97 protein-coding genes, 4 tRNA genes and 3 rRNA genes (2 of these 104 running past the window's edge) are annotated in these 114,910 nt (G+C 62.3%); 50 read left to right on the top strand and 54 right to left on the bottom strand.

The window, feature by feature from the left end; genetic code table 11:
• From P8Q88_RS01405 to P8Q88_RS01390, 4 genes are all read left to right on the top strand, one after another.
• A protein-coding gene (locus P8Q88_RS01405) for a serine hydrolase domain-containing protein (protein ID WP_278322040.1) crosses the window boundary here: on the top strand, positions 1-390 show its final stretch. 846 nt of this gene lie to the left of the window's left edge; the window shows 390 of its 1,236 coding nt (coding positions 847-1,236); the start codon falls outside the window, past its left edge; it ends in the stop codon at positions 388-390.
• 10 nt (positions 391-400) lie between these two features.
• Entirely contained in the window at positions 401-2,437 is a 2,037-nt protein-coding gene (locus P8Q88_RS01400; protein WP_278322039.1) for a 3-hydroxyacyl-CoA dehydrogenase NAD-binding domain-containing protein, read from the top strand.
• Between the two features lie 160 nt (positions 2,438-2,597).
• A complete protein-coding gene (locus P8Q88_RS01395) occupies positions 2,598-5,354 on the top strand; it encodes a TonB-dependent receptor (RefSeq protein WP_278322038.1) in 2,757 nt (918 codons plus the stop codon).
• 245 nt (positions 5,355-5,599) lie between these two features.
• Positions 5,600-8,581, top strand: coding sequence for a TonB-dependent receptor domain-containing protein (locus P8Q88_RS01390; protein WP_278322037.1), 2,982 nt, complete (start codon positions 5,600-5,602; stop codon positions 8,579-8,581).
• A gap of 88 nt (positions 8,582-8,669) precedes the next feature.
• Here the strand turns inward: P8Q88_RS01390 and P8Q88_RS01385 are convergent, their stop codons facing one another.
• Genes P8Q88_RS01385 through P8Q88_RS01370 form a run of 4 tightly spaced genes read right to left on the bottom strand, consistent with a single transcriptional unit; the run spans position 8,670 to position 12,949 of the window.
• Positions 8,670-10,076 (bottom strand): efflux transporter outer membrane subunit, encoded by a 1,407-nt coding sequence (locus P8Q88_RS01385; RefSeq protein ID WP_278322036.1) that lies wholly within the window; start codon positions 10,074-10,076, stop codon positions 8,670-8,672.
• The gene (locus P8Q88_RS01380) at positions 10,076-11,071 is read right to left on the bottom strand and encodes an efflux RND transporter periplasmic adaptor subunit (RefSeq protein ID WP_278322035.1); all 996 of its coding nucleotides are present in this window, start codon (positions 11,069-11,071) and stop codon (positions 10,076-10,078) included. Before P8Q88_RS01380 ends, P8Q88_RS01385 begins: the two co-directional genes overlap by 1 nt.
• A gap of 1 nt (position 11,072) precedes the next feature.
• Positions 11,073-11,801, bottom strand: coding sequence for an ABC transporter ATP-binding protein (locus tag P8Q88_RS01375; protein ID WP_278322034.1), 729 nt, complete (start codon positions 11,799-11,801; stop codon positions 11,073-11,075).
• Positions 11,802-11,812: 11 nt separating this feature from the next.
• A complete protein-coding gene (locus P8Q88_RS01370) occupies positions 11,813-12,949 on the bottom strand; it encodes an ABC transporter permease (protein WP_278322033.1) in 1,137 nt (378 codons plus the stop codon).
• A gap of 73 nt (positions 12,950-13,022) precedes the next feature.
• Between P8Q88_RS01370 and P8Q88_RS01365 the strand changes: the two genes are divergently transcribed.
• The gene (locus tag P8Q88_RS01365) at positions 13,023-13,658 is read left to right on the top strand and encodes a TetR/AcrR family transcriptional regulator (protein WP_278322032.1); all 636 of its coding nucleotides are present in this window, start codon (positions 13,023-13,025) and stop codon (positions 13,656-13,658) included.
• Here P8Q88_RS01365 and P8Q88_RS01360 read toward each other — a convergent pair.
• Both P8Q88_RS01360 and moaC read right to left on the bottom strand, forming a co-directional pair.
• The gene (locus tag P8Q88_RS01360) at positions 13,655-15,310 is read right to left on the bottom strand and encodes an acyl-CoA dehydrogenase family protein (RefSeq protein ID WP_278322031.1); all 1,656 of its coding nucleotides are present in this window, start codon (positions 15,308-15,310) and stop codon (positions 13,655-13,657) included. The two genes, P8Q88_RS01365 and P8Q88_RS01360, sit on opposite strands and share 4 nt — an antisense overlap.
• Entirely contained in the window at positions 15,300-15,797 is a 498-nt protein-coding gene (gene moaC, locus P8Q88_RS01355) for a cyclic pyranopterin monophosphate synthase MoaC (RefSeq protein ID WP_278322030.1), read from the bottom strand. Before moaC ends, P8Q88_RS01360 begins: the two co-directional genes overlap by 11 nt.
• 228 nt (positions 15,798-16,025) lie before the next feature.
• Between moaC and P8Q88_RS01350 the strand changes: the two genes are divergently transcribed.
• From P8Q88_RS01350 to P8Q88_RS01340, 3 genes are read left to right on the top strand one after another with little or no spacing between them, the layout of a single operon-like run.
• Positions 16,026-17,117 carry an efflux RND transporter periplasmic adaptor subunit gene (locus P8Q88_RS01350; RefSeq protein WP_278322029.1) on the top strand — a complete coding sequence of 364 codons (1,092 nt, stop codon included), beginning with the start codon at positions 16,026-16,028 and terminating at the stop codon, positions 17,115-17,117.
• A complete protein-coding gene (locus P8Q88_RS01345; RefSeq protein ID WP_278322028.1) occupies positions 17,107-20,211 on the top strand; it encodes an efflux RND transporter permease subunit in 3,105 nt (1,034 codons plus the stop codon). Before P8Q88_RS01350 ends, P8Q88_RS01345 begins: the two co-directional genes overlap by 11 nt.
• Positions 20,208-21,596 (top strand): efflux transporter outer membrane subunit, encoded by a 1,389-nt coding sequence (locus P8Q88_RS01340; protein ID WP_278322027.1) that lies wholly within the window; start codon positions 20,208-20,210, stop codon positions 21,594-21,596. Before P8Q88_RS01345 ends, P8Q88_RS01340 begins: the two co-directional genes overlap by 4 nt.
• 781 nt (positions 21,597-22,377) lie before the next feature.
• Here P8Q88_RS01340 and P8Q88_RS01335 read toward each other — a convergent pair.
• From P8Q88_RS01335 to P8Q88_RS01310, 6 genes are all read right to left on the bottom strand, one after another.
• Positions 22,378-22,454 (bottom strand) — tRNA-Met (locus P8Q88_RS01335).
• Positions 22,455-22,568: 114 nt separating this feature from the next.
• Positions 22,569-22,683 (bottom strand): 5S ribosomal RNA (gene rrf / locus P8Q88_RS01330).
• A 114-nt stretch (positions 22,684-22,797) separates the two neighbouring features.
• Positions 22,798-25,587: ribosomal RNA gene (locus P8Q88_RS01325) — 23S ribosomal RNA — on the bottom strand.
• A 271-nt stretch (positions 25,588-25,858) separates the two neighbouring features.
• Positions 25,859-25,934, bottom strand: a tRNA-Ala gene (locus P8Q88_RS01320).
• 19 nt (positions 25,935-25,953) lie between these two features.
• Positions 25,954-26,030 (bottom strand) — tRNA-Ile (locus P8Q88_RS01315).
• 194 nt (positions 26,031-26,224) lie between these two features.
• Positions 26,225-27,710 (bottom strand): 16S ribosomal RNA (locus P8Q88_RS01310).
• Together the 16S, 23S and 5S rRNA genes with 3 tRNA genes alongside form the textbook arrangement of a ribosomal RNA operon.
• 724 nt (positions 27,711-28,434) lie before the next feature.
• On the opposite strand from P8Q88_RS01310, the gene P8Q88_RS01305 reads away from it, so the two are divergent.
• The 4 genes from P8Q88_RS01305 (at position 28,435) to P8Q88_RS01290 (ending at position 33,662) form a co-directional block, all read left to right on the top strand.
• Positions 28,435-29,310: a glycosyltransferase family 2 protein gene (locus P8Q88_RS01305; RefSeq protein ID WP_278322026.1), complete on the top strand. Its 876-nt coding sequence runs from the start codon at positions 28,435-28,437 to the stop codon at positions 29,308-29,310.
• 58 nt (positions 29,311-29,368) lie between these two features.
• Complete coding sequence (locus P8Q88_RS01300) at positions 29,369-30,772, top strand: lipopolysaccharide biosynthesis protein (RefSeq protein ID WP_278322025.1); 1,404 nt, start codon at positions 29,369-29,371, stop codon at positions 30,770-30,772.
• Between the two features lie 74 nt (positions 30,773-30,846).
• A complete protein-coding gene (locus P8Q88_RS01295) occupies positions 30,847-31,791 on the top strand; it encodes a retroviral-like aspartic protease family protein (RefSeq protein WP_278322024.1) in 945 nt (314 codons plus the stop codon).
• Positions 31,792-31,847: 56 nt separating this feature from the next.
• A complete protein-coding gene (locus tag P8Q88_RS01290; RefSeq protein ID WP_278322023.1) occupies positions 31,848-33,662 on the top strand; it encodes an ABCB family ABC transporter ATP-binding protein/permease in 1,815 nt (604 codons plus the stop codon).
• Here the strand turns inward: P8Q88_RS01290 and P8Q88_RS01285 are convergent, their stop codons facing one another.
• Positions 33,663-36,497, bottom strand: coding sequence for a M16 family metallopeptidase (locus P8Q88_RS01285; RefSeq protein ID WP_278322022.1), 2,835 nt, complete (start codon positions 36,495-36,497; stop codon positions 33,663-33,665). It lies immediately after the preceding gene.
• Between the two features lie 222 nt (positions 36,498-36,719).
• On the opposite strand from P8Q88_RS01285, the gene P8Q88_RS01280 reads away from it, so the two are divergent.
• Positions 36,720-38,225 (top strand): SulP family inorganic anion transporter, encoded by a 1,506-nt coding sequence (locus P8Q88_RS01280; RefSeq protein ID WP_278322021.1) that lies wholly within the window; start codon positions 36,720-36,722, stop codon positions 38,223-38,225.
• A 4-nt stretch (positions 38,226-38,229) separates the two neighbouring features.
• On the opposite strand, the gene P8Q88_RS01275 is transcribed toward P8Q88_RS01280, so the two are convergent.
• The 6 genes from P8Q88_RS01275 to P8Q88_RS01250 all read right to left on the bottom strand — a co-directional run bounded on the left by P8Q88_RS01275 (position 38,230) and on the right by P8Q88_RS01250 (position 42,525).
• Positions 38,230-39,078 carry a glycosyltransferase family A protein gene (locus P8Q88_RS01275; protein WP_347568998.1) on the bottom strand — a complete coding sequence of 283 codons (849 nt, stop codon included), beginning with the start codon at positions 39,076-39,078 and terminating at the stop codon, positions 38,230-38,232.
• Positions 39,075-39,671 carry a class I SAM-dependent methyltransferase gene (locus P8Q88_RS01270; protein WP_278322020.1) on the bottom strand — a complete coding sequence of 199 codons (597 nt, stop codon included), beginning with the start codon at positions 39,669-39,671 and terminating at the stop codon, positions 39,075-39,077. Before P8Q88_RS01270 ends, P8Q88_RS01275 begins: the two co-directional genes overlap by 4 nt.
• Before the next feature lie 78 nt (positions 39,672-39,749).
• Positions 39,750-40,148, bottom strand: coding sequence for an ACT domain-containing protein (locus P8Q88_RS01265; RefSeq protein WP_278322019.1), 399 nt, complete (start codon positions 40,146-40,148; stop codon positions 39,750-39,752).
• Positions 40,148-41,446, bottom strand: a complete 1,299-nt coding sequence (gene hslU, locus P8Q88_RS01260) for an ATP-dependent protease ATPase subunit HslU (RefSeq protein ID WP_278322018.1) — start codon at positions 41,444-41,446, stop codon at positions 40,148-40,150. The genes P8Q88_RS01265 and hslU overlap by 1 nt, the downstream gene beginning before the upstream one ends.
• A gap of 8 nt (positions 41,447-41,454) precedes the next feature.
• A complete protein-coding gene (gene hslV, locus P8Q88_RS01255; protein ID WP_278322017.1) occupies positions 41,455-42,015 on the bottom strand; it encodes an ATP-dependent protease subunit HslV in 561 nt (186 codons plus the stop codon).
• Between the two features lie 48 nt (positions 42,016-42,063).
• Positions 42,064-42,525 (bottom strand): outer membrane protein assembly factor BamE, encoded by a 462-nt coding sequence (locus P8Q88_RS01250; RefSeq protein ID WP_278322016.1) that lies wholly within the window; start codon positions 42,523-42,525, stop codon positions 42,064-42,066.
• Between the two features lie 174 nt (positions 42,526-42,699).
• Between P8Q88_RS01250 and P8Q88_RS01245 the strand changes: the two genes are divergently transcribed.
• Positions 42,700-43,218 (top strand): ubiquinol-cytochrome C chaperone family protein, encoded by a 519-nt coding sequence (locus P8Q88_RS01245; RefSeq protein ID WP_278322015.1) that lies wholly within the window; start codon positions 42,700-42,702, stop codon positions 43,216-43,218.
• A complete protein-coding gene (locus P8Q88_RS01240) occupies positions 43,215-43,751 on the top strand; it encodes a YceD family protein (RefSeq protein WP_278322014.1) in 537 nt (178 codons plus the stop codon). Before P8Q88_RS01245 ends, P8Q88_RS01240 begins: the two co-directional genes overlap by 4 nt.
• A gap of 769 nt (positions 43,752-44,520) precedes the next feature.
• On the opposite strand, the gene ssb is transcribed toward P8Q88_RS01240, so the two are convergent.
• From ssb to P8Q88_RS01215, 5 genes are all read right to left on the bottom strand, one after another.
• The gene (gene ssb, locus P8Q88_RS01235; protein ID WP_278322013.1) at positions 44,521-45,063 is read right to left on the bottom strand and encodes a single-stranded DNA-binding protein; all 543 of its coding nucleotides are present in this window, start codon (positions 45,061-45,063) and stop codon (positions 44,521-44,523) included.
• Positions 45,064-45,162: 99 nt separating this feature from the next.
• Positions 45,163-47,037, bottom strand: coding sequence for a ferrous iron transporter B (gene feoB, locus P8Q88_RS01230; RefSeq protein ID WP_278322012.1), 1,875 nt, complete (start codon positions 47,035-47,037; stop codon positions 45,163-45,165).
• Complete coding sequence (locus P8Q88_RS01225; protein WP_278322011.1) at positions 47,034-47,273, bottom strand: FeoA family protein; 240 nt, start codon at positions 47,271-47,273, stop codon at positions 47,034-47,036. Before P8Q88_RS01225 ends, feoB begins: the two co-directional genes overlap by 4 nt.
• 55 nt (positions 47,274-47,328) lie before the next feature.
• Positions 47,329-48,006, bottom strand: coding sequence for a COQ9 family protein (locus P8Q88_RS01220; RefSeq protein WP_278322010.1), 678 nt, complete (start codon positions 48,004-48,006; stop codon positions 47,329-47,331).
• A gap of 1 nt (position 48,007) precedes the next feature.
• A complete protein-coding gene (locus P8Q88_RS01215) occupies positions 48,008-48,610 on the bottom strand; it encodes an ankyrin repeat domain-containing protein (RefSeq protein ID WP_278322009.1) in 603 nt (200 codons plus the stop codon).
• 98 nt (positions 48,611-48,708) lie between these two features.
• Here P8Q88_RS01215 and P8Q88_RS01210 point away from each other — a divergent pair, with 98 nt between their 5' ends.
• The 6 genes from P8Q88_RS01210 to P8Q88_RS01185 are packed head-to-tail and all read left to right on the top strand — an operon-like array spanning position 48,709 to position 52,580.
• The gene (locus P8Q88_RS01210) at positions 48,709-49,302 is read left to right on the top strand and encodes an SCO family protein (RefSeq protein ID WP_278322008.1); all 594 of its coding nucleotides are present in this window, start codon (positions 48,709-48,711) and stop codon (positions 49,300-49,302) included.
• Positions 49,290-49,754: a YcgN family cysteine cluster protein gene (locus tag P8Q88_RS01205; protein ID WP_278322007.1), complete on the top strand. Its 465-nt coding sequence runs from the start codon at positions 49,290-49,292 to the stop codon at positions 49,752-49,754. The genes P8Q88_RS01210 and P8Q88_RS01205 overlap by 13 nt, the downstream gene beginning before the upstream one ends.
• The gene (locus tag P8Q88_RS01200) at positions 49,751-50,473 is read left to right on the top strand and encodes a M48 family metallopeptidase (RefSeq protein ID WP_278322006.1); all 723 of its coding nucleotides are present in this window, start codon (positions 49,751-49,753) and stop codon (positions 50,471-50,473) included. Before P8Q88_RS01205 ends, P8Q88_RS01200 begins: the two co-directional genes overlap by 4 nt.
• 41 nt (positions 50,474-50,514) lie before the next feature.
• Positions 50,515-50,961 carry a hypothetical protein gene (locus P8Q88_RS01195; RefSeq protein WP_278322005.1) on the top strand — a complete coding sequence of 149 codons (447 nt, stop codon included), beginning with the start codon at positions 50,515-50,517 and terminating at the stop codon, positions 50,959-50,961.
• Complete coding sequence (gene ribD / locus P8Q88_RS01190; RefSeq protein ID WP_278322004.1) at positions 50,951-51,925, top strand: bifunctional diaminohydroxyphosphoribosylaminopyrimidine deaminase/5-amino-6-(5-phosphoribosylamino)uracil reductase RibD; 975 nt, start codon at positions 50,951-50,953, stop codon at positions 51,923-51,925. The genes P8Q88_RS01195 and ribD overlap by 11 nt, the downstream gene beginning before the upstream one ends.
• Before the next feature lie 19 nt (positions 51,926-51,944).
• Positions 51,945-52,580 (top strand): riboflavin synthase, encoded by a 636-nt coding sequence (locus P8Q88_RS01185; RefSeq protein WP_278322003.1) that lies wholly within the window; start codon positions 51,945-51,947, stop codon positions 52,578-52,580.
• Positions 52,581-52,619: 39 nt separating this feature from the next.
• Here P8Q88_RS01185 and P8Q88_RS01180 read toward each other — a convergent pair whose 3' ends face one another.
• The 4 genes from P8Q88_RS01180 to P8Q88_RS01165 form a co-directional block, all read right to left on the bottom strand.
• Entirely contained in the window at positions 52,620-53,333 is a 714-nt protein-coding gene (locus tag P8Q88_RS01180) for a hypothetical protein (RefSeq protein ID WP_278322002.1), read from the bottom strand.
• A gap of 208 nt (positions 53,334-53,541) precedes the next feature.
• Positions 53,542-54,081 carry a GNAT family N-acetyltransferase gene (locus tag P8Q88_RS01175; protein ID WP_278322001.1) on the bottom strand — a complete coding sequence of 180 codons (540 nt, stop codon included), beginning with the start codon at positions 54,079-54,081 and terminating at the stop codon, positions 53,542-53,544.
• Positions 54,082-54,087: 6 nt separating this feature from the next.
• Positions 54,088-55,269, bottom strand: a complete 1,182-nt coding sequence (locus P8Q88_RS01170) for an amino acid aminotransferase (RefSeq protein WP_278322000.1) — start codon at positions 55,267-55,269, stop codon at positions 54,088-54,090.
• Positions 55,270-55,387: 118 nt separating this feature from the next.
• Positions 55,388-56,182 (bottom strand): DUF1134 domain-containing protein, encoded by a 795-nt coding sequence (locus P8Q88_RS01165; RefSeq protein WP_278321999.1) that lies wholly within the window; start codon positions 56,180-56,182, stop codon positions 55,388-55,390.
• A 217-nt stretch (positions 56,183-56,399) separates the two neighbouring features.
• Between P8Q88_RS01165 and P8Q88_RS01160 the strand changes: the two genes are divergently transcribed.
• The 5 genes from P8Q88_RS01160 to P8Q88_RS01140 all read left to right on the top strand — a co-directional run bounded on the left by P8Q88_RS01160 (position 56,400) and on the right by P8Q88_RS01140 (position 61,864).
• Positions 56,400-56,491 (top strand) — tRNA-Ser (locus tag P8Q88_RS01160).
• Positions 56,492-56,640: 149 nt separating this feature from the next.
• Entirely contained in the window at positions 56,641-57,786 is a 1,146-nt protein-coding gene (locus P8Q88_RS01155; RefSeq protein ID WP_278321998.1) for a tyrosine-type recombinase/integrase, read from the top strand.
• A 389-nt stretch (positions 57,787-58,175) separates the two neighbouring features.
• On the top strand, positions 58,176-59,618 hold the full coding sequence (locus tag P8Q88_RS01150; RefSeq protein WP_222555099.1) for an SIR2 family protein: 1,443 nt from the start codon (positions 58,176-58,178) through the stop codon (positions 59,616-59,618).
• On the top strand, positions 59,618-60,091 hold the full coding sequence (locus tag P8Q88_RS01145) for a TIR domain-containing protein (RefSeq protein ID WP_261388803.1): 474 nt from the start codon (positions 59,618-59,620) through the stop codon (positions 60,089-60,091). The genes P8Q88_RS01150 and P8Q88_RS01145 overlap by 1 nt, the downstream gene beginning before the upstream one ends.
• Before the next feature lie 333 nt (positions 60,092-60,424).
• Positions 60,425-61,864, top strand: a complete 1,440-nt coding sequence (locus P8Q88_RS01140) for a hypothetical protein (protein WP_222555098.1) — start codon at positions 60,425-60,427, stop codon at positions 61,862-61,864.
• A gap of 556 nt (positions 61,865-62,420) precedes the next feature.
• Here the strand turns inward: P8Q88_RS01140 and P8Q88_RS01135 are convergent.
• The 5 genes from P8Q88_RS01135 to P8Q88_RS01115 form a co-directional block, all read right to left on the bottom strand.
• The gene (locus tag P8Q88_RS01135) at positions 62,421-63,344 is read right to left on the bottom strand and encodes a DUF1259 domain-containing protein (RefSeq protein WP_228135194.1); all 924 of its coding nucleotides are present in this window, start codon (positions 63,342-63,344) and stop codon (positions 62,421-62,423) included.
• Positions 63,345-63,369: 25 nt separating this feature from the next.
• Positions 63,370-64,767: a chromate efflux transporter gene (gene chrA / locus P8Q88_RS01130; RefSeq protein WP_222555097.1), complete on the bottom strand. Its 1,398-nt coding sequence runs from the start codon at positions 64,765-64,767 to the stop codon at positions 63,370-63,372.
• Between the two features lie 297 nt (positions 64,768-65,064).
• Positions 65,065-68,004, bottom strand: a complete 2,940-nt coding sequence (gene mobF / locus P8Q88_RS01125) for a MobF family relaxase (RefSeq protein ID WP_278321997.1) — start codon at positions 68,002-68,004, stop codon at positions 65,065-65,067.
• Positions 68,005-68,007: 3 nt separating this feature from the next.
• The gene (locus P8Q88_RS01120; RefSeq protein WP_278321996.1) at positions 68,008-68,313 is read right to left on the bottom strand and encodes a hypothetical protein; all 306 of its coding nucleotides are present in this window, start codon (positions 68,311-68,313) and stop codon (positions 68,008-68,010) included.
• Positions 68,314-68,770: 457 nt separating this feature from the next.
• Positions 68,771-69,124: a single-stranded DNA-binding protein gene (locus tag P8Q88_RS01115; protein ID WP_278321995.1), complete on the bottom strand. Its 354-nt coding sequence runs from the start codon at positions 69,122-69,124 to the stop codon at positions 68,771-68,773.
• A gap of 353 nt (positions 69,125-69,477) precedes the next feature.
• Here P8Q88_RS01115 and P8Q88_RS01110 point away from each other — a divergent pair, with 353 nt between their 5' ends.
• The 9 genes from P8Q88_RS01110 (at position 69,478) to galK (ending at position 82,216) form a co-directional block, all read left to right on the top strand.
• Entirely contained in the window at positions 69,478-72,240 is a 2,763-nt protein-coding gene (locus P8Q88_RS01110; RefSeq protein WP_278321994.1) for a class I SAM-dependent DNA methyltransferase, read from the top strand.
• 295 nt (positions 72,241-72,535) lie between these two features.
• On the top strand, positions 72,536-73,336 hold the full coding sequence (locus P8Q88_RS01105; protein WP_278321993.1) for a hypothetical protein: 801 nt from the start codon (positions 72,536-72,538) through the stop codon (positions 73,334-73,336).
• 77 nt (positions 73,337-73,413) lie between these two features.
• A complete protein-coding gene (locus P8Q88_RS01100) occupies positions 73,414-73,707 on the top strand; it encodes a type II toxin-antitoxin system RelB/DinJ family antitoxin (protein ID WP_278321992.1) in 294 nt (97 codons plus the stop codon).
• Positions 73,704-74,030 carry a type II toxin-antitoxin system YafQ family toxin gene (locus P8Q88_RS01095; RefSeq protein ID WP_278321991.1) on the top strand — a complete coding sequence of 109 codons (327 nt, stop codon included), beginning with the start codon at positions 73,704-73,706 and terminating at the stop codon, positions 74,028-74,030. Before P8Q88_RS01100 ends, P8Q88_RS01095 begins: the two co-directional genes overlap by 4 nt.
• Positions 74,027-76,090: a DEAD/DEAH box helicase gene (locus tag P8Q88_RS01090; RefSeq protein WP_278321990.1), complete on the top strand. Its 2,064-nt coding sequence runs from the start codon at positions 74,027-74,029 to the stop codon at positions 76,088-76,090. Before P8Q88_RS01095 ends, P8Q88_RS01090 begins: the two co-directional genes overlap by 4 nt.
• Positions 76,014-77,282 carry a GIY-YIG nuclease family protein gene (locus P8Q88_RS01085; RefSeq protein WP_278321989.1) on the top strand — a complete coding sequence of 423 codons (1,269 nt, stop codon included), beginning with the start codon at positions 76,014-76,016 and terminating at the stop codon, positions 77,280-77,282. The genes P8Q88_RS01090 and P8Q88_RS01085 overlap by 77 nt, the downstream gene beginning before the upstream one ends.
• Positions 77,283-77,316: 34 nt before the next feature.
• Positions 77,317-80,091: an alpha-galactosidase gene (locus tag P8Q88_RS01080; RefSeq protein ID WP_278321988.1), complete on the top strand. Its 2,775-nt coding sequence runs from the start codon at positions 77,317-77,319 to the stop codon at positions 80,089-80,091.
• A complete protein-coding gene (locus P8Q88_RS01075; protein ID WP_278321987.1) occupies positions 80,088-81,098 on the top strand; it encodes a UDP-glucose--hexose-1-phosphate uridylyltransferase in 1,011 nt (336 codons plus the stop codon). Before P8Q88_RS01080 ends, P8Q88_RS01075 begins: the two co-directional genes overlap by 4 nt.
• Positions 81,098-82,216, top strand: coding sequence for a galactokinase (gene galK / locus P8Q88_RS01070; RefSeq protein ID WP_278321986.1), 1,119 nt, complete (start codon positions 81,098-81,100; stop codon positions 82,214-82,216). The genes P8Q88_RS01075 and galK overlap by 1 nt, the downstream gene beginning before the upstream one ends.
• Positions 82,217-82,297: 81 nt before the next feature.
• On the opposite strand, the gene acs is transcribed toward galK, so the two are convergent.
• Positions 82,298-84,235 carry an acetate--CoA ligase gene (acs, locus tag P8Q88_RS01065; RefSeq protein ID WP_278321985.1) on the bottom strand — a complete coding sequence of 646 codons (1,938 nt, stop codon included), beginning with the start codon at positions 84,233-84,235 and terminating at the stop codon, positions 82,298-82,300.
• A 33-nt stretch (positions 84,236-84,268) separates the two neighbouring features.
• Entirely contained in the window at positions 84,269-86,176 is a 1,908-nt protein-coding gene (locus P8Q88_RS01060; protein ID WP_278321984.1) for a M1 family metallopeptidase, read from the bottom strand.
• Positions 86,177-86,371: 195 nt separating this feature from the next.
• On the opposite strand from P8Q88_RS01060, the gene P8Q88_RS01055 reads away from it, so the two are divergent.
• A complete protein-coding gene (locus P8Q88_RS01055) occupies positions 86,372-87,250 on the top strand; it encodes a glycoside hydrolase family 16 protein (RefSeq protein WP_278321983.1) in 879 nt (292 codons plus the stop codon).
• Here the strand turns inward: P8Q88_RS01055 and hemF are convergent, their stop codons facing one another.
• The gene (hemF, locus tag P8Q88_RS01050; RefSeq protein WP_278321982.1) at positions 87,251-88,105 is read right to left on the bottom strand and encodes an oxygen-dependent coproporphyrinogen oxidase; all 855 of its coding nucleotides are present in this window, start codon (positions 88,103-88,105) and stop codon (positions 87,251-87,253) included. It abuts the gene before it with no gap.
• A gap of 147 nt (positions 88,106-88,252) precedes the next feature.
• Here hemF and pdeM point away from each other — a divergent pair, with 147 nt between their 5' ends.
• The 5 genes from pdeM (at position 88,253) to P8Q88_RS01025 (ending at position 93,632) form a co-directional block, all read left to right on the top strand.
• On the top strand, positions 88,253-88,954 hold the full coding sequence (gene pdeM / locus P8Q88_RS01045; protein ID WP_278321981.1) for a ligase-associated DNA damage response endonuclease PdeM: 702 nt from the start codon (positions 88,253-88,255) through the stop codon (positions 88,952-88,954).
• Between the two features lie 111 nt (positions 88,955-89,065).
• Complete coding sequence (infC, locus tag P8Q88_RS01040; RefSeq protein WP_278321980.1) at positions 89,066-89,584, top strand: translation initiation factor IF-3; 519 nt, start codon at positions 89,066-89,068, stop codon at positions 89,582-89,584.
• A 120-nt stretch (positions 89,585-89,704) separates the two neighbouring features.
• Positions 89,705-91,120: an SLC13 family permease gene (locus P8Q88_RS01035; RefSeq protein ID WP_278321979.1), complete on the top strand. Its 1,416-nt coding sequence runs from the start codon at positions 89,705-89,707 to the stop codon at positions 91,118-91,120.
• Positions 91,121-91,419: 299 nt separating this feature from the next.
• A complete protein-coding gene (locus P8Q88_RS01030) occupies positions 91,420-92,733 on the top strand; it encodes a cystathionine gamma-synthase family protein (protein ID WP_278321978.1) in 1,314 nt (437 codons plus the stop codon).
• Positions 92,730-93,632: an ATP-grasp domain-containing protein gene (locus P8Q88_RS01025; protein ID WP_512700429.1), complete on the top strand. Its 903-nt coding sequence runs from the start codon at positions 92,730-92,732 to the stop codon at positions 93,630-93,632. Before P8Q88_RS01030 ends, P8Q88_RS01025 begins: the two co-directional genes overlap by 4 nt.
• Here P8Q88_RS01025 and P8Q88_RS01020 read toward each other — a convergent pair.
• Entirely contained in the window at positions 93,629-94,162 is a 534-nt protein-coding gene (locus tag P8Q88_RS01020; RefSeq protein ID WP_278321976.1) for a J domain-containing protein, read from the bottom strand. The two genes, P8Q88_RS01025 and P8Q88_RS01020, sit on opposite strands and share 4 nt — an antisense overlap.
• A 156-nt stretch (positions 94,163-94,318) precedes the next feature.
• On the opposite strand from P8Q88_RS01020, the gene P8Q88_RS01015 reads away from it, so the two are divergent.
• On the top strand, positions 94,319-94,468 hold the full coding sequence (locus tag P8Q88_RS01015) for a hypothetical protein (protein WP_278321975.1): 150 nt from the start codon (positions 94,319-94,321) through the stop codon (positions 94,466-94,468).
• Positions 94,469-94,537: 69 nt separating this feature from the next.
• Here P8Q88_RS01015 and pal read toward each other — a convergent pair whose 3' ends face one another.
• The 12 genes from pal to hisB form a co-directional block, all read right to left on the bottom strand.
• Positions 94,538-95,050 carry a peptidoglycan-associated lipoprotein Pal gene (pal, locus tag P8Q88_RS01010; protein ID WP_278321974.1) on the bottom strand — a complete coding sequence of 171 codons (513 nt, stop codon included), beginning with the start codon at positions 95,048-95,050 and terminating at the stop codon, positions 94,538-94,540.
• A 76-nt stretch (positions 95,051-95,126) separates the two neighbouring features.
• The gene (tolB, locus tag P8Q88_RS01005) at positions 95,127-96,509 is read right to left on the bottom strand and encodes a Tol-Pal system beta propeller repeat protein TolB (protein WP_278321973.1); all 1,383 of its coding nucleotides are present in this window, start codon (positions 96,507-96,509) and stop codon (positions 95,127-95,129) included.
• Positions 96,506-97,315, bottom strand: coding sequence for a cell envelope integrity protein TolA (tolA, locus tag P8Q88_RS01000; RefSeq protein ID WP_278322747.1), 810 nt, complete (start codon positions 97,313-97,315; stop codon positions 96,506-96,508). Before tolA ends, tolB begins: the two co-directional genes overlap by 4 nt.
• Before the next feature lie 9 nt (positions 97,316-97,324).
• Positions 97,325-97,807 carry an ExbD/TolR family protein gene (locus tag P8Q88_RS00995; RefSeq protein WP_278321972.1) on the bottom strand — a complete coding sequence of 161 codons (483 nt, stop codon included), beginning with the start codon at positions 97,805-97,807 and terminating at the stop codon, positions 97,325-97,327.
• Positions 97,808-98,506, bottom strand: coding sequence for a protein TolQ (gene tolQ, locus P8Q88_RS00990; protein ID WP_278321971.1), 699 nt, complete (start codon positions 98,504-98,506; stop codon positions 97,808-97,810).
• Positions 98,503-98,958, bottom strand: a complete 456-nt coding sequence (locus P8Q88_RS00985; protein ID WP_278321970.1) for a YbgC/FadM family acyl-CoA thioesterase — start codon at positions 98,956-98,958, stop codon at positions 98,503-98,505. Before P8Q88_RS00985 ends, tolQ begins: the two co-directional genes overlap by 4 nt.
• Before the next feature lie 69 nt (positions 98,959-99,027).
• Positions 99,028-99,408 carry a histidine triad nucleotide-binding protein gene (locus P8Q88_RS00980; RefSeq protein WP_278321969.1) on the bottom strand — a complete coding sequence of 127 codons (381 nt, stop codon included), beginning with the start codon at positions 99,406-99,408 and terminating at the stop codon, positions 99,028-99,030.
• On the bottom strand, positions 99,409-99,723 hold the full coding sequence (locus P8Q88_RS00975; protein WP_278321968.1) for a phosphoribosyl-ATP diphosphatase: 315 nt from the start codon (positions 99,721-99,723) through the stop codon (positions 99,409-99,411).
• Positions 99,724-99,742: 19 nt separating this feature from the next.
• A complete protein-coding gene (gene hisF / locus P8Q88_RS00970; RefSeq protein ID WP_278321967.1) occupies positions 99,743-100,516 on the bottom strand; it encodes an imidazole glycerol phosphate synthase subunit HisF in 774 nt (257 codons plus the stop codon).
• Positions 100,513-101,241: a 1-(5-phosphoribosyl)-5-[(5-phosphoribosylamino)methylideneamino]imidazole-4-carboxamide isomerase gene (gene hisA, locus P8Q88_RS00965; protein WP_278321966.1), complete on the bottom strand. Its 729-nt coding sequence runs from the start codon at positions 101,239-101,241 to the stop codon at positions 100,513-100,515. Before hisA ends, hisF begins: the two co-directional genes overlap by 4 nt.
• Positions 101,238-101,864 (bottom strand): imidazole glycerol phosphate synthase subunit HisH, encoded by a 627-nt coding sequence (gene hisH, locus P8Q88_RS00960; protein ID WP_278321965.1) that lies wholly within the window; start codon positions 101,862-101,864, stop codon positions 101,238-101,240. The genes hisA and hisH overlap by 4 nt, the downstream gene beginning before the upstream one ends.
• The gene (hisB, locus tag P8Q88_RS00955) at positions 101,857-102,450 is read right to left on the bottom strand and encodes an imidazoleglycerol-phosphate dehydratase HisB (protein ID WP_278321964.1); all 594 of its coding nucleotides are present in this window, start codon (positions 102,448-102,450) and stop codon (positions 101,857-101,859) included. The genes hisH and hisB overlap by 8 nt, the downstream gene beginning before the upstream one ends.
• Positions 102,451-102,564: 114 nt before the next feature.
• Between hisB and P8Q88_RS00950 the strand changes: the two genes are divergently transcribed.
• Genes P8Q88_RS00950 through gmk form a run of 3 tightly spaced genes read left to right on the top strand, consistent with a single transcriptional unit; the run spans position 102,565 to position 104,262 of the window.
• Entirely contained in the window at positions 102,565-103,068 is a 504-nt protein-coding gene (locus P8Q88_RS00950; protein WP_278321963.1) for an SspB family protein, read from the top strand.
• Between the two features lie 37 nt (positions 103,069-103,105).
• Positions 103,106-103,546, top strand: coding sequence for a hypothetical protein (locus P8Q88_RS00945; RefSeq protein ID WP_278321962.1), 441 nt, complete (start codon positions 103,106-103,108; stop codon positions 103,544-103,546).
• A gap of 53 nt (positions 103,547-103,599) precedes the next feature.
• Positions 103,600-104,262 (top strand): guanylate kinase, encoded by a 663-nt coding sequence (gmk, locus tag P8Q88_RS00940; protein WP_278321961.1) that lies wholly within the window; start codon positions 103,600-103,602, stop codon positions 104,260-104,262.
• Between the two features lie 27 nt (positions 104,263-104,289).
• Here the strand turns inward: gmk and P8Q88_RS00935 are convergent, their stop codons facing one another.
• The 5 genes from P8Q88_RS00935 to P8Q88_RS00915 all read right to left on the bottom strand — a co-directional run bounded on the left by P8Q88_RS00935 (position 104,290) and on the right by P8Q88_RS00915 (position 109,818).
• Positions 104,290-105,120, bottom strand: a complete 831-nt coding sequence (locus P8Q88_RS00935; protein ID WP_278321960.1) for a metal-dependent hydrolase — start codon at positions 105,118-105,120, stop codon at positions 104,290-104,292.
• 60 nt (positions 105,121-105,180) lie between these two features.
• On the bottom strand, positions 105,181-106,524 hold the full coding sequence (locus tag P8Q88_RS00930; protein WP_278321959.1) for a methyl-accepting chemotaxis protein: 1,344 nt from the start codon (positions 106,522-106,524) through the stop codon (positions 105,181-105,183).
• A 139-nt stretch (positions 106,525-106,663) separates the two neighbouring features.
• Complete coding sequence (locus P8Q88_RS00925; protein ID WP_278321958.1) at positions 106,664-107,470, bottom strand: SDR family NAD(P)-dependent oxidoreductase; 807 nt, start codon at positions 107,468-107,470, stop codon at positions 106,664-106,666.
• Positions 107,471-107,486: 16 nt separating this feature from the next.
• On the bottom strand, positions 107,487-108,626 hold the full coding sequence (locus tag P8Q88_RS00920) for an acyl-CoA dehydrogenase family protein (RefSeq protein WP_278321957.1): 1,140 nt from the start codon (positions 108,624-108,626) through the stop codon (positions 107,487-107,489).
• Positions 108,627-108,630: 4 nt separating this feature from the next.
• A complete protein-coding gene (locus tag P8Q88_RS00915) occupies positions 108,631-109,818 on the bottom strand; it encodes an acyl-CoA dehydrogenase family protein (protein WP_278321956.1) in 1,188 nt (395 codons plus the stop codon).
• A gap of 179 nt (positions 109,819-109,997) precedes the next feature.
• On the opposite strand from P8Q88_RS00915, the gene P8Q88_RS00910 reads away from it, so the two are divergent.
• The 5 genes from P8Q88_RS00910 to P8Q88_RS00890 form a co-directional block, all read left to right on the top strand.
• Positions 109,998-110,858 carry an SDR family NAD(P)-dependent oxidoreductase gene (locus tag P8Q88_RS00910; RefSeq protein WP_278322746.1) on the top strand — a complete coding sequence of 287 codons (861 nt, stop codon included), beginning with the start codon at positions 109,998-110,000 and terminating at the stop codon, positions 110,856-110,858.
• The gene (locus P8Q88_RS00905) at positions 110,858-112,327 is read left to right on the top strand and encodes an MFS transporter (RefSeq protein WP_278321955.1); all 1,470 of its coding nucleotides are present in this window, start codon (positions 110,858-110,860) and stop codon (positions 112,325-112,327) included. The genes P8Q88_RS00910 and P8Q88_RS00905 overlap by 1 nt, the downstream gene beginning before the upstream one ends.
• 81 nt (positions 112,328-112,408) lie before the next feature.
• On the top strand, positions 112,409-113,761 hold the full coding sequence (locus tag P8Q88_RS00900) for an acyl-CoA dehydrogenase family protein (RefSeq protein ID WP_278321954.1): 1,353 nt from the start codon (positions 112,409-112,411) through the stop codon (positions 113,759-113,761).
• On the top strand, positions 113,761-114,846 hold the full coding sequence (locus P8Q88_RS00895) for a Zn-dependent alcohol dehydrogenase (RefSeq protein ID WP_278321953.1): 1,086 nt from the start codon (positions 113,761-113,763) through the stop codon (positions 114,844-114,846). The genes P8Q88_RS00900 and P8Q88_RS00895 overlap by 1 nt, the downstream gene beginning before the upstream one ends.
• Positions 114,846-114,910 carry the start of a phosphotransferase family protein gene (locus P8Q88_RS00890; RefSeq protein WP_278321952.1) on the top strand. The gene runs 1,015 nt beyond the window's last position, so 65 of the gene's 1,080 nt are visible here — the first part of the coding sequence; it begins with the start codon at positions 114,846-114,848; its stop codon lies beyond the right edge, outside the window. The genes P8Q88_RS00895 and P8Q88_RS00890 overlap by 1 nt, the downstream gene beginning before the upstream one ends.

Genomic DNA, 114,910 nt, shown 5'->3' with positions numbered 1-114,910 from the left:
CACCGTTACGTGACCATGCTGCTGAACGGCGGCGCGCTCGACGGCGCGCGGATCGTTAGCCCCAAGACGCTGCGCCTCATGCGCACCAACCACCTGCCGAACAATGCCGACCTTACCGAGATGTCGAGCAGCCTGTTCTCCGAAGCCAACAATGCCGGGACCGGCTTCGGCCTCGGCTTTGCCATGGTGATAGATCCGGCGAAGACGCTCATGCCGTCGAGCCTTGGCGAGTTCTACTGGGGCGGCGCCTATTCGACTGCCTTCTTCGTCGATCCGGTGGAGGAAATCACCATGGTCTTCATGACGCAGGTCTACCCGTCTTCCACCTACCCCATCCGCAGACAGCTCAAGACGCTGATCTATTCCGCCCTCACCGAAACCTACGCCTGAGGAGACACGCATGACCTCCCCCATCCGCACCGAACGTCACGACAACGTCCTTGTCGTCATTTCCGACAACCCCCCGGTCAACGCGCTCGGCCAGGCGGTGCGCGCCGGATTGAAAGACGCCATCGAGGAAGCACTCTCCGACGATGCGATCGAGGCGGTCGTCATCCGCTGCGACGGGCGCACCTTCTTTGCCGGGGCGGACATTACCGAGTTCGGCAAGCCGCCGGTCGGCCCGAACCTGCCCGAAACGCTCGACGCCATGGAGGCGAGCGACAAGCCCGTGATCGCCGCAATCCATGGTACGGCGCTAGGTGGTGGCTGCGAGGTGGCGCTCGCCTGCCATTACCGCGTCGCCGTGCCGAGCGCGAAGCTGGGCCTGCCGGAAGTGAAGCTCGGCCTGATCCCGGGCGCCGCCGGAACGCAGCGCCTGCCGCGACTGGTCGGCACCGAAGCCGCCCTGCCCCTCGTGGTCGGCGGAAACCCGATCTCGGCGAAGAAAGCGCAAGGTATCGGGCTGGTCGATGAAATCGTCGGCGAGGACAGCCTCGAGGCCGATGCAATCGCCTTCGCGAGATCGAGAATCGGCCAGCCGGTCCCCCGCGCGTCGGAAGGCACCGCCAACGAGGACGGTGTACGCGACCCCGACCTGTTCGACCGCTTCCGCGCTTCGCAGGCCCGCCGTATCCGCGGCTTTGATGCGCCCAATGCGGCGATCGAGGCCGTCAAGGCGGCGGGCACGATGTCCTATGTCGAGGGCGTAAAGAAAGAGCGCGAGCTCTTCACCGAATTGATGTCGGGCACGCAGAGCGCGGCGATGCGCCATTATTTCTTCGCGGAACGCGCTGCCAACAAGATCGACGATGTGCCGAAGGACACGCCACTGATCCCGATCAAAAAGGTCGGCGTCATCGGAGCCGGTACAATGGGCGGCGGCATTTCGATGAACTTTCTCTCTGCCGGCATCCCGGTGACGATCCTCGAGATGAGCCAGGACGCGCTCGATCGCGGCACCGGAACGATGCGCAAAAATTACGAGAACACCGCCAAGAAGGGCCGCATGACCGCCGATCAGGTCGAACAGGCGATGGGCCTGCTGACGCCGACGCTTTCCTATGACGACCTTGCCGATTGCGACCTCGTGATCGAGGCGGTGTACGAGAGCATGGACGTCAAGAAGGAGGTGTTCGGCAAGCTCGACGAAGTGGTCAAGCAAGGCGCGATCCTCGCTTCCAATACCAGCTATCTCGACGTGAACGAAATCGCGGCAGCGACCCAGCGCCCGGGCTATGTGGTCGGGATGCACTTCTTCTCGCCTGCGAATATCATGAAGCTGCTGGAGGTCGTGCGCGGCGAGAAAACGCGTGACGATGTGCTGGCGACGGTGATGAAGCTGTCCAAGACGATCGGCAAGGTCGCAGCAGTATCGGGCGTGTGTCCGGGTTTTATCGGCAACCGAATGCTCTCGAAGCGGCAGGAACAGGCAAATGCGCTGATCATGGAGGGCGCGAAATACTGGGAGGTGGACGAGGTCTTGCTTGATTTCGGCTTTCCGATGGGCCCGTTCCAGATGGCCGACCTCGCCGGAATCGACATCGGCTGGCACCGCGACCCGAGCAAGGTGACGACCATTCGCGAGGCACTGTGCGCCGGGGGTCGCTTCGGCCAGAAGAATGGCAAGGGTTTCTACGATTACGACGAGGCGCGCCAGCGCACCCCGTCCGACGAAGTGCAGGCCATCATCGCCGATTTTGCGGCCACGGAAGGCAAGGAGCAACGCGAGATTTCTAAGGACGAAATTCGCGAGCGCCTGCTCTATCCCATGGTCAATGAGGGAGCGAAGATCCTGGAGGAGGGCATGGCCCAGCGCGCCAGCGATATCGATGTCGTTTGGATCAACGGGTATGGCTGGCCCCTCTACACCGGGGGGCCGATGTTCTGGGCTCAGACCATCGGCCTTGACACGGTAGTCGAGGGGCTGGAAAAGCACGACTTGCCGGTCAGCAACTATTTGCGCGAGCGCGCCGCCGGCTCCGGCAAATTCGACTAGCAACAAGGCAATCCTGCGACATTTTTGAAACGCTGGTACGCAAATCGGTCGATCGCCAACGTCGTTCGTCCGACTTTCGTTGACATCGCTGGCGAAGGAAGCTTTTCACCCACGAGAGAGTGGCGCGCCCCCGAATGCGCCATGAAGAGAGAGGAAACCTATGAAGAAGTTCGGTTTACGCCATCATTGTGCCTTCGGTGCGATTGCCGGCGCACTCGCCTGCATGCCTGCCGCAGCGCTGGCGCAGGATGTTGCAACCACCAGCACCGATGACGCCGATCTGGTCGACAATGCAGATGTCGAGGATGGCAATGTCATCATCGTGACTGCGCAGGGCCGCCAGCAGGTCCTGTCCGACGTGCCGGTCGCCGTTTCCGCCGTGTCTGCCGAAACGCTCGAGCGATCCGGCGTGGCCGACATTCGCGACCTCAACCAGGTTGCCCCCTCGCTGCTGGTTTCTTCGACGGGTAACGAAGCGAACGGTTCGGCGCGTATCCGCGGTATCGGTACCGTCGGCGACAACCCCGGCCTCGAAAGCTCGGTCGCTGTCTTCGTCGACGGCGTCTATCGTTCGCGTTCGGGCAACGCCCTGTCCGAACTCGGCCCGCTCGACCGTGTGGAAATCCTGCGCGGCCCGCAGGGCACGCTCGGCGGCCGCAATTCCTCGGCCGGCCTGATCAACATCTACACCGCCCCGCCCGAGTTCGAATTCTCCGGCTACGGCGCCTTCACCTACGGCAATTACGACGCGATCAAGGTCGAGGCCGGCATCAATGCGCCGCTCAGCGACACGATCGCTGCCCGCATCGACGGCGTATATTTCGAGCGTGACGGTTTCTACAATGATGTCGTCAACGATGTGCGCGTCAACGACCGCGATCGCTATCTCGTCCGCGCGCAGGCGCTGTTCGAGCCGCGCGACGGCCTCACGTTCCGCCTCGTCGGCGACTATAGCAAGAAGGACGAAGCATGCTGCGCCGCGACCTTCGTACAGCCGGAATTTGCGCCGCTGGCTCGCCTCGCTGACGATGTTCCGATAACGAATGCCAATGCGCCATTCGATCGACCGAATGGTACGCCGGGCCTCACCAGCACGGCCAATCCGATTGTAGGCGTTCTGCTTGGCCTCGGCCAAGATCCTCGTGCGTTCACTCAGTCGACGTTCGACCGCGACATCTATGTCACCCCCGGTCGCAGCTATGAAGGCGAGACCGAGGACTGGGGTATCTCCGGCGAACTCAACTGGGAGTTCGGCGACGTCACACTGACCTCGATCACCGGCTATCGCGAATATTCCAACTTCCAGGGTTCGGATACCGACTACACGCAGGCCGACCTGATCTACCGCGCACCGGGACCGAATGCTGGCGCGCGCGAGTTCAAGACCTTCACACAGGAACTGCGCCTGAACGGCACTGCGTTCAACGACCGGCTCGACTGGCTCGTGGGCGCATATTACGCCAACGAAAAGCTCGAAACGCGTGACAACCTGCGCTTCGGCGACGATTACGGCACGTTCGCCAACTGCCGCATCGCGATCGCCATCAATCCGGCGCTCGCGAATCCCGCTGCGGACAATTGCCTCGGTGCCAATGTCGCGGCGCTGGACGGCACACTTACCGGGGTGCCGGCTTTCGGTCCTGCGACACCGCTCATCCTTGCCGGCATCAACAATCTGGCTCAGGTCCGCGACCTCGGCAGCACGGGCGATGTGTACAACCAGACCAGCGAAAACTTCGCTGTCTTCACGCACAACATCTTCCACATCACCGATCGTCTCGATCTGACGCTAGGTCTTCGGTATACGAACGAAACCAAGGATTTCGACGCTTCTTTCGGCAACGACAATGTCATCTGTCCGCAGAACCGAGCGCTGCTGAGCGGTCTTCTCGCAACCCCGCTGGCGGGTCTTGCTGGTGGCCTGATCTCGCTCAGCTGTCAGGGCAACTCGACCAGCGAGCTCGACGGCGTAACGCTCAGCGATACGCGCGACGAGGACGAGCTGACCGGTACGGCGATCCTAAGCTACAAGCCGACCGATGACCTGCTGGTCTACGGCTCCTACTCGAAGGGCTACAAGGCCGGCGGCTTCAATCTCGACCGTTCGGCTCTTGCCGTGCCGGTGGCGTTCAACGTCAACACGCTCGACCCGGCTGCCTTGCAGTTCGACGCCGAAACTGTCGACGCCTACGAGATCGGCCTGAAGTATGCCGCGCGCAAGTGGGGCTTCAGCCTCGCTGCGTTCCGTCAGGAGTTCTCGAACTTCCAACTGAACACGTTCAACGGTTCGGCCTACCTGGTCCAGAACGTCAATGGCTGCGACAATGATCTCGGCGGCGGGGATCGTGACGGCGATGCCGCGACCGGCGCCTGTGCGGCGGACAATGTGGCGCCAGGCGTGGTCGCGCAGGGCGTGGAATTCGAAACCTCGCTCAGCCCGATCCGTGACTTGACCATGACCTTGGGTATCACCTATTCGGACACCAGCTACGAGGACAACCTCGTCGGTACCGACGATGGCGCCCCGCTGGATCCGGCCCTGCGCCTGCTTCCGGGCGACAATATGTCGAACGCGCCCGAGGTGACGGCAACCGCCTCGCTCAGCTGGACCCCGCCGATCGGTAATTCCGGCCTGTCGGGCCTGTTCTTCATCAATGCCCGCACGACCGGCGATTACAACACCGGTTCGGACCTGCTCTACGGCAAGGAACAGGACAGCTACACGCTGGTGAACGGCCGGATCGGGATCACCGGACCGGATCGGGCCTGGGGTGTAGAGGTCTGGGCGAACAATCTGTTCGACGTGGACTACACACAGGTTGCCTTCAACACGCCGTTCGTGGCTCCGCAGCAGACCTACTCGGCGTTCCTCGCCGAACCGCGGACTTACGGCATCACGGTTCGCGCCGGTTTCTGACCAAGCCGAACCGAAGACCTTTCAAGGCCCGGCATCACGCGATGCCGGGCCTTTTCCTTTGCCCTCATCGCAAAAGAGCAGAACGATGGTCGCCACTTATCTGCGACTTTTTTGAAACACAGGTACGGCAATTGAGTTCGACTTGTTAGAAAATTGCGCCTTAACCTTGGCTTCCGATTGATTCCGTAATTCACTTTCGAGTGGAGGGTACGTGCGAAACGCGCGGCCTGAGAGGGAGAGAGATCATGACGATTGGTTTGCGCCACAGGTGCGCCTTCGGTGCGCTTGCAATTTCTACTCTGACAGCAGCACCCGCTATCGCGCAACAGGCTCCTGAAACCGCCGGTGCCAATGAGGAGGACGACCGCATCGTCGTGACGGGCTCGTTCATTCGTGGCACACCTGAAGATGCCGCGCTGCCGGTGGACGTGTTCACTGCCGACGACCTCGCGGAGCAGGGCGTCGACAGCCCGCTCGAATTCATCAAGGAGCTGCCCTCGGTCGGCGCGACGCTCGGCGATACCAACCAGTTCTCCACTGACGCGCAGGGCTTCCAGGGTGTCGGTTCGCTCAACCTGCGCGGTCTCGGGGCCCAGCGCACGCTGGTACTGGTCAACGGCAAGCGTACGATCCAGTCGCCGGGGTCGGGCTTCGTGGATACGCAACTTATTCCGCTCTTCGCGCTCGAACGGATCGAACTGCTCAAGGACGGCGCTGCGGCGACCTATGGCTCCGATGCCATCGCTGGCGTGGCGAACTTCATCACCCGTTCGACCTTCACGGGCGTGGAAGTTCAGGCCGACTACAACCTGATCGACGGATCGGACGACAATTACAGTCTCAGCGGCCTCGTTGGCTTCGAGCTGGGTGACGATGCGAACCTAGTGTTCGGCGCCGGCTGGCAACATCGTTCGGAACTCGGCACGCTTGAGCGCGACTTTGTGAATGTGGGCTACCAGACCAACCCGTCGGCCTATTCGGCGCTGGCGACGCCCGGCCTGTTCGCAGTCACCTATCTCGATCTGGCAACGCTCACGCCGAGCACCAGCATCGCCCGCGACGTGGGCTGCGAGGAATTGGGCGGCACGATCGCAATCGGGCGATGCTATTTTACCTACGTGCCCTTCGACAACATCACCGAAGATGAAGATCGCTATCAGGTGTTCGGCCAATTCACAGTCGACCTTGCGGACAATGTCCGGTTCCAAGCCGATGCTATGTGGTCACGTAGCGATCTCGAATCGCTGAACTATTCACCTGCCTTCCCGCCGACGCAGGGTCCGCGCGGTTCGGGCTTCGTCAGCGCTTTCAGCACCTCGCCCGCGAACCCTGGCGTCGCCACCTTCCTCGACCAGGTCGGGCTTCCGCAAGGCACCGCCACCAACCCTGTGTTCGCTGTGACCAACGTGCTTTACCGCCCGTTCGGTTTCCTCGGCAATCCGCGTGACCCGGATCGCGGTGCGGGCACCGGCTTCGCCTCGAACGACGCATGGCGCATCAGCGGCGGCTTCGATTGGGACATCAACTCGACGCTGCGGCTGGAAGTCGACGGCACCTACTGGGAATCGCGCCGGACTTTCTTCGCGCCAGGCATCATCGGTTCGCGCCTGCAGGCCGCGCTTAACGGTTTCGGCGGCCCGGACTGTACCGGTACGACGCCGGGTGCCAACGGCTGCCAGTATTTCAATCCCTTCGTCAACGCCGGACCGGGTAATGGCACCTATAACATCGCCAATCCCTTTTACGTGCCGGGCGCGGAGAACAGCGCAGAACTGGTCGCCTGGCTGCAGGTGCCGAACGGCACGCGCGAATACGAACAGCAGGTCGTCCTCGACCTCGTCCTGTCGGGTGAGACCGGCATCGAGTTCAGCGGCGGTCCACTGGCATTCGCGGTCGGCGCACAGGTGCGCGACAATGAATTCAGCTCCCGCCCGCTGAACGACGAGTCCAACGTCGACATCAACCCCTGCTTCATCGAGGGCGATACGAGCTGCGTCGGCACCAGCACCGAAGGCGTCGGACCGTTCATCTTCCTCGGCGGTTCGCGTCCCGCGCGACTTTCGCAAAGCGTCTACGCTTTCTTCGGCGAGCTGAACGCGCCGATCACCGACCGTATCGAGCTGGCCGCTGCCATCCGTTTCGAGGATTACGGCGATCCGATCGGTTCGACCATCAATCCGAAGGGTTCGCTGCGGTTCGAGGCGACCGACTGGCTGACGCTGCGCGGTTCGGTCGGCACCACCTTCCGCGGTCCGCTGGCGTCCAACGTCTCGCCGAACTTCGTGACGGCGCTGGAAGGCTTCACCGCGGCGGGCGGCAACTACAAGTCGAAGGATATCTTCGGCAACCCGACCAACCTCGAACCGGAAACCGCCTTCACCTGGAACGTGGGTGCGATCTTCGATGCCCCCCTTGGCGGGGCCGATCTGACCTTCTCGGTCGACTATTGGTCGATCGATCTGGAGGATCGCATCACGACCACACCGGGCAATGCGATCGCCAGCCTCGTCGGCAACAACCAGACCACCGGAACCCTGCCGGTCGACTGTTCGAGCCCTTTGGTCAATCTGATCACCTTCTCCGGCAATCAGTGTATCCAGGGAACGACCACCGGCCTCGACATCAGCCGCGTTCGGACCGACTTCGTGAACGGCCCCGACGTGAAGGTATCTGGCCTCGACTTCGCGCTGAATGTCGGCATTCCGATCGGGGATACCGCCCGGTTCTCCTTCGGCGGCAACGCGGTGTACAATCTCGAATACAAGTTCGATGATTTCGTCGTGCAGGACGTGGTCGTGCTGGAAGCCTACGATGCGGTCGGCCTCGGCAACTACTTCCGCGATCCCAATACGGTGCCCGAATGGCGCGCCAATGCCTTCGCCAACCTGCGTTTCGGCGATTTCAATGCGCGTTACTCGCTGGTGCATATCGATGGCGTGACCGACGACCGCTGCGTCAATCCCGACGGTTCGCTGCGCAGCCCATGCTTCAGCACGGCGGACGGTGTGGGGACGGACTTCGGTGTGGAGAGCGGTTCCTATACCCAGCACGACATCGCTCTGACCTATGATCTTGCGATTGCGGGTGCCGATCTCCAGCTGCAGGCGGCGATCGAAAACTTCACCGATGCCGAACCGGCAGAGGCGCAGCTGCCGCTGAGCTTCAACCCGTTCATCGGTAATGCGATCGGTCGCAACTATCGCTTCGGCATTCGCGCCCGCTTCTAGACGCGCGAACCGAGCAACCGAAAGAAAAGGCCCGGAGCATCGCGCTCCGGGCCTTTTTCGTTAGCAAGCTGCCCGACAAACGAGCGGGTCAGGGAAGGTCGCCGCCACCCAGGGCCTGCCACAGGATCACGCGCGCACGATCGGCTCGCCCAGCCGCAGCCGCGGCCCGCTCGCCACTCGCATCGGCGGCCCTGCGCGCCTCGAGCACCGTCAGGAAATCGCTCAAACCGGCTTCATAGCGAGTGTTGGCCAGCCGCGCGGCGCGCTGCAGCTGATTGGCCTCTCGCGCCGCTGCGACGGCTTCGGCATCGGCGCTCGCAACCAGGCCGTAGCCCGCCTCCGCATCGCCAAGTCCCGTGAAAACGGCATTGCGATAAGCCTCGTATGCGGCCCTCTTTGCGGCTGCTGCCCCGGCGATTTCGGCCTCTATCCGCCCGAAATCGACAAGCGGCGCCGCAACTGCGGCCACCAGAGAGCCGACGATGGAATCGCTGTCGAAGAGATCGCCGGGACTGAAGGCAAGCAGACCGAGCGCGGCGGACAGGTCGAAGACCGGAAAGCGTCGCCTGGCCGTTGCCGCAAGCTCGGCATCCTCGGCGGCCAGATTTGCGGCGGCGACAAGGATATCCGGGCGATTGACGAGCAGGCTTGATGGCAATGCCGCGGGGACGGGGCTCGCTTCGCTGGGCGCAGGCCCCTGCAACAGGGCGGCGCGAACCTGCGAGGCCGGCTGTGCGGTCAGGGTCACCAGCCGCCCGACGAGCCTTACCCGCTCGCTTTCGAGAGCCGCAAGGCGGCTGCGCGAGGAGCTGGCCGCGCTTTCGGCACGCACGCGGTCGAAGCCCGGCGCGATCCCGGCGCGTTCCCGCACGCCGGCCAGCCGCGCGAGTTCCTCGGCAGAGGCGAGATCATCCTGCAATTCGGCCTCGCGGGCGGACAGCGTGCGCCAGTCGATGACGGTGGCGGCGATCTCGGCGATCAGCGCAATGCGGACGCCGCGCGCGGTGGCGCTGGCAGCATCGACCCTGGCAAGGGCCGCGCGTTGCTGCGCCCGCAAGCGCCCGAAGATATCGGGGTCCCAACCTGCGGTAAGATTCGCGGCGTAGGTGACCTGCTCGGTGTCGATCGAGATGCCGGGGGGCAGCGCGCCGCCGAACTGGGCAGGATTGATGCGCTGTCCGGTGACCGATGCATTGGCCCCGATCCGTGGCAATCGCTCTGCTCCCGCGCGGTCGGCCCCGGCCCTTGCCTGCTCTATCCGAGCCGCCGCTTCGGCCAGCGTTGGCGATCCCGCCAGGCCCTGCGCCGCGAGCGTATCGAAGGCAGGGTCCCGTAGCGGCAGGAGATCGGCAAGGTCCGCCGCTGTCGCGGTATCGGGCTCGTAAAGGAATTCGGCGGGCAGCACCGGGACCGGCGTCGCGATTTCGGGCGGAGGCCCGGCAACGCAGGCGGCCAGTGTAAGGGCGCTTGCCGCAGCGAGGAGGCTGCGAAGCATCACTGGTCTCGCTCTGCCGCCGAAGTGCGTGCGGGAATATAGGCGTCCACCTGCTGTCCGACCCTGAACAGGCCGTCGGCTTCCGGAAGCTCGTAGAGTATCTGGAGCACGCGCACGTCGACCCGTTCCTGTGCGGAATTGGTGAGCGACCGCTTGGGCACGACCAGCGGTTCGGCGCGCACGAAACTGGCGGTGACGCGCCGTTCGGCTGCGCCACGCGGGCTGACGATGGCGTTGGCCCCCATTGCGACGCGTGCGGCCTGTTCCTCATCGATGTCGATGCGAACATAGAGCGGCTGGGTCTGCCCCATCTCGATGAACGGCTGAGCATTGCCGCCCCCCATGGTCGAGACATACTCGCCCTTGCGGATATTCACCGCGAGGATTTCCCCGGCGATCGGAGCGCGGACGGTCAGACGGCCAAGCTCCGTGCGTGCGGTATTCGCGCGCGCTTCGGCCGCCTCCAGCCGCGCGCGCGCCAGTTGCAGGCGTTCATTCGCCGCGGCGGCTTCCCCTTCGGCCCGGATGACCTCGGCGCGGCTGACGGCTGCCGGATCGTCGACATTGCGGTAGAGCGAAAGCTGGCGCGAAGCCGTCGCGCGAGCGCTCTGTGCCTCGGCGATGGAGGCGCGGGCCTCTGCGATCGCGGCCTGCGCCTCGCGTAGGGCGGCGCGGGTGGCGCGATCGTCGACGGTGAACAGCGGCTGCCCCTCCCCGACGCGATCGCCCGGCTCCACGAACAGTCCGGTGACCAGGCCCGACAGGGCAGAGCCGATCTGCACCAGTTCGCTGGACGGTTCGACGATGCCCGCCCCCGCGACGCGCGCTTCCTCCGCCATGGCATCTGGCGCGCGCGGCGGCTCGCGTTCGGGCTCGGTCAGCTCGCGATCGGGCAAGCCCGAAAAGATAAAGAAGGCCGCGATCACCAATCCGACAACGGCCAGCAATGGCAGGATCCGGCGGGAGAAACTCGCGTTCCGAAGGTCGAATTTCATGTCAGTGTCCTTCCGGCATTTCGGCGCCGTCGTGAGTGATGCGACCGTCCTCGAGCACGAGGATACGGTCGGCGAGGTCGAAAACACGGTTGTCGTGGGTCACGATGATGCAGGCGCGATCTTCGGCGACCGCCACTTCGCGCAAGAGGTCCATGACCTTGCGCCCGGAGGCTGCATCGAGTGCGGCGGTCGGCTCGTCGCAGACCACAAGGCGCGGTTCGTGCACGAGTGCGCGGGCGATGGCGACGCGTTGCTGCTGCCCGCCCGAAAGCTGACTCGGCAACTTGTCGGCCTGGTCGCCGATATTGAGTTTCTCCAGCATCGCGACCGCCTTCTCGCGAGCCTCCAGCCGGTCCATGCCCTGCGCAATCAGGGGAACGGCGGCATTGTTGGCGGCATCGATCGAGGGGATCAGATTGTACTGCTGGAAGATGAAACCGATGTTGTTGAGGCGGAATTCGACCAGTTCGGTGTCGCTCAGGTCGTAAATGTCGGTGCCGAAGACCTTCACTTCGCCTTCGGTCGGCCAGAGAATGCCGCACATGATCGAGATCAGGGTTGTCTTGCCCGACCCGCTTTCCCCGACAACGTAAGTCAGTTCGCCGGCGCGGATATCGACGTCGATGCCGTGCAGGACGGTGATCGTCTGCTGGCCCGCCTTGAAGTCGCGCGTGACCCCGCGCGAACAGATCGCGGCCTGCGTTGCCTCGGTGCGTTTGTGCTGATCCATCGTTTCGGCCATCAGCGGAACACCGATGCCGGCTCTGTCTTGAGCACGTTGCGCAACGCCAGCCAGCCGGTCAACGCCAGGATGACGAACACTGCCGCCATGCTGATCAGCGGGATCTGCCAGGGAATGTAAAAGCCCTTGAATGTCGGGTTGCCAGAGAAGCCCCAGATGAACAGTACTGTGCCAAGCACGCCCAGCCCGTACCCGATCAGGCCCACCAGCCCTGCCTGCGCCGCGACCATGCGGCGGATCTTGCCGTTGGTAACGCCGATCGCCTTCAGCGCGCCGAACTGTTTGATGTTGTCGCGGATGAACAGGCTGAAGGTCAGCCCTACGATGGCAACGCCGACGATGAAGCCAAGCATCACCGTGATCCCGAAATTGAGCGGAATGCCGGTGTTCTGGATGATGAAGTCGACCCCGTCCTGCGCGAATTCGTCGCGAGTGCGGGCGCGCAAGCCGGTCTGCTGCTCGATCCGACGCGTGAGGTCCTGGGGCGAGATACCATGCTCCGCCCCGACGAGAACAAACGACAGGCGGTTACGCGTGCCCGGCACGTAACGCAGTGCCTGGCTGTATTTCGTATAGAGCGTCACCTGGCTGGTGAAGCTGGGGATCGCATCGGCGATGCCACGGATGATGGCGCGTTGGTCATTGAGCTCGAGTCGTTCGCCGATTGGCGACGTGCCATCCTCGAACATGCGGGTCACGCCGACGTCGTCGATGATGACGCTGTCAGGCTGTGACAGGACATCCGCGCTGCCCTCGACCATGCGCTTTGGCAAACCGATCAGCGTCGCATCGTCGACACCGATGACGGAGACCCCTTCCAGGTCGCCTTCGCCGGTCCTCACGCTCGCCCCCGCACGCAAATGCGGCACGGCCCATTCGACACCCTCGACACTGCGGACCTTGTCCAGTGCGGTCGAAGGCATCGGAAAATTGACGTCGGTCGTCCGGCTGACCGGGTCCATCACCCAGACATCCGCGCTCGACACATTGTACGTACCGCTCGCCCCACGCTCGATCAGATTGACGAAGATGGTCAGCTGCTGGGTGATGAGCAGAGTGGAAAAGGCGATGCCGAAGACCAGCCCGTAGAACTTCTGGGCATCCCCGGTGAGCATGCGGATTGCGATCCAGATCATGCGGCTGCTTGCCTTCCGATTGCGACTCGTCCATTACTGAACGCAGGCGTTCAACTGAACGGGGCCGTTCACTTTGTCAAGCGTTCCACACAGGAGAGGAGGCAGGCCGGTCGATACGGCCAAGCGTGACGCGATTGTCGCTGCCGCGACGCGCGCTTTCTTCGATCTGGGTTTTGCAGGGACCTCGATCGAGCAGGTGGCCGCCGATGCCGGCGTTTCCAAGGTCACTGTTTACAATCATTTCGGGGACAAGCGCGGCTTGTTCGTCGCCTCGGTCGAGACTCAGTGCGAGATGATGCGCGGCCATTTCTCGATCGGGGAGATGCCGCGCGGGACCTTGCGAGAGCGCCTGCTGGCCATCGGCGAGGCGATGGTAGCGTTCCTGTCGCGCGATGAAATGGTCCAGTTCGAACGGCGCATCGCGGCCGAAACCGAACATGAGCCAGAGATAGGAAAAGCGTTTCTGACTGCAGGCCCACATCGCATGAAGAAGGCGTTCAGCGCGCTTATTGCAGCGCTCAACGAAGCAGGCGAACTGAAGGTCGACGATCCCGAACTTGCCGCCGAGCAATTTGCCAGCATGTGCAAGGGCATGGGCGATCTCGACCGGCGCTTCGGTCAACCGATCGACGCCAGACGCAATCGCGAACGGATCGAGGGGGCCGTCGAAGTTTTCTGCCGGGCCTATGCGACCAGCGGCGACTGCTAACCGACCTGCGACCGCAACAACCCGCGCCCGATTACCTGCGCCTGGATTTCCGCCGCGCCCTCGAAAATGTTGAGGATGCGCGCATCGCACAGGACGCGGCTGATCTCGTATTCCATGGCATAGCCATTGCCGCCGTGAATCTGGACGGCATTGTCAGCCACGCTCCAGGCTACGCGAGCGGCGAGCAGCTTGGCCATGCCCGCCTCGATATCGCAGCGCTCCCCCCTGTCCTTGTGCCGCGCCGCAGAATAGGTGAGCTCGCGCGCAATCACGATCTCGGCCAGCATCAGCGCCAGTTTGTCGGACACGCGCGGGAACGATGCTATCGGCTTGCCGAACTGCTTGCGATCGAGCGCATATTGCAGTGCGAGGTCGAACGCATTCCAGGCAACCCCGACAGCACGGGCGGCCGTTTGGATGCGAGCGCCCTCGAAGGTCTGCATGAGCTGTTTGAAACCCTGGCCCTCGGCTCCGCCAAGCAGGCCATGCTCTGCCACCTTGAACCCATCGAAGCCGAGCGAGTATTCCTTCATCCCGCGATAGCCAAGCACCTCGATCTCTTCACCGGAAAGCCCATGATCGGGGAAGCGCACCACATCATCCCCGCGAGCCTTTTCGGCAATCAGCATGGAGAGGCCGCCATAGCCGGCATCTGCGGGGTCGGTGCGCGCCATGACCGTCATCAGGTCGGCCCGCGCGGCATGCGTGATCCACGTCTTCGCGCCGTGGATTTCCCAGCTGCCGTCGCTCTGTCGCACGGCTCTGGTGCGCACCGCGGCCAAATCCGATCCAGTGTCCGGCTCGGTAAACACCGCCGTCGGCAGGATCGAGCCATCGGCCAGTCCGGGCAGCCAGCGTGCCTTCTGGTCCTCGGTGCCGTTCTTGCCGATCAGCTCTCCGGCGATCTCCGAGCGCGTGCCAAGCGAGCCCGCGCAAATCCACCCGCGCGACAATTCCTCAGAGACGACCGACATCGCGAGCTTGCCCAGTCCGAGCCCGCCATATTGCTCATCGATACAGATCGCGAAGACGCCGAGATCGGCCATGCGCTCGACGACCTCTGCGGGGATCAGCGCGTCGGCAAGGTGCCATGCATGGGCGTGGGGCGCGATGGCTTCCGCCGTGAAAGCGCGAAACTGATCGCGGATGAGGTCGAGCGTCTCGTCGTCGAGACTTTCATCGGGCCGCGCGCCCTCGGCCACCAATTCCGCAAGGCGCCATCGATTTGCCGCGGTGTTGCCGGTTTCCAGAAAGCGGACGACGTTGTGATCGCCACGCAGATGTTCGGCCGCGTCGACGGCGTCGAAGTCTGCCGGGCGGACGATTTCGGACTGGCTCATGGGGAGCCCCCCGAGCAGCTGCCCGCAATATTCGCCGAACGCGATGTGCAGCACCAGATCTTCCATCTCGCCGAACCGACCGCACGCCTGCCCGCGCCGCGCCCAATCGAGCCCGGCCTCCAGTCCGGCGAGCAAGGTCTGCGCCCATGCGAACCCATGCACCATGCGCTGTTCGCGCTCCAGCGCCGCAGGGTCGATACGACCCTCCTGCGTCACTGCCGCTGCGACCTTGTCGCGCACGTCATCGAGATAGGCCCGTACCGCCTCGCAAGCCCCTTCTGCCTGCATGAGAAGGTTCCGTTCAGCGTGCATCCCGCGGTCCCCCATCGGACGTCCAGTCTCCCCCTGTTCCACCAGTCTTGCGCACGACCTGCACTGTATCGAGCGTCATGGTCCGGTCGATCGCCTTAAGCATGTCGTACAGAGTGAGCCCTGCAACGGTAACAGCGGTAAGGGCCTCCATCTCGACACCGGTCTGCCCCGTGGTTTTTACCTCGGCCTCTATCCGGAAACCGGGGCATGCGCGATCGATGGCAATCCTGACGCCCACCTTGGCGAGCGGCAGGGGATGGCACATCGGGATAAGGTCGGCGGTGCGCTTGGCCGCCATGATGCCGGCGAGTTCAGCCGTGGAGATGACCGCACCCTTGGGCGTTTCCCCGCGCTCGACCGCCTCGAGCGTCGACACGGCACAGCGCAGGAGACCGCGTGCGACAGCGGTACGATGGCTCGCAGGCTTGCCGGAAATATCCACCATGCGCGCCCGGCCATCATCATCGATATGGGTCAGACCCGTCATGTGCCCCACCCTGCCCGCCGTGACCGCTTTCGCCAAGCTTTTCCCGCATCCGGCCGAATGCGCCGCGCAGAAAAGCAATGCCCCCGTCGCAAACGGTTTGCATCGAGAGAGGCGAGGCACGCCGCCACCCAAATCCGCAAGGTCGCTGTCCCGCTACGATCAGAGTAAGCGCAAATTCCTGCAGCTTTTAGCTTTTGCTAATCACCACACTTCTTTACGGCAAGGCCGATGACTTTCCTCAATCGATCGCTCGGCATGTTGGGCGCGGTTCTTCTTGCCGCCTGTTCATCCGAAAGTGGCGAGCGCGACGAGGAAGCCGTCCCGGTGGTTGCCGAAGATGTCCGTTTCCTTCCCGAGCAGGTAGAAGTCGAAGCGATCGGAACAGCCCGGGCCGTAACGTCCGCCGAGATTTATCCCGAAAGCGCGGGCCGTGTGGTCCGTGTGATGTTCTCGGCCGGCGACTTTGTCCGCGCGGGCCAGCCGCTGCTCCAGCTCGATGCGCGGCAGGAGCGGCTAGCGGTCGATGCAGCGCGCGTACAGGTGCTCGAAGCCGAGCAACTGCTGGGTCGCTATCGCCGGATCGAGGATACCGGCGCAATTTCCGAAAGCCAGATCGAAGCGGGCGAAACCGCACTGTCTTCCGCGCAGGTGGCATTGCGCCAGGCGCAAGCCGAGTTGGCGGATCGGGTGATCCGCGCGCCGTTTTCCGGGCACATCGGTCTTACCGAGATCGATCCGGGCGACCGGGTGAGCGATGCCACGCCAATTGCGCAGATCGACCAGCGCAGCCGGCTCTACATCGACTTTCCCGCGCCAGAGGAAGTGTTCGCGACGCTGCGCGAAGGGCAGGTGGTGCAAGTTGCGGCGTTCTCCGATCCGGACAACCCGATCGATGCCCGCATCGTGTCGACCGATTCTCGTATCGCCAGCGACAGCCGCAATTTCGTCGTGCGCGCAGCAATCGCCAACACGGGCGACCGTTTCCGCCCCGGCATGAGCTTCCGCGTGAGATTCACCCGCAACGACGTCACCCGCGCCGCAGTCGCGGAAGAGGCGATCGTATGGGGCGGCGAAGGCTCGCACCTCTTCGTGGTGCGCGACGGCGAGGCTGCCAGAGTGCCGGTGACCATTACCTCGCGCCGTGACGGTCTGGCTCTGGTCGACGGCGCGCTCCAGGATAGTGACCGGGTCATCGTCGAGGGCGTACAGAAAATCCGCGACGGCCAGGCGATCCGGCTGGTGCGCCCGGTCACTGCCCCCGAGGCCGACGTCGAATTGCGGCAGGCGTCCGAAGCCAATGACGGCCAAGATGGCGGATAAGTCCGACCTACCGATGCTCGCGGTCAAGCGACCGCTGCTGGTGGGCGTGCTCAACCTGCTGATCGTGATCGCCGGTCTGGCGGCATTTGCCGGAATCGAAGTGCGCGAACTGCCCAATGTCGACCGCCCGATCGTGTCGATCACCGCTTCGCTTCCGGGCGCGGCGCCCGAAACGATGGACAGCGAAGTCACGAGCGTCCTCGAGGATGCCGTCGCGCGTGTCACCGGCGTCCGCCAGATCAATTCGTCGAGCGAGGAGAACAACACCCGCATACGTGCCGAATTCAATCCCGGGGTGGATCTGGACACTGCGGCCTCGGACGTGCGCGAAGCCGTCAGCCGGGTGACCCGCGATCTCCCCGACCGCGTCGAGCAGGTCAATATCGTCAAGGCCGATGCCGACGCCCAGCCGATCATGATCCTGGCTGTGTCGAGCGCCCGTTACGGCGAGGCCGAACTGACGCGTGTGGTCGAAAACGACGTGATACCCGAACTCCTGACCGCCGAAGGGGTGGCCAGCATCGATCAGTTCGGCACCCGTGCCCTGCAGATGCGGGTTTCGGTCGATCCGGCCCGCCTAAACCGGTTCGGTCTGACCATGAGCGATGTCGCTAGCGCGCTCGAGCGCGCACCATACGACGTGCCCGTGGGATCCTTTCGTTCGGATGCGCAGGAACTGGTCGTACGCGCCGATGCCAGCGCGACCAACCCCGACCTCGTCCGCGAAGTCATTATTGACGGGACGACCCGGGTTGGCGACGTCGCGGAAGTGACACTGGCACCAGCGGATGCGACCAACTTTGTCAGGCTCGACGGCCGCCCGATTGTAGGCCTGGGCGTGGTTCGGCAGGCGAGTTCCAATACGATCGAGATTTCCGAAGCGATCCGCGCCTCGGTCGATCGGATTGCAGCGCGGTATCAGGGTCTCGAAATAAGCGTGGTCTCCGACGATGCCGACTTCATCGAAATCTCGGTCCGCGAAGTGCTGATCACTCTTGCCTTTACCATTCTGGTGGTGATCGGGACGATGCTGCTGTTCTTCCGCGCCTGGCGGCCGACGCTGATCCCCAGCACCACGATCCCGGTTGCACTGATCGGCGTGCTCGCCGGCATTTGGGTCATGGGTTTTTCCATCAATCTGCTTACCCTGCTAGCCCTGGTACTCGCGACCGGGCTGATCGTCGACGACGCGATCGTGGTGCTGGAAAACACGCAGCGGCTTCAGAACAAAGGGCTTGGGCGACGCGCCGCGGCGGTAGTCGGCACGCGGCAGGTGTTCTTTGCCGTGATTGCGACGACGGCGGTGCTGGTCTCGGTGTTCCTGCCGATCAGCTTCCTCCCCTCGCAAGCCGGTCGGCTGTTCCGCGAATTCGGCTTCGTGCTCTCGGTCGCAGTGATTATCTCTTCCTTCGTCGCGCTGTCGCTCGTCCCGGCTCTCGCGGCCAAGTTCGACCTCACGAGCGCCGAGGACGCGTCCGGCCGCTTGACGCGCTTCGGAGCCAGGTTGCGCGAGCGTTACACGAGCCTGCTGCGCCGCTGCCTCGACCATGGCCAAATTGTCATCGGCGGAGCGGTGGCCATCGCGGCGGTTACCGGCCTGCTCTATCTTCAGCTCGATTCCGAACTGGTGCCGGACGAGGACCGCGGCGTGGTCGAGATCGATGCCACCGGTCCTGACGGCGTGGGCCTCGACTTCATGGACCGCGAGATGGACGAGATCGAGGTCGTGCTCCAGCCCTACCTCGACAGTGGCGAAATCCAGAGCACCTTCTCGATTGTCGGGCGGTATGATCCCAATCGTGTCCGTGTGACGGCGCAACTTGCAGACTGGAGCGAGCGCGATCGCAGCCAGACGGAGATCGTGGAGGAATTGAACGAGCCCCTGCGCGAGATTCCCGGATCGCGAACCAATGCGCGCGGTCGCGGCACGCTGAGCTTCGGCGGCGGGGGCGGCGGCACGATCGAAATCGCGCTGACCGGCGGGGAATATGACAACATCTTCCGTTCGGCACTGGCGCTCAGCGAAGCGATCGATACCGGTTCGGACATCCTTTCGAACCCCGATATCTCGTACCAGCCAACGCAGCCGCAGCTTTCGGTACAGATCGATCGCCAGCGCGCAGCTGACCTCGGGGTCGATCTGGACGACCTGGCGCAGACACTGCGTGCGATGATCGGCGGGGACGACATCGTCGATCTCAATGTGGGCGACCAGGCGGTACCGATTTTCCTGACGTCGGAAACGGTCGCGGTGACCAACCCTTCGGATCTTCGCAATCTCTATGTGCGGACCCGGAATGGGGGCTTGGTGCCGATGTCGAGCATCACCCGCATCGTCGAAGAGGGCGTCGCGGCGGAGCTCGACCGCACCGAGCAGCGCCGCGCGATCGAAGTCGAAGCAAATATTACCGAAGGCGTGCCGCTGCAGGACGCGATCGACGAGATCGAACGGCTCGCCGCCGAAACCGTGGCGGACGACATCGACATGCTGCTCCAGGGCGAGGCGGAAAGCCTCGAGGAAACATCGAACGATGTGCTGATGACCTATCTCTTCGCGCTCGTGATCATCTTCCTTGTATTGGTCGCGCAGTTCGAAAGCCTCACCAGCGCACTGGTCGTGTTGTTCACCGTGCCCTTTGCGCTGGCCGCCGCAATCCTCGCGCTGTTCCTCTCGGGAGTCTCGCTCAACATCTATTCGCAGATCGGCCTCGTCATGCTGATCGGATTGATGGCCAAGAATGGCATCCTGATCGTCGAATTCGCCGACCAGCTCCGGCATCAGGGGCGCACGGTACGCGAAGCTGCAGAGGAAGCTGCGGCGATCCGGCTGCGTCCGATCGGCATGACGCTGATCTCGACTGTCATCGGCGCGGTCCCCCTGATCCTTGCATCGGGTGCCGGGGCCGAGGCGCGCCAGTCCATCGGTTGGGTCATTTTCGGCGGGCTCGGCATTGCCGGCTTCTTCACGCTGTTTCTGACCCCGGTAATCTATCTGGCAATCGCGCGCTTCGGGCAGCCGCGCAGCGTCGACCTGGCAAAGCTCCGCGAGGAAATCGATGATGTCGACGAAGACATGACGATGGCGCCGGCATGATGATCGGGAGGATCGCCCTTTCGGCATGCGGCCTCTTGCTTGCGGGTTGCGCGGGCAAGGCGATCGAGATGCCCGATGCCGCGATCGCCGTACCGGTCGATTATTCTGCAGACTTGCCGGCGGCGGGACTCGACGAAGTCTGGTGGCGGGCGTTTTCCGACCCGGTACTCGATGAGCTGATCGCACGCGGCCTCGCCGCCAATCTGGATATTGCCGCTTCCAGCGACCGCTTGCGTGCTGCTGAAGCGTTGCTGCGTGCCGAGCGGGCCGACCGCCTGCCGACAATCGATGGCGCGGCGGAACTGGGCGTGGAAGCCGACGACGGCGGTGCGCGCGCGACGGTGGGGGGCGGCCTGTTCGGCAGTTTCAATCCGGACCTGTCCGGTAGGCTGGGGGCGGAAATCAGGCTTGCCACCGCACGCTATGCCGAAGCGGATTACCTGAGGTCGGACCAGCGCCGACTGGTCGCGGCGGCGATCGCAGCGCAATATGTCGAATACCGCCGGACTGGCGCCCAGCTTGCCTTGCTGGAGGAGTCGACCGAGCTTCAGCGCCAGACGCTGCGGATCGTCACGTTGCGCTTCGAAGCCGGGCTTTCGGCAAATCTCGATGTGCGCCGCGCAGCCGCCGACCTCGCGCAGACGCAAGCGCGACTCGGGTTGATCGAAGTCGCCCGTGCCGAGGCGAAATACACGCTCGCCGTGCTGCTTGGCGAAGCGCCCGGCACGCTCGAGATTCCGGCACCGGCGGTCGGGGACAGCGCAATCCCCGATTACGGCCGAGGACCGCCGATCGGCGGTCCCGCGAACCTGCTGCGCCGCCGCGGCGATGTGCTCGCCGCCGAGGCGCGACTGGCCGCCGCCGCTGCGCAGGTAGGTGTCGAAGAGGCCGATCTGCGTCCCTCGCTGGTGGTGCCCGGTTCGATCCTGATCGGTGACGGTTCGCTCGACGGACTATTCTCGAGTTTTATCGCCACGCTCGGCGCCGCGCTTGACCTGCCGCTATTCGATGGCGGGCGGCGCCGCGCGGAGATCGAGGCTGCGCGCGCCGAGCTTGACGCAAGCCTCGCAGATTATCGGCAAGCGTTTCTTCTGGCGCTGGGTGAGGCTGAGAACGCACTGGTCGCGATTGCAGCCTATCGCCAGCGTGCCGACGCGCTCGCCGAAGCGATCGAACAGAGTGAGACGGCATTAGGCCAGTCGAACGCGCTCTACAGAGAGGGGCTGGCGTCGCTGTTCGATGTGCTTGACGCGCAGCGACAGCTTATCGCCAGCCGTCAGTCCCTGCTCGACAATCGGGCCGATCTGGCAAATGCGTTCATAGCCCTGCATTCTGCCGCCGCCAGCGCCGATGCGGCGGCCACGGTCGAACCGACATCGATGTGAGCATGGCGCCCGGATCTGCGCAGCCAGCACCGTAAGCGAGCAAGCGGCTATGAGGAACGATTGGCTCGCACCGAGGAAGCCCACGCACCGATGAGCATCACGGTCTCCCTCGCTGCTAGGAGCGCCCGTACGTGGAGATAGAAGAACGCCTCCACCACTTCGTCGCGCTGGTGTCGGGCCGCGCGGAATGACGTAGCGGAGAGGACAGCAGGGCGGACTCACGGCAGGTCGGACGGGAGCGTTCGTGCAAACTGTGCGCGAGAATACACGCGCACTCGAGATGAACCGGAACGGCGAGCCTTGCAAATCTACGCCCTGAAAATTGTGAGGAGTGGGCAAACGAGGCTGGTGGGTCTGCTTACGGCCTGCGCGCAAAATGTCAGGGCGCGCCGGCCCCCTCCGGGAACCTGTTTCCACCAACGACAGGTGGCTGCTCGGTCCATGCTGGAGAGTTGCTAGAGTGCGCGATTGGTCCGCAGAATTCTCGATTTTGTCGGCACCATTCGCGCACAGATTTGATTGGACTTCATGGTTGGTCGCACAATCGGCATTTTTATGCTGACGGTTGACCAGCCCAAGATGCCTGCGGCCTCGCCGACTTGTGCATGTGTTGCCGATCGACGAAACGATCCGAAGAGAGCCTTGCATTCATAACCGGTTTGGCGGCTTACGATTACTTCGGATTGGCCGGCGCGGGCCTCCCACGCCTTTCCCCCGAACCACGACAAAAAGCCCGCTGAAAGCAGCGGGCGAAATCTCTCTTCGGTTCTCAATGGGACGGTGGTTGCGGGGGTTGGATTTGAACCAACGACCTTCAGGTTATGAGCCTGACGAGCTACCGGACTGCTCCACCCCGCGGCACCGTGCCTCCGCCCCGAGCAGGGCCCAGAGACGAAAAAGCCGCCGCGCGGTTTGCACCGGCAGCGGCTTTCGAAATTGTGAATGGGTTTATACCTGCCCGCCTGCTGTAATGCCTGGCGACGACCTACTCTTCCAGTGCTTGAGCACTAGTACCATCGGCGCTGTCCGGTTTCACGGCCGAGTTCGAGATGGGATCGGGTGGGTCACGGACGCTATAGCCACCAAGCAATAAAGCAGGCGGACGGGTTTAAATCGATGCTGTTGAGCTTTCTGGGCTTATCCGGCCAGAGTTTCCTCCACCTCGCGGACAGCGCAGGGCTGTCGTTGATGGTATGGATCCTACAAGCGCGAAAAGAACTATTAGGACCGGTTAGCTACACACATTACTGCGCTTCCACACCCGGCCTATCAACGTCGTGGTCTACGACGGTTCGAAGATTGCTTATCTTAAGGGAGGCTTCCCGCTTAGATGCTTTCAGCGGTTATCCCGTCCGTACATAGCTACCCTGCGGCACCCTTGGCAGGATGACAGGTACACCAGAGGTACGTTCACCCCGGTCCTCTCGTACTAGGGGCAACTCCTTTCAACAATCGACGCCCACGGCAGATAGGGACCAAACTGTCTCGCGACGTTCTGAACCCAGCTCACGTACCACTTTAATTGGCGAACAGCCAAACCCTTGGGACCTGCTCCAGCCCCAGGATGTGATGAGCCGACATCGAGGTGCCAAACGATTCCGTCGATATGAGCTCTTGGGAATCATCAGCCTGTTATCCCCGGCGTACCTTTTATCCGTTGAGCGATGGCCCTTCCACGAGGGACCACCGGATCACTATGACCGACTTTCGTCTCTGCTCGACTCGTCAGTCTCGCAGTCAGGCAGGCTTATGCCATTGCACTCTTGCAGACGGTTTCCAACCGTCCTGAGCCTACCATCGCGCGCCTCCGTTACTCTTTAGGAGGCGACCGCCCCAGTCAAACTACCCGCCACAGAGGGTCCCACTACCGGATAACGGTAGCTGGTTAGACATCAGAAAACAGCAGGGTGGTATTTCACCTATGGCTCCACGACAGCTGGCGCCGTCGCTTCAAAGCCTCCCACCTATGCTACACAACTCTTTCCTAATGCCACTCTGAAGCTGCAGTAAAGGTGCACGGGGTCTTTCCGTCTAACCGCGGGTACTCCGCATCTTCACGGAGAATTCAATTTCGCTGAGCATATCCTGGAGACAGTGGGGAAGTCGTTACGCCATTCGTGCAGGTCGGAACTTACCCGACAAGGAATTTCGCTACCTTAGGACCGTTATAGTTACGGCCGCCGTTTACTCGGGCTTCAATTCGGAGCTTGCACTCCTCCTCTTAACCTTCGAGCACCGGGCAGGCGTCACACCCTATACGTCGTCTTGAAGCCGACTTAGCAGAGTGCTGTGTTTTTGCTAAACAGTCGCTACCCCCTGGCCTGTGCCCCCCACAAAGACTTGCGTCGATATGGGGCCTCCTTCTTCCGAAGGTACGGAGGCAATTTGCCGAGTTCCTTCAGGATACTTCTCTCAAGCGCCTTGGTATACTCTACCTGACCACCTGTGTCGGTTTCGGGTACGGTCTATACGGAGAGGCTATTTCCTGGAACCGCTTGGCTGCCCGTTCAATCCAATAAGAACGAACAACGTCCACGATCCGTCACACATCTCCAGGCCCACGAATATTTACGTGGTTCCCATCGACTACCCCCTTCGGGCTCGTCTTAGGGGCCGGCTAACCCTGCGCCGATTAGCGTTGCGCAGGAACCCTTGGTCTTTCGGCGAGAGGGCATCTCACCCTCTTTGTCGCTACTCATGTCAGCATTCGCACTTCCGATACGTCCACCGTCGGTTACCCTTCGGCTTCACTCGCTTACGGAACGCTCCGCTACCGCTCAGAATAAATTCTGAACCCTAAGCTTCGGTGCATATCTTTAGCCCCGTTACATCTTCGCCGCAGGAACCCTTATTTAGACCAGTGAGCTGTTACGCTTTCTTTAAAGGATGGCTGCTTCTAAGCCAACCTCCTGGTTGTTTTGGGATTCCCACATGCTTTCCCACTTAGATATGACTTGGGGACCTTAGCTGTAGGTTAGGGCTGTTTCCCTTTTGACGACGGACCTTAGCACCCGCCGTCTGTCTGCCGGACAACACTCGATGGTATTCGGAGTTTGGTTAGGTTTGGTACCGCTCGCGCAGCCCTAGCCCATCCAGTGCTCTACCCCCATCGGGATACATCCGACGCTCTACCTCAATAGATTTCGCGGAGAACCAGCTATTTCCCGGCTTGATTGGCCTTTCACCCCTAAACACAGCTCATCCGAGAATTTTTCAACATTCAACGGTTCGGTCCTCCAGTGCGTGTTACCGCACCTTCAACCTGGCCATGCCTAGATCGCCGGGGTTCGGGTCTAATCCAACATACTCTGTCGCCCTATTCAGACTCGCTTTCGCTACGCCTACACCTAACGGCTTAAGCTTGCATGCTAGATTAAGTCACTGACCCATTATGCAAGAGGTACGCTGTCACCCCCTATGGGGCTCCAACTGCTTGTAAGCATCCGGTTTCAGGTACTGTTTCACTCCCCTAATCGGGGTGCTTTTCACCTTTCCCTCACGGTACTGTGTTCGCTATCGGTCATGTGCGAGTATTTAGGCTTGGAGGGTGGTCCCCCCATGTTCAGACAGGATTACACGTGTCCCGCCCTACTCGAATCTTCTTCGATCATTTTCACGTACGGGGCTGTCACCCGCTATGGCCACTCTTTCCAAAGTGTTCCGCTAATTAACGAAGAAGCATTGGCCTGGTCCCGGTTCGCTCGCCACTACTACGGGAATCTCTGTTGATGTCTTTTCCTCCGGGTACTGAGATGTTTCAGTTCCCCGGGTTCGCTTCACCAAACCTATATATTCAGTCTGGTGATACCTTATCCACCTCTCCAGCCACCCGCGAACGGATGGAAGAAGAAATGGTGAAGGTGGGTTTCCCCATTCGGAAATCGCCGGATCAAAGATTGCTCACATCTCCCCGACGCTTATCGCAGCGTGCCACGTCCTTCATCGCCTGCACATGCCAAGGCATCCACCAAATGCTCTTACCTCACGCTTGAGAATCCACACCATCAACGACAGACCTGCATAAAAGTCTGCAGTCTTAAGATGATGCGGAGGAATATCTCAGCCAGATAATCATTTTGATTGATCTTGTTGTGATGCATCGATCGCACGATCGGCCGAAGCCAACCAGACAATCCATGCGCCACGGCATCGATTTAAAAACCCATTCACAATGTCAAAGATCGCGGAGCGCAGATCGCTCCACTACCGGCCCCAAGTTTTACCCTGGGCCGGATAGCTTTTCGTTTCATCCTGGAGTTGGCTGGTGGAGCCTATCGGGATCGAACCGATGACCCCCTGCTTGCAAAGCAGGTGCTCTCCCAGCTGAGCTAAGGCCCCGCACCATAACCAAAACATATGGTAGGTCCGAGTGGATTTGAACCACCGACCTCACCCTTATCAGGGGTGCGCTCTAACCAACTGAGCTACGGACCTACACCACCGTCGCGCGGCGAAAAGCCGCGCCAAGTAACGGCAGGCGTGAGCCGGCTCAGGCGTCATGCCGCACAGACGCAATGCCTGTGTGGCAATCTCCAGTGATGAAAGGACATGAGGACGACGGCAATGTTCTTTGGAAGCCGCGAAGCTCTTCCGAACGCAAGGTTCGGCGCTTTCGTGACCATCCTTAGAAAGGAGGTGATCCAGCCGCAGGTTCCCCTACGGCTACCTTGTTACGACTTCACCCCAGTCGCTGAACCCACCGTGGTCGGCTGCCTCCTAAAAGGTTAGCGCACCGCCTTCGGGTGAATCCAACTCCCATGGTGTGACGGGCGGTGTGTACAAGGCCTGGGAACGTATTCACCGCGGCATGCTGATCCGCGATTACTAGCGATTCCGCCTTCATGCTCTCGAGTTGCAGAGAACAATCCGAACTGAGACATCTTTTGGAGATTAGCTCACACTCGCGTGATAGCTGCCCACTGTAGATGCCATTGTAGCACGTGTGTAGCCCAGCCTGTAAGGGCCATGAGGACTTGACGTCATCCCCACCTTCCTCCGGCTTATCACCGGCAGTTTCCTTAAAGTGCCCAACTAAATGATGGCAACTAAGGACGAGGGTTGCGCTCGTTGCGGGACTTAACCCAACATCTCACGACACGAGCTGACGACAGCCATGCAGCACCTGTCACTAGGTCCCCGAAGGGAAGGAATCTGTCTCCAGAAACCGTCCTAGGATGTCAAAGGCTGGTAAGGTTCTGCGCGTTGCTTCGAATTAAACCACATGCTCCACCGCTTGTGCAGGCCCCCGTCAATTCCTTTGAGTTTTAATCTTGCGACCGTACTCCCCAGGCGGATAACTTAATGCGTTAGCTGCGCCACCCAAGCTCCATGAGCCCGGACAGCTAGTTATCATCGTTTACGGCGTGGACTACCAGGGTATCTAATCCTGTTTGCTCCCCACGCTTTCGCACCTCAGCGTCAATAACTGTCCAGTGAGTCGCCTTCGCCACTGGTGTTCTTCCGAATATCTACGAATTTCACCTCTACACTCGGAATTCCACTCACCTCTCCAGCATTCTAGCCATCCAGTTTCAAGGGCAGTTCCGGGGTTGAGCCCCGGGATTTCACCCCTGACTTGGAAAGCCGCCTACGTGCGCTTTACGCCCAGTAATTCCGAACAACGCTAGCTCCCTCCGTATTACCGCGGCTGCTGGCACGGAGTTAGCCGGAGCTTATTCTCCAGGTACTGTCATTATCATCCCTGGTAAAAGAGCTTTACAACCCTAAGGCCTTCATCACTCACGCGGCATTGCTGGATCAGGCTTTCGCCCATTGTCCAATATTCCCCACTGCTGCCTCCCGTAGGAGTCTGGGCCGTGTCTCAGTCCCAGTGTGGCTGATCATCCTCTCAGACCAGCTAAGGATCGTCGGCTTGGTAGGCTTTTACCCCACCAACTACCTAATCCTACGCGGGCCCATCCAAAGGCGATAAATCTTTGGTCCGAAGACATTATCCGGTATTAGCAGTCATTTCTAACTGTTATTCCGAACCTAAGGGCAGGTTCCCACGCGTTACGCACCCGTGCGCCACTATCCCCGAAGGGATCGTTCGACTTGCATGTGTTAGGCATGCCGCCAGCGTTCGTTCTGAGCCAGGATCAAACTCTCAAGTTTGTGTCACACACCAATCAAGCACGGGGATAACCCCGCCAGCCTGCTTGGCATGAGCTTCAAGGAGCCGATACCTGCACTGTCAAACGTAATGGATACGAATGAACATGCATCATCGAGACCGCCTGTGGAGGCGATCAGGATGTGGCGTCGGCTTTAGGTTAACCGGTTACCGGAGCCTTGAGGTCCCCGGACCGGGCGCCGTCGCCCACATGTCCCTTCATCAAAAACCAACGATGTCAAAGAGCCGCCGAGACAGTTATAGCGGACAACTATTGGGTCCCCGATTTTCACCGGGGGAGCCGGTTGTCCGTTTCTGTTGGCGACCGATGCGGTGGGCGGTGGAAGCCGCCAGCGCCGCGTCGGTGAGGGCCATCTAGGGGTGACCTCGGATTCGGTCAACGCCTTTTTGCAATTTTATTGCGTCTTTTTTGCAAACCCGCGGAAATGCGCCGGTTTCGCGACCCGTCTCGTCCAACCAAGATAGGAACCCTGCGGTAACTTTCAACCGCACACCTGCGAGAGCGCGGCCTCGATGCCCCGATTCACCTCCTGAATCGGTGACTCGCGCCGCGATTCCGATCGTGAATCGGACCAGCGTACCGTGCTGTTCGTCGATTCCCGCGATTCTCGCTTTCATTACGATTCGCCGTTATGCCCTGCCCAATCGCCCCATGGGGTCGTATCGGGAAAGCCGGGTCGAATGGACAAGGGGACGCATGTGTCGATGAGCGAAGGCGTGTCCATTCCCGCCATCTCGCTCGTCCTGCCCGTATATAATGGCGAGCGGTACCTCGCCGAAGCGCTGGATTCGATCTTCTCACAGACCTTCACGGATTTCGAGGTCATCGCCGTCGACGATCATTCGACCGACGCGACCCCCGCCATCCTTGCCGACTATGCTTCGCGCCACTCTAACATGAGCGTTCTGCGAAACGAGGAGAACGCAAAGCTTCCCGCGACGCTCAATAGAGGCTTCGCGCAGGCGCGCGGGGAATGGTTCAGCTGGACCTCGGACGACAACGTCCTCGATCCCGATACGCTCGGACGGCTTTATGCCGAGGCCACCGCGGGAACGGCCGATGTCTATTATGCCGACTTCCGCATCATCGATGCCGCCGGGCGGGTCATGCAGACCCACCGCGTGGGCGAGCCGCATGAAATCGTTACCGGCAATCCGATCGGCTGCTGCTTCCTGTACAGGCGCGAGGTCGATGCGAAGCTCGGCGGCTACAACGAAGCGCTTTTCGGGGTCGAAGATTACGATTTCTGGCTACGTGCGGCCCGGCGCGGCTTTGCCTTCGCGGCGATCCACGAGGAGATGTACAGCTATCGCCGGCACGAGGGCAGCCTCACCGCTACGCGCGCGAAGCAGATCTATGCCCTGTCCGGCCCGATCATGCTCAAGTCCATCCGCGAGCTACCGCGCTCGCCGTGGCGCGCCTTCGCTTTCCTCAACCTGCTCACCCGCGATCCCTATCACCTGCGCTGGGAGCTGTTGCTGCGCGCCTGGCGCGATCACCCGCCCACTGTCCTGAAGAACTGGCGCAAGGTCGCCGGCTGGCTGCGGTTCGTGCTGCGGGTAAGACTGGGGCGAAGCTGAAGGGATGGCCGCGAACGGGATAGACACACAAGGGTTCAGGGCCCTCGTACGCAAGGCGGTGATCTGGCGTTCGGGCTCGCAGATCGTCGGCCAGCTGATCTCGTGGGTATCCACCTTTTTGGTCCTGCGTATCCTCGATCCCGCGGACTACGGCCTCTACGCCATGGCGGCGGTGGTGCTGACCCTACTTGGCCTGCTGAACGGTTATGGTCTGGCAAGCGCCCTCGTCCAGCGCGAGGAGGTGAGCGAGCGGGATCTGCGGCAATTGTTCGGCATGCTGCTGGTCGTGAACGGCGCCCTCGCCGCGATACAGTTCCTCGCCGCGCCCTTCGTCGCCAGCTTTTACGAGCAGCCGCAGGTCGCCGATCTGCTGCGGGTTCTTGCCCTCGTGCTGCTGACCAATCCCTTCCTCGCGCTCGGCTACGCCATCCTTGCCCGCGCGATGGATTTCAAGAAGCAGGCGCAGGTCAATCTCGCCACCTCCCTGCTCGGCGCAGTCGTGGCCCTCGCGGGCGCGCTCGCCAGTTGGGGCGTCTGGACGCTGGTTGCCGCGCCGATATCGGTCTTCGTGACCCGCGCCTTTGCAATGATGGTCGCAGCACGCGCCTTCATGTGGCCGAGCTTCGACTTTCGCGGGACCGGCGCGATGGCGGGCTTCGGCGGTGCGGTCGCGCTGTCGAGCATCTTCTATTTTCTGCAGACGCAATCGGACGTGGTCATCGCAGGTCGCAATTTCGATGCCGCCACGGTCGGCCTCTATACGACCGCGCTGTTCCTGGCGCAGATCTTCGTAAACAAGATCGTGCCTCCGCTGAACGAGGTCGCCTTTACCGCCCTGTCGCGCATGCAGGCGGACCGCGAGGCGCTTGCCCGCGGCTTCCTCGTATCCGTGCGCGGGATAATGCTGCTGGCGGTGCCCTTCTGTCTCGGCCTCGCCGTCACAGCCGAGCCGCTGGTGCATGTCCTGCTGGGCGAAAAATGGCTTGGCACCGTACCGCTTCTGCGGACCCTCGGCTTCGCGATACCCTGGATGGTCTTGCAAGTGCTGTTCGCCCCGGCGACGAATGCGGTGGGTCGACCCGGGATTGCCCTGCGTAATGCGGCTCTTGGAGCGTTGCTCATGCCGCTGGCGTTCATCGTCGGCGTGAAGTGGGGGATAGCAGGCATGGCCTGGGCATGGCTGGCCGCCTATCCGATCATCGCGATAATCACCGCCGCGACCTCGATCCGCGCGATCGGCGTTTCGGCATCGCAGCTCGTCGCAGCGGTAATCCCGATTGCGCTGGCGGGCGCAGCCATGTCTGCCATCGTCTCGCTCGCGGACGGCGCCCTCGCGCTCGAAGACAGTGCAGCTCGCCTCGCCATTCTCGTGACGGTTGGTGCGTTCGTCTATTCGGCCTGGCTGTTCACCTTCGCGCGCGACAGGCTGCAGGAATTCCTCGCCCTCGTCCGCAATCGCTGATCAGCGCAGCGCAATGGCGCATCGCAACCGCACATGGTATGATCGCTATTAAGCAGTCACATGGGAGAGATCGGATGGCAATGCGCGGGGTCCTGGCGGCAATCGGCCTGCTGGCGATGGCGGGATCGGCAAGCGCACAGCCGGATAATGTCGATGACCTGATCGGTGACGCGCCGAGCGACGAGGCCGCGCTGAAAACCGACCGCCACACCCGCATGACCGTGCCGGTTACCATCGCCGGTGCAGGGCCCTATCGCTTCTTGATCGACACCGGCGCGCAGGCGACCGTCGTGACCCATCGGCTGGTCGAGGATCTGTCGCTCCGGCGCAGCGGCACCGCGCTGCTGGTGGCGATGGGCAGCTCGCGACGGGTCGAGACGGTCGAGCTGGACGATCTGGAATTCGCCAACCGAAGTGTCAGTGGACTGATCTCGCCGCTCCTCCATACCGGCAATATCGGTGCCGACGGCATACTCGGGCTCGACAGTTTGCAGGATACGCGCGTGCTGATCGACTTTCGCGAGCGGCGCATGGCGATTGCCGATGCGGACTACGAGACCAGCAATTCCGGCTATGAGATCGTCGTGCGCGCGCGCAAGAAGCTGGGCCAGATGATCATCGCCGATGCGAGGATCGACGGAGTACGAACCGCCGTCATCATCGACACCGGGGCACAGAACAGCATTGCCAATCCGGTGCTGCTGCGAAAGCTGCGGGCGCGCGAGCGGCACGAGATCGTCAGCGTCGACGTGCTCGGCACCCAGCTGACCAGCAGTGCGACCTTCCTCAAGAGCCTGCAGATCGGGCGCGCGGAACTGACCAATGTGCCGATCGGCTTTGCGGAGAGCCCGATTTTCGCGGCGCTCGGCCTGTCGCGCAGGCCCGCACTGGTGCTCGGTATGAATAATCTGCGCGCCTTCGACCGGGTGGCGATCGACTTCAGCACGCAGCGCGTTCTGTTCGACATGCCGAGCCGCAGGGCCGAGCGCGAGCGCCGGACAGACGACCTCGCGAGCTAGCGCAAGGGAGGCGCGCGCTTGCCTAAACCGCCGCCCCACCCCAGATGGGCGCGGCAATGCCCCCCGATACCGCCACTTCCGACCAGCGCGACGATGCCGAAAGCTGGGCGACGATCCGTCGCTTCCTTCCCTATCTGTGGCCGGAGGGAAATCCGCAGCTGAAGCGGCGGATCATCGGCGCGATGGTTTTCGTATTGGCGGCGAAGGCGACGACGCTCGCCCTGCCCTTTGCATACAAGCGCGCGGTCGATGCGATGACCACGCCGGCAAACGAGGCGGCAATGGTCGCGCTCGCCTTCGTTATCGCGTATGCGGCAGGCCGCTTTGCCGGCGTTGCCTTCGACAATCTGCGGAATATCACCTTCGAGCGGGTGGGACAGGACGCGACCCGCAATCTGGCCGAAGACACCTTTGCCCGGTTGCACCAGTTGTCGCTGCGCTTCCATCTTTCGCGGCGCACGGGCGAGGTCACCAAGACGATCGAACGCGGCACGAAGAGCATCGATTCCATGCTCTATTTCCTGCTGTTCAACATTGCGCCGACGATTATCGAGCTGATCGCCGTCGGCGTGATCTTCTACATCAATTTCGGCTGGGAACTGGTCGCCGCCACCGGCGCCACTGTGGTCGCCTATATCGCAATCACGCGCTGGATTACCGAATGGCGCACCGCGCTGCGCCGCCGGATGAACGATCTCGACGGGCAGGCGCTGGCGCGCGCGGTCGACAGCCTGCTGAATTACGAAACGGTCAAGTATTTCGGTGCCGAGGGGCGCGAGCAGGACCGCTACGCCCGCTCCGCCCATGCCTATGCCGAGGCTGCGATCAGGTCCGAAAATTCGCTCGGCCTTCTCAACATCACCCAGGCGCTGATCATGAATTTGCTGATGGGCGGTGCCATGGCCTTCACCGTATGGGGCTGGAGCCGGGGCGAACTGACTACGGGCGACCTGGTACTGGTCAACACCTATCTCATGCAACTTTTCCGCCCGCTCGATATGCTGGGCTGGGTCTATCGCACTATCCGCCAGGGGCTGATCGACATGGCGGCCATGTTCCGCCTGATCGATAGCGATGTCGAAGTCGAGGACCGCCCAGGCGCGCCCGCACTGATGATAAAGCGCCCGACCGTAACCTTCGACAACGTCGTCTTTGGCTACGAACCGGAACGCACGATCCTGCATGGCCTCAGCTTCGAGGTGCCCGCCGGCAGCCATATCGCCATCGTCGGCCCGTCCGGCGCGGGCAAGAGCACCATCGGTCGGCTGCTGTTCCGCTTCTACGATCCGCAGTCGGGTCGCATCCTGATCGACGGGCAGGATATCGCTCAGGTGACGCAAGCCTCGCTGCGCGAAGCGATCGGCATCGTCCCGCAGGACAGCGTGCTGTTCAATGACACGATCGGCTACAATATCGCCTATGGCCGGGACCAAGCGACGCATGACCAGATCGTCGAGGCGGCCCGTTCGGCAGCGATCCTGCCCTTTATCGAACGGCTGCCGGATGGTTTCGAAACCGAAGTGGGCGAGCGCGGACTTAAGCTTTCGGGCGGCGAGAAACAGCGCGTTGCCATCGCCCGCACACTGGTGAAGGATCCGCCGATCCTGTTGCTGGACGAGGCGACGAGCGCGCTCGACAGCCGGACGGAGCAGGAAATTCTCGGCACGCTGCACCGCGTGTCGGAACACCGCACCACCCTCGCCATCGCCCATCGGCTTTCGACCATTGCCGATGCGGATCGCATCCTCGTCCTCGAGCAAGGCCGGCTTGCTGAAAGCGGGACGCATGGCGAACTGCTGCGCGCACGCGGCCTCTATGCGGACATGTGGGCCCGCCAGGCCGATGAAGGCCTGGCGGTCGCCGCAGGATAATCAGTCGCCGACTGCGAAGGTCAGCGTCTTCGAAGACAGGTCCAGCGTCTCGGCATCGATCACTTCGACATTGGGGCGGATTGCCTTGAGATCGTCGAGGAATTCGTCCGCATTGCCGACGATGATGATCGTCGCCTTTTCCGAACCCACGTAATCGGCCGCAGCCTTGGTCGCTGCCTCTGGCGAGACAGCTGCCAGCCGGTCGGCATAGCGCGCCGCTTCGGCCGGCTCGAGCCCGTCGAGCAGCAGATTGGCGACGATGCTGTTAAATCCGGCCGAGCTTTCCAGGCTGCGCGCATAGTTGCCGCCGAGATAAAGCCGCCGCCGATCCAGCAGGTCGGCGGCGATGGCCTCGTCACCCAGACGGTCGAATTCGTCGAGGAAGACCTGCACCACTTCGTCGGCGGTCGAATTCTGCGTTTGCGAGGAGGCAAGTAGCATGTCGGTGCCGAGCCCGCTGCCCGCGCCATAGCTGATCGAACGCTTGGTCCGGACCTCCTCGAACAGGCGGCCGCTGGAGCCGCCGCCGAGGATCGCATTGGCAAGTTCGATCGCGTAATAATCGCCCGCCTGGCGCGATGGCGCGCGCATGCCGGCATAGACTGCCGCCTGCCCCGCATCGGGCATGTCGATCACCACCGTGCGGACGGGTTCGGCGGCACCGGTCGGATTGGCGATCTCGACCGGCGGCTCGCCCTCGCCCTGCCAATCGCCCAACAGCGTGCTGGTGAGCTCGATCGCCTGCTCGGGTGCGATGCCGCCGCTGACGATGACTTGCGCGCGCGCCGGATGCCAGTAAGCCCTGCGATGTTCGACCAGGTCCTCGCGGGTCAGCTCGGCAAGGCTCGCCTGCGTGCCGCCCGGCAAGGTGCCGTAAGGCGAATCGCCATAGAGGACCGGCCGTGCAGCCATCCCGGCCAGCGCACCCGGATCCTTGAGCGAGGCTGCCAGCCCGTCGATTGCGCGCTTGCGCTCGCGTTCGAAGGCGTCCGCCGGATAGTCGGCCGAGGTAATGATCGTGGCGAGCACCTTGCCCGCTTCTTCCAGATTGGCGACCGGGGCCGTCAGGCTGAAGAACGAGCCTTGCGAACCGGCCGTCGCCCCGAAACTCGCACCCAGGCTTTCGAGCCGCCGCGCGATCTCGGTCTCGTCGAAACCGGCTGCGCCCTTGTCTGCCAGCTGCGCGGTCATCTGCGCTAGGCCGGCCTTCGCGCGCGGATCGCTGATCGAACCGCCGGGCACCAGCACGGTCATCGTCGCCAGCGGAACATCGCCGGTCTGCGTCGCGACGACTTCGATGCCGTTCGCAAGGGTGGCTTCGACGATCGGCGCAGCTTCCAGTTGCGGGCGCTGGCCCGGACCCGGCACCGTCTCGCGCACGCCCTCGGGCGCGACTGCCAGCGGCTCGCCCGTGGCGGGGGGCAGCGTCTTGAAAGTCGGCATCGGATAGGGGTTGGCGTAGGAACTCGGGTCGTCCTCGCCCGCGGTGTAGAGGATATCCGTGCGCGCGTCGGGATCGTAATAGGTCTGCGCCACGCGCTGCACATCGGCGGTGGTAACTGCGGCGATGCCCGCCAGCCGCTTGTCGGGGAAAGACGGATCGCCGGTGGTCAGCAAGGCCTCGCCCAGCTCGAACGCGCGCCCGCGGGCGGTCTCGCGCTGGCGCAGCGCCGTGGCCAGCAGCTCGTTCTTCGCTTCGGCGAGTTCGGCCTCGGTCACGCCCTCGGCCTTCACGCGTTCGCGCTCGGCCTCGAGAATGCCGCGCACCTCGTCGACATTGGCCTGCGGATTGATGACCGCGAACTGCGCGAGCACGCCGCCTTCTTCCTGCAATCCGACTTCATGGATCGCCTGCACGGCCTTGCCCGAGCGCACGAGCGCAGCCTGCATGCGGCTGTTCTGGCCGCGCGCCATGATCGCATCGAGCACCAGCAATGCCGGCCCGTCGGGATGGGTGATCGACGGCAGTTTCCACACCGTGCCGACCAGCGGCAGCGGGACGTTGGGCGCAGTCGCAGTGACGCTGCGCGCCTCGGTCCGCTCGGGCACGTCGATATCAAAGGCGATCTCGACCGGGTTCTCGCGACGCGGGATGTCGGCGAAATATTCATCGACCAGCTGGCGCAGATCCGAAACCTCGAAATTGCCGGCAACGATCAGCGTCGCGGTGTCGGGACCGTAATAGGCCTGGTGGAAGGCGCGCGCATCGTCGAGCTCGGCGGAATCGAGTTCCTCGATGCTGCCGATCGTCGGCCGGCGATAGGGCAGCGCGTCATAGGTCGTCTCGGGGATGACGAAGCTGGAAAAGCGGCCATAGGGCGGCGCATAGACGCGCTGGCGCAGCTCTTCCTTCACCACGTCGCGTTCCTTGTCGAATACGTCCTGGTCGATCACCGGAAAGGCCATGCGTTCGCGATGGGTCCACAGCATCGCCTCGAGATATTCGGCAGGCACGATCTCGAAATAATTGGTCCGGTCGGCATTCGTGGTCGCATTGCGCGTGCCGCCGACGTCGGCGGTGAGGCCGTAGATCAGGTTGTACGGCATGTTCAGCGTTTTGCGGCTTAGGATATGCTCGAACAGATGGGCAAAGCCGCTCCGCCCCTCGGGGTCGGACTTCGATCCGACTTCGTACCACATCGACGTGGTTACAGTACCGGTCGACGCATCCGGAATGGCAATGACCTGCAGGCCGTTATCCAAAGTCCAGCGCTCGAATTCGATCGCGGGTGCGACGACTTCGCCGCTGCTGGCTGTGTGATCATCGGCCAGCGCGGGCGATGCAGAAAGAATGGCAAGCGAAGCGACGCCTGCGGCAAGCATTGTGCGAAACATGAAGCGAACCCCCGATACATTTTGAGAAATGACGCGCCGCAGCTTGTCGTCTTATTTCTCACCGCGCAACAGCCCTGCCTTCTTTTCCCGGCCTAATTGTCTCGCCTGCCGACAAAAAATCCGGGCGTCGGGTTGTGTTGCAGTGCAGCATAGTCCATGTGTGCCGCATATCTTTGCGGCCGCTCATGGCCGCTCTTCACACGATAGACGGAAACTCCCGACATGCTCGACCGCAGCGCGTTTCGCCGCGACTGGCTCTCCAATATCCGCGCCGATGTCCTTGCCGGGCTCGTCGTGGCCCTGGCTCTCATTCCCGAAGCGATCGGCTTCTCGATCATCGCCGGAGTCGATCCGCGCGTCGGGCTGTACGCATCGGTCGCCATCGCGATGGTCATTGCGTTCACCGGCGGCAGACCCGGCATGATCAGCGCCGCCACCGCCGCCGTGGCGGTCGTGGTCGTGCCGCTGGTACGCGATTACGGCGTCGAATATTTGTTCGCCGCCACCATCCTGATGGGCGTGTTCCAGGCGATCGCGGCGCTGTTGCGGCTCGACCTGTTGATGCAGTTCGTCAGCCGCTCCGTCATCACCGGCTTCGTCAATGCGCTCGCGATCCTGATCTTCATGGCCCAGCTGCCGGAGCTGACTCTCGGCAATCCGGGGGTTACCTGGGTGACCTATGTCATGGTCGCAGCGGCGCTGGCGGTCATCTATCTCCTGCCCCGGCTGACCACCGCCGTCCCCAGCCCGCTGGTCGCCATCGTCATCCTGACCGCGCTCAGCATCTGGATCGAAGCGCCGGTGAACACTGTCGCCGACATGGGCGAACTACCCGAAGGCCTGCCCTATTTCGCGCTGCCAGACGTGCCGCTGACCTGGGAAACCCTGCGCATCATCGCGCCTTATTCCGCGACCATGGCGGCCGTCGGCCTGCTCGAAAGCCTGCTGACCGCACAGATCGTCGACGACATGACGCATACCGGGTCGAACAAGCGCCGCGAGAGCGCGGGCCAGGGCGTGGCGAACATCGTCGCCGCGCTGTTCGGCGGCATGGGCGGCTGCGCGATGATCGGCCAGTCGGTGATCAACGTGACCAGCGGCGGACGCGGGCGGCTATCGACCTTCACCGCGGGCCTCGCGCTGCTGGTCCTGCTCGCCGCCCTGGGCGATCTGGTGGGCCAGGTGCCGATGCCCGCGCTGGTCGCGATCATGATCATGGTTTCGATCGGGACCTTTAGCTGGAACTCGATCCCCAACCTGACCAAGCATCCGTGGCAATCCAGCGTCGTGATGGTCGCAACCGTCATCGTCGTGGTTGCGACACACAACCTCGCGCTCGGCGTGCTCGCAGGGGTGATCCTGTCGGGCGTATTCTTCACCCACAAGGTCATGACCATGTTCGAAGTGGTGCGCGAGCGCGATGGCAACACCGCGATCTACCGCGCCAAGGGCCAGATCTTCTACGCCAGCGTGGAACGGTTCGAAGCGGCCCTGGGCCCGGAAAGCATCCAGCCCGACCCGGCCGACCATGTGATCATCGATGTGCGCAAGGCGCATTTCTGGGATATCTCGGCGGTGGCCGCGCTCGACAAGGTCGTCGAGCGCATGCGCCGCAACGGTCGCAGCGTGCGCGTGCGCGGGCTCAACCGGGCGAGCAGCGACCTGGTCGACAAATTCGCCCTGACCGACAAGACCGGCGTCGAAACCGGCCTCGCTCCGCACCCCTGATCGACTATCCCGAAACGGCCTCGGCCATCAGTCGAAGCGCCTGCCGGTCGAACCACCACAGGCGCGGGTCGCGGCGCGGGGTGAAGTGCGGCAGGTAGCGCGGATAAAACGCGGCAAGGCGCCGGGGGAGCCCGCGCGGTCCCTCTGCTCGCATGATGTCGGAGACGATACGGTTCTGAAAATGGCGCAGGGAATAGTTGCGCATCCGGCGCGCCTGCAGGGCAAGGTCGCCAGGTGAGAGTTGCACCGGGTCGCACAGGAACCCGGCTGCCTCGACCGGCTGGACGCGCGTGTCGTCCCATTGCGTTTCGTCGGAAAGATCGGTCTTCGCCATGGCGCAAAGCAAGCCGTCATCGCCAACCAGATCGTCGGGCAACCGTAGATTTCCTTCGCGCAATCGCGTCACGAACCCGCCGCTCAGGGCATAGAGATCGCCGAACAAGCCATGCTCGCGCAGCATCTGTGCGCGATAGGCCGCTACCCGGCGGCCATTGGCGGGCAGCGCGGAGGCAGCGTTGACCCCGCGTTTCTCCAGCGCAGTCACAAGCGCGGGGATCGAACCGGGGAGGACTTCGGCGTCCCCGTCCACGAAGACGAAATGCCTGCCCCTCGCCTCCGGCGTGTCGAAGACGAACCGATTCCAGTTGCGCGACTTGCCGTCCTGCGGCCAGTCGTGGACCGTAACGCCCCGAACGCCGCGCGCGATTTCTGCGGTACGATCCTTCGAGCCATTGACCACCACATGCACGTCGAAACCCGCATCCTTCGTCGGAAGGCTCGCAAGACAGCGGGCGATCCGCCGCTCCTCGTTATGCGCCATCACTGCGACGACGACCGGCAGGCTTTGCGTCATTTCGGCTTGCGGGCGATGGCCCACACCGTGACGGGAAAATCGGGCTCGTTCTTCAGGCGACGCTGCCAGCCGGTCCGCGCCCACCTGTTCAGATTTGCCTTCACCGCGCGGCGATTGCCCCAGGATCCGGTTTCGATGCCCGCTTCATCGAAGCCGGTCTCGACGAGGAAATTGCGCATGCCGAGTTCGGTCCAGCGCGTGCAGTCCACCGGCACCGCGTGCTGACGGATCAGGAAGGGCGTGATGTTGACGAAGATCCCGCCGGGCCTGAGCATCTGCAGTACATGTTTGGTCGCACGATAGGGACGGACGAGATGCTCCCACACATTATCGGCAATGCAGATGTCGAACTGGCGGTCGAGCACATCGTTGCAGATGTCGTACTCGGGCCAGTTCATTTCGGTAAAACTGCCCCAATTGCGCTCGCGCCATTTCCAGCCCGCCGCAATCTCCAGCGCGTCCATCTCTTTCACGGGCAAGGTGTCGAGGAAGGCATCGATCGTGCGATAGGCGACCGTGCGCGTAAGGTGCGTCTTGTCGTAACCGACGGCGCGCGAGACGCGCCCTGCAAGAGCGATGGCCTGCTGCTTCATGCGCGCGGCTCGTAGCGCCGTATCGCTAAATTTGATTTACCGGCCACGTCAATATGCTGGCGCGAAGCCGACCATTGATCAACGGGCTTTTTCGGAAAGCCTGCGCAGGGTCTGCAGCGCTTCGTCGGCTTCAGCCCACGGCACGAACAGATGATCATGGTGCAAGGCCGCGACCATGTTGCAGGCAATCCCGGCCTCGGCCAGTGCGCCTGCGACCGCTGCCGTCAGCCCGCATGCCTCTAGGTCGGAATAGACCTCCAGCGTGATCCGCGCGAAATGCGGTGCGCCTTCGGATGCGAGATGTCCGGGTACGATGGCGCTCACGCCTTCGGCTTCGCGGAAGGTGGCGAGCGCCGCGCCGAGCAGTTCGGGCGCACGGTCCGGCGTCACGTCGACGAAGCACCAAGGTCCGGACGCATCGAGCCGCGGCGCCATCTGCGCGATCATCGCCTGCGCACCGCGGACCGTCTCCGGCATCAGAGGATATATTTCGACAGGTCGGTATCGCCGGACAGATCGTCGAGCCGCTCGCGCACATAGTCGGCATCGATGGTGATCGTCTCGCCCTGGTGCTCCTCGGCTTCGAAACTGATGTCTTCGAGCAGGCGCTCCATCACCGTCTGCAGACGGCGGGCGCCGATGTTCTCGACGCTCTCGTTGACCCGCGCGGCGATCTTCGCGACTTCGGCAATCGCCTCGTCGGTGAAGTCGAGGGAAACCTTTTCGGTCCCGAGCAGCGCGGTGTATTGGTCGACGAGGTTGGCGCGCGTTTCCTTGAGGATCCGCACGAAGTCTTCCTCGGTCAGCGCGCGCAGCTCGACGCGGATCGGCAGGCGGCCCTGCAGTTCGGGCAGCATGTCGCTCGGCTTGGCGACGTGGAACGCGCCGCTCGCGATGAATAGCACGTGATCGGTCTTCATCGGGCCGTATTTCGTGGCGACGGTCGTGCCTTCGATCAGCGGCAGCAGGTCGCGCTGCACGCCTTCGCGGCTCACCGAACCGCCGCGCACGTCGCTGACCGCGATCTTGTCGATCTCGTCGAGGAAGACGATGCCGTTGGTCTCGGCGTTTTCCAGGGCGACGCGGTTGACGTCGTCCTGATCCATGCGCTTCTCGGACTCTTCCTCGACCAGCCGGTCCCACGCATCGGGCACTTTCAGCTTGCGCCGCTTCAGGTTGGAGCGGCCCATCGCCTTGCCCAGCATGTCGGACAGATCGATCATGCCGACATTGCCGGGCATGCCGGGAATTTCCATGTTCGACTGCGGCTGGTCCTTGACCTCGATCTCGACCTCGGTGTCGTTCATCGAGTTGTCGACGATGCGCGCCCGGAAGGCCTCGCGCGTCGCCTCGCTGGCATTGTCGCCGACCAGCGCGGTCAGCAGCCGGTCCATTGCGGCCTCGCTCGCGGCTTCTCTCACGGCCTCCCGGCGGCGCTCTTTCTCCAGCCGGATCGCCTCTTCGGCGAGGTCGCGGGCGATCTGCTCCACGTCGCGGCCGACATAGCCGACCTCGGTGAATTTGGTCGCTTCCACCTTCACGAAAGGCGCTTCGGCCAGCTTCGCCAAGCGGCGGCTGATCTCGGTCTTGCCGCAGCCGGTGGGGCCGATCATCAGGATGTTCTTGGGCGTCACCTCGTCGCGCAAGTCGCGATCGAGCCGTTGCCGGCGCCAGCGATTGCGCAGGGCCACGGCCACGGCGCGCTTGGCATCTTTCTGGCCGATGATGTGCTCGTCCAGCGCGGCGACGATCGCCTTGGGGGTCAGATTGTCCATGAAATCTCTCAGACCGTCTCTACGGTCACATTGCCATTGGTGAAGACGCAGATGTCGGCGGCGACCTGCATCGCCTTGCGCGCGATCTTTTCGGGATCTTCCTCGTATTCGGCAACCGCCTTGGCCGCCGCCAGCGCATAATTCCCGCCCGAGCCGATGGCAGTAATTCCGCCTTCGGGCTCCAGCACGTCGCCATTACCCGTGAGGACGAGGAGGTTCTCCTTGTCCGCCACGATCATCAGCGCTTCGAGATTGCGTAGGTATTTGTCCGTGCGCCAGTCCTTGGTCAGCTCGACGGCGGCGCGCAGCAGCTGGCCATTATATTGCTCGAGCTTTTTCTCCAGCCGCTCGAACAGGGTGAAGGCATCTGCCGTGGCGCCCGCAAATCCGGCGACGACTTTGCCATCCTCGCCGATGCGGCGAACCTTCTTCGCATTGGGCTTCATCACCGTATTGCCCATGGAGACCTGCCCGTCCCCGGCAATCACGATCTTGTCGCCGCGTTTGACGCCGACGATGGTGGTGGAGTGCCACTGGACGATGCCGTGGCTTTCGCTGTGTGAACTCATGCCGCGCGATATGGGGCGCGCGCGGGGAGGGTCAAGCCGCCAGAAGGATTACTGCTGCGGGCCGCCGACGCCAGGCGCGCCGACCGCGCCGATGTTGCCGAACAGGTCTTCCAGGAAGCTGCGTTCCCGGCCCAGCGTCGGCGTTTCATCGCCGTCGGGGCGCAGATAGGCCACTTGCTCCAGCCCGCTGCGTTCCGCCGCCACGACATTGCCGGCGGGATCGAAGGTCACGGCAAGCACCTGATGCTGCTGGATGCGCGGACGCACGAAGGGTTTGCGCCCAGTCGTGCTCGACACGTAATACCAGGTCGGCTGACCGAACTGGCTGGTGAAGGTCGGACGGCCGAGCGTCCCTGCGACCGACTGCTGGTTGTCGATGCCCGGCTGGATAGACTGGGTCAGCACCGGATCGACAATATAGCCGCGCGTTTCGCGGATCGGCTGGCACGCAACGGTAGCCACACCTGCAAGGGCAATGGCGCAGAGGCCGACAATCTTGGTCCTGTTCATGGGAACAGCAAATCTCCGTCTTCAAGTCCGCTTGGCCGCATGGGCGTGCGTCCCTATATGCTCGGCCAACGCCTTAGTCGCAAAGCATCGGCCCATGCAATGTCACTGTTGCCGATCGCTTGGGGATCAGCGACTGGGGATCGCGGCCTGTATTGCCGCTGAACGGAGATCTGCATGTCCTTTTTCGCACGCCTGTTCGGCCTTTCCGAGGACCCGCGCGAGGAATGGCGCCCGCTGTGGCACCGCGTGGTGGAAGAAGCGCGCGATCCCGACTGGTACCGCATGTGCGGCGTCGCGGATTCGCTGGAGGGCCGCTATGACATGGTCACGCTGGTGCTGGCGCTGGTGATGCTGCGGCTGGACGATGCGGGCGAGGAAGGCAGCAATGCCAGCGCCCGCCTGACCGAGCTGTTCGCCGAGGACATGGAAGGCCAGCTGCGCGAGGCCGGGATCGGGGATCCGACCGTCGGCAAGAAGCTCTCCGCCGTGATGGCCAGCATGAACGGGCGCATCGGCGCCTATCGCGAAGGATTGCGCAGCGATCCGAAGGTGCTGGTGGAGGCGGTGCGCCGCAATGTCACCATGGCCCAGCCCGACGAGGCCGAGGCGCTGGTCCAGCGCATGGCGGCGCTGCACGCGCGGCTGGAGCGGACCGGTTTCGAGACATTGCACAAAGGCGAGATCGCGGCATGAGCGCGCCCGAACTCGTCCGCCTCGTCAAGCCGCGCGCGCTGCCCGCCGACGCCATGACGATCACCGCCGACACGGCCGAGCGCGAGGCGTTGGCCAGGCGCTTTGGCGTGACGGCGGTCGATGCGCTCAATGCCCATGTCGAGTTCGACACGAAGGATGGCGCGGTGCTGGCCAACGGCCGTCTGCTGGCCACCATCGAACAGCCCTGCGCCGTAACGCGCGAGCCGCTGACCTACGATGTCGAGGAAGTGCTGACCCTGCGCTTTGTCCCCGCCGGATCGGTGCCGGAGTATGCGCCCGACGAGGAGATCGAACTGGACAGCGAGGATCTCGACGAGATCGAATACGAAGGCGATAGTTTCGACCTCGGCGAAGCCATCGCGCAGACGCTGGCCCTTGCCATCGACCCCTATCGCGAGGGACCGGGAGCGGACGAAGCGCGCAAAGCTGCAGGGATCGTCAGCGACGAAGAAGAAGCGCCGAGCGGGCCGCTGGCGGAGGCGCTGGCGGCGTTAAAGGGGAAGGGCGACTAGCGGCGGCTACTGGGTGGGAAGCAGAGAGTTACCGCGAGCACCGCGATTTGCATCACTGAGGCCGCTATCGGAAACGCATTAAAGAGAGCGCGACACTTCCCGAAGCAATCTGGCAACGTGCTAGCAATCATGAGACACGCGGGCCCTATCAGCTTTCCTTTACCACTAGGCTCAGGTCACAGACGCTGAACACAGAAGATTCTATATGGTGCCAAGAGCCCGGCGTCAGTGAACCAATTGCACCAATTGAATGGTTTATCTTTCTGACCGTGATAGGCTGGGAAGTCGGGTCGTCCGGCTGTGGCAGCCTGCGGTTGCACCATAGCGACGAAAGCGAGAGCAAACATAATCTTTTTCATAAGCGTCTCCTTGGGAAAGACGCTGCACTAAGCTGCTCCTACCAACGTCGCTGTAAGCGCTAGCTAGGGGCTTTTACGCATTTTCAAACGCGCCTTGGTGAAAGCTTCGGACAAGCTTTACCGATGTCGGTCTTTTGACCATGTGAGACAAACGCCCGAAGCTGGAATGACGATACAAGGCCGAGCCTTGAGGAATGTCCGCGATTGGGGTCGCTAGCAGAAACTTCGCTTTCCTACACACAAGCGATCATGCCAGCCATCAGGCCATGCTGCACACGTCCCATGAGTTCGCCGAGGCTGTTCACTCGGAAAGGTCCCATCCGGGGGCGTCGTTTTCCTGCCTGGACAGTGTAACAGGCGGTCCATATCTCAATATCGCCCGCATGAAGCTGAGCGCGGATGACCTCGACTCAGAACGGAATATCGTCGTCGAGGTCGTCGTAGTTCGAGCCGCCGCCGGAACCGCCCGAGCTGCCACCCGAACCACCCGACGAGCCGCCGCCGCTGCGCCAATTGTCGCCGCCGCCGGAGCTCTGTCCGCCGCCGCCCTGGTCCCAATTGCCGCCGCCGCGCTGGCCTCCGCCACCGCCACCACCGCCGGACGCACCGTCGAGCATGGTCAGCGTGCCACCGAGGCCGCGGATCACGACTTCGGTGGAGTAGCGGTCGTTGCCCGACTGGTCCTGCCACTTGCGGGTCTGCAGCTGTCCTTCGATGTAGACCTTGGAGCCCTTGCGCAAATAGCGTTCGACCACGCCGACGAGGCCTTCGGAAAAGATCGCGACGGTGTGCCATTCGGTCCGCTCCTGCCGCTCGCCGGTGTTGCGGTCCTTCCACGTCTCGCTGGTCGCGATGCGCAGGTTGGCGACCTTGCCGCCGTTCTGGAAGCTGCGGATCTCGGGATCGGCCCCGAGGTTTCCGATGAGCATAACTTTGTTGAGGCTACCGGCCATCGAATCGTCCCTTCGTGTCTGTTGGCGAAGGGCCTAACGGAGGGCGCGAGTCGCTTCTAGGGGCGGAGCGGAGTTTCCACACCGCTCCGGAGGCAATTGCTACAGCCCGAGCGCCACTGCGCCCCAGTATGTCAGCCCTGCGAAGGCGTAAGCCAGTGCAAACAAGTACACGAGCATGAACACCGGCCATTTCCACCCGTTGGTCTCGCGCCGGGCGACCGCGATGGTCGAAATGCATTGCGGCGCGAAGACGAACCACGCGAGGAAGGCGAGCGCGGTCGGCAGGCTCCACAGCGCGGCGATCTTGTCGGTCACGCCCTCGGCCGCGACTTCCTCGTCCGCCGCGTCCACCGCATAGGTCGTCGCCAGTGCCGATACCGCGACTTCGCGCGCCGCCATCGCCGGGACCAGCGCAAGGCTCATCTCGCGATTGAAGCCGATGGGTTCGAGGATCGGGTGCAGCCCGTCGGCGACCATGCCGGCAACGCTCGCATCCATCTGGCTCTCGCCCGGATCGGCCTTGGGGAAGCTCAGCATCAGCCACAGCACGATCGTGACGGTGAAGATGATCGTGCCCGCGCGGCGCAGGAACACCCAGGCGCGCTGCCACAAACCGATGGCAAGGTCCTTGAGGCGCGGCAGCTGGTAGCGCGGCATCTCCATGATGAACCCGCTCGCCGCGCCTTGCGCCACCGTGCGCCGCAGCACCAGCGCGACCACCATCGCGCCGACTATGCCGGCGACATAAAGCGCAAACAGCACCAATCCCTGAAGCCCGATGCCTGGCCCGATACTGGTCGCGGGGATGACCGCCGCGATGATCACCGCATAGACCGGCAAACGCGCCGAGCAGGTCATCAGCGGTGCGATCAGGATCGTCGTCAGCCGGTCCTTGGCGTCGGGGATACTGCGCGTCGCCATGATGCCGGGGATGGCGCAGGCGAAGCTGGACAGCAGCGGGATGAAGCTTTTGCCCGACAGGCCTACGCCCGCCATCAGCCGGTCCATCAGGAACGCCGCGCGCGCCATGTAACCGCTCGCCTCCATCACCAGGATGAAGAAGAACAGGATCACGATCTGCGGCAGGAAAACGACCACCGAGCCGACGCCTGCGAGTACCCCCTCGGTGAGAAAATCGCGCACGAAGCCTTCGGGCATCGTGTCGGTGACAGCTGCGGACACGGCGCCCACCCCGCCCTCCAGCGCATCGGCGAATGGCGTCGCCCAGGCAAACACCGCCTGGAAGATCACGAACAGCAGGCCGAACAGGATTACCGGTCCGATCCACGGATTGAGCAGCACGCGGTCGACGCCGTTCTCGATCGTGTGGCGCGCCGACTTCGATAGTGTCGCACCCTTTGCCATGTGCTTGGCCGCCAGTCGCCGCTCAGGCAGCGTGATGTGCCAACGCGTTTGCGCGTCATCGTCGGCATGGGCCTCGGCTTCGGCGATGGCGGCGGTGAGTTCGGTAAGGCCCTTGCGGCGCACGGCCACGGTCGGGACCACTGGCACGCCCAATGCTTCGGACAGCGCCGCGGGATCAAGTGTCAGCCCGTCACGCTCGGCAAGATCGACCATATTGAGCGCGACCACGGTCGGTCGCCCGAGTTCGAGGACTTCCTGCGCGAAGACGAGATGCTGTTCGAGGTTCGCCGCATCGAGCACGAGGATCAGGACATCGGGCGTCGGCTCGCCCGCGAATTCGCCATGGACGACCTTGCGCGTCACCTCCTCGTCGGGGCTTGCGGCATCGAAGCTGTAAGCACCGGGCAGGTCGACCAGTTCGACCGGCTCCTGTCCCGGCAACGCCAGTCGCCCGGCTTTCCGCTCGACCGTCACTCCGGGATAGTTCGCGATCTTTTGACGCGCGCCAGTCAGCGCGTTGAACAGCGCCGACTTGCCCGAATTGGGATTTCCGACGAGCGCCGCGGTGCGCGTGCGGTTCGCCGCAGGGGCGGGATCGTCGCGGCTCATGCAGCTTCGACCTCGATCGCCAGCGCGTGGCTGCGGCGCAGCGCGATGGTCATGCGGCCGATACGGATCGCGAGCGGATCGCGCGTGCCGAAGATGCCACGATGAACCACGGCGACTTCGGCGCCCTCGTCCACGCCAAGCGCCTTCAGCCGCTTGGCCTCGTCCTCGGCCAGCGCGGCCCAGTCAACCGCCACGATCCGCGCGGTCTTGTCATGTTCGAACCCGTCGAGAGTCATGCCCAGCGCCCTGTCAGATGCGACGCCTTGTTGCAACCGATTATCAATAGCGGGGTTAACGCGCTGGGTAGCGAAGACGTCCCAGAAATCGCGTGACACTGAAAGTCTCGCGATCAGGGTTGAGCCACTTCGCTTTCACCTTCTCGAACTTCATCACGCCGTCGATCCGGCGTTCAAGAAAGGCGCGGGTCTCTTCCTTGTCCACGCTCTCGTCCTCGACGAACACGGCCAGCGTCGCGCCATAGATCGACGCGAGGATCGCACGCTTGGTGTAATGATTGTAATCGGTCGCCGTATCGCCGGCGAGCCGCCACATGACATCGGCGCTGTTCCATCCGGTCCTGAGCGCCGCCGGGACATTCTGCGGCATCGCCATGATGGCGAGCGCGCGGCGCAGCGATTCCTCGAGGCCGAGCACTGCGTCGAGCCGGTACTGGACAAGGCTACGGATACGTTCGCGGATCTTCATCTGCGCCAGCTTTTCCGGCGGCATGTCGAGGATCATCTGCCGGTCGATCGTCTCGATCCAGGCAGTGATCATGCCCATCGCGCCCTGGCCCTTGAATGCCAGCCGCGCAATATCGCGATCGGCACCTAGCTGGTCGGCAGCCATTTCGAGCGCGACATCCGTCCAGCCGTCGAACACCGCCGCATCGGCAATGCCGGGGGCCAGCGCCAGCCGCAGCTCGTCGAGTGTCAGATCATCGACCGTTAGGTCTTCGCTATCTGCCATGTCAGTTGGGGCCATAGACCGATGCCGCCTTTCCCTTTTCCTCGATCGCTGCATCGAGCGCTTCGAGCACTTGCGAGCGTGCGCCGTTCAACGCGGCGTAATCGCGCGCGGTGCGGCCGGAGTTATCCGTTCGCAAGGGGTCGGCGCCCTTGTCGACCAGCAGGCGGATCATTTCGACATCACGCCGATGAACGGCGGAAATCAGAGGCGTTTCCCCCGCTGCATTGGTGGTGTTCGGCGAAGCACCGCCTGCCAGCAAGGCCTCGACCCCCTCGACGAACCCAAGCTGTACTGCTGTTTCAAGTGGGGTGACGCCGGTGCGGGTCTCGATATTCGGATTGGCGCCCTTGCCCAGCAAGAACCGGATCCACACTGCATCGCGGCGCTGGGCCGCAATATGCAGGCCGGTCTCGCCATTCGACAGGTCGCGCGAATTGACCAGCACGTTGCCCGGCTGGTTCAGCAGTTCGGTCGCCTTGTCGCCATCGCGTTCGCGCACGGCCTCGAGAAATTCATATCCCTCGCGCTTGCGCTGGGCATGGACGGGCGTCGCCACCATCGCCAGAGCCGCTGCGCCCAGTATCGCGTGAACAAACCGCGTCATTTCGTCTCGAACCCCTGCATCTTTCCGTAATTTTCCGTACAAGAACGCGCGCGCATCTCTTGAAGATGGGCGGTTAGCAGACCATGAACCGGGATGCCATGCTTGCTCGCACATACCTTTCCATCGCCGCCGCCCTGACCCTTGCCGGATGTTCGGCCGCGAACGAGGCCCCGGCAGAGCCGCCGCCGCTGGAAGGCGCGGCGATCGGCGGCGATTTCACCCTGACCGGCGAGACCGGGGAGCCAGTCAGCTTCTCCGATTTCGACGGGCAGTATCGCACGATCTACTTCGGCTACACCTATTGCCCCGACGTGTGCCCTGTCGATGTCCAGCGAGCAATGGCGGGGCTGAAGCTCTTCGAGCAGCAAAGTCCCGAACTCGCCGCACGTATCCAGCCGATCTTCGTGGGCGTGGATACCGAACGCGACACGCCCGAGGTGCTGACCGAGTTCACCGACAATTTTCATCCCCGCCTGATCGGCGTGACCGGCGACGAGGAAACGCTGACCAAGGTCGCGCAGCAATATGCTGCGAGCTTTTCGAAGGGGGAGGAAACGGAAGCCGGGGGCTACCTCGTCAACCACACCAATGTGACCCTGCTGTTCGGTCCGAATGGCGAGCCGCTTGCCACCCTGCCCACGGATCAGGGCCCCGAAGCTGTCGCAGCGGAGCTGGAAAAATGGGTGCGCTGAGGGACCGCTTCTGGGAGCGGCCGCTGGCCGACCTCACCGGCGAGGAGTGGGAGGCGCTGTGCGATGGATGCGGGCGCTGCTGCCTGCACAAGGTCGAGTATGAGGACACGGGCGAGATCGAGCACACCAATGTCGCCTGCAAGCTGCTTGATTGCGCAACTGCCCGATGCACGGACTACAAGCGCCGCAAGGCCTTCGTGCCCGATTGCCTGCGTCTCACCCTGCGGATCGTCGACGATGTCGAATGGCTGCCGCCGACCTGCGCCTATCGCCTGCGGGCCGACGGTCGCCCGCTGCCTCGGTGGCATTACCTGCTGACGGGCGATCGCGAGGATGTGATACGCGCCGGCGTCTCGGTCGCCGGACGGGTGATCAAGGAAGACGAAGCGGGCCCGCTCGAACACCATGTCGTCGACTGGGGCGACGAGGATGGAGAGAGCGCCGCGGCATGATCGACTGGCTCCGCCGCGAAGCGCTGGACCCCGAGGTCGAAATCGACGGACGCATCCTGCCCATCGAGCTCAATCGCAACGCGCGCGCCAAGCGTCTTACCCTGCGACTCGCCCCGGATGGCAGGGCGGTGCGCATCACCTTGCCGCAATGGTGTCGCAGCGCCGAGGCGATCGCGTTCGCCCATGCGCGCGCGGACTGGCTGGCCGACCAGCTGGCCAAGGTGCCCGAGCCGCGCGATCCCGCGCGCGAGGGCGTGGTGACCTGGTGCGGCCAGCAGGTCCCGATCGTGTGGGATGCGACGGCACCGCGCAAACCGGTGCATGCGGGTGACAGCTTACGTATCGGCGGACCGCGCGATACGCTCAATCCGCGGTTGCAGCGCTGGCTGGAAGGTGAGGCCTTGCGACTGTTTGGAGACGATGCGCGCGACTATTGCGAGCGCGCCGGATTGCCTGCGGCAACGGCGCGGATCACCCGGGCGAAGCGACGCTGGGGCAGCTGCTCGAGCGAAGGCGTGCTCCGGCTCAACTGGCGACTGGTTCAGGCGCCTGGCCATGTCCGCCGCTCGGTCGTGGCGCACGAAGTCGCGCATCTTGTCCACTTCGATCATTCGCCGGCGTTCCACGCGCTGCTGGGTCGGCTGTACGAAGGCGATATCGAGGCGGCCAATCGCTGGCTCAGCCGCCACGGTCGCACGCTCTACGCTGCCTTCGGCTAAGCGTACTGGCGCGGTTCATCAAAAATCCCTATCTTGTCGTCATGCGTTTCAAGAGCAGGTTTCACGTCAAGTCCGGGGTCGCCGACCTGTGGGACTATATTCGCGAGCCGCGCCCGTATCGCTGGTCGCTGCTTTTCGTCTCCGCCCTGATCCCGGTCGGCGCGCTGCTGGCGCTCTCGCAGGAATCGCATTTCCGCCCGCCCGACGCCCCCAAGGTGACCTATATCAGCACCTTCGCCGAAGGCCGGACCGACGAGGAAATCCGTCAGAGCAATCTGGAAAACCAGCGCCGCAAGGAACAGCTCGAAGCCGAGCGCGCCGAATTGCGCGAGCGAAAGGTCGATGCCTACAAGACGCTAGGCCGTGCAACTGGCCTCGATGTCGACACCATGGCGCGCGAGGCGGAAATCGAGAACGCACGCGAGGCCGCGAAGGCCGAGGCACGGCAGCGCGAACTCTATCAGGCAGGCCAGGCGATTGCCGACTGATCGCGACGATGCGCGATGGCTGGAAGCTGCCGCGCGGCTCGCTGCCCGCGGACGCCCGCTGAGCCGACCCAATCCCGCCGTGGGATGCATCCTGGTCAAAGAGGGCAAGTTGCTCGCGCGCGGCTGGACATGCGAGAGCGGCCGGCCCCATGCGGAGGCGATTGCCCTGCAGCACGCCGGTGCCGATGGGCGCGGGGCGACCGCCTATGTCACGCTCGAGCCCTGTGCCCATCGTTCGGCGCGCGGCCCTGCCTGCGCCGATTTGCTGGTCGAAGCAGGAATCGCGCGTGCGGTTATAGGTCTCGAAGATCCCGATCCCCGGACCTCGGGCGACGGGATCGAGCGCTTGCGGCAAGCCGGCATCGCGGTCGACCTGTTGCCGCAAGACGCGGTTGAGGCGAGCCTCGTCGGCTATCTTGTGCGGGCGAGGCACAAGCGCCCGCATGTCACGCTCAAACTCGCCACTTCGCTCGACGGCTGTATCGCCACGGCCGATGGGGAGAGCCAATGGATCACAGGCGATGCGGCGCGTGCGCATGTCCATTCGCGTCGCGCCATGGCCGATGCGATCCTGGTCGGCGGCGGCACCTGGCGGGCAGACCGGCCCCGGCTCGATGTCCGTCTGCCCGGTCTCGAGTCGCGCAGCCCGCAGCGCGTCCTCCTCACTCGTGGCGTGCCGCCCGACGGTGTGAAGGTCATCAACGCTCCGTCGCAGATCGACCGGCTGGACGAGGCGCAATATCTCTACATCGAAGGCGGCGCGCAGGTCGCAGCGAGCTTTCTGGCCGAGGACCTCGTCGACCGCTTGGAGCTCTATCGCGCGCCGATCCTCATCGGTGCCGGTCGGCATGCCCTGGGCGACATCGGTCTCGCCTCGCTCGATGATGCGCATGGCCGCTGGCATCGGGTCGAGCGGCGACAGCTTGGCAGCGACGCCTACGAAGCCTACAGCCGCCTGCGCTGACAGGGGAGTTTTCGCGTTCATGTTCACCGGCATCGTCACCGCCATCGGCACCATCTCCAGCGTCGAGCAGCGCCGCGACCTCAGAGTCACGATCGCATGCCCCTATGACCCGGACAGTATCGATATCGGCGCGTCCATCGCCTGTTCGGGCGTCTGCTTGACGGTCGTCGACCGCGGGGGCGAGCCTGGCGACGCGTGGTTCGCCGTGGACGTATCGCAGGAAACGGTCTCGAAAACCGGCGACGACGCCAGCAATGCGCGCAGCATGTGGAGCGAGGGCCACAAGCTCAATCTCGAACGCGCGCTGAAGCTGGGCGACGAACTGGGCGGGCATATCGTCACCGGCCACGTGGATGCGGTGGGTCAGGTCGTGCTGGCGCGCGAGGAAGGCGGTTCGCGAAAGATCGCCATCCGCATCGGGCGCGACCTCGCCCCCTTCGTCGCACCCAAGGGCTCCATCACCATCGACGGCGTTTCGCTGACCGTCAACGACGTGCGCGACCGCAACGACGGCACGTGCGACTTCGCCGTCAACATCATCCCGCATACGGGTGAAGTGACGACGCTGGGCGACCTTACCGAAGGCGACCGCGTCAATCTCGAGATCGACGTGCTGGCCCGGTACCTCAAGCGGATGCAGGCACTGGCGGGGTAACGCGTCTTTCGAACCAACTGCGGATAATCCGCCTGCTCTCTACGCGGCTGTTGCCGGTTCCGACGCGGAAACGCTTCGAGGTAATCCGCGCGCTAACTTGCGCCGAAAGTACCAGATCATCGCCAGGGCGAGCACAATCGGTCCGATAATGATTATCGGCGGCGGGACTGGAAGGCCGGCAGCTGCCAATTCGACGAGCGGAGCACGCAAGACCACGACATAACCCCAGATCATGCGGCTGAAATGCCTTGAAATCCTGAGCCTCGCGCGCTCCTTCTGCCGCAAGAACCAGTTCACGTCTCCGGCCAGCAAGATGACGGGAATCGCCGCGATAACGAAAGGCGCGAAGGCCGGGATGACGCCTTCCGCTGCCGCCCGGAGCGCAATCTGAAGAAAGATAATCAGGCCCGCGATTTCAAATAGCGTGAGGCCAACCTCGGCGGCAACCACCGCCGAAGAACGCCGCCGCAGGGCCAGCCAGGCGCCACCTACGCAATAGGCCGCGGTGAACACAGCCATGAACAGCGGTGGGATGAAAACATTCCGCAGCATGGAAATGGAAGTGAGACATACAACGCCCACTGCCGTCACATAGATATAGCCGGACAGTCGGTGGACCTTGCCTCCCTTCCTCGCCAGAAAAGCGAGCAAGGCGGCGGTAAGTGCGACAAGGCCGATGACCAGATGGCCATAGTATGCGAGCGGCCCGTAAGGTGACGGATCAAACAGGTCGATTGGGTCGGGCCCGAACATGCATCCTCCTGCCGCCGCATCAGGCGATTACCTTACAGCAATCGAAGCGATTATCCACGCGACTATGCGTTGACCCAGTCACGCCGATCCGAAAACGAACGATCCTCGACTGGGCCGATGTCCACTCCGCCGTTGCAGATCGATTTGATATCCTGCGTGGGGTGGCAAGGCGGCGCCGGCACGGCGACAGCGTCTCACCGGCCCGACATTAGATCGGCAACCCGGCCTCGAACCGCTCGCGGCTGATTTCGTACACCAGGTGCACCACGCGTTTGCCCTGGTACCGCTCCAGCTCATAACGGTCGGTGCGCGTCGCGCCGATGGCTTCCAGAGCATTGCGCGAGCGGTAGTTCGTATCGCCGACGCGGAATTCGACCAGCGCGACATGCTCGAAAGCATGGGCCAGCATGGCGCGCTTCATCTCGGGATTGATACCCTTGCCCCAGCAGCGCCGCTCGAGGAAGGTCCAGCCGATCTCGACCACGCCATCGTCTTCGGGGTCGTACTTGTCGTAGCGAGTTGAGCCGACGATCCGGTCTTTCGCCGTCTCGACCACCGCCAGCGCGCCGCCGCTCGCCAGCGCCTCATCAAAAAAAGCGTCGAACACCTCGCGCCGCCAGCGATCGTGGATTGGATGCTGTTCCCACACCATCGGGTCGGAGGCGATTTCGTAGAGAGCCTCGTGATCCTCATCGGTCAGGGGGCGCAGAACCAGCCGCTCGGTCTCCAGAGTCGGCTGGCGATCCATCGCGAATCAGCCTTGCGTCACGTCGGCCAGCGCGGCGATGAACTTGTCGGTATTGCCTGCGTGCAGCCCTGCCACGTTGATGCGACCCGACCCAGCCATATAGATGCCGTGGTCCTCGCGCAGCTTCGCGATCTGGTCCTTGCTCAGCGGCAGGATGGCGAACAGCCCGTTCTGCTCGGCAAGCGCAGCAAGGTTGAGGCCGGGCACTTCATTGTCGGCGGCAGCCAGCCGTTCGCGCACACGGCGCATCCGCTCGCGCATGTCGGTGAGCTCGTCCAGCCATTCGCGCGTCATGTCGGGATCGCGCAGAACATGGCGCACCGCGGCGCCGCCATGATCTGGCGGCATCGACCAGTTGGCCCTGGCCAGGGAATTGGCATTGGACACGATCGCATCGAGCTGCGCAGGCTCCTTCGCCATCATGTAGAATGCGCCCACGCGGTCCCGATAGAGGCCGAAGTTCTTGTCGCAGCTATAGGCAATCAGCGCCTCGGGAACCGCAGCGAGCACGGTACGCAAGCCGGCGACATCCTCGTCCAGCCCTTGGCCGAGACCGTGATAGGCGACATCGAGGATCGGCAGGACTTCGGAGCTGGCGAGAGTGCGCGCGATCTGCTCCCACTCTGCGCTCGCGTAGTCGACCCCGGTTGGGTTGTGGCAGCAGCCGTGCAGCAGTACGGCGTCGCGGGGACCCGCTCCGGTGATCGCCGCCAGCACAGCATCGAGATCGGCAGTGCCATCGGCCCGGGCGTGATCGAAAGGTGCGATCTCCATGCCCACATCCTGCAAGATCTGCGCGTGATTGGGCCAGCTGGGTGTTCCCATGTGGATCCGATCGACGCCCGCCGCCTTGGCCAATGCAACAGCCAGCCGGACAGCGCCCGTTCCGCCGGGCGTCTGCATGCCCTGAATGCGGCCGCCCATCGTGGCGTCCTCGCCGAAAATATAGGGCATCAGCGCCGTGACGAAGCCGGTATCGCCCTCGGGCCCGAGATAGGACTTGCTGTCCTGCTCGTCGATCAGCTTGCGCTCCGCCTGCTTGATCGCGCGAAAGACCGGCGTCGCCCCGTCATTGGTGCGATAGACGCCGACGCCGAGGTCGATCTTGTCCTGGCGCGGGTCCTCCGCATGCATTTTGATCAGCGCGAGCAGCGCGTCGGGAGCCTGGGCTTCGAGGTTTTCAAGCATGCGCGCCTCTTCGCCAAATATGCGTGGGGCCGCAACAGGAAATCCCCATTGCGGCCCCGGAGCTCTTCGCTTTTTGCTTATTGCGACCCGAAGGGCTCCTCTTCCCCTGTCGTGCGCCTCAGAACGGCAGCCAGCGCTGCTTCTTCGAAAACTTCATGTAGCCTGCATTCACGCCGAGCCGCAGACCTGCGCCCATGCGGATAGGGATCAGAACCACGTCGCCCTTGCGCATGTAGCTGGCGGTCAGGCCGCCCACGACGTAGGCTTGGCCCTCGCCGGCAGGATAACGCTCATAGAGTTCCTCGCTATCCCACAAGTTATAGACGAGGACGAAGGTGCTGCCGGCATTCGCTCCGGCATCGAAGCCGATCGACGGTCCCGTCCAGTAAACCGGGCGTTCGCCCTCGACCTTGTGGAACAGCGTGCCCGATCCATAGCGCGCGCCGACGACGAAGGCACCGCCTGCCTCGCGTCCGACGATATAAGCATTGGGCTCGCCCTGTTCGGCGAGCAGCCTCTGGATGAGCTTGGCGACGCCTTGCGCGCCCTTGCCGAACACGCCCTCGGCGGCGCCGATGAGGTCATCCTCGCGATAGGTCGTGGAGGCATCGTCGACGGCTGCGGTCTCGACCGCCGCATCGGCGGCCGCCTCCGCGCCCTGTTCCGACCACGTCTCCTGCGCCGGGTAGCTATCCTGCGGAACCGCTGCGTCGGGCTCCGCGGTATAGGTTACCGCATCCTCCTGCTGTTCCTCGGCATAGACCGGCGCATCGCCCGGCTGTTCGACCAGATCGCCGTCGATCGCGGTGTCGGGATCGACCCGCTCGACCTGCGCGGAAAGCGGGGCAGCTGCCAGGCCAAGCGCCGCAAGGGCAAAGCTGATCCGGGGCAAATGCCGACCGATGATATTCATGATAACCTCCCTGCCAGCGCGCCGAACACGCATGGCCGATGACCCAACAGAATCCTCTTGAAGCACGCGGGCAATGAAACGGCGATGAACCGAATCGAAAACGGGACGAGCCGAGAGCGCCCTGCTCTGTAATCTTCCCTTGAAGGGTGGAACCCGCATGGCTATAGCGCGCCCCTCGCCAAGGGGGCCCAAACGGTCCAGCGCCGCGGCGACATGCGGAGACGTGGGTGAGTGGCTGAAACCAGCTCCCTGCTAAGGAGCCATACCTGGTAACGGGTATCGAGGGTTCGAATCCCTCCGTCTCCGCCACCTCGCTTTTCCCAATCAATCCCTTATAGTCCCCAAACCCGCAGAAATGCGGCGTTTTTTCGCTTTTCGTCGTCCGCGTAGTTCTCTATATGTTCTTATGCATCCGGCGTCGAGTGTGGGTCTGGGTGTGGGTCTGAGAGGAACGAGCAATGGGCAAACTGACGGCGATGGGAGTAAAGAATCTCACAGAACCAGGTCGCTATTCAGATGGAGAGGGTTTGATCCTCAAACTCGCCGCAAAGGGTAAAGGTAGCTGGATTGTCCGCATTCAGGCCGATGGAAAGCGCCGAGACTTCGGTTTAGGTCCACTTTCCGAGCTGCCGCTGGCCGATGCTCGCGAGGCCGCGCGGGCTCTCCGCAAGGAGGTGAAAGCGGGCGTCGACGTTCTCGCAGAGCGGGAAAAGGAAGCGTTGGTCATCCCCACTTTCAGCGACGCTGCCAAGCTCGTGCATGAAGAACACAAGGCCGCGTGGAAGAACGGCAAGCACCAAGCCCAATGGATCAAGACGCTTGAAACCTATGCCTTCCCGACTTTGGGCGACAAACTCGTTTCGGACATTGAGGGCCCTGCAATCCGCGATGCGCTTTCTCCGATCTGGCTGACGAAGCCAGAAACCGCGCGGCGGGTACGGCAACGAATCGGATCGGTACTGGATTGGGCCTGCGCCAAGGGTTTTCGCGAGACTGAAGCCCCGATGCGGTCGGTACTCCGTGGCTTGCCGCGCCAGCCCAAGAAGCAAGGCCACCTGTCAGCAATGCCTTATCAGGAACTCCCCGCGTTCTTCACATGGCTGCGCGGGCGCTCCTCGGTCGGTCGTCTTGCCTTGGAGTTTGTGATCTTGAACGCCTCTCGCTCCGGCGAAGTCCGCGGTGCCTGTTGGAACGAAATCGACCTCAAGAAGAAGCTCTGGACGATCCCCGCCGAACGCATGAAAGCAGGGACTGCCCACGTTGTCCCGCTTTCGGAAGCGGCCTTGGACGTTCTTAAGCGAGCGAAAGCATTTCGCTCCCCTGTCAGCGATCTAATCTTTCCGGGCCAGAACCCGCGTCGGCACCTTTCCGATATGACCTTGCTGAAAATTCTGCGCGACAAAGGCCACGATTATACCGTCCACGGCTTTCGCTCATCGTTTCGCGATTGGGTTGCGGAAAAGACGAACTATCCAGGCGAGGTCGCAGAGGCAGCACTGGCCCATACGATCACAAACAAAGTCGAAGCGGCCTATCGACGCACGGACTATCTCGACAAGCGCAAGCCAATGATGGCGGACTGGGCGAATTTCGTGGCCGGCTGAAGGTGCGAATACGGATGGCAGCTATGCGCCCCAATCTCGGACATTCTCCCCCTCGGGACATGTTCCCAAAAGCGGACGTCAAAATTCATTGCCAGGCGGCGTCAATGTCGGACCCTCTGGAAAGGCTCCTTTCAGGAGGGCTGACAGGGATATCGGAAATTCAAAGCAATGAGCTGGAGCGTCCGTTCCGCGCCCTAGAATTCTACCACGCGAATTGTGTTCAGCGTGCGCTGAATGCTGCCACTCCCATATGTTTGAGACAGCGGCAGATACGCGGTCATGCAAAGGCGGGCTTATGAGATCGGAAAAAGGTCGGTCAGACCTTGCATTCTCTCTTGCTGAGTGATGAGATCGCCAACAGCTGCCAGGTACGGGGCCCCTGTTAACAAATGAAGCCAGCCATTCGACAGTTTCTAACCGACTATCTTGGAGAGGTCGTGGTTGGCGATGCCGCAGTATTTGCAGGAGCAGGACTTTCGATCCCTTCCGGTTACGTTGACTGGCGTGAGTTGATACGTCCTCTTGCTGAAGAACTTGACCTTAAGATCGACCTTGAAACCGATCTGGTGGGGGTGGCCCAGTTTCACGTCAATGCAAACGGCACCAATCGGGACAGGCTTCATAAGGCTGTCATCGAGGCAATTGCCCCCACCAATCCACCGACAAAAAACCATGAGCTTCTCGCGCAGCTACCAATTCGTACTTGGTGGACAACCAATTACGATAAGCTCATCGAAAACGCCCTCCGAAGCGCGGGGAAAGTTGTTGATGTAAAAAGCGCGGTGCCGCAGCTGGCGACCAGCCGTCCGGGCAGACAAGCAACGTTGTACAAGATGCACGGGGATGTCGACCGGCCCGACGAAGCCGTGGCGACCCGCGATGACTACGAACGTTATCAGACTGATAGAGGTGCCTTCACAAGTGCGCTTGCCGGCGACCTAGTTTCGAAGACGTTTCTTTTTTTGGGGTTCAGTTTCACAGATCCAAACTTAAATCATGTTCTTACTCAGGTTAGGTTGACCTTCAAAAGCAATCAAAGGCGGCACTACGCGGTCTTCAAAAAGCGGACGAAGCTAGCTGAGGAGACCGAAGAGGATTTTAGGCACCACAGCCTCCGTCAGGAACTAGTGATCGAGGATCTAAAGCGCTTCAACGTAAAAGTGCTGTCGGTTGACGAGTACGATGAAATTACGGAGTTTCTAGAAGAGCTTGTTGCCCGTTATCGCCGCCGCACTGTGTTTGTTTCCGCAAGCGCCGCTAACTTTGAGCCGTGGGGGAAAGAGGCAGTCACGCAATTCGCCGAGACGCTTGGCCGCCAACTGATCTCAAACGGCACTCGCCTCGCGACTGGTATCGGCCTTGGCTTCGGCGATGCTCTGCTTTCAGGAGCATTGAGGGAAGTCATGCGGTCCGACAGCAGTATCGAGGAAAACTTGGTGTTGCGACCGTTCCCGCAAAGCGGCGATCTAGAAAATCGAGCCGCTGTCTGGAAGGAATACAGGGAGGAAATCACATCCCACGCCGGAGTCGCCGTCTTCTTGTTCGGAACGAAAGAAGGTAATGAAGGGGTGATTTCGGCTGAAGGAATGAAAGAGGAGTTCGAAATCGCGCGAGCACAGGGTCTCGCTGTCGTACCAATCGGGGCAACTGGAGGGATGGCGAAAGAGCTTGCAGATCTAGCCCTCGCGGATGCGAGTCAGCTCATCCCGGAACTCGGAGCGAATGGTCCAACGCTTATCCAGGAATTGGCCGAGCATACCGACGATTTGTCCACATTGATCCAACCAATCATCGCGGTGATCCGTAAGCTTCAGGAAGGCACCTCCGAATAATGCGCAAAGTGTTCTTTAGCTTCCATTATGAACGCGACGTGCGTCGTATTCAGCAGGTCCGCAATTCATGGGTTGTGCGTGAAAGGGGTGCAGCACAGCCGTTCTACGATGCTGCAGAATTTGAAGATGCTAAGCGCCGGGCAGGCGGGATACAGAAATGGATAGACGACCAGCTTGCGGGTTGTTCCGTGACCGCGGTCCTCTTTGGGCGTGAGACCTACAGCCGCGAATGGGTCAAATACGAGATCAAGCGAAGCTACGAGCGCAAGATGGGAATTTTGGCCATCGATATCCACAATGTGAAGGATCCACTCAGTGGTGTTGATCTACCCGGTCGCAACCCTCTCGAGCACTGGAGAGCGGGCCAAAGGCCGTTCACTGACTTGTACCGTACCTATGACTGGGTACGAGACGATGGCTACAACAACATAGGCGCGTGGATTGAGCGAGCTGCCCGAGATGCTGGTAGGTAGACGGCATTCGACGCCAATGATCGGCCCGCCAGTGAAGCAGGGATCTGTGCCGCTTATGCATGCCCCCCGCGCCACGGAGTAGAAGGACATTGGAGTCGCTCGGCGAGAAGTCGGTTGAACCCACTTTCGCTCTTTACGGGTCTAGTTGGAGCTTTCCCCATCCGCCTAGGGACAGTCGCCATGGGAGTGTTTGCGATAAACTCTGACGGCTAGCATTGCGCCGATATATCAGAGATCTAAGCTTTGGCTGCAAAAGTCTAAAGGCGAACATCATTGTTGTTGGCCGGTTATCGCAGGCTTGCCGAAAGCTGCCTTGCCGAGCAAGGGTAGGGCATGATTGTCACTGTAGCGTTCGATGTAAAAAACCATGTTGAGGTGATGGAAGGCTGGCCCATCAGGTTGGGCGACAGAACCTTTTTTTTAGAACGTGAAGGTAATGTACTGAGGCGCGTTTGCGTAGCCTTCTCTGGTGTGGACATCGGAGAGGCTCCTTATGTGCAGGAAGCCGGCTCTGAGGCCGAGATCCCGCATATCACGGTTAAGGGGGGCAAGCACGCTTCTCTAGCTCGGAAGAGCATATTGAACTGGCAGGCCGTTATAAGCGGCCAGCAGATTGTAGACTTGGACTACGACAACTACGAGCTGCGCTTTCACGCGGAAGACGTGGCTGAGGAAGCCAGCATCCATCTCAAATCGTTTCGCACAGATCCGAGCAATGTTCTCAATCGAGATTGCGACTTTGAGCAGATCGGAAGGGCCTTTTGTGTAGGCCAGATCTCCGATGATCGAATTGAATCGACCTCGCATTTTCGCGAAGGGCGACTAGCATACGGTGCTGGCCGATACATCGACGCGTACAATAACATGTACCTGTTTCTCGAGACGCGATTCTGTGATGGAAAGACCGGCAACGAGAAGCAGACGGACCTCCTGTCGAAACAAGTTGAGCTCTGCAAATCGGTCGAGAACAATGCCAAGGTGTTCGCCAAGCAGAAGCCGACTGGACGGTCTCCTTTCAATCTCTTCAAACCAGACGATTCCACTCGAGATAAGATACGAGCCTTGGTACTGCTACGCGGGAAACTTCGTCATCATTCGCTCAAAAGTCCGCAGCGGTGGGACCCAAACAAGCAAGATGAGTACGAAAATGCGGCGAGATTCTTGGGTGCTGTAGTCGGCGACATCGTCATCAAGGAGTCGCTTGATGACATTTACGGACCCGCTGCACTGCAATCGTTCCGCGAAATCTCGGTCGCTACAGGTCATGAAACCAAAATTAAGGTAAATACATATCGGCTCAACAGGGAGCGAACGCTCGTATTGGATATGAGCTATCCGACGACGGTCGTGTCCAGCAAGCTTTGCCTTTCGACGCTCCGAAACGCTTTGAAAGAGTGCAACAAGGCCGGTCAGCTTGGGGATACCGTTCGATTGCAAGCGTCGAGCAGCCGTTCCGAACTTGAGCTTTTTTCATTGGATTTTGACGTTTGGGCCCACACTCCGAGTCGAGAGATCGAAACGAAAGAACCTATCGTTTCGGTCCGATGTGGCTTTGAGCATTACCAGGCTGGAAACATCGTCCGACATGAATTCTCGATCCCCGTTCCAGGTAATACGCTTTCAATCCCGGACGTCTGGAAGCTGTTGAAAAGATGCTTCAACCATATCGAGGAGAGGGACCCAACGACGCGGATCATGAACTTGAAGCTTTATTTGCATGACGGTGACAAAGCGTTTGTCGCATATCGCGTAGGCGCTCAGGTCAAAAACTGATCTGGATTGGCGATCGAGGTATTTCCCGACTGGATCGTACGGCAGCTTTCACCGAAAATGGTCGGGAAGAAAACAGTCAGCTCCCGGCCCCATAGCCGTCAGGCTGCTCTTGGCGAAAGCTGCCGGGCAGCAACGCGCCCTCATTTCGGTCGTTCGACCGATCGCTCGCGGTCCCGAAAAGCGGACATCGTCATTAGACCACCGCAACGTCCGCTCATGGGTGGTTTCAAATGATCCTCGGACGTCAGCGATGGGGTGTATTTGAAAAACTCGGCCTGACCCGATCCGCAGCCGATTTTCCGTAATAATGATTCAACGGGAGAAGGCGTCTTGAGGTAATGATGCAGGCATGAGCTCTTATGAGTTTTAATATTTCCCGCCGAAGGTGCATGCGGAGTTTTTCAACACAATAGGGTGGTGAGCGGACGGTCCGGTTTCAGCGTCTCGGTGGCAAAACCGGACATCCATTATGTCGTCATGTCGGTGACAAGGCGCCTGCCGATGAGCGCGAAAGCTCGGTGGCGCGAGAGTTCCTCGTGCCGACAATGCTTCAAGCTTAGTGTGGCCCAGCCTCGACGCGACCCTGTACGTCGCGAGCCGAAGAAAGTGCTTCCGCAAGCTCTCTGGCCGGACCCACGCCCCAATAGTGCAGGAAGTAGTAGATCGGTTCACCGCCGACCATATGATTGTGCAGGGCTACCACGTTAATGCCGCGTTCCCGCAGAGCGCGCAGGACCGGCTGGACCTCATCCTCGGTCATTATGAAATCGCCGTCTACCGCAGCCAGTTCATCGCTTCCTGAGAATGCAGCCCATGTTGTAAGTCCCATCGAGCCCCCAATCTCGATACCGTGCATCCGGCCTGACCTCGGAAAAGTGTATTTCACGACGCCATCGTCGATAGTCGGCTCCATTTCGAAAAGCGCGGTCAGAGGTGCAGGATCGATAACGCCGTCAGGATCGGGCGTCGCTCCGCCGAAGCTGCGCTGCGGCACAGGATTGGCTTGTCTCACCGCCTTGATCGCATCCCATACGGATTTCACGGCAGCCGCCATCCGGGCGGTGTCGCCGTGACCGCCGATATGCATGAAGTAGACAGGCGGATCATCGAAGATGAAGTGATTGTGCAACGCGGTGACCGTCAGTCCGCCCTCGAGAGCAGCATCCATCGCAGCCGTAATCTCGTCCTCGAAAACCACCGTATCGCCCATGACCATGACACCGCCCTCGACAGGTTTGAAGGCCGCCCAAGACCCAAGGCCCGCAGGAGGATCGAGGCGCATACCGTCGACGCTCACCTCGACATCGTCTCTGGTCCATCCGATGCGTGCCACCCCATCGTCGGTGATCGTCGCCTCGGCATGAGAGGCTTCGAAGATAAGAGCTGCAAGATTGTCCAGATTATCCTGGGCGTGAACCGGAGCGGCCAAGATCGTGAAACTCACGCTTGTTGCGAGTAAAAAATTGCGAATATTTCTCATGTGAAATCTCCTTATTATCGGTGACTTAACCAACGGCCGCGATGCCGAGATAATATATTGCCCCGACTGCTGCACTGACGAGCAGCACGGTCAACATGCCGACCTTGAAGCGCAGCATGGCGACGAGAGATGCCGCCGCAATGACGACAGAAGCGATGTCGATACTGGATATGTCGGGAACGAGCAGGCTCGCACCATAGCCTCGCACCTCGTCAAGCCGCGCGAACACGACATGCAGGGCGAACCAGATTGCAAGATTGAGAATGACGCCGACCACCGCCGCCGTCACAGCCGAGAGCGCGGCAGTCAGCAGCTTCACCCCGCGCAGTTTCTCGATGAAAGGCGCGCCGAGGAATATCCAGAGGAAGCACGGCGCAAACGTCACCCATGTCACGATGACAGAAGCCACAACGCCCGAAGCAACTGGCCCCATCATGCCCGCGTCCCGGTAGCCGCCCAAGAACCCTACGAACTGGACAACCTGGATCAGCGGGCCGGGCGTGGTCTCCGCCATGCCGAGCCCATCGAGCATCTCTCCCGGAGCGAGCCAGCCATGCGTCTGCACGGCTTCTTGCGCCATATAGGCCAGCACCGCGTAAGCTCCGCCGAAGGTCATGACTGCGAGCTTGGAAAAGAACACCGCCAATTGGGTGAACACGTGATCCGGACCGACCAGCAGGAGGAGAACAATTATCGGTGCAGCCCAGATACTTCCCCACGTCAGCGCCGTGCGCAAAGCGCCGTGCCAAGTGGGCTGAATCCGAGCGGAACCGCCCGCCTCCAATACGGCGTCTGTGGAGCTGTCCTTCTCGTCATCGGGGGTCTCGTGCGCCTTAATGACAAGGAACCGTCCGGGGTCGAAACGCCCGCCGAGAAAACCGACCAAGGCGGCCATCGCAATAATCAGCGGGAAGGGGGCATCGAATACGAATATCGCCACGAAGGCGGATGCGGCGATGAGATACATGGGCCAGGTCTTCAGCGCGCGCTTGCCGATACGCAAAAGCGCCTCGATCACGATTGCGAGCACCGCCGCCTTGATACCGAAAAAGATCGCTTGGACGAGGCTTGCTTCCTGAAAGCTCGCATAGAGGACGCACAGTGCCAGAATGCTTAGGAAGCCGGGAAGGACGAACAGGCACCCCGCCACCAAGCCGCCGCGCACACCGTGGAGAAGCCATCCGAAATAGGTGGCAAGTTGCATCGCCTCTGGTCCCGGAAGGAGCATGCAGTAGTTGAGAGCATGCAGGAAGCGGCTCTCGCCAATCCATCGCTTCTCTTCGACCAGAATGCGGTGCATCACCGCGATCTGTCCTGCCGGTCCTCCGAAACTGAGGGCAGCGATGCGCATCCATACGCGCGTCGCTTCAGCAAAGGAGACGCGATCCTGCTCGTAAGACAAACTGTTGCTGGGTGAATTCATCAATGCGCCCTTTTTGCACGACCATTCGTGCCGGACTTGGGCGCATTGCCTGATCGGGCGCCGGAGAGATTGCCCGAGCGCTCCACCTAGATCGACGGACACGCCGCGTCAACATTGGCCCTTGTGCAAGCTGATTTGCAATTCCCAAAGGACAGCTTGGATCGACTGTCCGCTTGCGGGCCTCGCTACATAGCAGCGCGTATGACCGTTATTAGGGTCGTTAGCCGAATGTCGGTTGTCGTCATAACGACACCCGAAAGCAGACCGACTGCAAACGGCCCAATTCCAGTCAAACCATCAAAGGCCAATATCGAACGGTTTGACCCGCTCCTTGGCTAGCTCGGGAGCCTTCTCGGGTTCAGCCTGTCGATCAGAGTTAGTCGCTTGGATTTGACCCAGCCTGAGTCCCTTCGCCGCCGATATGCCAAGTCGCTCGGTGATTTCAGCGGCTGATGTCTTCTCGCCCAGATTGGTCGCAATCCCTCGCCCAACTTTGTCTCGGTTGTCGACAATCAGCGTGAGCTCGTCTCGCAGGCGCGTGATCGTGACGAGGAAATTGCGCTGCGAGAGCAGTCGCCGCTCGCGACTGCCGAGCACGGCGATGCCCTTATCTGCCGTGAGGCCCTGCGCCATGTGAGCGTTGAGCGCGTAGGCGAGGTCGATCCGCTTCAACATCGGGTCATTCGGCTTCAGCTTATGCTCCATGCCGCTGGAGCTGGTGACGGTCACCCCATCCTGATCGATCGCGGTCACGGTTGCGCGGTCTGCATTTATCATTCCGCGCTGGTGATCGCTCGCAGTCCATCTGATCGCGTCTCCGGTGTACAGATCGAGATCCTTCTTCTCGAACAGCTGCAATGTTTGGTCGCTGCCCTTCGCCGACAACCTCGCTGGCACGAAGCGGCGCAAATGCCCTCGCTCATCGCGAAGCGTAACAACGCCCTTCTCGGTATCGACGGCGGCGATCTCATGGCTTCCGCGCCCAAGCCTATGGCGCGATTGGCGGCTTGCCACTTCAAGCATCATGCCCGGTTGATAGTTGCGCGCGTAGCGCAATTCCTCGCGTGTCGCATTCACACGGGTCAGAACCGCAAGCCTTGCGCTTGCTGGTCCGATTTCGCCATTGGCGGCGAGCCCGGTTTGAACGGCGGCATTTATCTCGGAGCGCAACCGACGACCTGCCGCGAAGATCGATGTGCGTTCGCGCTCGGCAGGCGGAAGGGACAGCCAGCGTTCCGCCGCGACGATTGCGCTGTCCTCCTGGACCTCGACGATATGATCCTTGAGATGTTCGAGTGCATCGCTGGTTTTGCCCGACTGGGCCGCCTGCTGCGCCCTCTTCAATGTATCTGAGCGCGCACGAAGATTGTGATCCATGCGCGCCGTTTCGGCCCCGACGCGCTGCGCCAGAGCGAAGGGCTTGCCCGCTTCGACAGCCCCTAACTGCTTTTCGTCGCCCATGAGCACGAGGCGATCGACTTTGAGCAGATTGGCAAGCCGGATCAGGCGGTCCTGGTCGCGGGTAGAAACCATTGAGGCTTCATCGAGAACGAGAACAGTGTCGCGATAATCTTCGCGCGCAGCGGCGATCTCGGCTTTGCCTGCCGAGCCATCAAGGAGCTTACGATTCTGTCCAAGAAAGCGATGCAAGGTCATCGACGGAATGCCGGTATCCTTCTCCAGCATGCGCACCAGTGTGTTCTGAACACCCAAGCCGATGACTCTCTTGCCGTGCTCTTCCAATAGCTGATTGAGGGGCCGCAAAACGCTCGACTTACCCGCCCCCGCCACACCCTGGACGGCTACCACGCGATTGGTCGACGAGAGGATCAACCGACCCGCCGCTTCCTGACCGGCATTCAATTTCATGCCGTAGTTGATAGCTGCGGACGCCTGCAAATATGGCCCAGCGCTCTCGGCATCGAGGATCGGAGGAACAGCGCCGTTCCCCTTCTCGATTTCAGCCAGCATGCGGGTCTCCAGCGTCAAGGCATCAGATGTCGTCAGCCACCCTTTCTGCGCGCCTCGCCCGCGTAACAGCGCGCCCTGCTGCGCGAGTTGCCCAATGCGTTTTTCGACTGACTTCATTGTAGTCGGCAGCCCGAAATCGAGCGACGCCTTGGCAAGATCAGTTGCCGTGAACGCCGCCTCTCGTTCGGACAAATGCCGCACCGCCGATGCAACCGCGTGAGCGGTCGCAATTTCTTCCCGGCCTTTCAAATGAAGCCGCTTGGGAATGAGCGGATCGCCCTCCTTGATGCCCATTCGCTCGGCAACGCTGGCGATCATTGCCCTGCCCCGTTCAAGCAAAGTGGGGCGATCATTTGCCCGCTTCATTGCCGCAACAATCAACTCGTGTGAACGCAGCTTCGCGTCGCGCACCATGCCTTCAAGGTCGAGCCTCTTATCCCAAGCCTGTCCTTCCCATTGGGCCATCAAGGCACCGCGATCGACATCGCTTTGTTTGGCCTGCCGGGTCGCCAGCGTCGCCACCAGACCAGCCTCGAGCCCTCCGCCGCGCCGGGCCTCGAGGACCTCCTGGCGCCGCGTCGAGAAGGCCATCACCGCGTTACGGTCGATGCCCTTGGCTTCGAAATTGCCATGCTTTCCGAATGCGCCGATCCAGTAGCCAAGCTTCTCTACCTCGATTCGGAAGCGCGCCATTGTCATGGCATTGAGCAAGGTATTGTGCTGCCACAGCTTGTCGTTACGCAGCGCTCTCCACTTGCCGTCCTTGTCCTGCGTCATGTTGGCGACGACGGCGTGGAAGTGCAGGTTCGGTTCCTGATTGCGATTGGTGTCGTGTTGGAACAGCGCGACGGTCAGGTTGTCGCTGGCATGAAGTCGCTCTTTGCCACCCTTCTCGGTGCGATACTGGGCCGCATTCTTCTCCGCCCATTGGAGGGTTTCGACGACCGCCGAACGGTACGCGTCGATGATCCGTTGATCCTTGCCGACGAGCGCCAGAAGCGACCAGCTTTTGGGCAGCGAAAAGGTCAGATCGGTCCCGGCACGGTGATACTGACCCTGGTGTCCGATACGTTCGCCATTGGGGAGTTCGCCGCGCAAAATCGCCTCAAACGCCTTGGCCTCGACCGTGCCCGAAAGACCCAGCCGCTCGGCGCCTTTGCCTACCCAGACCCCGGATCGATCGGCGTCTGCTTTGGTATAGTAGTTGTCGTTGGCGAAGTAGTTAGCCGCACCGCCAGCCGAGCGCACATTAGCAACAGAAAGCATCGTTCAGCGCCCCTCGCGCTTCGCGGCTTTGCTCTCGCGATATTCGCGAATGCGTCGTTGGTAAGCGACCACAACGCGGTCCCGCAGTTCCTTGTCCTTGTGGGTTCGGAGCCAGCCATCGAGGGCGATCTTGGTGAAGAGCAGATCGGCCAGAACCTGATCTCGGAACGCATCGTCCTGAGGCTGCTCCAGAGCCTCGATGACGGTGAGTTTCAGCCATTGGCTGACGCTCATATGCGCTGCATCAGCAGCGTCTTTGACAAGGGCATGAAGGTCTTCGTCGACATAGCATTGAAGGGCAAAACGCACGGCGTCACCTGACGTTTGGCCGCCCCTCCTCGGCCCAAAGCCCCCTCTCGATTGACATCAGTCTACGGCAGCGACCACCCTGTAGGAAAACGCTATTTTTCGACTTTAAATTAATAGCTTAGAGCCAAGCAACTCATATGTGAGTTGCGGATTGCGGAGGGACATCAGATGACATTACTTGGCGACAGATGCTCAAACGATGGTGAAACCCGCAGAAATTCTCGCCTCCCAAACACCGGATCTCCGGGTACGGTGTGCCCTCCAATTTCCCATATTCCCCCGCGTAACCAGTCATTTCACCGGTTCGTTCTGAAGCGGTTTTCCAGCTACTTCCAGAAGGATCTCCGCGCCCGCGCGGCGAAGGAGCGATTGGAACTGAGGCCAATCTAAAGCACGGCAAAAGGCCCCGCTGGATCGTGCGAGCGAGGCCTTCGAGAGCGTTAGATTACGGTTGCGGTTAGGCGGCCTTTGCTGCCCCTCCTTCCTTTGCCCTCGCAAGGAAATCGACCTGTTCCGCGATGATCTCGCAGCCGTAGCGGGTCTTCCCCTCGGCGTCCGTCCAACGGCTATAGTGGATGCGGCCCGTCACCATGATCATCGCACCTTTCGCGACATGCGCGGCGACGCTCTTCCCAATGCCATTGAAACAGGTGACCCGGTGCCATTCGGTCTCGGTCTGGCGGTTGCCTTCGCCGTCCTTGAAGCTGCGCGTGGTAGCGAGCGATATACTGGTAATCGTGGCGCTGCCGGAAGTTTCGCGGACTTCGGGAGTGTTTCCGACAAAGCCGACCAGTGTGACGGTGTTCTTCATTGTTCGTGTCCTTTCGAGACATTCGATCCGTCCAAGGGACCATCCCTTTGACTGAGCCCCGAAGAGGCCGGTCACGGGCAGGACTGCACCGAGCGTATGCGAGGGAAACCTCGCCCATCGGAGTGGTGCGGGTAGCCGCGCGAAGCGTGGCAACACGGTCCGAATGGGTGCGGGTTGCAGCGCCTGTCCGGGTTCGGTCAGGGGCGTGATCAGGTCATGAAAAGGGGATGGTTCTTGAAGGACGGAAGAACTCTGGGAGCCGAACAAGAGGCACTGCATCCCATGCCTGTTTCCCTCCGGCAAATCCCTGTCCCGACTTGTGAATCAGCCGCCCGTCGGCCAAGTATCGCGCCATGAATGCTATTGAGATCGAAGAAGCAATTTCAGAACTGGCCGCCGAGCCATTTGACCGGGCGGAGTTCCCCTTCGCGTTTCTCGAAGCGTTCGGGCGCAAGGCGAACACGCTGAAGCAATTGCGGGCCGGGACAACCAATGCCTCGGACCTTCCCGGCGGTGTCCTCCAGCGCAACAATATCCATATCGCCACGTGCGATCCGGGCACGGTCGACGAGACGCTCAAGGCCCTGCGTGAAAGCCCCAAGACGGGCGCCGCGAAGGCCAAGTTCATCCTCGCCACGGACGGGGTCGACTTGCAGGCGGAGGATCTGGTCAACGGCGAGTCCGTCGCCTGCGCCTACACCGATTTCCCGAACCACTTCGGCGCGTTCCTGCCGCTTGCGGGCATCACGACCGTCAAGCAAATCCGTGAGAACAGCTTTGACATCCGCGCCACCAGCAAGCTCAACAAGCTCTATGTCGAGCTGCTGAAAGAGAACCCGGACTGGGCCAAGGCGGAGCGCCGACCCGACATGAACCACTTCATGGCTAGGCTGATCTTCTGCTTCTTCGCCGAGGATACCGACATCTTTAACGGAGAGGGCCTGTTCACCTCCACGGTGGAGCGGTTCAGCGACAGGGAAAGCTCCAACACGCACGAGATCATCTCCAACATCTTCCGCGCGATGGACACGCCCACGCGGCACGAAGGGAAGCTGGACGATCGCTACCGCAAGGCGGCGAACATCCCGCCCCACGCCGATGCCTTCCCCTATGTCAACGGCGCGCTGTTTTCAGGCAGTGTGGAGGTTCCCCGCTTCAGCCGCATGGCGCGCAGTTACCTGCTGCATATCGGCGGGTTGAACTGGAAACAGATCAACCCCGATATCTTCGGTAGCATGATCCAGGCGGTCGCCGATGATGAGGAGCGCGGCGCGCTCGGCATGCATTACACAAGCGTGCCGAACATCCTGAAGGTGCTCAATCCGCTGTTCCTCGACGACCTGCGCCAGCAACTGGAGGAAGCGGGCGACAATGGCCGTAAGCTGGTAAACCTGCGCAACCGCATGGCGAAGATCAGGGTGTTCGATCCGGCCTGCGGATCGGGCAATTTCCTCGTCATCGCCTACAAGCAGATGCGCGAGATCGAGGCCGAGATAAACAAGCGGCGCGGCGAGAGCGAGCGCGACAGCGACATCCCGCTCACCAACTTTCGCGGCATCGAACTCCGCGACTTTCCGGCAGAGATCGCGCGTCTCGCGCTGATCATCGCCGAGTTCCAGTGTGACGTGCTTTATCGGGGCCAGAAGGAAGCGCTCGCCGACTTCCTGCCACTCGATAGCGAGAACTGGATTACGTGCGGAAATGCGCTTCAGCTTGATTGGGTCGACCTTTGGGGAACCAGTGGCTCGCCCGTAAAAGTGAAGAGTGACGACCTCTTTGGCACCCCGCTTGATCAATCTGAGATCGACTTCGAGCATCAAGGTGGCGAGACCTATATTTGCGGAAATCCACCGTTCAAGGGCACGCGAAAGCAGGAGCGCCAAGAAAAGGAAGACTTGGAACGCGTTTTCTCTAGCCTGACTACGCAGTGGAAAAATGTAGACTATGTAGGCGCTTGGCTGATGAAGGCTGCGATGTACAACGAGGTATGCCACGCACCTTTTGCCTTCGTGACTACGAACAGCCTTTGCCAGGGGCAGCAGGTTCCGATTACTTGGAAGATCCTCTTGGATCGGGGGTTCCGGATCAGGTTCGCCCATACGTCCTTCAAGTGGTCGAACCTCGCAGCCAACAAAGCTGGCGTGACAGTCATTGTTACCGGAGTTGATAAGGAGCCAGGCGGGATCAGGCGGATAATTACCGATGAGAGCGTTCGTGAGGTTGCAAACATCAACCCGTATCTAACTGACCATACGATTTCTGTGGTGCCAGCGTCCAAGAAGCCCAAATGGACAAAAATTCCCATGGAGTACGGCGTCTATTATTCGAAGTCGGCTGGTCTGATGTTCGATGCTGATGAGAAGTCTGCGTTGTTGAAAGACGGGGTGCCGGAAACCATGGTTCGTCGGTTCATCGGCTCAACGGAATTTATCAATGGGAAGCTGAGGTATTGCCTTTGGATTGATGACTCTGAAGTTGAGAATGCCCGACGCTTTCCTGAGGTGTGTGAGCGCATCGACAGCGTGCGGAAGGATCGCTTGGAAACAACCGATAAAGCCGTCAATAAATTAGCCGCCCGCCCGCATCAATTTCGGGAGCGCAAAGGTGATGATCAGCGAAAGATTTTCGTGCCGATTGTTTCATCCGAAAATAGGGAATTTTTTCCGGCGGGATTGGTCGGAGATTCGGTAATCCCAACCAATAAGGCTTTCTACATTCCTGAAGGACCTCTCTGGGCCCTGGCTATCATTTCGTCGAAATTGCACCTGGCGTGGATTGAGGCAATCTGCGGTCGGCTCGAAATGCGGCTGTCTTATTCTAACACTCTCGGTTGGAACACCTTTCCGCTTCCACCTTCCGGCCTAACTCAACAACATAAATCCGACCTTACCCGCTGCGCCGAGGACATCCTACTCGCCCGCGAAGCGCATTTCCCCAAGACCATCGCCGATCTGTACGATCCGGAAAAGATGCCCGAAAACCTCCGCCACGCGCACGATCGCAACGACGAGGTCCTGGAACGCATCTACATTGGCCGTCGCTTTAAAAACGACACCGAACGCCTCGAAAAGCTGTTCGAGCTCTACACCAAAATGACCAGCGCGAAGGCTGCTTGATGGCAGCGCGGACTCATTCCTCGGGAGCATCCTCGGAATGACTGTCTGCGCCAAATGCGGTCAGCCGGTTGAATTCCGCTTCATGGATGGTCGACCTATACCCCTTCATTTCGAGGGTGGATGTTCAGGTAGTCAAGGTGCCACCGGTGGCGAGCGCGTGCGAAAGAGTGACGAAAGTAGCTGCATCCGCACGGAATGCCCAAAGTGCTCCGACGCAGTGTTCTTCATTCGCCACAACGGAGGCAGCGTCTGGATCGATCCACCGCTTGGACCCCCTTGGTACCGGCACGGTTGCATGGACATGGCTGGCCAATCAGCTTCAAGCGGTCCGGATCAGCGAACTTCGATTGTCGATGCCGGACTGATTGATGAGCTCGGGGAACGAGAGGGCATCATTACCGGTGTCGTCAAGATTTCAGAGATAAGCGAAGATCGACGGCGCACTCTTCTCACAATCGAAGTAGGCGAAGCGGAGGATCTGGTGGTACTGGTCAAGGGCGGTGCAGACTCTTTCGTCGGCAAGATTGTCATCGTGGACGGGCCACAACGTCTGATCTATTGCGCAGATGAAAGACGTTTTGCCTTTTCAGTCCCCAATACCCTTTCCGTTCCGCAAGCTTTCATCGATGCCGGAATCGATCTGCCTGAACCGCTTGGTTCGGCAAAGGCGAGGAAGCTTCGATCTTCTATCGAACCCTCCCTGCCCGGAGAGCTAACCGAAAAGCAACGCCAGTTGCTGGTGAAATACAAGGCAGCAGGAGGCGGCGGGAAATGGAAGCTACCAAGTCTCTTGCAGTTGATCGCAGTCCTGAAGGGAAACGAGAAGGACGAAGCCGCTCACCTCGCAGCGATGATGATCCTCGAAAAAGCAGAGAAGCATGGAGATTGTTCTCATGCAGCCGACCTCGCCAAGCTGCTTTCCCCAGCCAGGCGAGAGAACTTGCGGGCATGGTTTGCCCGCTTTTCGCCAATCTCGGTCGATATCAGCAGGAAGCAGCACAAAGCGCATTTCTTCAAATCGGCGAAAGGGGAACGAAAATCCTTTGATCTCCCTGCCGGTCGCCGGACCCCGTTCTACAAACTCGCTTCCCGCTGAGATTTCTTGACTTCAAAGCCTTGAGGGGCATATATCTCATTTGAGATACAGGAGGTGTTATGAACGCTCACAGCTCTATGATCCATGTCCGTATGGACAATGATCTGAAAGACCGCGCGACCGAGGCGCTAGCGGCGATGGGTCTGTCGACCGCCGATGCCGTGCGTCTGCTGTTTCATCGCATCGCCACCGATCAGGCCTTCCCGCTCGAGCTGAAGGTTCCCAATGCGGAAACCCGCGCGGCGATGGAAGAGGCCGACGAGTTCTTCAAGAATGGCGGCACGCCGGGCTTCGACAATGCTGACGAAATGTTCGCCGAGCTTGATAAAGAGAGCAAAGCCTTGCGCGAGGCCGGAAAACCGAAGTCTTGAAAAAAGCGGCTGCGAGCAAGCGCGCCGCGCTGCCCCGGACGATTGGCTATGCGAAGTCCTTCCTGAAAGACTTCGAGCGGCTATCGCGTTCGGGCCGATACGATATGAAAAAGCTCAAGCAGGTCATGCTGCTGCTCATCGCCAATGACGCGCCGCTCGGCCCTGAGTGGAAAGACCACGCACTCAAGGGAGAATGGCAGGGGCACCGGGAATGCCATGTCGGTGGCGATTTCCTGCTGATCTACCGGGTGGAAGACATTCCGGGCCCGGGCGGCGGCATATTCTTCACCCGCGCCGGAACACACAGTGAGCTTTTCAAATGAGCGCCAAGGATCAGATCATTCCCGCCGTATCGTTCACGACTGCCCAGACCGGCGCGTCGGCCAAGTCGGACGAGCTGGGCATGCGCCCGATGCAGGCACAAGCCTATGAGAAGCGCGGCGAGCAATATCTGCTGATCAAATCGCCACCTGCCTCGGGCAAGTCGCGCGCGCTCATGTTCATAGCGCTCGACAAGCTGGCGAACCAGAATGTCCGCCAAGCCATCATCTGCGTGCCCGAACGCTCTATCGGCGCAAGCTTTAACAGCGAACCACTGAGCAAGTCCGGTTTCTTCACTGACTGGAACGTCGCCCCGCAATGGAACCTGTGCAACACGCCGGGAGCCGATGACCCCAAGGTCGCGAAGTCGAAGGTCAAGGCGGTCGGCGAATTCCTTGCGAGCGACGAAAAGGTGCTCGTCTGCACTCATGCGACGTTCCGCTTCGCATTCGACGAGCTTGGCCCGGAAGCATTCGACAACCGCCTGGTAGCTATCGACGAATTCCACCACGTCTCCGCCGATGCGGGCAACCGTCTCGGCGCGCAGCTTGCGCAGTTGATCGGACGCGACAAGGCGCATGTCGTGGCGATGACGGGCAGCTATTTCCGGGGTGATGCGATCCCAGTGCTTGCGCCGGAAGACGAAGCCAAGTTCGAGACCGTCACCTACACCTACTACCAGCAGCTCAATGGCTACGAGTATCTGAAGACGCTCGATATCGGCTACAGCTTTTACACCGGGCCTTACACCGAGAAGATTTCGGCGCTGCTCGATCCGACGGTGAAGACCATCGTCCACATCCCATCGGTCAATTCGCGCGAGAGCCTGAAAGACAAGCATCGCGAGGCCGAGGACATCATGAACCACCTCGGTGATTGGCAGGGCATCGATCCCGAGACAGGGTTCCACCTGATCAAGACGGCTGCCGGGAACGTGATTAAGGTGGCCGACCTCGTCGACGACGATTCCGCCAAGCGCGACCGCGTCGCCGCAGCCCTGAAATCGCCCGATGCTCGAACGGATCGCGACTTCGTCGACATCATCATTGCGCTGGGTATGGCGAAGGAAGGCTTCGACTGGATCTGGTGCGAGCACGCGCTGACGGTCGGCTATCGATCCAGCCTGACTGAAATCATTCAGATCATCGGGCGCGCAACCCGTGATGCGCCGGGCAAGACCCGCGCTCGCTTTACCAATCTGATCGCCGAACCGGCTGCGGACAGCCCGCTCGTTGTCGACGCGATCAACGATTACCTCAAGGCGATTGCGGCCAGCTTGCTAATGGAGCAGGTGCTCGCACCCCGCTTCGACTTCACCCCAAAGGACGCAGGGCCGAAGCCGGACTTCGACTACGGACCCGGTGGATACAAGGAAGGTGAGACCAATTTTGGCGTGAACGATCACGGCCAGATGCATTTCGAGATCAAGGGTCTCAAACTGCCAAAGAGCGTCGAGGCGACGCGTATCTGCCGCGAGGATCTCAACGAGGTCATTGCGACCTTTGTGCAGGACAAGGCAGTCGTTGAACGCGGCGTATTCGACCCCGACGTGGTTCCAGAAGAGCTGACCCAGCTCAAGATGGGCAAGATCATTCGGGAAAAGTACCCCGAATTGAGCGAACACGATCAGGAAGCGGTCCGCCAACAGGCGGTTGCTGCGATGAGTCTGACCCAGCAAGCCAAGGCTGTGCTGACAAGCGATGGTGATGGCGAGATCAAGGCAAATACCGCCTTCATCGAAGGTGTGCGCAGGTTCGCGCTCAGCGTAACGGAGCTCGACATCGACCTCATCGATCGGGTCAATCCATTCGAGGCAACGATTGCTGTTTTGGCTAAGTCCATGGATGCAAAGACCCTGTTGCAGGTTCAGGCGGTCATCAACGCAAAGAAGGACAAACTGACCTACGAAGATGCGCGCGCACTTGCTGAGCGTGCATTGGAATTCAAGCGGGAGCGCGGACGGCTGCCGTCGCTGACTTCTCAAGATGCGTGGGAACGCAAGATGGCCGAAGGCATCGCTTTCCTCCAACGCCACGCCACCAAAGAAGCCAGCAATGGCTGAATTGAGTGACCTCGAACTGCTGGCCGAGCTTGGTGTCGAAACAGCACCCGAGCCGGTTCGAAAGCTGACCCCGCTTCAGGAACGCATCATAGCGGGATTCGAGGACATACAGCGTTTCGTCAAGGAGCATGGACGCCTTCCCAGGCATGGGGACGATCATGACATTTTTGAGCGACTCTATGCCGTCCGCCTTGAGAGGCTTCGCGCTCTTCCCGAAGCGCAAGAGCTCCTGGCGAGCATGGACCAGGACGGCATTCTGGATGCAGTCGAGCCGTTAGGGAAACCATCGGACGAATTAGACGACACTGCACTTCTGGCAGAGCTTGGCATCCAACCGGGCTCGGAAGATGACATCACAAAGCTGCGGCATGTGAGTTCTCGGGCCGAGAAGAGAGCGGCTGAAGAGATCGCCAACCGCGAGAGGTGCGAGGATTTCGAAGAGTTCAAGCCGCTGTTCGAGGCGGTGCAGGTCGATCTGAAGGCCGGTAGCAGACAGGCCAAGGCGCTCGGCAATTCCGAGGTCACACTGGCCGAAATCCAGCCGGGGAATTTCTTCATCGTCGGCGGGCAACTCGCATACATCGCCGCCTCGACCGACGCCTTTACGACTCAGTATGAGCGGGCTGATCGCCGTGTCCGAGTCATTTATGACAACGCAACCGAGGCGACGATCCTTTCACGCTCATTCCAGAAGTCGCTCTATCGGGACGAGTCCGCTAGGCGCGTGAGCGAGCAAAGCGCAGGACCGCTTTTTGGAGACACCGCTGAGCCCGACGATCTGGAGAGCGGCACGATCTACGTACTCCGCAGCGAATCGTCGCATCCCTATGTCGACGAGCATCGCGAGCTGATCCATAAGATCGGCGTTACAGGGCAGCCGGTCCTCAGCCGGATTGCCAACGCGCGTAACGATCCGACTTTCATGCTCGCGGACGTCGAAGTCGTGGCCGAGTACAAGCTCTTCAACATCAACCGGACCAAGCTCGAACGGCTGATCCATCGTGCGCTCGGGCCTGCCCGCCTTGATCTTTCAGCAGGCGATCGATTTGGCAAAACTGTACAGCCGCGCGAGTGGTTCCTTGTCCCGCTTTCGATCATCAACGAATTAGTGTCGCGGATCAGTGACGGTACTGTCACGCAGCACGTTTACGATCCCGCAAGGGCGGAGTTCGTTGCCCAAGATGACGCCTAACAAACGGTTGGACGCAATCAGGCGAAGTTAGCTCATGGCACGTCAGTTCACCCGTTCCGAGTTCTATGAGCTCGTCTGGTCCAAGCCGATGACGCACTTGGCCAAGGAATTTGGTCTTTCTGACGTGGCCTTGCACAAAATCTGTCGCAAGCACGATGTGCCCAACCCTCCGCTGGGATGGTGGGCAAAACATGCAGCGGGCCAAAGGGTCAAACGAACACCGCTACCCAAGCTTAGGTCGGGCATTCCCGATACGATCAACATCGCTGGCGGAGAGCTACGCAACGAGCCCGATTCCGTCGCGCAAATGCGCGAAGAGGCCCGCGTTCGGGCCTCGGCATTCGATCCCAAAAAGGTCGATCCGGAACATTCCATTGTAACGCGATCGATGGCCAAGTTGCGCAAGGGAAAGCCCGACGAACAGGGAATGGTGAGGCTCGCTCAGTCCGGCTTGATCGACGTGGAGATCGCGCCGGATTCAATCGATCGGATCGAGCTATCGCTCAACCGAATAGTCACGGCAGCACAGGTCCAAGGCTTTGAACTCAGCGGCAAGGCTGAACGCGCCGAATTCACGGACGGAAGCGTGATTGTCCCCTTCAATCTAAAGGAAGCAGTTAAGCGGTCGCAGCACGAGCCCACGCCCGAGGAATTGGCGAAGGAAGAGAAGGAACGAAAACGGCGAGAGCGGCGCTGGGCGCGGAACGATTGGGATTACGTCCCCAGCTTTTCGTCATTTAGCCATTGGCCAGAATGGGATTATGCACCGACCGGCAAGGTATCGTTCGAGTTCGACCTCTATCTCCGATACTCGTCATCTCTCCGCCGCTCCTTCAAGGATGCCAAGATCCAGCGCCTGGAAAACATGGCGAACGATATCGCAGTGGGTCTTGCCGTACTGGCTTCTGCGAAGCGCGAGGATGACAGGCGAGCCGAGGAAGACCGCATCCGTGCGGAAGAAGAAGCGCGTCGGCGCAACGAGGCTAGACGGCTAGCCTATATCGAAGACCGGCGCCTCAAGGTGCTCGATCTCGTGTTCGAGCGGGTCGAGACCATACGCGTTTGTGACGCAGGCGCCTTCGCATTCGCTGCGCAGGTCACGAATCTCGGCGAGGAGCCGATAGAAGTGGCCGCCCTCGCGAGCCTCCAGATACCCCTGCCTGCGACTGCAGAAGCACTCGTTTCCTGGCGTGGGAGGCATAGTGCCGAGCTGCGGGAGTGCCGCGAAGCGATGCCCGAACATCGCTGGGAACGCGTGACCAGGCGCGGACTGTCGGGGCACGGCGGTCCGCCCGGCGTATATGTTCTCGATCGCGCATCGGGATGGGATCGCGGGCTTGCATGGGCGGTCCAGCTTGCATGGTCGGGCGATAGCGAGATTGCCGTCGAACGGGATGACGAGGGCTATTGGCACCTTTCTGCGCAAGCCACGCTTGCCACCGGTGAGATATCCCTCGCCACAGGTGAGACCTACCGCGCGCCGGAAGCGCTGCTCGCGATCTCGACCAAGGGACGCAATGGCGCCATGGCGCAGCAGCATGGCGCGGTGCGTGCGCTGGTCGACTGGCCGGGAGGTTCGATGACCCCGCGTCCGGTCCACCTCAATAGCTGGGAAGCCTGCTATTTCGCGCATGACGCGCAGCGTATCGCACGGCTCGCGCAGGCGGGAAGCAGCATCGGTATCGAGCGCTTCGTGCTCGATGATGGCTGGTTCAAGGGCCGCCGGCACGACCGTGCGGGGCTCGGCGACTGGGAGGCCGATCCGGAAACCTATTCCGACGGGCTGGGGCCCCTGGCTACGAAAATCCGCGATATGGGTCTCGAGTTCGGCCTGTGGGTCGAACCTGAAATGGTCAATCCCGACAGCGACCTTTATCGCGCCCATCCGGATTGGGCGCTCGCATCGCTGGATCGCGACCGGCCGACCGCGCGCAATCAGCTGGTGCTCGATATGCGCCGCGCGGATGTGCGCGACCATCTGTTCGCGCGGCTCGACGCGATCCTGTCGCAAACGCCGGTCGGCTATCTCAAGTGGGACCACAATCGTGACCACGCACCGTCGGGAGGTGCCAGCCAGACCCTGGGCAGCTACGAACTGCTCGAACGCGTACGAACCGCTCACCCAGCCGTAGAAATCGAGGGTTGCGCCGGTGGCGGAGGACGCAGCGATGCCGGCCTGGCGTCGTTCGTCCATCGGTTCTGGACGAGCGACAATATCGACGCCGTGGCCAGAGTCAGCATGCAGCGCGGCTTTCTTGCATTCCTGCCGCCCGAAATAATGGGGTCGCATGTCAGCGCAAGCCCGGCGCACGCGACCGGGCGTAGCCAAGCCATGGCGTTTCGCGCGGCGATCGCCTGCACCGGCCATCTCGGCATCGAGCTGGACCCGGATGCGCTGGCCGATGTCGACCGTGACGAACTGGCGCGATGGATAGATTTCTACAAACAATGGCGACATCTCCTGCACCTGACCCGCGTGGACCTCGGTGAGGGGACCGACCAGCTCTTGTGGCAAGCACACGGAAACCGGTCGGAAAAGCTGCTGTTCTGCATTCGCACATCGCCTGCGCAGGATCGCAGACCGCAACCGCTGCGCTTGCCCTTCGCATCGGAACGTCCAACCTGGCAGGTCAGGCTGCTCGCCATCGCTGAAGAGGCGGGCCATGGGTTGCCGCGCGCCGAGCTGTTCGACCGCATGGCTGGCGAGGCGATCGGGTTTACCGGAAGCTGGCTGGCCGAAAGCGGCTTGCCAATGCCGATCCAGAAGGCAGAGAGCGTGGCGGTTTTTCATCTTGAGGCGGCGGCATGACGGCAGGCGACCTCCCCCATCGGCGTCGAAACTTGCTTACGGGCGAATGGGTGCTGGTTTCACCGCAACGCTCGAAGCGGCCATGGCAGGGTGAAGAGGCTCCCGTACCGGCGAGTGACGCCCCGCGGCACGACCCGAACTGCTATCTGTGCCCCGGAAACAGGCGAACCGGCGGGACGACAAATCCGGACTATTCTCACACCTACGTATTTGCGAACGACTTTCCCGCCCTGCTCGACGAAGGCGCGAATGCTGCGGCTGGCGATCTGTTCGAGACGATGCCTGCGCGCGGCGAGGCCCGGGTGATCTGCTATTCTCCGAACCATTCACAAACACTTGCGAAACTGGACGATAGAGGTCGACGGGCGGTCGTCGACTGCTGGTGCGAACTTTCGGCCGAGATTGGCGCAGAATGGGCGTTCGTGCAGTTGTTCGAAAACAAGGGATCGATGATGGGCGCCTCGTCGCCCCACCCGCATGGACAGGTCTGGGCGAGCGATTTCGTGCCGCAGCTGGTCGAAACCGAAGACCGCCACCAGCGCGCTTTCCGAGAAAGGCACGGGCGGACCCTGCTCGCCGACGTGATCGAGGCCGAACTGACCGACGGCGCACGAGTGGTCGAGAAGAATGACGATTGGCTCGCGATTGTGCCGTTCTGGGCAGCCTGGCCTTTCGAACTTCTGCTCGTGGCCCGAAATGACATCGCGCGGCTGGAGCAAATGGGGGAGCGCTCGCGTGAAAGCCTGTCGCTGATCCTCGGCCGAATGCTCAGGCGCTATGACGGCCTTTTCGGGATCGACTTCCCCTATTCGATGGGCTGGCATGGCGCGCCCCATTCGCTCGCTGACGATGCCGCGCATTGGCGCCTGCACGCCCATTTCTATCCGCCACTGCTGCGCAGTGCCACGGTCCGCAAGCACATGGTGGGTTACGAACTACTGGCCGAGGTCCAGCGCGACCTTACTCCGGAAGACGCAGCCGCGCGCTTGCGCGAGGTTACGATCTGATGCCCGCACTCGACGCTGCCCGCGACTGTTTCGAGCGCAATTTCGGTACATCCCCCGATGGGGTCGCCTTCGCACCGGGCCGCGTCAACATCATCGGCGACCATACCGATTACAACGATGGCTTCGTTCTTCCCATGCCGCTAGCTCTTGGAACAGCAGTCGCGTTCAAGCGGCGCGGGAGCGACCTTATCGATGCGCGCGCCGGTGACTACGGCGATGCAGCCCTGCTGATCCGGCCTGACGACAAGGTACCGCTTCAGGATGGCTGGCGCTCGCTGGTCCACGGCATGATTCACCTGTTGCGCGAGGAAGGCCTGGTGGCAGGCGGTCTGGACCTTGCCATCGCGGGCGATCTTCCGCGCGGGTCGGGCCTGTCCTCATCGGCCTCGCTCTGCATCGCAATCGCGCGTGCCGCGTTCGATGCCGCCGGACAAATGATAGAATCGCCGACGCGCGTCGCACAGATCGCACAGCAGGTTGAGCATCGTTACGCGGGGGTGGCGTGCGGGATCATGGACCAGATGGTCATTGCAGCCGGTGAAGCAGGCCGCGCCATGCTGCTCGACTGCGGCACCCTCGAATGGCGCCAGATCGATCTGCCGACGGACTGGAGCGTGCTCGTGCTCCAGTCCGGCGTGACGCGCGAGCTGGTCGATGGCGCGTACAATGCGCGCCGCGCCGATTGCGAGGCTGCCTGCCGAACCTTGGGAGTCGCAACACTGCGCGACGTCGCTCCGGGAAGCTCCGGCCTGTCCACTCTCGCCGGGACCGAAGCGCTGAGAGCGCAGCATGTCGTGGGAGAAATCGAGCGCACGCGTCAGGCTGCCGATGCCATTGCCGAGCGCGATATCGGTCGCCTGGGCCTGCTCCTGCGCGAGGCCCACGCTTCGATGCGCGACTTGTTCGAGGCCAGCCACCCGCAGGTTGACGCCCAGGTCGACTGGCTCAACGAGATCATCGGGCCTGCCGGCGGTGCGCGCATGACCGGCGGCGGTTTCGGCGGATCGATCGTGCTGGTGTGCGAGGCGAGCGCGCGTGAGCGGATCGAAGCCGCGGTCGAGCAGGTCGGCAAACCGCAATACGGCCTGGGCGACCTCGTCATCAGGGCGCACGGCTGAGGACCGGTTGACGGAAGCGCAGGATGGCGACCCGCCAATCGACGGGCGACACCGCCAGGATCTAGTCGGCGCCTTCAGCCCTCATCGGTTCTGGCGCCCCTCGATCAGGCTCTCGACCACGCCAGGGTCGGCCAGTGTCGAGGTATCGCCGAGCGAGCCGAAATCGTTCTCCGCGATCTTGCGCAGGATGCGGCGCATGATCTTGCCGCTGCGCGTCTTGGGCAGAGCGGGCGTGAAATGCAGATGGTCGGGTGTGGCGATGGGGCCGATTTCCTTGCGAACCCATTGGCGCAACTCGGCCTCCAGTTCCTCGCCGCCCTCGTCACTCTCCATCAGCGTGACATAGCAATAGATGCCCTGCCCCTTGATATCGTGAGGGTAGCCGACGACCGCGGCTTCCGACACGCGGGGATGGAGCACCAGCGCGCTCTCGACTTCCGCCGTGCCCATCCGGTGGCCGGAAACGTTGATGACATCGTCGACACGGCCAGTGATGCGGTAATAGCCATCGGCATCGCGCTTGCACCCGTCGCCGGTGAAATACTTGCCCCGATAGGTGCTGAAATAGGTCTGCACGAACCGCTCGTGGTCGCCATAGACGGTGCGTGCCTGGCCGGGCCAGCTATGGGTCAGGCACAGATTGCCTTCGTTTGCGCCCTCCAGGACCTCGCCTTCGTTGTCGACGAGCTGCGGCTGCACGCCGAAGAACGGCTTGCCCGCGCTGCCCGGTTTCATGTCGTGCGCGCCGGGGAGCGTGGTCAGCATGATACCGCCGGTTTCGGTCTGCCACCACGTGTCGATCACGGGGCAACGCCCGTCTCCGACGACTTCGTAATACCAGCGCCAGGCTTCGGGATTGATCGGTTCGCCGACGCTGCCGAGAAGCCGGATCGATGAGCGGTCGCGGCTGGTCACGTGATGATCGCCCTCGCGCATCAGCGCGCGGATCGCGGTGGGCGCCGTGTAGAAGATGTCGACCTTGTGCTTGTCGACCACGTCCCAGAAGCGTCCGTGATCAGGATAGTTCGGCACGCCTTCGAAGATCAGGCTGGTCGCACCGTTGATGAGCGGGCCGTAGACGATATAGCTATGGCCGGTGACCCAGCCGATGTCGGCCGTGCACCAATGCACCTCGCCCGGGCGGTAGTCGAAGCCATAGTGGAAGGTCGCGGCGGTCCAAACGCCGTAGCCGCCAGTCGTATGCAGCACGCCCTTCGGTTTGCCCGTGGATCCGCTGGTGTAGAGGATGAACAGCGGATCCTCCGCCTTCATCGGCTCGCACGGGCAATCGTCGTCCGACCGCACATCGTGATACCAGTGGTCGCGACCCTCGACGAACTCCACCTCGGCGCCGGTATGACGCACGACGAGCACGCCCTCTACCTGCACACCGTCGAGCGCAAGCGCGGCATCGACATTGGCCTTGAGCGGCACGGTCTTCCCTCCGCGCAGTCCGCTGTCGGCCGTGACCACGAAGCGGCTGTCGCAGTCCTTGATCCGTCCCGCCAGCGCCTCGGGCGAGAAGCCGCCGAAGACGACCGAGTGGATCGCGCCGATCCGCGCGCAGGCGAGCATCGCCAGTGTCCCCTCCACCACCATGGGCATATAGAGGGTGACGCGATCGCCCTTCCTGACGCCCATCGCCTTCAGCGCATTGGCCATCTGCACGACTTCCGCATGCAATTGGCGATAGGTCAGCGTGCGCGACGGGCTGGCCGGGTCGTCGGGCTCGAAGATCAGCGCGGTGGCATCGCCCCGTTCGGCCAGATGGCGGTCGACGGCATTATGGCAAAGGTTGAGAACGCCGTCCTCGAACCACTTGATGTCGACCGGATCGTAGGACCAATTCCCACCTTTCGTCGGCACTTGCTCCCAATCGAGACGCTTCGCCTGCTCCAGCCAGAAGCCGTCGGGATCCTCCATGCTGCGCCGGTACAGCGCCTCATACTGATCCGGCGTGCAATGGGTAGGTCCGGCCGAAGCGGGACGTTCGACGAAGGCGCTGGCGGTTTCGGTCATCGATCTCTCCTCGACGACCGTGTTAGCCAAAAACTACTCGGATGCCAGCACCCGGTCGACACCGGCTTGCGTGACGGAATGATAGCTGCTGCGCGTATCGGCATAGATGCGCTGCGCGATCGGGCGGCCCCAGTCCCCCTGGTCCCACAGCGTCTGGAACAGTGGGCGGACAAACTTCGCACGGCCAACGCGGGCAAGGAATGCCTCTGCTTTCGGCACCGCAGGCTCGTATCGATTGGCAAGCGCCAGCTCGAGCCAGAGGAACAGTTCCTCGTTATTGCCGGTCGAGGACAGGCCAAGTGCCTCGTTCAGCGCAGCCAGCTGGGCGGCGCTCCGGTCCTTCGGGATATTGTCGAGGAAGCGCTGGCGTTCGGCGCTGGTCCAGTCGGCATAGTCGCCAGGGATCGCCTCGCTTGCCGCATAGGCGCGCACGGCGGCATCAACCTCGGCGAAGGCCGCCGGGTCGGGTTTCGCGACATTCGCGGGCAGGCCCGGCTCGAAGATCCATTCGCGAAGCATCAGCCGCTCAGCCTCGGCCTCGCTCCGCACAAGGTTCGCCATCATGTCCTCGTAGAACATCTCGCTCGTCGCCGGCTGGAAGGCGTGATTATCGAACCACTGGCGCAGCCAGGCATCGAAGCGCTCGCGCCCGACAATGCTTTCCACTGTCATCAGGAAAAAAGCGCCTTTTTCATAGGCGACCGCGCTGCCGAGTTCGTACTCGCCATCCGTGCTGAGCGCGGTGCCGGGGGCGTCCTCGCCAACCTCGTCCAGCGTTTCACGGATGCTGGCGAACATCAGCGCAGCCTCCTGCTCCGCCCGCTTCTTGCCATAGACCGCCTCCATGATGCGGTTCTCGAAATAGGTGGTCACGCCTTCGTTCAGCCAGCTGTCGCCCCAGACTGCGTTGGTCACGAGATTGCCCGACCAGCTATGCGCCAGCTCATGCGCGATCAGCCCGTTGTTCGACCGGTCACCCGCAATGAAAGTCGGCGTGAGGAAGGTCATCACCGGGTTTTCCATCCCGCCATAGGGAAAGGCCGGCGGCAGGACGATCATGTCGTAGCGGCCCCAGCGATATTCGCCGTAAAGCGCTTCCGCGGCCTCAACCATCTCCTCGGTATCGCCGACTTCGGCCCGTGCTCGCGGAAGAGTTGCCGGTTCGGCCCAGACTCCGGTGCGCGGACCGATCGGGGCGAAGTCGATGTCGCCCGCGGCAATCGCGATGAGGTAGGGCGGGACGGGCTTGTCCATGACGAAGCGGAACGCGCGGCGACCATTGCCGAGATCCTCCGGCTCGCCCTGCCGCACGCCGCTCATCACGACGTCGAGCGGCTTGGGCGCGGTGATGCGCGCTTCCCATGTCTGGCGAATGCCGGGGCTGTCCTGCGTCGGGATCCAGGTCCGGTTTAGGATCGCCTGCCCCTGGCTGAACAGGAAGGGGTGCACGCCGCCCTCCGTCTGCTCGGGGCTCAGCCATTGGAGCGCAGCGGCATCGGAGGCCGCCGCATATTCGATCCTGAGCGTCTTCGCGCCGTCGAGCTGGATCGTCAGTGGGGCACCCTTGCCGCCCTGGGTCACCTCCTCGCCGACAGTGTAATCGAGCGCCCGCCCTGCCTCGTCGGTAATGGCAGCAATCTGAAGCCCCTTCGAATCGAGTACGATTTCCTGCGCATCCGGTTCGGCCAGGATGTCTAGCATTGCCGTGCCATCTACGCGTTGCGCGGCGAAATCGAGATCGAGATCGAGCGCAACATGTACAACCCGTGCGACCTGGGGCTGCGCATAGGTGGACGTGTCGACGGCCTCGGGTGTGGTGAGGATCGGCGCAATCCTGGCGAACGCATCGGGAACGGCCATGCGCTCATTGATCGCCTCGCCAGGGGTCGTGCAGGCGGTGCTGGCGAGCAGGAGGGCGAGAGGGGCAATAAGGCGACGCATATGGTTGGCTCCGATTGAAACTGCACTGATCCTGACTGACGATCAGCGGGGGTTGCGCCGCCTATCGCGCATCGTCCCTGACGAGGCTAGGCCCAGTTTTCCAAAACCTGCAAAGGCGGCTGGCCAAAGCGCGCATGGCGTGTATTGTGAACGTTATCAAAGGTTGGAGCCGCAGGTCGGCCAAAGGGAGGACAGATGAACCGTTTTCTGATCGCACTCGCCACCATACCGTTCGCGACCGGCTGCGTCCCGGTCGAGGGCGCCGGTACTGTCGATCCCGAAACCAATGGCCGTGAGGTGCTGTTCTTCGAAGGCTTCGACGACGGCTCGCTGGACCGGAGGAAGTGGAACGTCATCGGCATGGACTTCTGGGTCAACAACGAACAGCAGGCCTATGTCGACAGCCCGGAAACGATCCGCTTCGCGACCGAGTTCGAAGGTGCCGAAGGCGGTGTGCTGATCCTGAAGCCGGTCTTTCGCCCGGGCGTGGACACCAATGCCGACCGCAAGGCCGACTTCATCTCCGGCCGGATCAATACGCGCGACAATTTCGACTTTACCTATGGCCGGGCCGAGGCACGCATCCGCATGCCGCTGAACCGCGGGGCATGGCCGGCGTTCTGGCTGCTGGGCAACGGCCAATGGCCCTACACCGGCGAGATAGACATCATGGAATATGTCGGCGAGCCCGACTGGACGGCGGTGGCGATCCACGGCCCCGGCTATTCCGGCGAAACGCCATTCGTGGCACGGCGCAGCTTTCCTGACGGCGAGGACGCGAGCGGCTGGCATGTCTATGGCGTAGAGTGGACTCGCGATGCCATCGCCTTCGATGTCGACGGCGATGTCTTCTATACCGTCACGCGCGACGAAATCGAGGAAAAGGGCGAATGGCGCTTCGACACGCCCAAATTCGTCATTCTCAATTTTGCGATGGGCGGTGTGTACCCGTGGAAGGTCAACAAGCTCGAACAGCCCTATTACGGCATCCCGCAGGATACGGTCGACGCGGTCAAGGCCGGGGAAGTGCAGATGGAGGTCGACTGGGTCCGAGTGCTCGGCCCGGCCGAATAGTCAGCTCCAGGTCGCCTTGGGCGGCAGGCTCATGAGGATCGCGTCGATGTTGCCGCCGGTCTTGAGCCCGAACAGCGTGCCGCGGTCGTAAACGAGGTTGAACTCGGCATAGCGCCCGCGCCATTCGAGCTGTTGCGCCTTGTCGGCCTCGGTAAATTTGCTGTCCATCCGGCGACGGACCAGCTTGGGATAGATATCGAGGAAGGCCTCTCCTACGTCTTTCGTGAAAGCCAGGTTCCGCTCGAACGCTGCTTCATTCTCGCATTCGAGGTGATCGTAGAAAATGCCGCCGACGCCGCGATGCACGCCGCGGTGAGGGATGAAGAAATAGTCGTCCGCCCATTTCTTGAAGCGGTCGTAATATGTTGGGTTGTGCCCGGCGCAGGCGGCGCGGAAGCGCGCATGGAAATCCGCGGTGTCCTCCTCGTAAGGCAGCGGCGGGTTGAGATCGGCCCCGCCCCCGAACCATGCCGCCTGCGTCGTCAGGAAGCGCGTGTTCATGTGGACTGCGGGGACATGCGGGTTGGCCATGTGCGCAACCAGGCTGATGCCGGTGGCGGTGAAGCCGGGCTGCTCGGCACTCGCGCCGTTCACCTGGCCGGCGAATTCGGGCGAGAAACTGCCGCGCACGGTAGACACGTTCACGCCGACCTTCTCGAACAACTTGCCCTTCATCAGGCCCTGCACACCGCCGCCGGGATCGTCATTGCCTGCTTCTTCGCGATCCCAGGGGGTGTAGATGAATTCGGCATCCGACCCGGCTTCGCGCTCGATCGCCTCGAATTCGGCGCATATACGGTCGCGCAGGTCCTCGAACCATGTGCGGGCTTGGGCGGTCTGCTCGGTCCAGTCCATTCTTCGGAACTCCGTTCGCCCTGAGCTTGTCGAAGGGCCGTCCTTTTCTTCAGAAACCGCACTAGAAGAAAGGACAGGGCTTCGACAAGCTCAGCCCGAACGGATTTGGGGTTGCGCGCAACTATTGTCTGATGGCAATAGCGGCGCATGGTTCCCCTTTCGTTCGCAGGCGAGGAATGGCTCCTGACAGAGGGCCGCGCACTCTACTGGCCGCGTGAAAACGCGCTGCTGGTGGCCGACCTGCATCTTGAGAAGGGCAGCTTCTTCGCGCGGCACGGGCAGATGATACCGCCCTACGACAGCCGCGAGACGCTGGAGCGGGTCGCGCTCGCCATCCGCGACACCGGCGCGCGTCGCGTCATCACATTGGGCGACAATTTCCACGATTCGGACGGCTCGACCCGGCTGGAAGACCACGCCTGCGGCATGCTGGAGGCGCTGACGAAAGCGGTCGACTGGGTGTGGATCACCGGCAATCACGATCCGCATATGGAGGCGCGCTGTGGCGGCACGCTGGTCGAGGAAATCGAACTCGGCGGCGTCATCCTGCGCCACCGCGCCAGGCAAGGGGAGACACGCCCCGAACTGTCCGGCCACTACCACCCGCGCCTGCAGCTCAAGATCCGCCAGCGCATGATCCGCCGGCCCTGCGCGGTCCTCAGCGCCAACGAAGGTGCGGACGGCAAGCCCAGCGGCCGCATGATCCTGCCCGCCTTCGGTGCCTATACCGGTGGCATGAGCGCCGCCGATCCCGCGATCCTCAAGGCGCTGCAACCCGCCGATCGCATCGATGCGGTGGTTCCGGCTAAGGGCAAGCTGGCGCGGTTCCCGCTCTGGAAGGCCGCCTAGGATCCACCTTGGGTTTTCGCCCTAGCGAATTGGTGCGTTTCTTCCTATATCGCCGCCAGACAAACGGCAGAATCAGGAGAATGCCACATAGCACGTCCCCCCCGGCGCAGCATGCAAATGCCCGTGAAAAGCGGCCCGCGCTACGATAACATGATCAACGTCCCCAAGGTCCGCGTGATCGATCACGAAGGCGAGAACCTGGGGGTGATGTACACCCGCGAAGCGACGGAGCAGGCCAACGAACTGGGCCTCAACCTCGTCGAAGTGTCGCCCAACGCAGACCCGCCGGTGTGCAAGTTCCTCGATGTCGGCAAATATCGCTACGAGGCCCAGAAAAAGGCCAACCTGCAGCGCAAGACGCAGAAGACCCAGGATATCAAAGAGGTCAAGATGCGCCCGAACATCGACGATCACGATTACGACGTGAAAATGCGCAACGTGAACAAGTTCATCGAGAACGGCGACAAGGTGAAGTGCACCCTGCGCTTCCGCGGCCGCGAGATGGCGCACCAGCAGCTGGGCATGGACCTGCTGAACCGCGTGCGCGACGATACCGAAGAAATCGCCAAGGTGGAAAGCTTCCCGCGCCTCGAAGGCCGGCAGATGGTGATGGTGCTCGCGCCCAAATAAGCGCGATATCTCGATGCAGCTATTGCGAAGGGCGGCCCGCGGGTCGCCCTTTGTGCTTTGGGCATCGCGGGCGATTGAAGCAGTGCGCGCCGCCTGTTAGCAGCAGGCGCGGGAGGGTTCATGAACGCCAAGACGATCGGCTTGCTGCTGGGTGCGGCTGCGCTGTTGCTAACCATTCTCGTGCCGCCGCCTGCCGGGATGAGCCGCGAAGCGTTCATCGTTGCCGGGCTTGTCGTGCTGATGGCCGCATGGTGGATGACCGAGGCGCTGCCGCTGACCGCGACCGCGCTGATGCCCTTCCTCGTCCTGCCCTTCGCCGGCGTGATGACCGCGCGCGAAACAGCAAGCGCCTATTACTCGCCGATCCTGTTCCTGATCCTTGGCGGTGCCTTCATCGCCCTCGCGATCGAGCGGACCGGCCTGCACAAGCGACTCGCGCTGGCCCTGCTCCGCATGGTCGGCGGTCGCGGCGGACAAGCGGGCGTGCTGCTCGCCTTCATGGGAACCGCGGCGATCCTGTCGATGCTGATTTCCAATACGTCGACCGCGCTGATCATGATGCCGATGGCGGTGGCCGTGCTGGCTGGTGGCGGCGTGGCGGAGCGCGACACGGAAGGCCTCAGCGGCGCCCTGCCCATGGGCATCGCCTTCGCGGCCAGCATCGGCGGGCTCGGCACGCTTGTCGGATCGCCGACCAATGCCATCGCCGTCGGCCTGCTCGACACGCTGACCGGCACGCGGATCACCTTTGCAGAATGGATGGTCTATGGCTTGCCGGTGGTCATAATCGGCGTGCCGCTTGCCGCCTTCCTCGTCGCTCGCGTTCAGAAGGTGCGCGAACACCCGTTCGACGCGCGCGCGGCGCGCACCGCTATCGACACGCATGCCGCATGGTCTAGCGCCGAGAAGCGTCTGGTGCCCGTGGTTGCTGTCACCTTCCTGCTGTGGATGGGCCAGATGTGGATCGCACCGTTCTTGCCAGAAGGATCGCTGACCGATGGCACGATCGCCATTCTCATGGGGCTGACGCTGTTCCTGCTGCCCGACGGCACCGGGCGCCCCTTGCTCATCTGGGAGGAAGCCGACCGCGCGCCCTGGGGCGTCATCATGATGTTCGGCGGCGGCCTCGCCCTCGCTGCCGGAATGAGCGCGAGCGGACTGGCCGACTGGCTGGGCGAGGCACTGCTGCCGCTAGAGGCGTGGCCACTGGTCCTCGTCGCCATCGCAGTCGTCGCCATGGTCGTGCTGATCACGGAGTTCGCCAGCAATGTGGCGACCGCATCGGGGATCATCCCGGTGGTCGCGGCCCTCGTCGTTGCGCTCGGCGTCGATCCGATCCTGCTCGCCATGCCTGCCGCTCTCGCCGCGAGCTGGGGCTTCATGCTGCCCGCGGGCACCGGCCCGAACGCCATAGCCTGGGCGACCGGCCGCATCCGGATCGAACGCATGGTGAAGGCGGGCATCCTGCTCGACCTGTTCGGCATCGTGATGATCGTTGCGGTGGTGTGGGGGATGAATGCTCTGGTCGCTGGCTGATTTTCCTACTCGAGAAGCCGGAGCTATCCCGCCGGGGTGATGTGCCCTCAATGCCCAACCTGCCTCCCCGTAAGCCCCGCAAAAGTGGCCGCGAAGTTTTTCGTCCCTGGACTGTGGTCCATGCGGTCCATGTGACTGGACTCGTCGCAGTTGAAACCAACATCGGTCCAACATAAGGAGGCGGCGCAAGCGGCAGCTGGCGGAGATGCGTTCCTGCGGAGGTTAGGAACGGGCGCCCCGGCGGCCCCACCGGCTCCCGCCTTCCTGGGAGCGAGATTGCAGGAAGGATGCTCTCCCTCATGAGCGACAACGATATCGACCCCACCACCCCGCGCAAGAATCCCAAGGCCGAGGTCACGAAGATCAACGGCCGCGCGCTGAAGCCCAGCACGCTGATGATGGGCCACGGCTATGATCCGACCCTGTCGGAAGGCAGCCTCAAGGCGCCGATCTTCCTCACGAGCACTTTCGCCTTCCCCAGCGCCGCCGATGGCAAGCGCCATTTCGAAGGCATCACTGGCAAGCGCCCGGGCGGTGCGGACGGCCTCGTTTATTCGCGCTTCAATGCGCCGAACCAGGAAATCCTCGAGGATCGCCTCGCAGTGTGGGACGGCGCGGAAGAGGCGCTGTCGTTCTCGAGCGGCATGACCGCGATTGCCGTGTTGCTGCTGGCGGCCTGCAAGGCAGGCGACGTGATCGTCCACTCCGGCCCGCTCTATGCTGCGTCGGAAGGCTTCATTGCCAAGACGATGTCGAAATTCGGCGTGACCTTCATCGACTTCCCCGCGGGTGCCACGCGCGAACAGCTCGATGACGTGATGAGCAGGGCCAAGGCCCAGGCCGAAAGCCAGGGCGGCGAGGTGCCGATGATCTACCTCGAAAGCCCGGGCAACCCGACTAATGCGCTGGTCGATATCGAGGCAGTCAAGGCCGCCCGTGACGCGCATTTCGATCCCGACAAATGCTCGATCGCGATCGACAACACCTTTCTGGGTCCATTGTGGCAACGCCCTATCGATCATGGTGCCGACCTCGTGGTCTATTCGCTGACCAAGTATGTCGGCGGCCATTCGGACCTCGTCGCGGGCAGCGTCTCGGGCAAGAAGCGGTTCATCGATGCGATCCGCATGTTGCGCAACACGATGGGCGGGATCTGCGATCCGAACACGGCATGGATGCTGTGCCGCAGCCTCGAAACCGTCGAACTGCGCATGCAGCGAGCGGGTGAAAACGCAGCGAAGGTCTGCGACTTCCTGTCGAAGCATCCCAAGGTCGAAGGCCTCGGCTATCTCGGCATGATCAAGGACGAGCGCCAGCAGGACATCTACGATCGCCACTGCCTCGGCGCGGGCTCGACCTTCTCGCTACTGCTCAAGGGCGGCGAAGCGGAATGCTTCCGCTTCCTCGATGCGCTCAAGATCGCCAAGCTGGCGGTAAGCCTCGGCGGCACGGAAACCCTTGCCAGTCATCCGGCCAGCATGACGCACCTCTCGGTTGCCGAAGGCCGGCGGACGGAGCTGGGCATTTCGGACAACCTCGTGCGCATCAGCATCGGGATCGAGGATGCCGAGGACCTGATCGCCGACTTCGAACAGGCGCTGGAGGCGGTCTGAGCCGACCTGCGCCGACACGAATAGGCTTTCTGGCCTGCAAAGACACACTCCCCGGCGCTGGTCCGCGCCGGGGAGATGCCTTCGAGCATGATCTGGAAGTCGCGGCCCTGCGTCCGGCCTTTGCGGATGCCGGGCTGGAGCTGGTCGAGATCGACTGGCGCGCGCCCTTGGACCATTTTGATGGCCTGGCGCTGGTGCTGCTGGGCACGGCCTGGGATTACCAGGATCACCCAGCGGAATTTCTGGACAAGCTCGAGACTCTGCACACGCGCGACATCGCAGTCTGCAATCCGCCCGAGATTGTGCGATGGAATGCGGACAAGGGCTATTTGCGCGAGTTGGAAGAGGCCGGTGCAACTATCGTGCCGACGGCCTACTTCATGGACGCCGACGCAGGCGATGTCGGCGCGGCGATGGACATGTTCGATACGCCGTCAGTCGTCGTCAAGCGCCGCATCGGCGCGGGCGGACTCGGCCAGTTCCGCTTCACAGCCGATGCGATGCCCGCCCCCGACTGGCGGATGGGCCATCGCTGCCTGATCCAGCCCTTCCTGCCCAGCGTGATCGAGGAAGGCGAATACACCTTCCTCTTCATCGACGGAGAGTTCAGTCATGGAGTGCTGAAGCGCGCTGCTGCGGGCGAATATCGCATCCAGTCGCTCTTTGGTGGCTACGAGACCGACTTTACGCCTTGCGCCGATGACCTGGCCACCGCCCGGTCGGTGGTTGCCGCGCTGCCTTTTGCGACACCGCTGTACTGCCGGATCGACATGGCCCGGCTGCCCTCCGGAGCGCTGGCGGTCATGGAGGCCGAGTTGATCGAACCCTATCTCTATCCCGAGCAAGGCCCACAGCTCGGCGCGCGCCTTGCCGCCGCGATCCGCAAGCGGCTGGACTAGCCCTTCCACTCCCGCCGATCTTCTGCGGCTTTCAGCACTTCATACGCCAGTTGCAGCTTCTGGAATTCGGCCGCGGCGTCGGCGTCTCCCGGCTTGACGTCGGGATGCACGGTCTTCGCTTTCTCGCGCCACGCCTTCTTGACCATCGTAAAGTCGGCATCTGCCTCGAGTTCGAGAATATCGAGCGCCCGCATCTCGTCGGCGCTGCGCGATCCATCGCCGCTGCTGTTCCAGCCGTAATGCTGGGCCTCGGCATAGCCCGCGTTTTCGCTCCGCTCTGCCTTGGCGCGCGCTTCCTTTTCCGCCTTGTCGAGCCCTTCGAAATAATCCCATTTCGAATTGTATTCGGCGGCATGCTTTTGACAAAAGTACCAGCGGTCACGGCTATTGGGCGCCTTGGGAGCCGGGCAGTCGCCAGGCTCGTCGCATCCGTGACGGTCGCAGATCCGCACGTTCGTCGCCTCGCGCGAGGACCCGTATCCGCGCCAGCGGGGAAAACCCCAGTCGTTGGAGCGCCTAGCCTTGGGCATGGAGCGGGCAAGTCGTTTGTCGGGCTGGCATGGTCGTCAATCTAGGCGGGCTGGCGTCAGGCGCAAGCTCGGGGAACCGGTCTCAAATCGAAATGTTGCATCGCAGAAGATTTATTAATCCCGAATTGGCAAAGGCACCGGGGAAAGCGAGAGAGCATGAGCAAGCAGTTGTCCCTGTCCGCCCACATCAGCACCTGCCTGATGGCATTGTTGGCGCTTGCGATGACGCTGGGCTCACCTGACATCGAAAAAACCCGCAGCGCTGCTGGCGATACTCCGTTCGCTGCATTTCAGATCGGGCAATAGCGGGTCTGGACGCGCAGGAGGCTGAAAGGCCCCCGCGTGCGGCGGGGGCCCTTCGGCATTACGATCCAATCAATTGATGACGATAGTCGCGGCGCGGCGATTCTGCGCCCAGGCGGCTTCGTTCGATCCGAGAGCAACCGGACGTTCCTTGCCATAGCTGACTGTGCGGATGCGATTGGCCGGAACGCCGATCGAGACGAGGTAGTTCTTCGCCGCATTGGCGCGGCGCTCGCCCAGTGCGAGGTTGTACTCACGCGTCCCGCGCTCGTCGGCATGACCTTCGATCGTGAAGTTCAGCTGCGGATACTGACTGAAATACTGGCCCTGCGTCTGCAGCTTGGCCGAATCCTCGGCATCGATGTTGTATCGGTCGGTATCGAAATAGACGACCGTATTGGCGACGCCCACCGCATCGACGAAGTGCTGCTGGGTGCCGACCGTGGGACCAGCGGGCGCAGTCGTCGGCGTAGGCGTTGCGGTCTGCGTCGGCGGCGGAGGAAGCTCTTCCGGTGCCTTTTTCTGGCAGGCGGCCAGAGCGATCGTCGAAGCGAGTATAAGTCCTGTTGCAACACGTGTATTCATGGTGCTGTCCCCTTTTCAAACAGCTGGGTGAAGTCGGAATGCCCCCCGATTTCGTCCTATCAATGCTTCAATGCACTCACGGCAGGATCGGTCCCCACGACGGGTCCGAACCGTCTACCGGCGTGGGCAGGCGACGCTCGTTCTCGCCGGTCAGATCAACTTGCCACAGCGTTGCCTTGCCGCTGTTCCGCTCGGTGCGAAAAAACTGAATTATGCGGCCGTTGGGCGCCCAGGTCGGCGCCTCGTCCTGCCATCCGCGTGTAAGGGTTCGCACGCCACCACCCGAGGGCGTCATGACAGCGATATTGAAGCTGCTGGCGTTGGTGAAAGCAATCTGGTCTCCGCGCGGGCTCCATTCAGGCGTGGCGCAGCGTCCGCCCGCAAAGCTGATCCGGCGCTGGTTCGAGCCGTCGGAGTTCATGACATAGCACTGCTGGCTGCCAGACCGATCGCTTTCGAAGACGATGCGGCTGCCGTCGGGCGAGTAGGATCCGCCGATATCGATCCCCGGCGCGTCGGTTAGCCGGGTGGGCGTGCCACCGCTCGAAGAGACGCGATAGATGTCGGTATTGCCATTGACCGCCATCGAATAGAGGATCCAGCGGCCGTCCGGGCTCCACCGCGGGGCGAAGGTCGGATTGGTGCTCTCGGTCACCAGGGTCTGCCGCCCGGTGCCGATATCGTAGACATAGATGCGCGGATTGCCGTCGACATAGCTGAGATAGGACAGCTTCTTGTAGTCCGGCGAATAGCGCGGCGTCAGAGCGGTCGAGCGGCCTGTGGTAATAAAGCGGTGGTTCGCCCCGTCGCTGTCCATGATCGCGAGCCGCTTGGTGCGGTTATCCTTGGGGCCGGTTTCGGCAATATAGGCGATCCGGCTGTCGAAGAACGGGCTTTCACCGGTCAGACGCGAATAGACGAGGTCGGCGCATTTGTGCGCCGCGCGCCGCCAGTCGGCCGGTGCCACGATCCACCCTTCGCGCACCAGTTGTTGCTGCAGCGCCATGTCGTAGAGATAGCAACCGACCGTCAGTCGGTTGTCGCTGCGCGCTCGGACATAGCCATGGACCAGCATCTCGGCACCGCGGTTCGACCAGGTGGGCCAGTTCGGCGAATTGATTTCGGCAAAAGCGGGTTGCGGCAGCGCATCGGGACCGGTGGGCTTGAACAGCCCATTGTTGCGCAGGTCGGCGGTGATGACGCGTGCCAGCTCCTTGCCAAGCGCCGCCGTACCGTTCTGGTTGGCCGGCGTTGCGACATCGGCGTCGGTCGCAAAGCCGGGGATCGCAATACCGAGGTCATCGAGATTGCCTTCGAAGCTGACCGATCCGGTCAGTCCCTCGCCTTCCTCGATCGTTTCGACTTCGCCGCCCTCGGGCATCGGCTGGCCGAGATCCTGGTTCTGCGCCAGCAATGGCGAAGCAAGAAGGCCGACTGTTGCAAGGATCAAATATTTCACTGGGACAATCTCCAATCGAATCCAAACGGTCCGACAAGTTTCCACGCTTCGTAATACTGCTCGGGAAGATCGTCGAACGGCGCGGCAAGCTGCACGGCGCGTATGGCCTGTTCGGCATGACGACTTGCCTGCGCCCGGTTAGTGTCGTTTACACCCGTCTGCCGCACCATTTCCGGGCGTCCGGCGAGGCTTCCATCGGGATTTAGGCGAAAGCGCAGGAACGTGGTTATCTTCTCCACTTCGGGCCCGCTGGGCGGTTCCCAGCGCGGCTTGATCCGCCGGGCAATGGCCTGCACCAGCGAGGCCTTCGCGCTCGCACCGATCTGAGAGGCGGGGACGCGGGTTTCACTGGTCGTGGTGCTGCTGCCAGCCCCATCGAGGAAGTTGTCCCCAAGGCGCGAGCCGCCGCTACGCTCGCTGCTGCGCGGCTGCGTTTGCGTGCGCTGCTGCTCGCGGCGCGGGGCCTCGCGGGGTTGAGTGCGGGGCGCCGGGACCGGCGATTGTACACGCGGGACCGGCGGCGTGACTTGACGCGGGACCGGTGGCGCGACGGGCGCGACCTCCGGCGGTGCTGGACTGTCGGATAGGGTGGGCGCAGTCGCCGCACGGCTTTCCGGGACCGGATCGGGTGCAGTCGCCTCGAGTCCGACGTCTTCGGCCAGGCTGACCGTCATCCGCTCGACCGGTTCGAAAGTCGGGGCCGGCAGCAGGCCCTGAACGAACAGGGCGGCCAGCAGCGCCAAGTGCAGGATGAGCGCAACCAGTAGCCCGGTTCGTTCTTCGCTGCGAAAGGCGCTCTCTCCCATGCTCACGAGCTATTCTTCCGTCGATGAACCATTGTTGACCGGGGCGGAGACCGAGCCGCCGTTCGTCACCAGCGCAATGCGGTTCAGCCCTGCCCGATTGAGCTCGCCCATGACAGCCATGACGCGCCCGTAATCGAGTCCGCGATCGGCGCGCAGGGTGATGTCGGGACCTTCCCCGGTGCGGGGGATGCTGTCGAGCGCCTGCGGAAGACCGCCGACGGCAACCTGTGCGTCGTCGATATAGACATATCCGCTTTCGTCGATGCTGATCGTCACCTGCTGCGCTTCCTGCGGCAGCGAGTTGGCGCGGCTGTCGGGCAGGTTTATCGGCACGCCTGCGGTGAGCAGCGGCGCAGTCACCATGAAGATGATCAGCAGCACCAGCATGACGTCGACGAAAGGCGTGACGTTGATTTCCGACATGGGCCGCCGTCCGCCGCGCCCGCGCCGCCTGCCGCGACCGCCGCCGCCCGAGGCCAGCGACATCGCCATCTACCGCTGCTCCAGCTGGCGGCTGAAGGTAGCCGACAGCTTGTCCGCAAAGCGTTGCAGACGCGCTTCGTAGCGATCCACACGATGGCTGAAGCGGTTGTAGGCGATCACCGCCGGGATCGCCGCGAACAGGCCGATGGCAGTGGCGAACAGCGCCTCGGAGATACCCGGCGCCACCACGGCGAGCGAGCTGCTTTCCTGCGCGCCGATCTGGAAGAAACTGTTCATGATCCCCCAGACGGTGCCGAAAAGACCCACGAAGGGCGCAACCGATCCGACGGTGGCGAGGAAGTTCAGGCGCTCGGCGATATCGTCGGCCTCCAGCGCGATCTGGCTGTCCATGGCCACGGCGATGCGCCCGCGCAGTGCTTCCTTGTCGCGAACCTCGCCCTTGGTGGAGCGACGCCATTCGCCGACGGCGGCCTGCGCCACGCGTGCGGCGGGGATATCCTTGTTGCCCCGCTCCGAAGTGAAGCGGTCGAAATTGTCCGCCTGCCAAAATTCGCTTTCATACGCGATGGTCCGCTTGCGCAACCGGCCCATCCGCAGGCTGAAGCTGACGATGATCATCCACACCCAGACGCTGGCCAGCAGCAATCCCAGCATCACGAGCTGGACGACGATATCCGCGTCTAGAAAGAGCTGGATCGGATCGAGCCGCGTCGGGGCGGCGGCGACAAGCAACGAAAGTGTCGTCATTGGTCCTCGTGAATACCGAAACGCGCGAAGGCCGCGCGCCATTCTTCGGGCTGGCGCACCGGCCGGCCCTCGGGTGAAACGAAGCCGACGCGCAAATGTGCCTCGGCCAGCAAATCGTCTTCGCGAAACGCACGCTGGTGCATGCGACACGATGCAGCGCGCATCTGGGTGCAGGTAGTCACGATGACGAGGTCGTCATCGAGCTTCGCCGGCTGCAGATATTTGATCGAGAATTCCGACACGGCATAGGCGCCGATACCCTGCTCGATCGCGGAGCGCTGGTCGATCTCGAGCCGGCGCAGCAGATCGCTGCGCGCGCGTTCGAACCAGCGCAGGTAATTCGCGTGGTAGGTGATGCCCGACAGGTCGGTGTCCTCGTAATAGACGCGCACCCCATAGAGGTGGCGGCTGCCGTCGATCACGCCATCCGGGAAATTGGGCCTCGCATCCATCGGCGCGGCGTTTAGCTTAGCATCGAGTCCGGGCGCAATGCGAAACGACGAAGCGACTCGTGAGCGCGATCAACGCCGCGCGATCATCGGACCGAGCGGCTGCCCGCCGAAGATATGGACATGCAGATGCGGCACTTCCTGCCCGCCATGCGCGCCCACATTGGCCATCATGCGATAGCCGGGTTCGACCAAGCCCTTGTCACGCGCGACCTTGCCGACGGCGCGCACGAAACCGGCGATCTCCTCGGCCGACGCCTGCGCGCTGAAATCGTCCCAGCTGACGTAGCGACCCTTGGGCACGACCAGCGTGTGCACCTCGGCCTGCGGGTTGATATCCTCGAAGGCGAAGGCCCACTCGTCCTCGTAGACCTTGGTCGAGGGGATCTCCCCGCGCAGGATTTTCGCGAAGATGTTGTCGTCGTCATAGGGTTTTGTCGGGTCGATCGGCATCTATTCGCTCCTCGAATTTTTCTCGTCGATCCCGCTCACCCCCTCGCGCCGGTCGAGTTCCGCCAGCACATCGCGCAATTCGATATCCTTCGCGCCGAGCAGCACCAGCAGGTGGAACAGCACATCCGCCGCCTCGCCCACCAGTTCTTCCCGCGAGCCGGAGAGAGCTGCAACGCAGGCTTCGACTGCTTCCTCGCCGAGCTTGCGCGCCATGACGGGCAGGCCGCGATGGTTGAGCTGTGCGACATAGCTGGTCGCGGGGTCGGCATCGCGGCGCTGCGCAATGATTGTCTCGAGGCGGATCAGCGTTTCCATGAAAAAACCTTGTGTGCGTTCAACCGCGCGCGGGCAAGCCTGCGGCACGCAAGGCGGCATGCGCCTCGGCCACGGTATGCTCGCCAAAGTGGAAGATAGAGGCAGCGAGCACCGCACTGGCATGGCCCTTGGTCACGCCCTCGACCAGATGGTCCAGCGTACCGACGCCGCCGCTGGCGATGACCGGCACGGAGACGCTGTCGGCAATCGCGCGCGTGAGTTCTAGATCGTAACCCGCCTTTGTGCCGTCGCCGTCCATCGAGGTGACGAGCAATTCGCCCGCGCCGAGTTCGGCCAGTCGCTCGGCATGTTCGATGGCGTCGATCCCGGTCGGCTTGCGGCCCCCGTGGGTGTAGATCTCCCAGCCGCGAAAGCCCTCGCCTTCGGTCCGCGCTCGTGCATCGACACTGGCGACGACGCACTGGCTGCCGAACTTCTCGGCAATCTCGCGCACCAGCTCGGGCCGCGAGACGGCGGCCGAGTTGATCGCCACCTTGTCCGCCCCTGCGAGCAAAAGCGCCCGCGCATCCTCGACGCTGCGCACGCCGCCGCCGACGGTCAGCGGCATGAAGCACACCGCCGCTGTCCGCCGCACCATGTCGAGCAGCGTCCCCCGCCCTTCGTGGCTGGCGGAAATGTCGAGGAAGCACAGCTCGTCGGCCCCGGCGCGATCGTAGGCCTGGGCCTGCTCGACCGGATCGCCAGCGTCCTTGAGGTCAACGAAATTCACGCCCTTCACCACGCGCCCATCGGCGACGTCGAGACAGGGGATGACGCGGATCCGGACGGTCACGAGGGCTTCGCCAGTGCCAATGCCTCGGCAAGATCGAGCCGACCATCGTAGAGGGCCCGTCCGGTGATCACGCCCTCGATGCCATTCTCGGCATGTGGCTTGAGGGCCGCAATATCTTCGATCCCCGCGACACCGCCACTGGCGATGACGGGAATAGCGACCTGTCGCGCAAGCTCCACCGTCGCGTCGATGTTCACCCCCTTGAGCAGCCCGTCGCGCCCGATGTCGGTGAAGAGCAGCGCGGCGACGCCGGCATCCTCGAACCGGCGGGCGAGGTCGACCACGGGGACGTCGGAGACTTCCGCCCATCCCTCGGTCGCGACCATGCCGTCCTTTGCATCCACGGCAACGACGATCGCACCGGGATGCTCGCGCGCCATTCCCTTGACGAATTCGGGGTCCTTAAGTGCCGCGGAGCCCATCACGATCCGCGACACGCCCGCTTCGAACCAGCCCTCGACATCCGCGCGCTTGCGGATGCCCCCGCCCAGCTGGACAATGCCGGGGAAGGTCGCGACGATTCTCTCCACCGCTTCGCGATTCTGCGCCGACCCGGCAAAAGAGCCGTCAAGGTCGACCACATGCAGATACTCGGCGCCAGACTCGGCAAACAGTTTGGTCTGCGCAGCGGGATCGTCGCCATAGACAGTGGCGCGATCCATATCGCCTTCGGCCAGGCGCACCACCTGGCCGCCCTTCAAATCGATAGCAGGGAATACGATCACGGCTTCCACTCCAGGAAACGAGTCAGCGTTGCCAAGCCATAGTGCTGGCTTTTTTCCGGGTGGAACTGCACGCCGAGGATGTTGTCGCGTCCTACCGCCGCGACCAGCCCGCCGCCATGGTCGGTCATGGCGAGGACGTCTTTTCCGCTCTCGGCATGGAAATGGAAGGAATGGAGGAAATAGGCCTCGCCCTCGTCCACGACCTCGTGAAATTTCGCATGCGGCGTCAGCGCGACGTCGTTCCAGCCCATGTGCGGGACTTTCACGCTCTCGTCGGTCGGCGTGATCAGGCGCACCTCGCCCGCAATCCAGTCGAGCCCCGGCGTCGTGCCATGCTCCAGCCCGCGCGTTGCGAGCAATTGCATGCCGACGCAAATACCCAGGAATGGTGCGCCGCCCACGAACACCCGCTCGTGCATCGCCTCGATCGCGCCTTCGACGCCGCGCAAGCCCGCGGCGCAGGCCTTGAACGAGCCGACACCGGGCAGGACGATCCGGTCCGCTGCGCGAATGACATCGGGATCGTCGGTGACCTTCACCTTGGCCCCGACCTTCCTGAGCGCGTTTTCGACCGAATGCAGATTGCCCGCGCCATAATCGACGAGGGCTATAACCTCAGCCACCCAATTGTCCCTTTGTGCTCGGGATCGCGCCGCCCTTGCGCGGGTCGACCTCCACTGCGGCGCGCATCGCGCGGGCGAAACCCTTGTAGATCGCCTCGCAGATATGGTGGTTGTTGATGCCGTAGATCAGTTCGACATGCAACGTCAGGCCGCAGGTCTGGGCGACCGAATGGAACCAGTGCTCGATCAGCTCGGTGTCCCATTCGCCCAGCTTTTCCTGGCTGAACCCTGCCCGCCATACGAGATAGGGGCGCCCCGAGATGTCCAGCGCGACGCGGGCCAGCGTTTCGTCCATCGGCGAATAGGCACTGCCGTACCGCGCGATTCCACCCTTGTCGCCAAGAGCTTGCGCCAAGGCCTGCCCCAGCGCGAGAGCACTGTCTTCGGTCGTGTGATGCTGGTCGACATGCAGATCGCCATCGACCTTCATCGTCACGTCGATCAGCGAATGCTTCGCGAATTGCTCGACCATGTGGTCGAGGAAACCGATGCCCGTGGCGACATCGTAGGTACCTGTCCCGTCGAGCTTCACCTCGACAAGAATTTTCGTTTCCGCAGTGTTGCGCTCGATACGGCCTGTTCGCATGGCGCTCGCGCTAGAGGGGCGCGGGACGATAGGCAAGAAATTGCACCTTATGACGTAGTAAAGCCCCGCTTAAACCGCTTGACCCGAGCCGCGCGCGGTCGCACCTTGTGCTGCATGAGCGAAGAGACGCCCGACAGCCTGATCCCCTATGATTCCATCGTGCAGGAAGCCCTGCGCGCCGTAGTCGGCCGGGTGCTGGGCGAAATTGAACAGACCGGAAGCGAACTGCCGGGCGCGCATCATTTCTACATCACGTTCAAGACCCACGCGCCGGGAGTGAGCATACCGGCCAGCCTGCGCGAACGCTTTCCGGACGAGATGACTATCGTGCTCCAGAACAAATTCTGGGATCTTAACGTCCGCGATGACGGATTTTCTGTCGGCCTGTCCTTCAACCAGGTCCCGGCAGAGCTCGACATACCCTTTGCCGCGATCACGCAATTCGTCGACCCGGCGGTCGATTTCGGCCTGCAATTCCAGGCGACCGTCGCCGACATGGCGCCCGCCCCGACCGAGCATCCGGAAAACGACGGGTCGGAACTGGCTGAAAGCGCAGACGTTAAGGGAGCGGATGACGGCTCGAATGTCGTCACGGTCGATTTCGGCCGAAAGAAATAGGCGCGGCAGACCCAGTTGCGCCCGGAATGGGACAGGCATGGGACTCAGCAGCAAGAAAAAACCGAACCATCTGACGGATGTTGCCGCAGACGCGCTGGAAACAGCTACCGACAAGCAACCCTTGTCTCGCGATCCCGTGCCTGGGCCCAGTCCCGATCCCGCCACCAATCTGATCATTCACGACATCCTGCTGCGCAGCGTGGGCCGCCTCTCGCGCATGACCGTGGAGAAAGCGCTGCTGGGCCGCCAGTATGGCAAGGGGTTCGCCAAGGAAGCGGTCGAGAACCGGTCCATGCTCCATGCCCTCACCGCCTATGGCGTCACGAAGGTGGCGACCAAATCTGTGCCCGGCGCGCTTGCGGTCGGCACCGGCCTAGCGCTCAAAGTGCTGTTCGACCGCGGCCGATCCCGCCGCAAGTCGCGCGCGACTGGCGAAAAGATCCTGCGCAAGCAGGCCGATCCGGACAGCGCACTTTAAAGCGCGACGGCCGTGGCCTTGATTTGCATGCCCGCCTTGCTGCAAAGGCGGGCATGATCGATTCCAATAGTCCGACGAATACGCAAGAGCGCCCCGATCTTCATCGGCGCGGCCTCATGTTCATCCTGTCTTCCCCCAGCGGCGCCGGGAAGACGACGATCAGCCGCATGCTGCTGGCCGCAGACGACCAGATCAAGCTGTCGGTCAGCGTCACCACCCGCCCCGCACGCCCCGGCGAGATCGACGGGGTGCACTATTATTTCGTCGACGATGCTGATTTCGATCGCATGGTCGAAGAGGACGACTTCTACGAATGGGCCCACGTCTTCGGCCATCGCTACGGCACGCCCAAGGGGCGCATCCGCAACGCGCTGAAGGAAGGACAGGACTTCCTGTTCGACATCGACTGGCAGGGCACGCAGCAGCTGTTCCAGAAGGACCAGCAGGACGTGGTGCGCGTGTTCATCCTGCCCCCGAGCATCGCCGAACTTCGCCGCCGTCTCGAGGCACGCGCGCAGGACGACAAGGACGTGATCGATGCCCGGATGGAACGGGCCCGGGCCGAGATCAGCCATTGGGACGCATATGACTACGTGGTCATAAACGAGGATGTCGATGCGTGCTTCGCCAAGGTGCGCGAAATCCTGCATGCCGAACGCATGAAACGCCAGCGGCAGACCGGCCTCATTCCCTTCGTGCGCGAACTGATGACCTGATTGTCGCGACGTGCCCAAGGATGGCGGTCAGGCGAACTCGGCCGCCGTGCGGGCCACCAGGGCGCTATTGTCGTGCTGCCAGGGATGGAAGCGCGGTGAGAACCAGCCGAACCAGCCCTTCGCCATCGCGCGTGCGACGCCTTTCCTTCCAAACAAATAGCCGAGCTTGCGCCGCTGCATCGCGAAGCCCGACAGTCCGTCCTGCGCCAGCAAATCGTCCATGTTCGCGGACGTCGTCGTCGCGAACATCCATGTCGCATTGAGCATGGCGATGGTGCGGAACCACCAGCGACGCGGCGCAGACCAATCGCGCATCGCCCATTCGAGCGTGTCGAATGCAACCGCCTTATGCTCGATTTCCTCGAGCGCATGCCAGCGCCAGAGGCGCACGCAGTCATGCGGTGTCTCGCGCAGATGATGGTCCTCGGTCAGGATTTCATGGGCGAAAATGGCGGTGAAATGCTCGAGCGAGGCGGTGATGGCGAGGCGCTCGATCGCTGGCGCATCGTCGTACTGGCCCAGTGCAGCGCGCGCGCGCGCAGAGACGCGCGACGCCTCGTAGCCGCTGTTTTCCACCTGGGCATTGAAAGCTTCATGCTCGCGCGTGTGCAGCGCCTCCTGGCGGACGAAGTCGCGAATTTCGGACTTTAGCGGCCCGGGCGCCGAGGCCATGAAGGGTCGTACGCTCTCGATAAAGAAGCGCTCGCCCGGCGGGAAGACAATCGTGAGCGCGTTATAGAACGCCGTCGCCACCGGGTCGCGGTTCACATACCAGCGGCTGTCGCCCAGCGATTGCGCGCCAAGCTTCAAATTGCGCACCGTGATGGGTGCCTGCACATGTGGTTCATGATGGGCCATGGGGCGATCTAGTCCGTAGCAGGTAAAGGAAGTGTTTGGTTCCGGCGGGCGGCAAACCCGTCAGCCCGCTCGCACATCCGCCAGGAAGCGCTCGACTTCGCCGCGCAGCGCGTCGGCCTGCGCCTCCAGCTTTTCGGCAGAACCCACCATGATTGCCGCGGCATCGTCGGTCGCGACGCTTGCCTGCTGCATGTCGGCAAGGTGTTCGACGACGTGTTCGGTCCCGCGTGCGCTGCTGTCGATATTGCGCGCCAGCTCGCGACTGGCAATCGATTGCTCGTCTACCGCCGTTGCAATCAGCGTTGCGGATTGTTCCAGCCGTTGCACCTGGCTTTCGATATCGCCGAGAGCAACTACGCTTTCGTGAGCCGACGCCTGCATCTCGCCGATAAGCCGCGCGACATCCTCGGTCGAGTTGGTCGTCTGCCGAGCCAGTTCCTTCACTTCGGACGCGACTACCGAGAATCCGCGGCCAGCCTCGCCGCCACGGGCCGCCTCGATGGAGGCATTGAGTGCCAGCAAGTTGGTGCGCTGCGCAATCGACTGGATCACCTCCACGATCTGCCCGATCTGCTCGGCAGAAGCAGAGAGCGCGCCGATCGTGCGGTCGGTCGCCGAAGCGCTGCGCGACGCGGTCGCAGCCAGTTCCGCTGATTGCGATGCCTGCTTGCTGATCTCGGTGATGGAGGCGGAAAACTGGTCGGTCGCCGCCGCAGCGGCCGTGGTGCCTTCGGAGGCCTGCCTGCTGCTGGCGGCAACGGCCGAGCTTTGCGAACGGGAGTGCTTGGCCGCTTCGGCGAGGGAGTTTGCGGTGTCCTGAACCTCTTGCGCGGCGGCGACCACCGTGCGGGTAACATCAGCCACGTTGCGCTCGAAGCGGTCGGCCAGTTCCAGCAGTTCGCTCTTGCGCAGATCGTGTGCAGCCTGCTGGCGCGCCTGCAGTTCGTCGTTCTTGAGCGCCGCGGCGAGATATGCCTCGAGCGCACGCGCCATAATGCCGATTTCGTCCCTTCGGTGGAGTTCCGTATTGGCGATTGTGCGTTCGCCAGCCGCCAGACGGAGCATCTCCTGCGAGATGGCGTCGAACGGCACGATGATGCGCTGCATGAGGAAGCGAACTGCAGCGAGGCATAGCAGGGTCGAAACAATGCCGATGGCGACAATGGCGATGCTGGCGAATTCGCCATAGGCCGGGCGCGAAATTCCGAACAGGCCGACTGCAGCGATCGTCACTAGGCCACCGACTCCGAACCAGACGGCGATCTTGGTCTTGTTCATCAGCGAGTGCGCCATGAACCACGCCTCGAGCGCTGACAGTAACCTGCCGCCCATGCCCCTTGGCGAGCGTCCGGCATCGCTGCCGGCCGCGTCGCTGCGCGAAGTTCCTATCGGTCCGTGGTACATCGACACCCCCAATTCCCGCAGACCTTTAGCGGGAAAAGGGTTAACGCGCCTTAAAACGTGTTCCCCGCAAGCTTTCGATCGGAAAGCGCGCAAGGCGATGGCGGCCAGCTACTGGCTGACCGGTACAGTGCTGCCAGACCTAGTCGCCCGAAGGATCGACGAAATTGCCTGCCCCGACATTGGCGTTCACCACCCCGCCATCGATCGCGAGGGTCGTGCCGACGACATAATCGCCCGCGCGGCTGAGCAGGTAGATCGCTCCGCCGGCCATATCCTCGGTCACGCCGACGCGACGGCTGGGGATACCCTTTTCGACCATGTCCGCATTATCACGCGCCGCGCGGTTCATCGCGCTCGGGAAAGCGCCGGGACCGATGCCGTTCACCACGATGTTGTGATTGATCAGCTCGGCCGCCATGCGCCGGGTCAGATGGATGAGGCCGGCCTTCGACGCCTGATAGGGATAGGTCGGCCAGGGATTGGTCTTCATCCCGTCGATGCTGGCGATCATCAGGACCTTGGCAGGGCGGTCTTTCGTGCCGGCATTCTTGAGCAGCGGCATCAGCTTTTGCGTCAGGAAGAAAGGCGTCTTGACGTTCAAATCCATCGTGCGGTGCCAGCCCGCCTCGCTGAATTCCTCGAAGGGTTCGCCCCAGGCGGCGCCGGCATTGTTGACGAGAATGTCGAGCTTGTCTTCGCGGCTCGCGATGTCGTCCGCGAGCTGCTGGATGCCGTCCATCTGCGACAGATCCCCGACGAGGCCGATGACCTTGTCGCCTAGCTCGGCGCTGGTTTCGTCCACCTGCTCCTTCTTGCGCGCAACGATATAGACGCGCTCCGCCCCGGCGGCGAGCAGGCCCTCGACGATCATCTTGCCGATACCGCGGCTGCCGCCGGTGACGAGGGCAACGCGGCCTTCGAGGCCGAACAGATCCTGCAAATTCATAGTCTCTCTCCCCGGCTCAATAGCCGCTCATTTCAGCAACGCGGTTCGCGTGATAGTACTGGTCGCCGAGGAATTCCTGCAGCGCGCGATCGCGTTTCATGTAGAGGCCGATGTCGTACTCGTCGGTCATGCCGACGCCACCATGCATCTGCACGCCTTCCTTCACCGCAAGGCCTGCCGCCTTGGCAACCTTGGCCTTCGCGACGCTGGCCATCATGTCGGCCTTCTCGCTACCGCCATCGAGCAGCTGCGCAGCCTTGATAGTGACCGCGCGGGCGATCTCGACTTCGGAATAGAGATGCGCGGCGCGGTGCTGCAGCGCCTGGAATTCGCCGATCATCTTGCCGAACTGCTTGCGCTGCTTGAGGTAGTCGACGGTGATGTCCATCGCCCCGCGCGCAACGCCGACACCTTCCGCGGCCGAGCCGACGCGGCCGGCCATCAGCATGGCGTTCAGCACCTCGCGGCCGCCGTCGACCTCGCCGATCACTGCGTCGCCATCCAGCTCGACGCCGTCGAAAGTGATGTGGCTGGCCATGGAACTGTCGACCAGCCGCACGCTGTCGTGGCTCATGCCCATGGCATCCTGCGGTACGGCGAACAGGGTCACGCCATCGGTGTCGGTATCGCTACCCGAGGTGCGCGCGGCGACGACGATCATCTCGCTCGACGCGCCATAGACCACGAAATCCTTTTTTCCCGACAGGCGGAAACCATTGCCCGACTTCTCGGCCTTGCAGGCGATCCGCTCGGGACGGTGCTTGGCGCCCTCGTCGATTGCTACGGAATAGACCTTCTCGCCGGCAATCAGCCCGGGAAGCCAGCGGCCTTTCACATCGTCGCCGCCATGCTTGAGCGCCGTAGCAGCGAGTACCGAGGAGGAGAGGAAGGGCGACGGCGTAAGATTGCGCCCGATTTCCTCGAGCACGATGCCCGCCTCGACATTGCCCATGCCAAGCCCGCCGTCGTCCTCATCCACCAGCATGCCGGTGAAGCCCATTTCCGCAAACTGGCGCCACAGGCCGTGGCCGAAGCCGTCCTTGCAATCGCGGTCGCGCCAGTGGCGCAGCTGGTTCTTGATCGAGCCTTCCTCGGCCATGAATGCCGCAGCGCTCTCGGCCAGCATTTGCTGGTCGTCGTCGTGATAAAGAGGCATCGGCTCAGGCTCCCGGGAGTTCGAGGATACGCTTGGAAATGACGTTCAGCATGACTTCGGACGTGCCGCCCTCGATGCTGTTGGCCTTGGTGCGAAGCCAGTTGCGCGCAGGCTTGCCGCCGCTGGTTTCCTCGCTCTCCCATTCCAGTGCACGGCTGCCGCCAGCGGCCATCATCAGTTCGTGGCGGCGCTTGTTCAGCTCGGTCCCGACATATTTCATCATGTTCGGCTGTGCGGGATGCGCCTTGCCGACCTTGATCTCATCGAGAAACTTCTCGCCCATCGCGGCATAGGCCAGCGCGTCGATATCGAACTGCGCCAGCTCGGCACGCAGTACCGGGTCGAGCTCGCCTGCCTGGCGCTTCATGGCCGCGCCGATCGCGCTGGTCCGGTCGCCGCCATCGGCGCCCGAGATCATTTCCCGCTCGTGGCCAAGCAGGTATTTCGCAACGTCCCAGCCGCGACTGATCTCGCCGACGTAGGCCGGGACATCCTCGCCATAGCTCTTCGGTACCTGCACATCGTCGAAGAAAGTTTCGCAGAACGGGCTGCTACCGCTGATCAGCTTGATCGGCTTGGTCGAGCACCCCTCGCTCGCCATGTCGAAGAGCATGAAAGTGATGCCCTTGTACTTGTTCTCCTTGTCGGTGCGGACGAGGCAGAAAATCCAGTCGGCCTGGTCGGCATAGGAGGTCCAGACCTTCTGGCCATTGACCACCCAGTGATCGCCCTTGTCCTCGCCATAGGTCTGCAAGGACACGAGGTCCGAGCCGCTGCCCGGCTCGCTATAGCCCTGACACCAGCGAATTTCGCCACGCGCGATTTCGTTGAGGAAGCGCTGCTTCTGGCCCTCTGTGCCGAAGTGCAGCAGAGCCGGGCCGAGCATCCAGATGCCGAAGCTCGACAGTGGTGGGCGGGCGCCGATCGCGGCCATTTCCTCGCGCAGCACCTTGGCCTCGGCCGGGGAGAGACCGGCGCCGCCATACTCCTTCGGCCATGCGGGCACCGTGTAGCCCTTGTCGCGCGCCGCCTCGAACCAGGCTTTCTGCGCCTCGTTCTTGAAGCTCGCATTGCGACCGCCCCAATAGACGTCGTCTTCGTCGCGAACGGGCTCGCGCATTTCGGGTGGGCAATTGGCTTCGAGCCATTTGCGCGTTTCGGCGCGGAAGGTGTCGAGATCGCTGTCTGGCATGACCGGAATCCTCTCTGTTCTAAAACATCGGTATGTTGACGCTTACGTTAGGAGGATTCGGCACCTCCGTGCAAGACCATGCGCGACGACCTGCCATTCCGTAGCGTCCGCCGGAATGCGTTGACGCGATGGGCAGCGCGCCTAAGCTGGCAGCGGAGAAATTCGGGGAGAGAGTAGGGATGCGATTCTCGGGCAAGACGGTCGTGATCACCGGCGCGGCATCGGGTATCGGGGCGGAAACGACCCGCCTGTTCGCCAGCGAAGGCGCAACCGTTTTCGCCAGCGATATCGATGCCGAAGGCGGTCAGGCGCTCGCTGACAATACGGAAGGCAATGTGTGTTTTGCGCACTGCGATGTCTGCGACCCGGCGGAAATCAAGGAACTGATGGATCGCGCGGCACGCGAGACTGGCGGGATAGACGTGGTGTTCAACAATGCCGGCGCGGGCGGAGCACGGCCGGGGATCGACGAGATCGCGCCCGAGGAGTGGGACCGCACGATGGACCTGCTGCTACGCTCGGTCGCAATGGGTATCCGCTATGCCGTGCCGCATATGAAGGGCAGGAAGGGCGCGAACATCGTGAACGTGTCCAGTGTTGCGGCAGTCGGCCCGGGCTACTCGCCGACTGCCTATGCCGTGGCCAAGGCCGGCGTGCTCCACCTGACCAAATGCGCTGCGACCGATCTTGCGCAATTCGGGATCAGGGTGAATGCGATCCAGCCGGGCTTCATCAATACCAATATCTTCACCTCCAGCCTCGAGATTACCGGCGAGATGAAAGCGATGGCCAATGCCGCCATCGCGCAGATGTCCTCGAATGCCCAGCCGGTTGCCCGGGGCGGCCAGCCACGCGACATCGCCAATGCCGTCACTTTCCTCGCCAGCGAGGAAGCCAGCTTCATGACCGGTGCTTCCTTGCTGGTCGATGGCGGGATCACGCTCGGCCCGCGGCACAGCTGGGACCCGGAAGAACCCGGTCTTTTCGCAGCGCTCGAAGCCATGGAGGAACAGGCGAAAGCGGGGTCCGGCACCAGCTGATGTCCTTCGTCAACGGTCCCCTTCCGCAAAAGCTCAAGCTGGTCCACGGCTCCGGCGCAGTGGCGTTCGGCGTGAAGGATTCCGGTTTCAGCTTCTTCCTGCTGCCCTTCTACAATCTCGTGCTGGGTGTCGATGCGAGCGTGGTGGGCGCGGCGCTCGCTACCGCTCTGGTTGTCGATGCTCTTGTCGACCCGCTGATCGGTCACTTGTCCGACCGGACCTATACGCGCTGGGGTCGCAGGCTTCCGTGGCTCTACATCGCGCCATGGCCGCTTGCCCTGCTATGGACCGTCCTCTGGTCGCCGCCCTTCGCTGGCGAACCGGGCTTCTGGGACATCGTCGCGCTGGCGGTAGGTGTGCGCCTGTTGTTGTCGGCCTGCGAAGTGCCTTCGGTGAGCCTAGTGCCGGAGATTACCGACGATTATGACGAGCGGACCACGCTCTTCCGTTATCGCTTCCTGTCCGGCTGGCTCGGCGGTTTGCTGATGATGGTGCTGGCCTTTACGATTTTCCTGCCCACGCCCGAGGCGCAATTGCAGCCGGAAGGTTATGCGCAATTCGGACTGTTCGGTGCTGGCCTGATGGCACTCGCCGTCGTCGGGTCGGCAGCCGCGCAGCACAAGATCGTGGCCCACCTGCCGCCTCATCGCCCGCCGCCCTTCTCGCTGCGTGGTGCCTTCGCCGAAATCTTCGACGCGTTCCGGGAAAAAGCCTTCGTCATTTTCGCGCTGGGCGGTCTGGCCGCCTATGTCCTTCAAGGAATGACGTTCTCGATCACGCAATATGTGAACCTCTATGTCTGGCAATTTTCCGACCTTGCCTTCCAGCTTTATCCGGTCGTGCTGTTCTTTTCGGTCGTATTGATGTTCGTGATCGTCGGCCCCTTGCACCGCGCATGGGGCAAGCCGAAGTCCGCCGCCGTCGCCGCCATCATCGGGCTGGTCTTCTATTGCACGCCCTATGTCCTGCTACTCGCCGGTGCCTGGCCGACCACCGGCACCACCGTATCGACCGCACTGCTCTACGCCTTCCTCATCTGCGCCAACACGGCGAGCGTCGTATCGATCATTTCCGCCACTTCGATGGTCGCCGAAATCGTGGAAGCCTTCGAGGAACGGACCGGCAAGCGCGCGGAAGGCACTTTCTATTCCGGCAACTGGCTGGTGCAGAAATGCGCGACCGGCGGCGGTATCCTGCTGACCAGCCTCATCGTCCAGTCGATCGACCTTGCCCCCGGCACACCGCAGTCGGAAGTCGCAGGAGAGACCATCGAGCAGCTGGTATTGCTGTTCGTCGCCGCTGCAACTGCGCTGGCTTTGATCGCGGCCTTCTGGCTTAACCGGTTTCCCATCACGCGCGAGCAGCACGAGGCGCGTGTAGCCGCGCGGCGGGCGAAGAGCCCCGATTTCCCCAAGGCAATCGACGACGCCGTGCGCGCCGATCCCGACGCGCATACAATAACGCCCTGACCGCCCTTCGAGGGTTGGCTTGGCATCCAGCATCTGCCAGTTTCATGGCGCAACCGAATTGAGAGAGAAGAGGAAAACACGATGGATTTTGAACCCACTGAACGACAAGTCTACTGGCGCGACCGGGTGAAGAACTTCATCGAGGACCACATTCGCCCGGCCATTCCCACCTACAAGGAGCAAGACGCGCAGGGCGACCGCTGGAAAGTCATCCAGGTGGTCGAGGACCTGAAAGCCAAGGCCAAGGACCAGGGCATCTGGAACCTGTTCATGCCGCCGCGCAACGAGGGGCACCATCATGTCGAAGAAAGCTACGAGTTCGAAGGCCCGGGCCTGACCAACCTCGAATACGCGCTGTGCGCCGAGGAAATGGGTCGCGTCGGCTTTGCGTCGGAAGTCTTCAACTGCTCCGCCCCCGACACCGGCAACATGGAAGTGTTCCACCGCTATGGCACGCGCGAGCAGAAGGACGAGTGGCTGACACCGCTGATGAATGGCGAGATCCGCTCCGCCTTCCTGATGACCGAGCCCTATACCGCCTCTTCGGACGCGACCAATATCGAAACCCGGATCGAACGTGATGGCGATCATTACGTCATCAACGGTCGCAAATGGTGGTCTTCCGGCCTCGGCGATCCGCGCTGCAAGGTCGCGATCGTCATGGGCAAGACCGACTTTTCCGCCGGTCGCCACGCCCAGCAATCGATGGTCCTGATGCCGATCGAAACGGACGGCGTGAATATCCTGCGCCATCTGCCGGTGTTCGGCTATGACGACGCACCGCACGGCCACATGGAAGTCGAGCTGAAGGACGTGCGCGTTCCGGTCACCAACATGCTGCTGGGCGAAGGCCGCGGCTTCGAGATCGCGCAGGGCCGGCTCGGCCCGGGCCGCATCCATCACTGCATGCGGACCATCGGCGTCGCCGAGGAAGCGCTGGAGAAGATGTGCAAGCGCCTGCAGGAGCGCGAGGCCTTCGGCAAGCCGATCTACAAGCATTCGGTCTGGGAAGAGCGCGTGGCGCGTGCCCGGATCGATATCGACATGACTCGCCTGCTCTGCCTCAAGGCAGCGGACATGATGGACAAGGTGGGCAACAAGGCGGCCAAGCAGGAAATCGCCATGATCAAGGTGCAGGCGCCGAACATGGCGCTGCGGATCATCGACGATGCCATCCAGGCCCATGGCGGCGGTGGCGTGTCCGAGGATTACGGTCTTGCCAGCGCCTACGCCCACCAGCGCACGCTGCGTCTGGCGGATGGACCGGACGAGGTCCACGCCCGCTCCATCGCGCGGATGGAATTCGCCAAGCACCTGCCCAATGAAGGCCCAAGCGCAAACGCCCTTCGCGCCAGCAATGCGCAGTCGGCCAGCGCCGGCAGCGCGGCTGCCAGCGCAGGCATGTCGAGCGGCGACGTGGGAGCCACCCGCTGATGGCCAAGGCAGCAATACTGGAAGAGGTCGGCGGGCTGACGATCGGCGAGGTCGAACTCGCCGATCCCGGTCCGCACGAGGTCCTGATCGATACGAAGGCCTGCGGGCTATGCCACTCGGACCTGCATTTCATCGAAGGGAGCTACCCCCATCCGCTTCCGGCCATTCCCGGGCATGAAGCGGCAGGCGTGGTCCGCGCGGTCGGCAGCGAGGTGAAAACGGTGAAGCCCGGAGACCACGTGGTTTCGTGCCTTTCCGCCTTTTGCGGGCACTGCGAATTCTGCGTGACCGGCCGCATGGCGCTGTGCATGGGCGCCGACACCCGCCGCGACCAGACGCAGGCGCCGCGCATCACGCGCAGCGGAGGCGAGACGGTCAACCAGATGCTGAACCTGTCGGCCTTTTGCGAGCAGATGCTGATTCACGAGCATGCCTGCGTAGCGATCGACAAGGATATGCCGCTCGACCGGGCGGCGGTGATCGGCTGCGCGGTGACGACGGGGGCCGGCGCGATCTTCAACGCCTGCTCGGTCGTTCCGGGCGAAGCGGTCGCGGTGGTTGGCTGCGGCGGTGTGGGCCTTGCGGCGATCAATGCCGCGAAGATCACCGGCGCCGGCAAGGTCATCGCGATCGATCCCTTGCCCGAGAAGCGCGAACTCGCGCAGACGCTCGGCGCGACCCACGCCGTCGACGCCATGGCGGATGATGCGGTCGAACAGGTGATGAAGATCACCGGCGGCGGGGTGCACCACGCGATCGAGGCCGTCGGGCGACAGGCCTCGGCCGATCTCGCGGTCAAGATCCTGCGCCGCGGTGGCACCGCGACGATCCTCGGCATGATGCCGCTCGACTGCAAGGTCGGTCTCGGCGCCATGGATCTCCTCAGCGGCAAGAAGCTGCAGGGCGCGATCATGGGAATGAATCATTTCCCCGTCGACCTGCCGCGCCTCGTGGATTTCTACATGCGCGGTCTGCTCGACCTCGACACGATCATCGCGGAGCGTATCCCGCTCGAGAAAATCAACGAGGGGTTCGAGAAACTGAAGGGCGGCCATTCCGCCCGCAGCGTGGTGGTGTTCGACTGATGGCAACCGAGGGCAATATCGATTTCGACAAGGAAATGGTCGGCACGGTCGAGGTGACGGACAA

Origin of the sequence: Qipengyuania marincola, assembly GCF_029688625.1 — a bacterium.
Lineage (GTDB): Bacteria > Pseudomonadota > Alphaproteobacteria > Sphingomonadales > Sphingomonadaceae > Qipengyuania.
This window is presented reverse-complemented; position numbering and strand designations above follow the sequence as displayed.

What these genes read in the sequence shown, in the direction of transcription:
- P8Q88_RS01400 (WP_278322039.1), top strand. Translation starts at nt 401, where the DNA reads ATGACCTCCCCCATCCGCACCGAACGTCACGACAACGTCCTTGTCGTC.
- P8Q88_RS01395 (WP_278322038.1), top strand. Translation starts at nt 2,598, where the DNA reads ATGAAGAAGTTCGGTTTACGCCATCATTGTGCCTTCGGTGCGATTGCC.
- P8Q88_RS01390 (WP_278322037.1), top strand. Translation starts at nt 5,600, where the DNA reads ATGACGATTGGTTTGCGCCACAGGTGCGCCTTCGGTGCGCTTGCAATT.
- P8Q88_RS01385 (WP_278322036.1), bottom strand. Translation starts at nt 10,076, where the DNA reads ATGCTTCGCAGCCTCCTCGCTGCGGCAAGCGCCCTTACACTGGCCGCC.
- P8Q88_RS01380 (WP_278322035.1), bottom strand. Translation starts at nt 11,071, where the DNA reads ATGAAATTCGACCTTCGGAACGCGAGTTTCTCCCGCCGGATCCTGCCA.
- P8Q88_RS01375 (WP_278322034.1), bottom strand. Translation starts at nt 11,801, where the DNA reads ATGGATCAGCACAAACGCACCGAGGCAACGCAGGCCGCGATCTGTTCG.
- P8Q88_RS01370 (WP_278322033.1), bottom strand. Translation starts at nt 12,949, where the DNA reads ATGATCTGGATCGCAATCCGCATGCTCACCGGGGATGCCCAGAAGTTC.
- P8Q88_RS01360 (WP_278322031.1), bottom strand. Translation starts at nt 15,310, where the DNA reads ATGCACGCTGAACGGAACCTTCTCATGCAGGCAGAAGGGGCTTGCGAG.
- moaC (WP_278322030.1), bottom strand. Translation starts at nt 15,797, where the DNA reads ATGACGGGTCTGACCCATATCGATGATGATGGCCGGGCGCGCATGGTG.
- P8Q88_RS01350 (WP_278322029.1), top strand. Translation starts at nt 16,026, where the DNA reads ATGACTTTCCTCAATCGATCGCTCGGCATGTTGGGCGCGGTTCTTCTT.
- P8Q88_RS01345 (WP_278322028.1), top strand. Translation starts at nt 17,107, where the DNA reads ATGGCGGATAAGTCCGACCTACCGATGCTCGCGGTCAAGCGACCGCTG.
- P8Q88_RS01340 (WP_278322027.1), top strand. Translation starts at nt 20,208, where the DNA reads ATGATGATCGGGAGGATCGCCCTTTCGGCATGCGGCCTCTTGCTTGCG.
- P8Q88_RS01305 (WP_278322026.1), top strand. Translation starts at nt 28,435, where the DNA reads ATGAGCGAAGGCGTGTCCATTCCCGCCATCTCGCTCGTCCTGCCCGTA.
- P8Q88_RS01295 (WP_278322024.1), top strand. Translation starts at nt 30,847, where the DNA reads ATGGCAATGCGCGGGGTCCTGGCGGCAATCGGCCTGCTGGCGATGGCG.
- P8Q88_RS01290 (WP_278322023.1), top strand. Translation starts at nt 31,848, where the DNA reads ATGCCCCCCGATACCGCCACTTCCGACCAGCGCGACGATGCCGAAAGC.
- P8Q88_RS01285 (WP_278322022.1), bottom strand. Translation starts at nt 36,497, where the DNA reads ATGTTTCGCACAATGCTTGCCGCAGGCGTCGCTTCGCTTGCCATTCTT.
- P8Q88_RS01280 (WP_278322021.1), top strand. Translation starts at nt 36,720, where the DNA reads ATGCTCGACCGCAGCGCGTTTCGCCGCGACTGGCTCTCCAATATCCGC.
- P8Q88_RS01275 (WP_347568998.1), bottom strand. Translation starts at nt 39,078, where the DNA reads ATGACGCAAAGCCTGCCGGTCGTCGTCGCAGTGATGGCGCATAACGAG.
- P8Q88_RS01270 (WP_278322020.1), bottom strand. Translation starts at nt 39,671, where the DNA reads ATGAAGCAGCAGGCCATCGCTCTTGCAGGGCGCGTCTCGCGCGCCGTC.
- P8Q88_RS01265 (WP_278322019.1), bottom strand. Translation starts at nt 40,148, where the DNA reads ATGCCGGAGACGGTCCGCGGTGCGCAGGCGATGATCGCGCAGATGGCG.
- hslU (WP_278322018.1), bottom strand. Translation starts at nt 41,446, where the DNA reads ATGGACAATCTGACCCCCAAGGCGATCGTCGCCGCGCTGGACGAGCAC.
- hslV (WP_278322017.1), bottom strand. Translation starts at nt 42,015, where the DNA reads ATGAGTTCACACAGCGAAAGCCACGGCATCGTCCAGTGGCACTCCACC.
- P8Q88_RS01250 (WP_278322016.1), bottom strand. Translation starts at nt 42,525, where the DNA reads ATGAACAGGACCAAGATTGTCGGCCTCTGCGCCATTGCCCTTGCAGGT.
- P8Q88_RS01245 (WP_278322015.1), top strand. Translation starts at nt 42,700, where the DNA reads ATGTCCTTTTTCGCACGCCTGTTCGGCCTTTCCGAGGACCCGCGCGAG.
- P8Q88_RS01240 (WP_278322014.1), top strand. Translation starts at nt 43,215, where the DNA reads ATGAGCGCGCCCGAACTCGTCCGCCTCGTCAAGCCGCGCGCGCTGCCC.
- ssb (WP_278322013.1), bottom strand. Translation starts at nt 45,063, where the DNA reads ATGGCCGGTAGCCTCAACAAAGTTATGCTCATCGGAAACCTCGGGGCC.
- feoB (WP_278322012.1), bottom strand. Translation starts at nt 47,037, where the DNA reads ATGAGCCGCGACGATCCCGCCCCTGCGGCGAACCGCACGCGCACCGCG.
- P8Q88_RS01225 (WP_278322011.1), bottom strand. Translation starts at nt 47,273, where the DNA reads ATGACTCTCGACGGGTTCGAACATGACAAGACCGCGCGGATCGTGGCG.
- P8Q88_RS01220 (WP_278322010.1), bottom strand. Translation starts at nt 48,006, where the DNA reads ATGGCAGATAGCGAAGACCTAACGGTCGATGATCTGACACTCGACGAG.
- P8Q88_RS01215 (WP_278322009.1), bottom strand. Translation starts at nt 48,610, where the DNA reads ATGACGCGGTTTGTTCACGCGATACTGGGCGCAGCGGCTCTGGCGATG.
- P8Q88_RS01210 (WP_278322008.1), top strand. Translation starts at nt 48,709, where the DNA reads ATGCTTGCTCGCACATACCTTTCCATCGCCGCCGCCCTGACCCTTGCC.
- P8Q88_RS01205 (WP_278322007.1), top strand. Translation starts at nt 49,290, where the DNA reads ATGGGTGCGCTGAGGGACCGCTTCTGGGAGCGGCCGCTGGCCGACCTC.
- P8Q88_RS01200 (WP_278322006.1), top strand. Translation starts at nt 49,751, where the DNA reads ATGATCGACTGGCTCCGCCGCGAAGCGCTGGACCCCGAGGTCGAAATC.
- P8Q88_RS01195 (WP_278322005.1), top strand. Translation starts at nt 50,515, where the DNA reads ATGCGTTTCAAGAGCAGGTTTCACGTCAAGTCCGGGGTCGCCGACCTG.
- P8Q88_RS01185 (WP_278322003.1), top strand. Translation starts at nt 51,945, where the DNA reads ATGTTCACCGGCATCGTCACCGCCATCGGCACCATCTCCAGCGTCGAG.
- P8Q88_RS01180 (WP_278322002.1), bottom strand. Translation starts at nt 53,333, where the DNA reads ATGTTCGGGCCCGACCCAATCGACCTGTTTGATCCGTCACCTTACGGG.
- P8Q88_RS01175 (WP_278322001.1), bottom strand. Translation starts at nt 54,081, where the DNA reads ATGGATCGCCAGCCGACTCTGGAGACCGAGCGGCTGGTTCTGCGCCCC.
- P8Q88_RS01170 (WP_278322000.1), bottom strand. Translation starts at nt 55,269, where the DNA reads ATGCTTGAAAACCTCGAAGCCCAGGCTCCCGACGCGCTGCTCGCGCTG.
- P8Q88_RS01165 (WP_278321999.1), bottom strand. Translation starts at nt 56,182, where the DNA reads ATGAATATCATCGGTCGGCATTTGCCCCGGATCAGCTTTGCCCTTGCG.
- P8Q88_RS01155 (WP_278321998.1), top strand. Translation starts at nt 56,641, where the DNA reads ATGGGCAAACTGACGGCGATGGGAGTAAAGAATCTCACAGAACCAGGT.
- P8Q88_RS01150 (WP_222555099.1), top strand. Translation starts at nt 58,176, where the DNA reads ATGAAGCCAGCCATTCGACAGTTTCTAACCGACTATCTTGGAGAGGTC.
- P8Q88_RS01145 (WP_261388803.1), top strand. Translation starts at nt 59,618, where the DNA reads ATGCGCAAAGTGTTCTTTAGCTTCCATTATGAACGCGACGTGCGTCGT.
- P8Q88_RS01140 (WP_222555098.1), top strand. Translation starts at nt 60,425, where the DNA reads ATGATTGTCACTGTAGCGTTCGATGTAAAAAACCATGTTGAGGTGATG.
- P8Q88_RS01135 (WP_228135194.1), bottom strand. Translation starts at nt 63,344, where the DNA reads ATGAGAAATATTCGCAATTTTTTACTCGCAACAAGCGTGAGTTTCACG.
- chrA (WP_222555097.1), bottom strand. Translation starts at nt 64,767, where the DNA reads ATGAATTCACCCAGCAACAGTTTGTCTTACGAGCAGGATCGCGTCTCC.
- mobF (WP_278321997.1), bottom strand. Translation starts at nt 68,004, where the DNA reads ATGCTTTCTGTTGCTAATGTGCGCTCGGCTGGCGGTGCGGCTAACTAC.
- P8Q88_RS01115 (WP_278321995.1), bottom strand. Translation starts at nt 69,124, where the DNA reads ATGAAGAACACCGTCACACTGGTCGGCTTTGTCGGAAACACTCCCGAA.
- P8Q88_RS01110 (WP_278321994.1), top strand. Translation starts at nt 69,478, where the DNA reads ATGAATGCTATTGAGATCGAAGAAGCAATTTCAGAACTGGCCGCCGAG.
- P8Q88_RS01105 (WP_278321993.1), top strand. Translation starts at nt 72,536, where the DNA reads ATGGACATGGCTGGCCAATCAGCTTCAAGCGGTCCGGATCAGCGAACT.
- P8Q88_RS01100 (WP_278321992.1), top strand. Translation starts at nt 73,414, where the DNA reads ATGATCCATGTCCGTATGGACAATGATCTGAAAGACCGCGCGACCGAG.
- P8Q88_RS01090 (WP_278321990.1), top strand. Translation starts at nt 74,027, where the DNA reads ATGAGCGCCAAGGATCAGATCATTCCCGCCGTATCGTTCACGACTGCC.
- P8Q88_RS01085 (WP_278321989.1), top strand. Translation starts at nt 76,014, where the DNA reads ATGCGTGGGAACGCAAGATGGCCGAAGGCATCGCTTTCCTCCAACGCC.
- P8Q88_RS01080 (WP_278321988.1), top strand. Translation starts at nt 77,317, where the DNA reads ATGGCACGTCAGTTCACCCGTTCCGAGTTCTATGAGCTCGTCTGGTCC.
- P8Q88_RS01075 (WP_278321987.1), top strand. Translation starts at nt 80,088, where the DNA reads ATGACGGCAGGCGACCTCCCCCATCGGCGTCGAAACTTGCTTACGGGC.
- galK (WP_278321986.1), top strand. Translation starts at nt 81,098, where the DNA reads ATGCCCGCACTCGACGCTGCCCGCGACTGTTTCGAGCGCAATTTCGGT.
- acs (WP_278321985.1), bottom strand. Translation starts at nt 84,235, where the DNA reads ATGACCGAAACCGCCAGCGCCTTCGTCGAACGTCCCGCTTCGGCCGGA.
- P8Q88_RS01060 (WP_278321984.1), bottom strand. Translation starts at nt 86,176, where the DNA reads ATGCGTCGCCTTATTGCCCCTCTCGCCCTCCTGCTCGCCAGCACCGCC.
- P8Q88_RS01055 (WP_278321983.1), top strand. Translation starts at nt 86,372, where the DNA reads ATGAACCGTTTTCTGATCGCACTCGCCACCATACCGTTCGCGACCGGC.
- hemF (WP_278321982.1), bottom strand. Translation starts at nt 88,105, where the DNA reads ATGGACTGGACCGAGCAGACCGCCCAAGCCCGCACATGGTTCGAGGAC.
- pdeM (WP_278321981.1), top strand. Translation starts at nt 88,253, where the DNA reads ATGGTTCCCCTTTCGTTCGCAGGCGAGGAATGGCTCCTGACAGAGGGC.
- infC (WP_278321980.1), top strand. Translation starts at nt 89,066, where the DNA reads ATGCAAATGCCCGTGAAAAGCGGCCCGCGCTACGATAACATGATCAAC.
- P8Q88_RS01035 (WP_278321979.1), top strand. Translation starts at nt 89,705, where the DNA reads ATGAACGCCAAGACGATCGGCTTGCTGCTGGGTGCGGCTGCGCTGTTG.
- P8Q88_RS01030 (WP_278321978.1), top strand. Translation starts at nt 91,420, where the DNA reads ATGAGCGACAACGATATCGACCCCACCACCCCGCGCAAGAATCCCAAG.
- P8Q88_RS01020 (WP_278321976.1), bottom strand. Translation starts at nt 94,162, where the DNA reads ATGCCCAAGGCTAGGCGCTCCAACGACTGGGGTTTTCCCCGCTGGCGC.
- P8Q88_RS01015 (WP_278321975.1), top strand. Translation starts at nt 94,319, where the DNA reads ATGAGCAAGCAGTTGTCCCTGTCCGCCCACATCAGCACCTGCCTGATG.
- pal (WP_278321974.1), bottom strand. Translation starts at nt 95,050, where the DNA reads ATGAATACACGTGTTGCAACAGGACTTATACTCGCTTCGACGATCGCT.
- tolA (WP_278322747.1), bottom strand. Translation starts at nt 97,315, where the DNA reads ATGGGAGAGAGCGCCTTTCGCAGCGAAGAACGAACCGGGCTACTGGTT.
- P8Q88_RS00995 (WP_278321972.1), bottom strand. Translation starts at nt 97,807, where the DNA reads ATGGCGATGTCGCTGGCCTCGGGCGGCGGCGGTCGCGGCAGGCGGCGC.
- tolQ (WP_278321971.1), bottom strand. Translation starts at nt 98,506, where the DNA reads ATGACGACACTTTCGTTGCTTGTCGCCGCCGCCCCGACGCGGCTCGAT.
- P8Q88_RS00985 (WP_278321970.1), bottom strand. Translation starts at nt 98,958, where the DNA reads ATGGATGCGAGGCCCAATTTCCCGGATGGCGTGATCGACGGCAGCCGC.
- P8Q88_RS00980 (WP_278321969.1), bottom strand. Translation starts at nt 99,408, where the DNA reads ATGCCGATCGACCCGACAAAACCCTATGACGACGACAACATCTTCGCG.
- P8Q88_RS00975 (WP_278321968.1), bottom strand. Translation starts at nt 99,723, where the DNA reads ATGGAAACGCTGATCCGCCTCGAGACAATCATTGCGCAGCGCCGCGAT.
- hisB (WP_278321964.1), bottom strand. Translation starts at nt 102,450, where the DNA reads ATGCGAACAGGCCGTATCGAGCGCAACACTGCGGAAACGAAAATTCTT.
- P8Q88_RS00950 (WP_278321963.1), top strand. Translation starts at nt 102,565, where the DNA reads ATGAGCGAAGAGACGCCCGACAGCCTGATCCCCTATGATTCCATCGTG.
- P8Q88_RS00945 (WP_278321962.1), top strand. Translation starts at nt 103,106, where the DNA reads ATGGGACTCAGCAGCAAGAAAAAACCGAACCATCTGACGGATGTTGCC.
- gmk (WP_278321961.1), top strand. Translation starts at nt 103,600, where the DNA reads ATGATCGATTCCAATAGTCCGACGAATACGCAAGAGCGCCCCGATCTT.
- P8Q88_RS00935 (WP_278321960.1), bottom strand. Translation starts at nt 105,120, where the DNA reads ATGGCCCATCATGAACCACATGTGCAGGCACCCATCACGGTGCGCAAT.
- P8Q88_RS00930 (WP_278321959.1), bottom strand. Translation starts at nt 106,524, where the DNA reads ATGTACCACGGACCGATAGGAACTTCGCGCAGCGACGCGGCCGGCAGC.
- P8Q88_RS00925 (WP_278321958.1), bottom strand. Translation starts at nt 107,470, where the DNA reads ATGAATTTGCAGGATCTGTTCGGCCTCGAAGGCCGCGTTGCCCTCGTC.
- P8Q88_RS00920 (WP_278321957.1), bottom strand. Translation starts at nt 108,626, where the DNA reads ATGCCTCTTTATCACGACGACGACCAGCAAATGCTGGCCGAGAGCGCT.
- P8Q88_RS00915 (WP_278321956.1), bottom strand. Translation starts at nt 109,818, where the DNA reads ATGCCAGACAGCGATCTCGACACCTTCCGCGCCGAAACGCGCAAATGG.
- P8Q88_RS00910 (WP_278322746.1), top strand. Translation starts at nt 109,998, where the DNA reads ATGCGATTCTCGGGCAAGACGGTCGTGATCACCGGCGCGGCATCGGGT.
- P8Q88_RS00905 (WP_278321955.1), top strand. Translation starts at nt 110,858, where the DNA reads ATGTCCTTCGTCAACGGTCCCCTTCCGCAAAAGCTCAAGCTGGTCCAC.
- P8Q88_RS00900 (WP_278321954.1), top strand. Translation starts at nt 112,409, where the DNA reads ATGGATTTTGAACCCACTGAACGACAAGTCTACTGGCGCGACCGGGTG.
- P8Q88_RS00895 (WP_278321953.1), top strand. Translation starts at nt 113,761, where the DNA reads ATGGCCAAGGCAGCAATACTGGAAGAGGTCGGCGGGCTGACGATCGGC.